We start from the raw sequence: 91,088 nt of genomic DNA, 5'->3' as shown, positions 1-91,088 counted from the left end.
CAAGTTCTCGGTGCATCGCCCGGCCTCACGGTCGGGCGTGGATTGAAACAGCTTGCCAATACCGGGCAGTGTTAGCTCGACGCCGAGTATTGAAGTAACGAAAGTGAGCTTAGGCACGACAACCTGATGCATATCAATTGCGCGGGAACTGATCTATACCAAATTCAAATTTGGCATAAAAACAGGGATGCGTCTTTTTCGCAACGAAACAACACTATGGCCGACCGATCCGCTCAGCGCGTGGTGCGGCAACTTGACACACCCGAATAAATAGATATATTTATCTTCATATGCGAAACAGATCATCAAATTCGCATGTACTAATCAAGTCATCAATCACGGGAGACGTGTATGGAAGCGACAACCTACAACTATAAGGTCGTCCGCCAGTTCGCCATCATGACGGTGGTGTGGGGGATCGTCGGTATGCTGGTCGGGCTCATCCTGGCCTCGCAACTGATCTGGCCGGACCTGACCTTTGGCATCGAATGGCTGTCATATGGCCGCCTCAGGCCGCTGCATACCAATGCGGTGATCTTCGCCTTCGGTGGCTCCGCGATGTTTGCAGTGTCGTACTACATCGTGCAGCGCACCTGCCAGGTTCGGCTATGGGCCGAGAAGCTGGCCGCGTTCACCTTCTGGGGCTGGACGGCCGTGATCGTGCTGGCTGCCGTCACGCTGCCGCTCGGCATCACCACTTCGAAGGAATACGCCGAACTCGAATGGCCGATCGACCTGTTGATCACGGTGGTGTGGGTCTCCTATGCGCTGGTGTTCTTCGGCACCATCATCAAACGCAAGACCAAGCACATCTACGTGTCGAACTGGTTCTTCGGCGCCTATATCCTGGTGATCGCACTGCTGCATCTCGTCAACAGCGCCGAGCTGCCCTGGATTCTGGGCGGCAGCACGAGCGCCTGGTACAAGTCCTACTCCGCCTACGCCGGCGTGCAGGATGCGATGGTGCAGTGGTGGTACGGCCATAACGCGGTGGGCTTCTTCCTCACCACCGCCTTCCTCGGCATGATGTACTACTTCATTCCCAAACAGGCCGGCCGGCCGATCTATTCCTACCGCCTCTCGGTCGTGCACTTCTGGTCGCTCAACTTCATCTACATGTGGGCGGGCCCGCACCATCTGCAGTACACCGCGTTGCCTGACTGGGCACAGTCCCTCGGCATGGTGTTCTCGCTGATGCTGCTGGCACCAAGCTGGGGCGGCATGATGAACGGCATCATGACGCTGTCCGGCGCGTGGCACAAACTGCGCACCGACCCCATCCTCAAGTTCATGGTCACCGCGCTGTCGTTCTACGGCATGTCGACCTTCGAGGGGCCGATGATGTCGATCAAGACGGTCAACGCATTGAGCCACTACACCGAATGGACCATTGGCCACGTGCATTCCGGCGCGCTGGGCTGGGTGGCCATGATCACCATCGGTTCCATGTACTACCTGATTCCGCGCCTGTTCGGCCGTGAATCGATGTACAGCACCAAACTCATCGAATGGCACTTCTGGTTCTCCACCATCGGCGTGGTGCTGTACATCGCCTCGATGTGGATCGCCGGCGTGGCGCAAGGCCTGATGTGGCGGGCAGCCAACCCCGACGGCACGCTGACCTACAGCTTCGCCCAGGTGGTCGCCACCATGCATCCGTTCTACGGCATCCGCCTCGCCGGCGGGGCGCTGTTCTTCGGCGGCATGCTGATGATGGCCTACAACGTCTGGCAGACCGTCCGAGCCGGACGCGTCGTCAATGACGCCCCCATCCCGCAAGCCGTCCACGCCTGATAGGAGACCGAACATGATTTCGCATGAAAACATCGAAAAGAACCTCGGTCTGCTGATCGTGCTGACCATCCTCATTGTCAGCGTCGGTGGTCTGGTACAGATCGTGCCGCTGTTCTTCCAGACTTCCACCACCACGCCGGTGGAAGGCCTGAAGCCCTACACGGCGCTGCAGTTGATGGGACGCGACATCTACATCCGCGAAGGCTGCGTCGGCTGCCATTCGCAGATGATTCGTCCGTTCCGTGCCGAGACCGAACGCTACGGCCACTATTCGGTGGCAGGCGAGTATGTCTACGACCGCCCCTTCCTGTGGGGCTCCAAGCGCACCGGTCCCGACCTGGCACGTGTCGGCGGTCGTTATTCGGACGCCTGGCAGGTCGCGCACCTGATGAATCCGCGCGACGTAGTGCCGGAATCCATCATGCCCGCCTACCCCTGGCTTGACCGTCCGCTCAAGGACACCGGCATCCAGGCCAAGATGCGCACGCTGGACATCGTCGGCCACGGCTATAGCGAGCAGGAAATCGCCGCGGCACCCGCGGCGCTCCAGGGCAAGACCGAGCTTGATGCCGTCATCGCCTACCTGCAGGTGCTCGGCACCCACGCGCCGAAGAACTGAGCCCGGCATGGACAGCGGAACCCTCAGCGGCATCATCACGGCGGTCTTCGTGATCGTATTCATCGGCATCGTCTGGTGGGCCTTCAGCACGCGCAACAAGCAGCGCTTCGAAGAAGACGCCCGACTGCCCTTCGAAGATGACGACGACCGGCCCGCTAAACAAGGAGACAAGCAATGAGCGATTTCACAAGCGGCTTCTGGCCGATCTACATCAGCGTCCTGACCCTGGTGAGCATCCTCGGCACCTGGGTATTTCTCAAATCGCAGACCACCCGCAAGTTTGCGCCCGGCGAGAAGGCCGAACTCATGGAACACACCTGGGACGGCGACCTCCAGGATCTCAACAATCCCCTGCCGCGCTGGTGGCTGGGGCTGTTCTACGGCACCATGATTTTCGGGCTGGGCTACCTCGCCCTGTGGCCGGGACTGGGCAACTTCGCTGGCTTGCTGGGCTGGACCTCCAAAGGGGAATACCAGGCCGAGGTGAAAGCCGCCGAAGCCAAGTTCCAGCCGATGTATGCCGGCTTCATGCAGCAGGATGTCGCGACCGTGGCGGCCGACCCGAACGCGCGCGCCATCGGCAAGCACCTGTTCCTGACCTACTGCTCACAGTGCCACGGCTCCGATGCCATGGGCGCCAAGGGCTTCCCCAACCTGACCGACAATGACTGGCTCTACGGCGGCGAGCCCGACACCATCGTGGCCACCATCACCAACGGCCGCGCGGGGGTGATGCCGGCATGGGAGCCGATCCTCGGTGCACAAGGCGTCAAGCAGGTGGCCAACTACGTGCTCTCGCTGTCGGGCCGCAAGCACGATGCCGCTCTGGCCGAAGCAGGCAAGGCGAAATTCGCCGAGAACTGCGCCGCCTGCCACATGCCGGACGGCACTGGCATGAAGGCGCTGGGCGCGCCCAACCTCACCGACAAGGTGTGGCTGTACGGCGGCAACGAGGCGACGATCATCGAGACCATCAGCAAAGGTCGCAACGGTGTCATGCCTGCCTTGACCCAGACGCTCGGCACCACCTCCAACAAGGAAGCCAAGCTGCACCTGCTGGCGGCCTATGTGTACGGGTTGTCGCAGAAGCAGTAAGTCGTAAGCAATGAGCGGTACTCGCCGGACAAACCGGCGAGCCGCTTGAACGTATTGTTCCAGTGCGTTCAAGCGGCTCAGACTTTCACGGACAAACGCAGTGACCAACAACAAGCAGCCCGCCTCCGCCGACGCCGCGACCGAGCAGCAGCTCTACGCGATCCGGCAAAAAATCCAGCCGCGCGCGGTGCACGGCGTATTTGCCAACTGGCGCGTCGCGCTGGTGCTGCTGACCCAGACGCTCTACTACGGCATACCCTGGCTGCAATGGGACCACCGCCAGGCGGTGCTGTTCGATCTGGCCGCGCGCAAATTCTATATTTTCGGCCTGGTGTTCTGGCCGCAGGATTTCGTCTATCTCACCGGTCTGCTGATCCTGTCGGCGCTCTCGCTGTTCCTGTTTACCGCGGTGGCCGGGCGTCTATGGTGCGGTTACGCCTGCCCGCAGACCGTGTACACCGAGGTTTTCATGTGGGTGGAAAACTGGCTGGAGGGTGACCATCTCGCACGCAGAAAACTCGACCAGTCGCCGTGGAATGCCAACAAGCTGAAGAAGCGCGGGCTCAAGCACGTCGTCTGGTTCGCGATCGCGCTGTGGACGGGCTTCACTTTCGTCGGCTATTTCACCCCGATCCAGACGCTGGCGGCCGAGACGATTCAAGCCAACCTCGGTCCATGGGAAACCTTCTGGATCCTGTTCTACGCCTTCGCCACGTGGGGCAACGCCGGTTTCATGCGCGAGCAGGTATGCAAGTACATGTGCCCGTATGCGCGCTTCCAGAGCGTAATGTTCGATTCCGACACGCTGACCGTGACCTACGACAGCTCCCTCGGCGAGCCGCGCGGCCCGCGCAGCAAGAAGACCGATTACAAGGCAGCCGGGCTCGGTACCTGCGTCGACTGTAACGTCTGCGTACAGGTCTGCCCCACCGGCATCGATATCCGAAACGGCCTGCAGTACGAATGCATCGGTTGCGCCGCCTGCATCGACGGCTGCGACCAGATCATGGACAAGATGGGCTACCCGCGCGGTCTGATCCGCTACACCACGGAAAACGTGGTGAAAGGGAAATACCCGGATACCGGCATCGTCAGGCACGTCCTACGTCCGCGCACCATCATCTACACCGTGCTGCTGACACTGATCGCGGGCGCATTCCTCTACAGCCTCGCCACGCGGGTACCGCTCAATGTCGGCGTGGTGCGCGACCGCGCGGCATTATCGAAGGAAACCGACGAAGGCAAGATCGAGAACGTCTATCGCCTGCAGATCATCAACAAGGATGGCCAGGCTCACCGCTATACGATCCAGGCACACGGCATCGAGGATCTCGAGCTAGAGACCGCCACGCGCGATATCGCGGCAGCTCCCTTGCAGACCATCGACATTCCCGTCAGCCTGACAGCCGACCCGGAAGAACTGAAGGGCCGCTCGATCGCAGTCACGTTCACGATACAAGCCACCGACGATCCGCGCATCAGACAGGACGTCGCCACCAAGTTCTTCAACCGCTAGATATTGTGAGGCACGGCACCATGACGAATACAGCCTTTCACGCCAAACCCTGGTATCGCGAACCCTGGCCATGGTTCCTCATGAGCCTGCCCGCCATCGCAGTCGCCGCCGGACTGACCACCGTGTGGATTGCCTACCAGAGCGCCGACGGGCTGGTGGTGGGCGATTACTACAAGGAGGGGCTCGCCATCAACCAGACGCTGGAGCGCGACGACGCCGCGCACGCCCTGGCGCTCGCCGCCACGGTGAAAAGCGAGGACGGCGCGCTGGTGCTCACGCTGGCCGGCCATCTGACGGCCTATCCCGACCAATTGATCCTCACGCTGGCCCATCCCACGCATCAGGGCCTGGATCACACGCTCACCCTGCATCGCGCCGGCGGCAGCCGCTATCGCGCCATGCTGCCCGCCATGCCCGACGGGAAATGGCACGCCCAGCTGACCGATGCCGCATCCACTTGGCGCCTTGCTGGCGTGCTGCATTCCCCATTCAAGCAAGCCGTCACGATGTCATCCGATTCCGCCGTTCGTCAACCACAGGGAGAATAAAATGGACGTTGTACTCAATCTGCTGTTCAGCAGCCCGATCGGCCTCTTGAGCCTGTTTACCATCCTCTTCATCATCGGCATGGCGATCTACCTGATGGTCTGGTACAAGCGCAAGATGAACAATCCTGAAGAATGACGTCCACCCAGACGAGGAGCACGCCATGATGCAGCGCCTGATCCACATTCTGTGGCCGTCCTTCCTTGTGGCCGGCGTGGCCGACATCGTTTTCACCACCTTGTTCGATCCGCTGGAGATCGTGTACCACGGCGAAGCGGTGATCGAACAGCGCCTCGCCGCCTATACCATCGGCTTCTTCGTGTTCTGGCTGCTGGGTATCGCGTCCAGCGCGATGACCTGCTATTTCCAGCGTGGCGCGGATGAAATCAACCGCTGCCCCCTGCCGCCGCGCAACCGGCCCGAGGGCTGCCCCAAACGCGACGATGGCAGTGGCTGCTGCTAAGAATCCATGCGCCACGTGGCCTGCGCGCTGCAGCCTAACCCGGGCAAACCTGGTTGCGGCCCTGGTTCTTGGCCCGATAGAGCCCCGCGTCGGCACGTCGCAGCAGGCCATCGATTTCTTCCGATGCATCCTCCAGCGCAGCAAGCCCGGCACTGACGGTAATATGGGCCGGGCACCCCGGGACCACGTTTTGCGCAATCAGCAACCGCAGGCGCTCGGCCATCAGCAGGGCTTCAGACAGCCCCTGGCCTGGCAGCAGGACGACAAACTCTTCGCCTCCCAGGCGCGCGAAGATGTCGCCCCCGCGCAGCGTGGCGTGGATAGTGGCAGCCAGCGCCACCAGCACCTTGTCGCCGGTTTCGTGGCCGAAACGGTCGTTGACCGATTTGAAGAAATCGATGTCCAGCATGATCAGCGACAATGGCAGCCCCTGACGCTTGGCGCGGCTGATCTCGACCTTGGCCAGTTCCATGAAATGGCGCCGGTTGCTGGCACCGGTCAGGGGGTCGATCGAGGCCAATTCCTCTAGATGCTGGTTGGCCAGTTCCAGGTCATGGGTACGCGCCTCCACTCGTGCTTCGAGTTCTCGGTTGAGACGGTCGAGTTCGTCATGGGTCGCCCGCAGATCCTGTAGTAGCGCGGCCAGCGCGAGCGACGAGAATGCCAGCACGGCCAGATATTCCTGCAGCAGCAGGACCGTCTCCCCCGGCGTGGCGGCAAGCAGGGGACTCACGCCTTTGAGGGTAGCCATGATTGCGATGGCGGCGATCAGTAACACGATACTGGCCGCACCCCGCACCCCGAAGCGGACGGCCGCCCACAGGGGCAGCGGAAACAACAGGAAAGGTCTTCTTGGGAAACTGTCGGTGGCGCCCTGCGAGAAAACCCAGACGGTGAACAGCAGGGTCAGCGCCAATAGCGCGGCAGCTTCCAGGGGGCGGCGTGTGGCTGGTTGGGACGGACCCTGCAGCCAGCCCAGCACGAGCGGCGTGATCAGCAGTACGCCCATGCCATCTCCCAGCCACCAGATTGTCCATAAGTCCCAGAACGACGTGGTGGTCGGAGCACTCAGCGAATAGATCGACGCGCCCAGCAGGGCCGCCAGTCCGCTGGCCAGCCCCAAGACCAGCCCGAACAGGGCGACATGGCGCAACCGGTCGAGCGCAAAGGGACAGGCGACACGCTGCAGCAACCAGGCAGCCAGCAGGCATTCGAACAGGTTGACGCCAGCAAAACCGATCGCCTGCGCGAGGTTGAAGGTGGGTAGGTCGGCGGCGATTTCCGCCGCCACGGCCGTCAGCAGGTAGAGCGGCCAGTCGCGCCTCGGCGCCAGCAACAGCGTCGCCAGCAGGATGCCGTTGGGCAGCCAGAAGATAGAGATGCCCTCGGACATGGACGAGGCGGCCACGCCGAGCACGGCGCCCAGGTAATACCCCAGCCCGACCGCAAGCAAGCGAAGCGGTCTCGCAGACGTCGTCCCGGCGTTATTGAATGCCATGTCTATCGGGTACGGCGCGTGAATGCGCAATACGCACCGCCTGCTACCCTCCGCTTGTTATGTCACCAACTATCGCGAGGTCGCAGCGGGATTGTCAATGGCATTCGTCAATCACCCTGCAGGTGCGGCGGAACTCAGGCGGTACGCGAATAACGGGGCTGCGTGCTGGCGGTTTCCTTCAGATAGCGGTCGAAGCACATGCCGATGTTGCGCAGGAACAGCCGGCCGCGCGGGGTGACACTGATCCGGTCCGACGCAACCGTGACCAGCCCGTCGTCGGCAAGCGGGCGCAGATCGGTCAGTGCGTCAGCGAAATAATCGGTGAAGGCAATGTTCCATTCCTGGCCGAAGGCCGCAAAGTCGAGCTCCAGATCGCACATCACGCGCGTGATCGCGTCACGTCGGATCTGGTCGTCGCGCGTGAGCCTGAGGCCGCGCTCGACGGCCATACCGGTCGCAGCGATACGTTCCTGGTAGCGTTTGAGATTCTTCTCGTTCTGCATGTACACATCGGCTGTCTGGCTGATGCTGGAGACGCCGAAGGCCAGGATGTCGCAGTCCTTGTGCGTGGTATAGCCCTGGAAATTGCGCCATAGCGTCTTGTTCTGCTGGGCGCGTACCAGTTCGTCGTCCGGACGGGCGAAGTGGTCAAGGCCGATGTTGACGTAGCCCACTGCGCCCAGCATCTCGTTCACCGCCTGCTGCAGGCCGAGACGCGTCGCGGAATCCGGCAGATCTTCTTCCTTGATCAGGCGCTGGTGCTTCTTCAGCCATGGCACGTGGGCATACGCAAACACCGCCAGGCGATCCGGCGACCATTCGGTCACCTGTTCCAGCGTGTGGCGAAAACTGGCGACCGTCTGTTTCGGCAATCCCACGATCAGATCCAGATTGATGCTGGAAAAGCCCAACTCACGTGACCAGTCGAGCACCTGCTGGATAAGGGTCTGCGACTGGATACGGTTGACTGCCTGCTGCACGTCCGGATCCATGTCCTGCACGCCAAACGAGACGCGATTGAAACCGGATTCGCGCAACGCCACCAGATGCTCGCGCGTCAGCTCGCGCGGGTCGATCTCGCAACTGATCTCGGCATTGGCAGCCAGCGTGAAGTACCGGCGCATCATGTCCATCAGGCGGCGAATATCGCCGGGATTCAGATAAGTTGGCGTACCGCCGCCCCAGTGCAATTGGTGAACCATGCGGCCCGGATCCACCCGTTGCGCCGTATGCGCCATTTCCTGGTCGAGATAGGCCAGATAGGGCTGGGTCTTGCTGTAGTCGCGCGTCGCCACCATGTTGCACCCGCAGAAGTGGCAAAGCGTGTCGCAGAAGGGAATGTGGGCGTACAGCGACAACCCGCGGTCAGGGGATGCCGCAGCCAGCTCATCGGTCCAGTCCGTCTCGCTGAAGCCGGTGCGGAAATACGGCGCAGTCGGATAGGACGTATAACGGGGGCCGGGTACGCTGTATTTCTGGAGCAGTTCCAGAAGAGTCGAAGTCATGGAGGCACCCACCACATCAGATAACGATGTCTTTTTATCATAGTACGGGCGCGAAATCCAGCACCCCCGGGCTGGGGAGCGCAGCGGGTTTTGCGGTAAAGTTCGGGCTGACAAAGCCGTTGGTATGCGCCGTTCACCCGGAAATCACATGTCATCCATTCCGCCGCCGTCTCTGGTTCGTTTCCTGCTGCTGGTCGCGCTGTTGCTCGGGACCGCCGCCGTCCGCGCCGACGATGCGTCCGATCTGGCACAACGCGTCTACGACCGTCCCAACGGGCGCGACCTCACCACGCTCGGCCGTATGGTGCTCACCGAGAAGGGCCGGGCACCGCGCATTCGTGAACTGGTCACCTTCCGCCTCGACAAGACGCGCGGCGAAACCGCCAACCTGATCCGTTTTCTCGAACCTGAAGACATCGCAGGAACCGGCCTGCTCAGCATCGACAAGGCCGACGGCAGCACCGACCAATGGCTGTACCTGCCCGCACTCGACCGCGTACGCCGCATTTCCAGCGACCGCAAGGGTGGACGCTTCGTCGGATCCGACTTGTACTTCGAGGACCTGCAGGAACGCAAGCCATCGAAGGATCGCCAGCGCCTGCTCGGCAAGCAGCTCGAAAACGGCATCCTCTGCGACGTGCTCGAGAGCGTGCCGCTGGACGCCGACGATTCGGTGTACAAGAAACGCATCAGCTGGATCGATCCCGTCACCGCGATCCCGCAGCGCGTGGATTATTTCGAGCAGAGCGGCAACACGCCCAGCAAGCGCTGGCTGCTGCGCAGCAAAAAACGCACCCAAGGCTACTGGACGCTCACCGACAGCCGCATGATCGACCTGGAAAGCGGGCATGAAACCCGGCTAGTCATCGATACGGCGCTGTACGACCAGAAACTGCCCGCCAAACTCTTCACTTCGCAAGCCCTTGCCGACGAAAGCCTGGAATCGGAATATCGCCCATGAAAAACCTGTTGCTGACCCTGAGCCTGTCGCTCGCCACCCTGCCCGTGCTCATCCCCGCCCATGCGGCCGATGACCTGCCGCCGCCGCGCACCACCGCCGACCAGGATGTACCGGACGATCTGCCACCACCGCGCACCACGACGCGCAAACTGCGCCCGCTGCCCACCGAAGCCTCGCCGGCCGACAGCACCCAATCCGTCAGCACTGCGGACGATCTGCCGCCGCCGACTCCGCGCAGCCACAAACCGAAGGCGCGCGGCTTCCAGCCCTCGCTCAAGGTCGGCATCGACGACCTGCTGCTGGAAGGCGGCAGCCTGCCCGACGCACCCGAGGCCGACACCTATTCCACCCTGCGCACGAGCGCCTACGTCCTGTGGCAGCCCAGTCTCAACTGGGAATTCCGCGCCGGTGCGCGGCTCGACGGCATGACGCAGGATGGCGGCCTGGCCAGCCACCGCGAACTGCTGGCCGATTACGGCGACACCTATGTCCGCTACCGCAGTGGCGACACCCGCCTCACCCTCGGCGCGCAGACCATCATCTGGGGCCGCGTCGATGAAATCCCGCTGGCCGACCGCGTCAGCCGGGTCGATCTGACCCGGTTCGCCCTCGACGACCTGGCTGACCGCCGGCGCGCGCAGCTCGCCACCCGCTGGGAGCAGAATTTCGGCGACTACAAGCTGGATGCGGTGTGGCTGCCGGTGTTCCGTGCCGCGCAGCTGCCGGACGTGGCCAGCATCTGGAGCCCGGTCAACCGCACCACCGGCCAGATCATCGGCATCGATCCTGCGCTCACCACCCCCTGGGTCAGCGCCGCGCGCATCAATGAGGACGAGCATGGCAGCGGCGGCGGCGCCCTGCGACTCACCAAGACCGGCGACCCCTTCGATTTCGGCGTGACGCTCGCGCGCACCCGGCAGTCGCTGCCGTATTACCGGCTCGACCTGGCTGCGCTCAGGCTCACCGCCGTACACCCGTTCAACACCTTTGTCGGCGCCGACATGGAACTCGAGCATGACGGCCTCACCTGGCGCATGGAAGCCGGTTACACCGGCGACGTGCCGGTGACCCTGCCCACGACCGTGATGGACACCACGCATTCGCTCGACTGGGTCGGCGCACTGGAGTTCTTCCCTGGCGGCGCGGATACCCGCGTCAACCTGCAACTGGTTGCGCACGCGCTGCAGACCGACCGCAGCATCCTCGAACTGAAGGAATACTACGGCGCCAACGGTGAGATCGAGACCAATTTCGGCCAGGGACGCTGGAAGGCCGGGCTGCGTTTTGCCAGCGGCTTCAATGTGCGCGATGTCTACCTCAGCCCCAAGCTCAGCTACGTGGGCTGGGAACCATACGAACTCTACGTCGCTGCGCATTACTTCGATGGCGAAGCGCGCACCCTGGGCGGCTTCCACCAGGATCATTCGCTGATCACGTTGGGCCTGCGCACCAAGTTCTGACCGGGACCGGCGCATGAAGCTGCTGAAACCCTGGATCGATGGCAGCCGCATGCTGCCGCCCTGGCTGGCGCTGGCCATCCTGCTCGGGATCCAGCTGATATCGATACCGTTCCTGCTGAAGCTTCATTTCAACAACGCGCCGGACATCTACTCGCCCCCCGATTCGCCCACCATCCAGCTGCGCGAATCGCTGTTCAAGGAATTCCCCAACGACGAGGCCGTCATCGCCCTGTTCGAAGGCGACGACCTGTACACCCCGGCGTTTCTCGCCGCGCTCGACCGCGCCGTGAAGAAAATGGCCGCACTGCCTGCGGTCGATCGGGTCCTGACGCTCACCACGGTCGAGCACATCGACGCCACCGACGACGGTTTTGCGGTATCGCTGCTGGTCGATCCGAAACATTTGGCCGAGCGCACGCCGGCGCAGTGGAAAGCCCGCGTGCTTGGCGACCCCATCGCGCCCGGCCTGATCGCCTCGCGCGACGGCCGCGCCGTCGCGCTGGTGGTGCGCCCGAAATTCCTGAAGGAAAGCCTCGCCCGCCGCGACATCGAGAACGCACTCGAAAAAACGATCACTGCCGAGAACCTCGATAGCCACCACACCGCCACTGCCGGCACGGTGGCGCAGACGGTCGCGGAACTGCGCTCGCTCTGGCGCGATAGCGCGATCTTCATTCCGCTCACCTTCGTCATCGGCATGGTATTGCTGTGGTGGGTGGTCGGGCGCATCCGTCCGGTCGTGATCGGCGGACTGGCCATGGGCACGGTGGTATCGGCCAGCGTGGCCGGGCTGGTGGCTTTCGGCCAGCCCTATACACCGATCACCGCGATGATCCCCACCCTGATGGCGGCCTACACCGTCGCCACCATGCTGCATCTGTATGCCGGCATCCAGCGCGGTCGCATCGCGTTGCTGCCGCGGCGGCAACGCATTGCCCGCGCGCTGAAGGACACCTTTATCCCGGGCCTGTTCAACATCCTGACGACAGGCGCCGGCATGCTGAGCATGCTGTGGATCAGTATCCCCCCGGTTCAGACCTTTGGCCTGTCGGGTGCCATCGGCACGCTCATGGTGTTCCTGGTGGTGTTCATCCTGGTGCCGCCCATCCTGTTGAAATGGGACACGCCGCGCTGGCCCCGCCGCCGGTCGGGCCTGGCGCACGCCCGCCGGATCGCGGCGGTGGTGGCTGTATTCAGCCTGCGGCACGCGAAAGCCGTGTTGATCAGCACGGCCCTATTGGTGCTGATGACCATCCCATTGGTGATGCAGGTCAAGGTCGAATCCAACATCCTGGAGTTCTTTGCGCCCGACCATCCCCTCAGCCGGGGTACCGAACGGATCGAAAGCAAACTGTCCGGCGTCACCGGGCTCGAAATCGTACTCACCGGCTCAGGTCGCGACAGCCTGAAAGACCCGGGCCGCCTGGCCCAGATCAAAGCCCTGCAGACCTGGCTGGAACAGCAGCCGGAAATCGACCGCAGCTTTTCGCTGGTCAACGTACTGGAGGAAATGAACCGTGCCTTCAGCGGCGATGCACCCGGCACGAATGCGCTACCCACCAGCCGCAAGCTGGTCGAACAGCTGCTGCTCATCTATGACGGCAAGGATTTGTACGAGCTCGTCAACCACGAGTTCCAGCGCGGCCGCATCGCACTCAGCCTCAACGTGCACGGCGCCAATGAAATCAGCCAGGTGATCCAGCGAATCCGCACACACCTGGACGCCCAGCCCATCGCCGGCATGCGCTACGATATTTCCGGATTCGGTCAGCTGTTTGCGGACCAGACGGATCGCATCGTCAACGGCCAGATCAAGAGCTTCACTTCGTCCTTCCTGCAGATTCTGCTGCTGATGGCGCTTCTGTTCCGCTCGTTCAAGGCCGGACTCATCTGCCTGATCCCCAACCTGGCGCCGCTGTTCTTCATCTTTGTGGTGATGGGTGTGTCAGGTATCGCGCTCGACGTCGCCACCGTGCTGATCGCCGGCATCATCCTCGGCATCACCGTGGATGACACCATCCATCTGTATCACGGCTATCTGCACCGCCTCAAGCATGGCGCCGGTCCGGTGTTTGCCATCATCCGCAGCGTGGAAAGCTCGGGCCGCGCGGTGATCGCGATTTCGGTGGTGCTGATTGCGCAGTTCGGTCTGCTCGGGTTGTCCGACTACCGCCCCACCGCTCATTTCGGCATGCTGTGCGCCGTCGGCCTGTTCGCTGGTCAGGTGTTCGAATTGCTGCTGATGCCGGCCCTGCTCGGCATGCAATTGCGCAAGCCGCGGCCCGTCGCCGTCACGGCACCGTGACTTTCAGCGCACCGAATTCGTCGTTGAACACCCCCACCTCGTCGCCCGACGCGAATTGCCAGCCTTCCAGATGACCGAACTCGGTGCGTGACCGCGGTGCCAGATCGAGTTTGAAACGACGCGCCGTCGACAGCGTAGGGTTGCGCACGGCCAGGATCACGGTGAGATAGCGGTCGCTGGTATTCTCGATTTCAGCCACCAGTCCCTTGCCCAGTATCGACGAGCGGAAACCGATGACAACCGGCAGAGCCGGTTTGGCTGTGGCCGCAGCCGCCTGGACGTCGGTTTCCTTGTAGGCCAGTTGCGCTTTCAGCTGCTCGATTTCGCGCAGGCTTTCGGTCAGCTGGTTGCGTGTCTCGATCAGATAGCGCTCGCTCTGCTGGCGTGTCTCGGTCTCCTTGGACAGCTGCCGCTTCATATCGCCCAGGTCGACGTTGAGCATGAAGGCATACAGTGCCAGACCACATACCAGAAACAGCAGTACGACATTCAGACCGACCGCCACGAACAGCCCACGGCGTCTCGGCTGAACGGAAGAGGGCGCGTCTGCGTTCGTCGTGCCCATGCTCAACCGGTGTTGCGCATCCCGGATGCGATGGCGTTGATCGATCGCATCAGGGGCGCCAACCACGATTCCTGTTCGGCATCCCACACGCTCTCGGAACGGTAACGCTTCAGCATGCGGACCTGGATATGGTTGATCGGGTCCATGTAGGGACGGCGGCGCGAAAGCGACAAGGCCAGGGACTGGTTGTCTTCCAGCAGGGTATCGATCTGCGCGATCTGTTTGACCCCATCCACCGTGAGCGCAAACTCGTCCGCGATCGCGCGATAGATCGCCATGGTATTGAGGTGGTCGCACAGGCGCGCGTATTCCTCGGCAATCTCCATGTCGGCCTTGGCCAGCGACATCTGCACGTTGGACAGCAGGCCACGGAAGAACGGCCATTCACGGTGCATCGTCTGCAGATGCGCCAGACCCTCTGGATGAACATCGATGAAGCGCTTCAGCGCACTGCCGATGCCGTACCAGGCAGGCAGCGTGTGCCGCGACTGCGCCCAGCCGAATACCCACGGAATGGCGCGAATCGAGCCCAGCGAGCGGTCGGCCTTCTTGCGATGGGACGGCCGGCTGCCGATGTTGAGCAGGCCGAGTTCAGTGACCGGGGTGCTTTCGTAGAAGTAGTCGATGAAGCCCGGCATGCCGATCAACGCACGGTAGGCCATCTCTCCGGCCGCTGCGATGTCGCGCATCCAGTCGAGGTATTCCTGCGGGTAGCGAACCTCGCTGTGGGCCAGCGCGGTAGCGCTGGCCTTCAAGAGGCCGGTGACGCCCATGCCGATTTCGTAGTTGGCGGTCTCGGGATTGCCGTATTTGTAGTACAGCATCTCGCCCTGCTCGGTGAACTTGATCTCGCCGTTCACGGTGCCGGGCGGTTGCGACAGGATCGCATCGTAAGTGGGGCCGCCGCCGCGTCCCACTGTGCCGCCGCGTCCATGGAACAGACGGCATTCGACACCGAAATGCTGCGTCAGCGCGATGATGGAAAGCTGCGCCTGATAAAGGTTCCAGTTCGATGCCAGGATACCGCCGTCCTTGCACGAATCGGAATAGCCGAGCATGACCTCCTGGTGGTTGCCGTTGGCCGCCACCAGGGCGCGATACACCTTGTTCGACAGCAGCTGGTCGAGGATGGCCTCGCTGCGCTGCAGATCGTCCACCGTCTCGAACAGCGGGGCGACCTGAATGCGGCAGAACCAGTCGCGCCCGTTGTGGCCGCACAGCCCAACCAGCCGTGCCAGCAACATCACCTCCATCACGTGCGACGCGCTGTGCGTCATCGAAATCACATAGGTACCGAAGACTTCGTCACCCACTTCAGTCTGCAGCTTGGCCATGCGCCGGAATACCGCAAGCGCCTCGCGCGCCTCGTCGTCCAGCGCGGCATCATTCACCTCGATCGGATCGATGTGGCCGACCCACGCTGCCAGCCGCTGCAGGCGGTCGGCTTCGGATGCGCTCACGTAGTCGAAATCGGGATCGATCTGTTGTAGCAGCGCGGCGACCGTGCGCGTGTGCACGGTCGACTCCTGGCGGATGTCCAGCTGCAGCAGGTGAAAACCAAAACTTTCAACCAGCCGGATCAGCGCCTGCAGATCCTGCATGGCGATGATGCGGTCGCCGTGGCTGATCAGCGAATCGCGCACCAGGTACAGATCGTCGAGGAAGGCTGCGGCATTCTCGTACGCCAGATTCGAGGTAAAGCTCGGCACGTCGGCCAGGCACTGATGGACGTAGGACAGGTTGGCATCCAGCCGCGCCAGCATCATCGCCGCCATGCGGCGATAGGGTTCGCGGCTGTAGATCTGCACCGCGGTGCCGCGGAACACCTGTTCGCCGAAGGCTTCTTCGTATTCCGCCAGATGCTCCAGGAAAGGGCCGGAAGGCGTGCACCAGCCGTTGCTGTGGGTGAGCGTCTGCCGCAGATCCCGCACCCGGGCACGGTACTCCAGCAGCGCTTCCTGCATCTGGGTGTGCACCGTCCATTCGGTGACGTCCGCCGTCACGAATGGATTGCCGTCGCGGTCGCCGCCGATCCAGGAGCCGAAGCGGATGAAGCTCGGCACGCTGACCAGGGCGGCGCCGTCGGCGTTGACGCCGTAATGCTTGCGCAGTGCCTTCTCGAAGAAGTAATAGGCTTTCGGCACCGCCTCGAACAGGCTTTCCCGCACGTAATACAGGCCATTGCGCACTTCATCGCGCACTTCCAGCTTGGCACTGCGGAGCTCGTCGGTACGCCACATCACCTGGATCTCGGCGGCCAGCTGCGCTTCCAGCTCGCGCTGATCGTTCACCCCGAGGGTGGGGCTGTACAACTGGTCGCAGATCAGGAACACCCGGCGCATGCCTTCCATCACCGCGCGGCGGCGCGCTTCGGTGGGATGCGCGGTGAACACCGGCGCGTAGTGCAGGCGGTTGACCATGTCCTGCAGGGTGCCGACCGACATGCCCTGCGTCTTGAGATCGGCCAGGGTACGGTCGAACGAGCCCTCCCACAACGGCATGCCGTGCGACAGCATGCGGCGGCGGTTACGGTGGGCAAAGCTCTCCTCCGCCACGTTGACCAGCTTGAAATAGCTGGAGAACCCACGCACCACCAGTTCCACCTTGGCGGCGGGCATGGCGTCGATCATCGCCATCAGCTCGGTGCGGCGCTGCTGGTCTTCCTGCTGCTGGAGTTCGGCAAAGCCGCGGCGCAGAGTTTCCACCGCCTCGAACACATCTTCGCCAGCGAATTGCAGCAGCACCTGGCCGAGCAGGGTTCCCAGCAGCTTGACCTGCGCACGCAGGTGGTCATCCGTCAGGAGGGTTTCGGGTGCATTCATGGGCGGAGAGCGGGGTTATTGCAGCAAAGCCGGCTATTTTCTCATATCGGCGCGCATCACCCAACCGCGCGCCGCGCATTGCGGAACATCCGCAGCCACGGGCTCGCGCCGGCCATCCCGTCAGGCCGCCACGACAGCTGCGCCGCGCGGTATACGCGTTCCGGATGCGGCATCAGGATGCTGAAACGGCCATCGGCCGTGGTGAATCCGGTGAGCCCCCCGGCCGAGCCGTTGGGATTGAGCGGGTAGCATTCGGTCGGCGCACCATGGTGATCGACATAGCGCAGCGTCGCCACGGCCTGCGCTGCATGCGCCGCCTCGCGGAAAGCGACCCGCCCTTCGCCATGCGACACCACGATCGGCATCATCGAACCCGCCATATCGGCGAAGAAAATCGATGGCGAAGCCAGCACCTCGACCTGTGCAAAGCGCGCCTCGAACTGTTCAGACAGGTTGCGTTCGAAACGCGGCCAGGCGCCGGCGCCGGGAATCAGGCCATGCAGTTGGCTCATCATCTGGCAACCGTTGCACACGCCCAGGGCGAAACTGTCGGTTCGCCCGAAGAACGCTGCAAACTCATCCCGGGCGCGCGGGTTGAACAGGATGGATTTGGCCCAGCCGCCGCCCGCGCCCAGCACATCGCCATAGCTGAAGCCGCCGCAGGCCGCCAGTCCGGTGAAGTCGCCCAAGCTGACCCGACCGGACAGGATATCGCTCATATGCACGTCGACGGGTGCAAAACCGGCGGCGTCGAACACGGCGGCCATCTCGACCTGGCCGTTGACGCCCTGCTCGCGCAGCACCGCCACGCGTGGGCGCATGCCGCGGGCGATGAAAGGTGCGGCGATGTCGTCGTCCACATCGAAAGTCGGTGCATAACGCAGGCCCGGATCGCCGGCATCGGCATTGCGTGCGAATTCCTGCTCGGCGCAAACCGGGTTGTCGCGCAGCTTTGCCATTTCATGGCTGGTGCGCGCCCAGGCACTTTGCAGATCGGTACGCGCCTCGTCCAGGATCACCCGCTCCTTGCGTAGAATGCGCACGCGGTCCGCCCCATTGGGCTGGCCGACGATGTAGAACTCGCCGCGCAGCCCGGCGTCGAAGAAAGCCTGCATCACCGCCTGGGTGTCGCTGCGGCGAACCTGCAGCACGGCGCCGGCTTCCTCGCTGAACAGCACGCTGAACATTCGTTCGGAATAACCGCGCGGATCCTGCATGTCCGGTTCCGGCAGGCCCTCGTCTTCGACGTCATGACGGATCTTCTCCGAACACAACTCGTCGACGTCCATCTCCACGCCGCAGTGGCCGGCAAACGCCATCTCGCACAGGGCGACGAACAGGCCGCCGTCCGAGCGGTCGTGATAGGCGAGCAGCTTGCCCGCGGCGTTCAGTGCCTGCACCGTTTCGAAGAAGGCGCTGAGCGCCGCGGCTGCCGGCGCGTCCGGGCAGTGGTCGCCCACCTGCTTGTAGGCCTGGGCGAAGCTCGAGCCGCCGAGACGGTTCTTGCCGAGTCCCAGGTCGATCAGCACGAGATCGGTATCGCCGGCGTCGGTGCGCAGCTGCGGCGTCAGGTGCTGCGTCGCATCGGGCGTGGTGGCAAACGCCGAAATCACCAGCGAGATCGGCGAGGTCACCGACTTCTTCTCGCCGTCGGCCTGCCACACCGTCTTCATGCTCATCGAATCCTTGCCGACCGGGATGCTCACAGCCAGTGCCTGGCAATAATTCGAGACCGCGGCAACCGTGTCGAACAACGCTGCATCCTCGCCAGGGTGGCCAGCCGGCGCCATCCAGTTGGCCGACAGCTTCACGCTGCCCAAGCCCTCGACCCGCGCGGCAGCGAGGTTGGTGATCGCCTCGACGACCGCCATGCGCCCCGACGCCGGCGCGTCGATCAGCGCCAGCGGGGCCTTCTCGCCGATAGAGAACGCCTCGCCCTGCGTGGTCTGGTAGCCGGCCAGCGTGATCGCGCAATCGGCCACCGGCACCTGCCAAGGCCCCACGCACTGGTCGCGCGCGGTGAGGCCGCCGACGCTGCGGTCGCCGATGGAAATCAGGAACATCTTCGACGCCACCCCCGGCAACGCCAGCACGCGGTAGACCGCGTCCTTGAGGTCGATGCCGTCGAGCGCCAGCGGCGCGGGCAAGGCGGGCTGGTGCGCAACATCGCGCGTCATCTTGGGCGGCTTGCCGAGGATGACGTCCAGGCTCACGTCCACCGGTGCGTTGTCGAAATGGCTGTCGCTCACCAGCAGGTGATTCTCCTCTGTCGCTTCGCCCAACACCGCGAACGGGCAGCGCTCACGCTCGCAGATCGCGTGGAATTCGTCGAGACGATCCGGCGGGATCGCCAGCACGTAGCGTTCCTGCGCCTCGTTGCACCAGATCTCGCGCGGCGACATGCCGGACTCCTCCGACGGCGCGGCACGCAATTCGAAGCGCCCACCGCGGCCGCCACCGTGCACCAGCTCGGGCAGCGCGTTCGACAGGCCGCCGGCGCCGACATCGTGGATGGAAAGAATCGGATTCTTATCGCCGAGCTGCCAGCAGCGGTCGATGACTTCCTGCGCGCGCCGCTCCATTTCCGGGTTGCCACGCTGCACCGAGTCGAAGTCGAGATCGGCGGCGTTGGCGCCGGTGTCCATCGACGAGGCTGCACCGCCGCCGAGACCGATCAGCATGCCGGGGCCACCCAGCTGGATCAGCAGCGTGCCGGTCGGCAACATTTTCTTGTCGACGTGGTCAGCACGGATGCTGCCAACGCCACCCGCCAGCATGATAGGTTTGTGATAGCCGCGACGCTGCCCGGCGACTGTTTCTTCGAACGTGCGGAAATAGCCGGCCAGGTTGGGGCGGCCGAATTCGTTGTTGAACGCTGCCGCACCGATCGGGCCTTCGAGCATAATCGCGAGCGGGGTGACGATGCGCTCGGGTTTGCCGTACACGTCGACTTCCCACGGCTGCTCGTAGCCGGGAATATTCAGATTCGACACCGAGAACCCGCACAGGCCGGCCTTGGGCTTGGAACCGATGCCGGTCGCGCCCTCGTCGCGAATTTCGCCGCCGCTGCCGGTGGCCGCGCCGGGGAAGGGTGAGATCGCGGTCGGGTGGTTGTGCGTCTCGACCTTCATCAGCACGTGGGTGAGCTCGCTGCTGTAGGCGTAGCTGCCGTCGGCGCGCGGATAGAAGCGGTCGATGGTCGCCCCCTCGATGACGGAGGAATTGTCCGAATAGGCCACCACCGTACCCTCGGGATGGGCGGCGTGGGTGTCGCGGATCATGCCGAACAGCGATTTCGCCTGCGCTTCGCCGTCGATCACCCAGGCGGCGTTGAAGATCTTGTGGCGGCAGTGCTCCGAGTTGGCCTGCGCGAACATCATCAGTTCGACGTCGGTGGGATTGCGTCCGATGCGGGTGAAGTTGTCGACCAGATACTCGACCTCGTCGTCCGACAGCGCGAGGCCGAGTTCGCGGTTGGCCGCTTCCAGCGCGGCGCGGCCGCCCGCCATCACGTCGACTGTGGCCAGTTCGCGCGGCGGCACGTGTTGAAACAGCACGTGTGCGCCTTCCAGCGAGCCCATCACGGCTTCCGTCATGCGGTCGTGCAGCAGTGGCAGCAGCGCTGTCAACGCCTGGGCCGTCAGCGCGGCACCCTGAGGATCGCGCAGACGATAGGCGACGCCGCGCTCGATGCGATGCAACTGGACGAGGCCGCTGTTCCTGAGAATATCGGTGGCCTTGGACGACCACGGGGAAATCGTGCCCGGGCGCGGCGTGACCAGAACCTGCACGTCGTCGGCCGAAGGACTGTCGGTCGGGGTACCGTAATCCAGCGTCTTGGCCAGCTGCTGTTCAGCTGCCACATCCAGCTCGGCGTCCAGCTCAAGGAAATGCCAGTAGCGTGCGCTCAGCTCGCCCAGCGCCACCCCGAGACGGGCTGCCTCCTGGCGAATTTTGTCGAGCCGAAAGGAAGACAGCGCGTCACTGCCGGGGAGCGAAACGATGGAAGACATGTGCGTCTTTGCAAACAGGGCAAAGACGCTATTTTAGCCGATCGGAACGCTTCGCCGGACGGGTCGGTTGGCGAATGGCCGCCTGCTTCCGCCAGATTTCGAGACACTCGAGGCCGCAGAAATGATGGACATAATCCTGCGCGTCCGCCACTTTGGCCGCATCTGCCGGGATTTCCTTCAAACAGACATCACAATTGATGACTGTGCAGGCATCTTCATCGGAACACTGTGCGACCGGCGCACCTGATGGTGTGCGGTTATGGACCGTCATACGCACTCCGTTACGCGAACTGCAGATACCCGGAATATAGGCCCCTGGGGCCAGCTTGCAAGCCATCCGTCCCCGATCAGTATCCCGCCTCCTTGATTGCCGTTTTGATGGTTTTGTAATCCGCCTCTTTGTCGATCACAAACCCTGTCACTTTGCTGTGGATCGTTTTTTGCAAGGACTGGACGGCCTCCTGCTTCAGCTCAGCGGCCGCGGTACCCAGCTTGTCCTGCTCGACCGCGGTCAGCCGATTGCTTGCCAGCAGCGTGAAATCCGGTGTGTTCGGCAAGGCGTACCAGACCTCGAAATCCCCTTTTTCCAGCAGCGCATTCGCGGCCTTGCTCCGCAGGCTGCCGGCCTGGGCGTAATTCCGTTCCAGGGCAATGGAGACATCTTCCTGCGTTTTGAAATTCAGGATCTTGGGGGTGCCCGCATTGTTGCGCTTGATGGTGTAGCGGCCCATCACGTCGAGCCAGGATTCCTTTTCTGTCAGCGCCATCGTCTCGATCGGTGCGCCTTTCCGGCGCACCAGCAGACCGGTGGCCTGGTCCTTCACTCGAGCCACGGGCGAATAATCCTGGTCGAGGACGGACACGGCAACGGACGGCGGCACGAAATACACATCCAGCCGGCCTCGATCCAGCGAGCGAAGCGTCGACTTGATCGTGCGGAACAACGTTAGATTGGGCTTCAACCCTAGCGAAGCGCCAAGCGCCCGGGCAAATGGCATCGCCGCCGTGCGAAAGTCGTCCATGAACACATCGGCCTTGCCGGTCCCGGGGTAGATCCCGATACTCAGCGTACCGTCACCGGCATAGGCCATGAGCGGCCATGCAGGAAGCAATGTCAGGCCCGCCAGAAAACCACGTCTATGCATGTTTGTCTCCCCTATTCAGGCCCGATGGCCGGCTGCACATTAGCGGCCAACGTCCGGCAAAATGAATACGCGGAGAGAGGTCAATTATGACTATCTGCCAGTACGGGCTAGGCTGACATCGGATCCGTCTTCCAGGAGGCCGCCATACGTCCCACCCGGATTATCATGTCCGCAGTGCCCTTTATTGAGCCTCGCCCCATGCCGATCACGCCGCTCTCGCCTGCCTCCTTCCCCCTCTACACGGCGGCCGACATTCATGCCGGCGAGCACATATGGGCAGCCGAGCACCCTCACGACACGCTGATGGAGAAAGCGGGAGCGGCGGCTGTCGAATGGACCGGCACACTGGCCGACGATTCGGGCGAGCCTGTCCTGATCCTAGCAGGGCCCGGCAACAATGGAGGAGATGCCCTGGTCGCGGCACGTCGCCTCGCGGCACAAGGAATTCGCGTCGTCGTCGCGAGCCGTGCCGATCCGGCCCGACTGCCTCGGGATGCCGCACGTGCCTGGGATGCCTGGCTCCAGCAAGGTGGAGCCGTACTGCCCCACTTCCCGTCGTCGCAACGTTACAGCCTCGTGATCGACGGCCTGTTCGGTATCGGGCTGACGCGCGACCTAACCGGCGAGGACGCACGCTGGATTGCGCAAGCCAATGCGCTGCCCTGTCCCAGGCTGGCACTGGATGTGCCGAGCGGACTCGATAGCGACAGTGGCCGGATCCGCGGTTGCGCCTTGCGGGCAGACCATACCCTGACTTTTCTCGGACTCAAGCCCGGCCTTCTCACCGCCGAGGGGCCGGACTATGCGGGCACGCTGCACCTCGACATGCTGGGCGTCGATCCGACCATGATGCCGGCAACGCCCGGGGGCGCCCTGATACACCTGGAGGCGCGTCACCATCTGCCGTCCCGTGCTAGAAACAGCCACAAAGGCCAGTTCGGCCATGTCGGCATCATTGGCGGCAATAGTGGCATGGTGGGCGCATGCCTGATCACCGGCCGCGCCGCGCTGCACCAGGGTGCCGGCAGCGTGACTGTGGGTGTGCTGGATGACCGCATTGCGGTCGACTACGGCGAACCGCGGCTGATGTTTGCCACGCCGGAGCACCTGACGGCGGCCGCGCAGTTGAGTGTCCTGGCGATCGGTCCCGGACTGGGCCAGGGTGTGCGCGCGCATACTCTGCTGGAAGCCGCACTTCCGGCCCCCTGCCCGCTGGTGCTGGATGCCGACGCCCTGAATCTGCTGGCCGGCGATCCCGAACTGGCCAAACAAGCGGCCCGTCGCCCTCATCCCACCCTGCTCACCCCGCATCCCGGGGAAGCCGCCCGCCTGTTGGGCGTGAGTGGGATGGAGATCCAGGCGAACCGCGTCGAGGCAGCCTGCACGCTGAGCCGAACCTACCACGCTGAGGTTGCCCTGAAAGGCGCAGGCACCGTGATCGCCCACCCCGACGGCCGCTACGCCATCAACACCACGGGCGGTCCCTGGCTCGCCCAGGCCGGTTCAGGCGATCGTCTCACCGGCATGGTGGCTGCGCTGCTGGGCCAGGGCATGGCGGCAGGCGACGCGCTCGAAGCCGCCGTATGGCTGCACGGCTGCGATATGGGCACCGCTATGCCTTCAACAGCGCGTTGATGATCCTGCGCAGCGCGGCCAGCGCCGCGTTAGGCGAAGGATCGAATTGCGCCCGCACGATCGCGCCGTCGATCGCCAGCGCCACGGCCTGCGCGATCTGTGCGCGCTGCCTAGACTTGGGCAGCACGGCGGCAATCGCTGCGGTCATGTCCTGCTTGTGGCTACGCGCAATCTCGATGACGTCCGGCAGCGTGCCGCCCAGTTCCCCGACGCTGTTGATGAAGGCGCAGCCGCGGTAACGCACGTCGCGAAACCATTCCTCGACGGTCGGCACGATCGCGCCGGCCTCGCCGCCGTGACGTGCCAATGCATCGGTGAACCAGGCCATCCAGCGCGTATGCCGATACGCCAAATAGGCGCGAATCAGATCGTTCTTGCTTGGAAAGTGCCGATAGAACGTGACCTTGGTCACGCCGGATTCGGCAATGACGCGATCGATGCCGGTGGCGCGCACGCCATCCTGGTAGAAAAGCTCATGTGCGGTATACAGGATGCGCTCGCGTGCGCTGGGCAGCGCGTCGCTCCGATCAGCCTGGGTGTTCATGCGCCTATTGTAGACAGATCCGTCTACATGACCTAGACTGCGCCCAACGTAGACAGATCTGTCTACATCACGTCAAGGAGCCGACATGGAAAGCAAACCGCCACTGCCTCCCTTTACCGAGGAAACCGCCGCCAAGAAAGTACGCATGGCCGAGGATGCCTGGAATTCACGCGACCCCGGACGCGTTGCACTGGTCTACACCGAAGACACCCGCTGGCGGAATCGTGCCGAATTCCCGGTCGGACGCGAGGAAGTCCGCCGGTTTCTCGAACGCAAATGGGCCCGCGAACTGGATTACCGGCTGATCAAGGAATTGTGGGCCTGCACCGGCAACCGCATTGCCGTACGTTTCGCCTACGAATGGCGTGACGATTCCGGGCAGTGGTACCGCTCATATGGCAACGAGAACTGGGAATTCAACGAGGACGGCTACATGATGCGCCGCTTCGCCAGCATCAACGACCTGCCCATCAAGGAATCCGACCGTCAGTTCTTCTGGCCGCTCGGCCGCCGCCCGGACGACCATCCCGGCTTGAGCGATTTGGGACTGTAGTGCGATCCGGGCGGCTGAAGCCGGATATCAGCAAATGCGCGACTTGAGGTAGGCGCCGAAGTCCTCGCTGACTTCGCTGTGCTTCAATGCGTATTCCACCGTGGCCTGCAGATAACCCAGCTTGCTGCCGCAGTCGTAGCGGACACCGTCGAAGGCATAGGCCAGCACTTGCTGTTCCTTCAGCAAGGCGGCGATGGCGTCGGTGAGCTGCAGCTCGCCGCCGGCACCCGGCGTGAGATGCTGGATGTGGTGGAAGATGCGTGGCGTCAGGATGTAGCGGCCGACCACGCCGAGGGTGGACGGTGCGTCCGCGGGCTTGGGTTTCTCGACGATGCCGTTCACCCGCGACACGCGTTCGGCCATCGGGGTGGCATCGACGATGCCATAGGACGCGGTTTCCTCCGGCGCCACCTGCTGCACGCCGAGCACCGAGCACTGGTAATAACCGTACTGATCGACCATCTGCTTCATGACTGCCGGCCTGCCGTCGATCAGGTCGTCGGCGAGAATGACGGCGAAAGGTTCGTTGCCGATCACCGGCTGTGCGCACAGTACGGCATGGCCGAGCCCCAGCGCTTCGGCCTGGCGGATATAGATGAAATTGACGCCGGCCGGGCGGATCGACTGCACCAGTTCCAGATCGCGATTCTTGCCGCGCGCAGCCAGTTCGGTTTCCAGTTCGTAGGCCTTGTCGAAGTGGTCTTCGACGGTGCGCTTGGTGCGGCTGCTGATGAAGATGATGTCGGTGATGCCAGCATCCATCGCTTCCTCGACCGCATACTGGATCAGCGGCTTGTCGACGATGGGGAGCATTTCCTTGGGGCTTGCCTTGGTGGCCGGCAGAAAACGAGTGCCGAGGCCGGCAACTGGAAATACGGCTTTTTTGACTTGTTGCATGTCTCTTCCTTGAAAGTCCTTTGGTTCAAAAATCCAACGGCTGCTGTGTGTTGTTATTGTCCGATGCCAGCAAGCTCAGCAGCCCGGCCTCGTCGAGAATGGCCACGCCGAGCTCCTGTGCCTTCGCCAGCTTGCTGCCGGCTTCCTCGCCTGCCACCACGTAGTCGGTCTTCTTCGACACCGACCCGGCCACCTTGCCGCCTGCGGCCTCGATTTTCTCCTTCGCCGCATCGCGCGTCAGCGTCGGCAACGACCCCGTCAGCACCAGCGTCTTGCCTGCAAGGATACCTGCCGATTGTTGCATGCCGGATGTTTCCGGCCAGTGCACACCCGCCTTGCGCAGCCTGCTGACCACCTCGAGGTTGTGCGGCTCGGCAAAGAACTGGACGATGGACTGGGCCACGATGGGGCCGACGTCGCGTACAGCCAGCAGGTCGGTTTCGGTTGCGGCAATCAGCTTGTCCAGCGAACCGAAATACTGTGCCAGATCCTTGGCAGTTGCTTCCCCGACGTTACGGATACCCAGCGCGAAAATGAACCGCGCCAGCGTGGTGGCCTTGCTGGTCTCGATCGCCGCGACCAGATTGGCTGCCGATTTCTCCGCCATGCGCTCCAGGCCGGCAAGCGTGTCAAGGCTCAGACCATACACGTCGGCCGGGCTGTGCACCAGGCCACGCTCGACCAGTTGATCGACCAGCTTGTCGCCCAGGCCTTCGATATCCATCGCACGGCGGCCGGCGAAATGCAGCAGGGCCTGCTTGCGCTGCGCCGGGCAGTAGAGCCCGCCCGTGCAGCGCGCGGCCGCCTCGCCCTCGATCCGTACCACATGCGAACCGCACACCGGGCAGACGGGATAACTGTGCAGGATGTTGAAACGCGGCGGTTCCGGCAGGAGCCGCCGCTCGACCACCGTAGCCACAATCTCGGGAATGACGTCGCCGGCGCGCCGCACGATGACCGTGTCCCCCACGCGCACATCCTTGCGGTCGATCTCGTCCTGGTTGTGCAGGGTGGCGTTGGTCACCGTCACCCCTCCCACGAACACTGGCGCAAGGCGGGCCACCGGCGTCAGCGCGCCCGTTCGGCCGACCTGGACGTCAATGCCGAGCACGGTGGTGAGCTGCTCCTGGGCCGGGTATTTGTGCGCCACCGCCCAGCGCGGTTCGCGCGTGACGAAACCGAGAGTGCGCTGCAAATCGAAACGGTTGACCTTGTAGACCACGCCGTCGATATCGAACGGCAACTGGTCGCGGCGTGCCGCGATGTCATCGTGGAAAGTAACGAGTTCGCCCACTCCCAGACACACTCGGCGTTCGGCACACACCGGCACACCCAGCTCTTCCAATGCATCAAGCATCGCGCTATGCGTGGGCGGCAGCGTCCAGCCTTGCACCTCGCCCAGGCCGTAGGCGAAGAACGACAGCGGACGCTGCGCGGCCAGCTTGGGGTCGAGCTGCCGGATGCTGCCGGCCGCGCCATTGCGCGGGTTGACCAGAGTATCCTTGCCGGCCTCGCGCTGCTTCGCGTTGTAACGCTCAAAGTCGTCGCGCCGCATGAACGCCTCGCCGCGCACTTCCAATACGGCTGGCGGCGAATCCATTCGCAGGCGCAACGGGATGGCATGCACGGTGCAGATGTTCTGCGTGACGTCCTCTCCCGTCTCGCCGTCGCCGCGTGTAGCGGCCTGCACCAGCACGCCTTGCTCATAACGCAGGTTGATCGCCAGTCCGTCGAATTTCAGTTCGGCGGCATACTCGACCGGCGGATCGTGCTCGTCCAGCCCCAGTTCCTTGCGTACCCGCGCGTCGAAAGCCTGCGCGCCGCTGGCTTCGGTGTCGGTCTCGGTGCGGATCGACAGCATCGGTATCGCATGGCGCACTTTTGGGAACGCATCGAGCGGCTTGCCGCCGACACGCCGGGTGGGCGAATCGGGTGTGGCGAGTTCGGGGTGCTTGGCTTCGAGCGCCTGCAACTCACGGAACAGCCGGTCGTATTCCGCATCGGGAATAGTCGGTTGATCGAGGACGTAATACGCGTAATTGTGGCGTTCGATCTCCCGGCGCAACGCAGTCGCGCGTGCCAGAAAATCGCTGGACATCAGGAGAACAGACGCAGCGACCGCCGGGACCCGGATGGCACGCCACGCGCTTCCATGCGCTCGTAAATATGCATGAGCTGGTTGCGGATTTTCTCGATGCCGGTGTCGGTCAGGGGGCGCAGGTTGTCGTCCACCAGAATGCCGCCGGTTTCGTTGGCGAGCGTGCGGCCGAAGGCCACCATGCCGTCGAACACCTTCAGGCCATCCGGCACGCGTGGAACGTCGAACTGCAGGGTGACGCCCTGCGAAGTCTGGCCCTCCACCGCCTCGACCGCAAACGGCTCGGCATCGTGGTTGCACAGGGCATAAAGCGGCTCGCCGCGGCTGTCGAGCAGCTGGAACACGCCATCGCCACCCAGCACCATGCCGCAGCTTTCCGCTTCGCGCACGATGCGGGTCAAATTCACCGCCCCCTCGCCGCGCGCGACCACATTGAGGCCGATGAGGACATCGACGTCGACGCAGAAACGATCGATGGCCTGGGCGCGTTCGAGCGCATCGACCATATCGTCGCAGGCGAGGCGCAGGCCATGCGCCTGCGTCATCGCCTGCAGCACGTCGCACAGGGCGGCGAGCTGCTCTTCCTGCACCGCCCCGTTGCGGTCGGCCAGTTGCATGGTAACCGCCACTTGCTGATACCGCGCGTCACGCCATGGCTGGACGTCTTCCCATGCCGTCGCTCCCACCGGCAGGCCGAGCCAGCGTATCGCTTTGCCCAGTGTCCGGGTCTGGTTGAAAGCGTCGACGAACACATTGGCCATGGCGCCATCGCAGCCGATGCGGGCACGGTATTCGATCAGTTCGTCATAAGGTGCCGGCGCCGCACCCGACGGCGAACTGGCAGGGCGCCGTTCGCTGGGCACCGCAGCGGCAGGATTCGGGGCAGGGACAGCATTCACCGGCACGTCCGCATCGTCGCCTGCCAACGAAGTGCCCGTATCGAAGCGCACATGGGGTTCGCCAACCCCGCTCTCGCCGTCATCTCCGAGAACCGGCTCCCGCAGCGCCGGCTCGACCCGTTCATGCATTGCGCGCGGCCTGGCATCATCCTGCATCAATGCATCGGCCACCGGCATTTGAAAGGCCGCATCCGCCTGCTTGCGGAAGCGGCGTTCCTGGATCCAGTTGAATACCAGCACTGCCGCCACGACGGCCCCACCGACGATCAACAAGCCGATTTGCAAATCACTCATTCGTTTTTCCCGACTGAACGGATTGGGCAGGCACGACCCGGACGAACCATTCATCCGGCGCCACCATGCCCAGATCATTGCGCGCGCGTTCCTCGATCGCATCGCGTCCCTGCTTGAGATCGTTGATCTCGGCCAGCAGGCTTGCATTGCGGACTTCCAGGCGCTGATTCAATGCCAGCTGGATGTCGATTTTCTGCGCGCCCTCCCGCACCCTCAGCCAACCGCCCTCACCCAGCCAGAGCGGATATTGCAACAAGACAACCGCGATGGCCAGCACCCAGGTCAGCCCCCGGCTGCGGAGACGCGCGATGAACCGGGTCGCGTTGAAGTCAGCCGCGCTGGCGGAACGCATCGCGTCCAGGGTAGCTCGCCGTGTCGCCGAGTTCTTCCTCGATGCGCAGCAGCTGGTTGTACTTCGCCATGCGGTCGGAACGCGACAGCGAGCCGGTCTTGATCTGGCGAGCGTTGGTCGCGACTGCCAGATCGGCAATCGTGGTGTCTTCGGTTTCGCCCGAGCGGTGAGAAATCACGGACGTGTAGCCCGCCTGCTTGGCCATCTCGATCGCCTGGAAGGTTTCCGACAGCGTACCGATCTGGTTGACCTTGATCAGGATCGAGTTGGCGATGCCCTTGTCGATGCCTTCCTTCAGGATCTTGGTATTGGTCACGAAGAGGTCGTCACCCACTAGCTGCACGCGCGCGCCGAGCTTGTCGGTCAGCAGTTTCCAGCCATCCCAGTCGCCTTCGGCCATGCCGTCCTCGATGCTGATGACGGGATACTTGTCGCACCAGGCCGCCAGGTAATCGGTGAATTCGGCAGCGGTCAGCTTCAGGCCTTCGGATTCGAGGTGGTAGCGACCGTCCTTGTGGAACTCGGATGCGGCGCAGTCGACGCCGATGGCGACGTCGATGCCGGGCTGCAGCCCGGCTTTCTCGATCGCCTGCACGATCAGCTTCAGCGCTGCCTCGTGCGATTCCAGGTTGGGCGCGAAGCCACCTTCGTCGCCTACGGTCGTCGCCATGCCCGCATCATCCAGCAGCTTCTTCAGCGCATGGAAGACCTCGGCGCCGTAGCGCAGGGCTTCGCGGAAGCTCGGCGCGCCGACCGGGATGATCATGAATTCCTGCATGTCGATGTTGTTGTTGGCATGCGCGCCGCCGTTGATGATGTTCATCATCGGCACCGGGAGAGCCATCGGCGCGGCACCGCCGAGATAGCGGTACAAGGGCAGCCCGGCCTGCTCGGCGGCGGCGCGGGCACACGCCATCGACACCGCCAGCAGGGCGTTGGCGCCGAGACGCGACTTGTTCTCGGTGCCGTCCAGATCGATCATGGTCTGATCGATGAAGGCCTGGTCTTCGACGTCCAGGCCGATGATGGCTTCGCAGATTTCAGTGTTGACGTGCTCGACGGCTTTCAGCACGCCCTTGCCGAGGTAACGCGACTTGTCGCCGTCGCGCAGTTCGATCGCCTCGCGGCTGCCGGTCGAGGCACCGGACGGCACGGCGGCGCGCCCCAGCACGCCGGACTCCAGCAGCACGTCGACTTCAACAGTGGGATTGCCGCGGGAATCGAGAATTTCCCGGGCGATGACATCAATAATGGCGCTCAACTTTTCTTCCTTAGGTCGTTCGTCCACGCAGGGCACGGGGTCAGCTCTTCACGACCATCGTGTCCTTCGCAGATCAGTTTTTCATCAACTTGTGTTCAATAAACCCGCGCTGTTTCACCAGCGCGTCGATTTCCTTCAGCGTTTCCAGCAATTCCTTCATCATGCCGAGCGGCCATGCGTTGGGGCCGTCGGACAGGGCAACTTCCGGATTCGGGTGCGTCTCCGCGAACACGCCCGCCACGCCGCTGGCCACCGCAGCCCGCGCCAGCACCGGCACGAACTCGCGCTGACCGCCGCTCGACGTGCCCTGCCCGCCCGGCTGCTGCACCGAGTGGGTGGCGTCGAATACCACCGGGCACTGCGTGGCACGCATGATCGCCAGACCGCGCATGTCGGACACCAGCGTGTTGTAGCCGAAGCTCACGCCGCGTTCGCACACCATGATCTGCTCGTTGCCGACCGCCCGCGCCTTGTCGACCACGTTCTGCATGTCCCACGGCGCGAGGAACTGGCCTTTCTTGATGTTGACCGGACGTCCGGCGCGCGCGACGTTCTGGATGAAGTTGGTCTGGCGACACAGGAAGGCCGGCGTCTGTAGGACGTCGACCACTGCGGCCACTTCGTTCAGCGGCGTGTCTTCATGCACGTCGGTCAGCACCGGCACACCGATCTTCGCCTTCACTTCCGACAGGATGCGCAGTCCTTCCTCCAAGCCGAGCCCACGGAAAGACTGGGTCGACGAGCGGTTGGCCTTGTCGAACGAGGATTTGTAGATGAAGGGGATACCCAGCCCAGCGCATATTTCCTTCAGCTGGCCGGCCGTGTCCATCGCCAGCTGTTCGGATTCGATCACGCAGGGACCGGAAATCAGGAACAGCGGCTGATCGAGCCCGGCCTCGAAGTGACACAGTTTCATTTAGCCTGCTCCTGTTGACGCGCCAGCGCAGCTTGCACGAACGCAATGAACAAAGGATGACCGTTGCGCGGATTGCTGGTGAACTCGGGGTGGAACTGGCAGCCGACAAACCAGGGATGCACCGCGGTGGGCAGCTCGACCATTTCGCACAGGTCGGTGCCCGGCGCGCGCCCGGCAACGACAAGGCCCTTGGCTTCGAGTTCGGCCAGCAGCGTGTTGTTGACTTCGTAACGATGACGGTGGCGCTCGACGATGCTGGCTGCACCGTAGATCTCGCGTGCCAGCGTACCGTCCTTGAGTTCGCACGGCTGGCCGCCGAGGCGCATGGTGCCGCCCAGGTCGGACTGCTCACTGCGCTTCTCGACCTGGCCGCCGCGATCCAGCCATTCGGTGATGAGGCCGATCACCGGATGCGTGGTGGCCGGCTCGAACTCGGTCGATTGCGCGTCCGCCATGCCGGCGACGTCGCGTGCGAATTCGACCACGGCGAGCTGCATGCCCAGGCAGATGCCGAGATAGGGCACCTTGTTCTCGCGCGCATAACGAATGGCGGCAATCTTGCCTTCCACGCCGCGCTTGCCGAAGCCGCCGGGCACCAGGATCGCATCCATGTCCTTGAGGCTGTCGACGCCGGACTTCTCGATCTGCTCGGAGTCGATGTAATGGATCTTCACTCGGCTCTTCGTATGCATGCCGGCGTGGATCATCGCCTCGGACAGCGACTTGTAGGATTCGGTGAGGTCGACGTACTTGCCGACGAAGGCGATGTTGACCGTGTGCTGCGGATGCTCCAGTGCATGCACCAGGTTTTTCCACACGCTCAAGTCGGCCGCGCGCGCCAGGATGTTCAGCTTGTGGCAGACGATCTCGTCGAGCATCTGGTCGTGCAGCATCGCCGGGATCTTGTAGATCGAGTCGGCGTCGAGCACCTCGATCACCGCCTCGGGCCGCACGTTGGTGAACAACGCAATCTTGCGGCGCTCGTCGAGCGGAATCTCACGGTCCGCGCGGCACAACAGGATGTCGGGCTGGATGCCGATCTCGCGCAGCTCTTTCACGCTGTGCTGGGTCGGCTTGGTCTTCAGCTCGCCGGCGGTCGCGATGTAGGGCAGCAGCGTCAGGTGGATGAAGCAGGTGTTTTCGGGGCCGTCCTCAAAACCCATCTGACGGATCGCTTCGAGGAAAGGCAGCGATTCGATGTCGCCCACCGTGCCGCCGATCTCCACCAGCGCCACGTCAGCGCCATTGGCGCCTTCGCGGATCGAGCGCTTGATCTCGTCTGTGATGTGCGGGATGACCTGAACCGTGCCGCCAAGGTAGTCGCCGCGGCGCTCCTTGTCGATCACCGACTTGTAGATCTGCCCGGTGGTGAAGTTGTTGCGCTTGCTCATGCGCGCGCTGGAGAAGCGCTCGTAATGGCCCAGATCGAGGTCAGTTTCCGCGCCGTCGTCGGTGACGAACACCTCGCCGTGCTGGAACGGGCTCATGGTGCCGGGATCGACGTTGATGTACGGATCGAGCTTCAACAGGGTGACACGGATACCGCGCGATTCGAGCAGCGCAGCAAGTGAAGCGGAGGCGATCCCTTTCCCTAGGGAAGAAACCACCCCACCAGTGACAAACACATACTTCGTCATTTTATAAGCGGGGGCGGGTGATGACGGATTCTACTCCATCGCCCGTGATGGCTCAATGACACGGCCGATTCAATGGCTTGCCAGCCTCCGCCAGGTCGCCGTCACCGTGTCGGGATTGAGCGAAATCGAGCCGATCCCCTGTTCGACCAGCCAGTCGGCCAGATCGGGATGGTCGCTTGGCCCCTGGCCGCAGATGCCGACGTATTTGCCCTGCCGCCGGCACACGGCGATGGCTTCGGCCAGCAACTTTTTCACCGCCGGGTTGCGCTCGTCGAAGCCGCCGGCCACCAGGCCGGAATCGCGGTCGATGCCGAGGGTAAGCTGGGTGAGGTCGTTGCTGCCGATGGAAAAGCCGTCGACGTAGTGCAGAAAGTCCTCGGCCAGCAGCACGTTGGAGGGGATCTCGCACATCATGATCAGCCGCAGGCCATGGTCGGCGCGCTTCAGGCCGTTATCGGCCAACAGCCCGGCCACTGCCGCGCATTCCTCCACCGTGCGTACGAAAGGAATCATCACCTCGACATTGGAAAAGCCCAGCGTCTCGCGCACCTTCTTCAGCGCCCGGCATTCCAGCTCGAACGCCGGGCGGAACATCATCGATACGTAGCGCGCCGCGCCGCGCAACCCCAACATGGGGTTTTCCTCCTTCGGCTCATAGCGTTCGCCGCCCACCAGATTGGCGTATTCGTTGGACTTGAAGTCCGACAGCCGCACGATCACCGGCTGCGGCCAGAACGCGGCGGCCAAGGTCGCGATGCCCTCGGCCAGCTTGTCGACATAGAACGACACCGGGTCGGCATAGCCCGCGGTGCGCGCATCGATCTCGTCGCGCAACGCCGGCGTCTGGCCGGCGTAGTCGAGCAGCGCCAGCGGATGCACCCCGATCATGCGCGCGATGATGAACTCCAGCCGTGCGAGGCCGACGCCGTGATTGGGAATTTGCGCAAACTCGAAGGCGCGCTCGGGATTGCCGACGTTCATCATCAGCTTGACCGGCGGCTCCGGCAGCGTCTCGCTTGCCAGCGTCTCCATCTCGAATGCCAGTTTGCCGGCATAGACCTTGCCGGTGTCGCCTTCGGCGCACGATACCGTCACCAGTTCGCCATCCTTCAGCACCGTGGTCGCGTTGCCGGCGCCGACCACGGCGGGAATGCCCAGTTCGCGTGCGACGATGGCGGCGTGGCAGGTGCGTCCGCCCCGGTTGGTGACGATGGCCGCCGCACGCTTCATCACCGGTTCCCAGTCAGGATCGGTCATGTCGGTGACCAGGATGTCGCCCGGCTGCACCCGATTCATCTCCGCCGGACTGGCGATCAGCCGTACGGCACCGGCGCCGATCTTCTGGCCGATGGCGCGGCCGCTGATGCGCACCTCGCCGCTGCCTTTCAGTACGTAGCGTTCGATGCTGCCGGCGCTGCGCGCCTTCACGGTTTCCGGACGCGCCTGGACGATGAAGAGTTCACCGGTTTCGCCGTCCTTCGCCCATTCCACATCCATCGGCCGGCCGTAATGCTGCTCGATCCGGACCGCCTGGCGCGCCAGTTCCAGCACCTCGACATCGTTCAAGGCAAACTGCCGCCTCAACGCTGGTGGCGTGGCCTCGATCACGGTTGCGCCGTCGCGCCACACCATGCGGGTGGCTTTTTCACCGAGTTCGCGCCGCACCACCGCGGGAAAGCTTTGCGCCAGCATCGGCTTGTGCACGTAGTACTCGTCCGGATTCACCGATCCCTGCACCACCGTCTCGCCCAGGCCGTAGGCTGCGGTGATGAACACCACGTCGCGGAATCCGGACTCGGTATCCAGGGTGAACAGCACGCCGGAGCAGGCGATATCGGAACGCACCATGCGCTGGATGCCGGCGGACAGTGCCACGCCGGCGTGGGCAAAGCCGTGATGCACCCTGTACGCAATGGCGCGGTCGTTGTAGAGCGAGGCAAAGACTTTTTTCACATACGTCAGCACGTCGGCCACACCGCGCACGTGCAGATAGGTTTCCTGCTGGCCGGCAAACGAGGCGTCGGGCAGGTCCTCGGCCGTGGCCGACGAGCGCACCGCCACCGATACCGTGTCGCCAAGCCCCGCGTACGCCGTGCTCAGCCCGGTTTCCAGCGCAGGCGGCAGGCTGGCCGCCTCGATCCACGCGCGAATCTCCGCCCCTGCCTGCGCCAAGGCCGTCACGTCCGCGACGTCGAGCGGCGCCAGCCGCGCGTCGATACGCGCACGCAGGCCGTTATGATCGAGAAAATCCCAGAAGGCCTTGGAGGTGGTGGCAAACCCGCCCGGCACCTTGACCCCCGCACCGGACAGATGGCGGATCATCTCGCCGAGCGAGGCATTCTTGCCGCCCACCAGAGGCACATCCGCCATCGACAGGGCATCCAGCGGCACAATATAGTCTGTAGACATAGGTGAACTCCATGAACGGTTACAGCATATTCTGCGTGTCCGACCACACCGGGGTGACGGTCGAGTCCGTCGCCAAAAGCGTGCTGGCACAGTTTCCTCATCTCGAGTTTAGCCTGATTACGCTGCCCTTCGTCGACAGCGCGGAGAAAGCCCAGGCTACGGCCGCACGCATCGCCACGGCCCCTCGTACCCTGATCTTCTCCACCCTGACCGATCCTACGCTACGTCTGCCGTTTCGCCAGGCTGGACTCAGCCTGTTCGACGTATTCGACCTGATCGCGCCGGCCGTCGAATCTGCGCTCGGCCAGACCGCCACCCCCAGCGGCGGCCACACCCATGGCATGGCATCTGACTATGAAGCACGCATGGATGCCGTCAACTTTGCGCTCAATCTGGACGACGGCCTCAATCCCGAACGTCTGGACCAGGCTGACCTGATCCTGGTCGGCGTTTCGCGCGTCGGCAAAACCCCCACTGCGCTTTATCTGGCCCTGCAGTATGGCCTGCGCGCGGCCAACTATCCGCTTACGCCGGACGACCTCGAACAGGACGACCTGCCCGTCTGCCTGAAAGCCCATCTGCCCAGGCTGCGCGGCCTTACCCTGTCGCCTGAGCGTCTTGCCGCCATCCGCCAGGCGCGTTACCCGGACAGCCGCTACGCCAGCCTGGCGCAATGCCGCATGGAACTGAGTGCAGCCGAGGTGTTCTTCAAACGTCACGCGCTTCCCATTGTCGATACCACCCGTATGTCGGTGGAAGAAATCGCCGCGCGTTTGCGGCTGTCCTGAGCGTCCCGCTGTCCTGACTGAGGGCCAACCCTCAAGTTTTGCGCGATTCACCCGATTGAACAAACGACCCGGAGCCCGCTTATACGCAGTCCAAGCCCCGCCAAATTGTTCAATGATCAGGAGTTTCCGATGTCTTGCCCCTGTCCGCATACCCGCTTACACACTGCAATGGCACCGGCTTGTCCATCCTGGTCGTCACTGCGGCGCTGACGACAGGTCCGGCACACTTGTCCGCACCATCGAAAGGAAGGCTGACGCCAGCCGCCTCCTTGTTTCTCCCAAACGCCAGCCATCGCTTGCTGCGCGAACGCCTGGCCCGTCCCGACTCGAATCCGAACGGAGCACATGACCTGTTTCGTTTCGCTCACGGAAAGTGCGCAGCGTGAATACCGTTGCTCTTGATCCTGACAACGCCCCTGTGCCGTCGGCAAGGTATTCCGTGCTTCCCGCAACCTGGCGGCGCGTGCTGCTGGCAGGATTCATTGTCCAGCTGTTGTTGATTCTGTTCGTCACCACCATCGGCCTGCAGCAACTCCGGCTGACCGCCAACAACCTCGGCACGGTTGTCGATGTCCACATGCGCAAGCTCAGCCTCACCAAGGCGATGATGACTGCTGCGCGCGAGCGCACACTCTGCATGTTCAGATTGTCGATGAGCTATGACCCGTTCGAACGCGATCAACTGTTCATACAGTTCAACAAGCACGGTGCGGAGTTCGCCGATGCCCGGATGGCACTGCTGAACATGCCCCTGAGTCCGCGCGAACACGAACTCATCGATCTGCAGGGGCATCTGACTGGCATCGCTCGGCCGATGTATAACCAGCTCGTCGAGGCGCTACGTGGCGATTTCAACCACAAAGCCGAAGAGCAGGTTCTCAGCGGCGCCATCCCGGCGCAGAACAACGTCCTGAATGTGCTCTCGCTGCTCGATACCGAAACCCAAAGGCTCGCGCTGGAAGCCAGCCGCAAGGCGCACCAGGCGCACGAAGTGGCGCGCTTCTGGATGTACCTCCTGTCGGGCATTGCCCTATTGCTGGGTATTCTCGTCGCGACTGCGGTCATGTACTACACCAAGCGGGCCAGTCGCGAACGCCACCATCTTGCCACGCACGACGCCTTGACGGGCCTGCCCAACCGCATGCTGTTCATGGACCGCCTGGAACAATCCCTGGTGCGCGCACAACGCCGCAACACACTGGTGGGCGTGATATTCATCGACCTGGACCGCTTCAAGCGCGTCAACGACACCCTCGGTCACGCCAGCGGCGACGCGCTCATTTGCGAAGTTGCGCAGCGTCTGCGTTCGGCCACGCGTGCAGAGGATGTCGTCGCCCGGCTGGGTGGCGACGAATTCGGCGTGGTCATCGATGTCGCCCGGATCAGCCATGTTTTGCAGGTGGTGGAAAAAATCCTCGGCGTTGTAAGCGAACCCTATCGAATCGCGGAACGCGAACTGTTCTCCAGCTGCAGCATCGGCGTCAGCGTCTATCCAAACGACGGCAGCGACGGCACCAGCCTGCTCAAGCACGCCGACACAGCGGCATTCACTGCAAAGAACGGCGGCAGAAACCGCTTCCAGCTCTATGACGCTGCCATGAACACCATGGCGGAAGAACGGCTGCAGCTGGAAACCGAACTGCACTACGCGCTGGAACGGGATGAATTCCTGTTCCACTACCAGCCCAAGCTCAACCTGGAAACCGGGCGCATCCAGGGTGTCGAGGCACTGATCCGCTGGAATCACCCCGGCAAGGGCCTGCTCAGCCCGGCGGTTTTCCTCGAACTGCTGGAAGAAGGCGGCGGCATCGTCAAAGTCGGCCGCACACTGCTGAGATCGGCCTGCTTCCAGACGGCAAGCTGGCATGCCGCCGGCTTCGCCAACCTGGATGTGGCCGTCAACATATCGGGCAAGGAGTTCTGGCACAACAATCTGGTCGCCGATGTCCGCGAGGCCCTGCAGCAGTCCGGCCTGCCGCCGCACTCGTTGCATCTCGAACTGACCGAGGGCATTTTCATGCAGGATGTCGAGGCGGCCGTCTCCATCATCCTGGCCTTGAAGGCACTGGGCGTGGCCGTGGCGATCGACGACTTTGGAACCGGCTATTCGTCGTTGGCCCACCTCAAGCGATTCCCGCTCGACATCCTCAAGATCGACCGTTATTTCGTCAAGGACATCCCGCACGCCCCGGTCAACGAAGCGCTCATCAGCTCGATTCTCGCCCTGTGCAGGGGATTGAAACTCGGCACTGTCGCCGAAGGCGTGGAGAACCGGGAACAGCTCGAAGTCCTGCGCAAACTCGGCTGCCAGGTCGTGCAGGGTTATTTCATCAGCCGGCCGGTGCCTGCTGATGAAATCGCCGCACTGCTGGACCGCGACTGGCTGAAGGAATTCGACCAGACTTGAACCTGTCGGCCACGGCTGCCATCCCCGGACGGCCCGATCCGCGTTTCCGTTAAAGAAACGCGAAGCTGGGCCGAATCAGCAGGGGCGAACCTTCGCGAATGGGAGAGCGGATGCTATCCGAAGACAGTCTGGTCATCACCGGCATACAAGAGAATGGAAAGAAATTCCGTCCGTCGGACTGGGCCGAACGCCTGTCGTCCACGCTGGCCAGCTTCCATCCTGACAACCGTTTGCGCTATTCATCGGGTGTCCAGCCCTGCATGATCGAAGGGGAATACTGTCTGATCGTCGCGCGCTGGCTGCAAGCCGCCGACCCGGCCGCCTATGACTATGTCATGGGATTCGCCCAGGCGAACCAGCTGCGGATCCAGATGGATCGCCGCGCCGGCGCGCGCACATTATCGTGCTGACACCCATGCGGCCCTAGGCGGCCCGCTGCCGGGCCGCCTCGAACACGGCCACGGCCAGGGCCGCCGCGGCATTCAGGGACTCGATCCTGCCCGGCATCGGGATGCGTATCGCAGCGCTTGCGGCAGCGCACACCGCCCGCGACAAGCCCGCGCCTTCGTTGCCCACGATCAAGGCCAACGCGCCGGTCAATGCATGCGCATACAGGTTGCTGTCCTCGGCCAGTGCAAGCGCAAGGCTCTCTCCTTCGAAACCCGCCAGCCAATCCACGATATCGACGCCGCTGACGAGCGGCAGTACGAACTGCGCGCCCTGCCCACCGCGCAGCGCCTTGGGCGACCACGGGTCGTGGCATCCTTTCGACAGCACTGCCAAGGTAGCCCCTGCCGCCGCACCGGTACGCAGCATGGAACCGAGATTGCCTGGATCCTGGATATCTTCCAGCACGATGACGAGCGGCGTGGCTTCAATGGCCGGCGGCGCGAGCCAGGCAACCTCGGCAAGCAGGCCGGTCGGCGTCGCAACCGGCGCGAGTTCGGTAAACAGCATGTCTGACAGCTCGACGGCCTTGACGTGCGGACACCGCCCGGCCAACCGTTCGAAGCGGCCAGCATCGAACGAAGCCGTGCGCACCAGCGTATGCGGCTGGCCGCCGGCGTCGAGATAAGCTGCCAGCAGATGCTCGCCGTCGAGCAGGGCCATTCTGGCCTCGCGACGCGCACGGGCGGATTCGGCAAGCTTTTTCAGACGCTTGAAGAGGGGATTGTCACGTGAGGAAATGACGGTTTCGGTCATGTCAGGATTATCCGCGATTCGCCCCGCCGGGCGTACACTCACGCCATGCGCATCGCCCTCATCACCCCATATGGCCGCGAGCATCGCAACGGCAACTGGCACACGGCCTCGCGCTGGGCGCATTTCCTGCGCGAGGCCGGGCATACGGTGCGGACCCAAGTGGAGTGGGACGGCCGGATGGCCGAGCTCATGCTGGCGCTACATGCGCGGCGCAGCTTTGCCTCGATACGCGCCTTTGCCGAGCGTTTTCCGAGCCGGCCGTTGCTGCTTGCGCTCACAGGCACCGATCTGTATCGCGACATTCACGAGGATGCCGACGCCCAGCAGGCGCTCGAACTCGCGCACCGGCTCATCGTGTTGCAGGATCGCGGCCCCGACGAACTGGCGGCACATCTGGCCGCCAAAACACGGGTGATCTATCAGTCGTCGCCCGACATCGCCCGCCGGCCTACACCTGCCAACACGTTCGACGTGCTGGTGATCGGCCACCTGCGCACGGAAAAGGATCCATTCCGGGCTGCCCTGGCCACCAACTACCTGCCGGATTCCTCGCGCATCCAGGTCACCCATCTGGGCGGCGCTCTTTCCGAGGACATGGCCGAGACAGCGGAACTGGCGCAAAGCAAGCTGCCGCGCTGGCACTGGGCTGGCGATGTATCTCACCAGACCGTACTGAGACGCCTCGCGCGCGCGCATCTGCTGGTCATCAGTTCGGTGATGGAAGGCGGCGCCAATGTGATCTGCGAAGCGCTTGCGGCCGGCGTGCCGGTGCTGGCATCACACATGCCAGGCAATATCGGCATGCTCGGCGAGGACTATCCCGGCTATTTCCCGGTGGGCGACGAACGGCAGCTGGCCAGGCTGATGGCGATGGCCGAGAGCGATCCGGCATTCTATGCTGACCTGCTCGACCACGCCTCGACCCGGCGCAGCCTGATGCGCCCTGAGCAGGAAGCCAGCCGGCTGCGCCAGGTGGTCGCGGAATTCGAGCAAAACCCGGCATAGCCCAGACACGGCTTGATCGGCCGGCTCAGCCCTCATCAAGCAGGATCCCGAACATGCGTGCGCGCCGAGTCTTGCTCAGGCCGCGCCATTCCCGAATCGCCTCGCGGGCGACGCGCGCATCGCCCGTGACCGAGTACTCGACCGCAAACGCGCGCCAGATATCCGCCAGTTTCGGATCGAGCACCTGCAATTTTTGCAGGGCCTGCGTCACCCCTGCCTGGCCTTTCATCCGATAAAACGTCAACCCCAGGTTGTGCCAGGCCGGGAGATAGTCGGGATCGATCTCCACCGCGGCGCGATAGGCCCGCATCGCCTCATGCGAGTGTCCGCTGTCACGCCAGGCATTGCCCAGATTGTTGCGGGCCAACACGTCGCCCGGCGCCAGGCTGAGATTGTGCCGATACGCCGCGATCGCTTCGTCAAAGCGTCCCAGTTCGCCCAGTGCGCGTCCTTGGACGAACCAGGCCAGCGGATTCCTCGCATCGACCCGCGCCCAATCCTGGCCCCATGCCAGCAAACCCGGCCAGTCGGCGCGCCTCTCCAGGGCCTGGGCCTGCTCGACCCACTCGACCTGGGGCCGCGCCGCCAGGGCGGCCTGGTCGCCCTCCAAACCGAAGGTCTCGGTCGCCGCGACCGGCCCTGCGCAGGCAAGACCGGACAAGCACACAAACAACAGGACGGCACGGCTCGACATAGGACGAGAATCGCAGTCCTTGCGGCCCGCGACCAGAGAATCGACCGGATTCATTTTACGCCATGCTTGACGCATCGCTTATGCTGTTGCCTGTCCTGAATAGAGTCACCCCATGCACGCCACCGAACATTTCATCCCCGGCAAGGACGCCTCGCTCGAAGCGTCGATCACCACCCTGCAGTCCAAGCTCGAGGCCATCGGCTTCCACATCGAGGAACGCTCCTGGCTCAACCCGGTGGAAGGCGTGTGGTCGGTGCACATCCGCGACCGCGACTGCCCGCTGCTGTTCACCAACGGCAAGGGCGCCTCGGAACTGGCCGCGCGGGCGAGCGCGCTGGGCGAATACTTCGAACGACTGTCGACCAATTACTTCTGGACCCATTTCTATCTGGGCGAGACAATCGCCAACCGCAGCTACGTCCACCATCCCGACGAGCGCTGGTTTGCGCTCGTCGACAGCGACGATGTCTGGCCGGCCGATCTGCTCACCCCCGCGCTGCATGGCCTCTACAACCCGGATGAAGGCGTGCATGCAGACCAGCTGATCGACCTCAACTCCGGCAATGCCGAGCGCGGCATCTGCGCCATTCCGTACCAGCGCCTGCGTGACGGCGAAACCGTGTATTTCCCGGTCAACCTCATCGGCAACCTCTACGTCAGCAACGGCATGTCGGCAGGCAACACACTGAAAGAGGCGCGTACCCAAGCGCTGGCCGAAATCTTCGAACGCCACATCAAGTTCCGCATCATCGAGGAAGGCCTGTGCCTGCCCGACGTGCCCGAAGCCGTCATCGAGCGCTACCCGCACATCGCCGCCGGCATCCGCGGCCTGCGCGAAGCGGGCTTCGGCATCCTGGTGAAGGACGCCTCGCTCGGCGGCCAGTACCCGGTGATGAACGTCACCCTGCTGCACCCCCACGACCAGGGCTGCTTCGCGAGCTTCGGCGCGCACCCGCGCTTCGAGGTGGCGCTGGAGCGCGCGCTGACCGAACTGCTGCAGGGCCGCGCACTCGATTCGCTGGCAGGCTTCCCGGCCCCCGGCTTCGACCAAACCGAAATTGCCGACCCTCAGAACCTGGAAATCCACTTCGTCGATTCCAGCGGCGTGATTTCCTGGCACTTCCTGCGCGACACCCCTGACTTCGAGTTCGTTGACTGGAACTTCGGCACCACCACCGAAGAGGATTACGCGTGGTCGGTCGATGCCCTGCACGCCGAAGGGCACGACCTCTACATCGCCGACTTTACCCACCTCGGCGTCTACGCATGCCGCATCCTGGTGCCCGGCGTCTCCGAGATCTACCCGTTCGAGGAACTCGAATTCGAGAACAACAGCGTCGGCAACCTGATCCGTCCGGCACTCACGCGTCTGCCCGAACTCAGCGACGACGAATGCGCCGAGCTGCTGGATCGGATCGTCGAGCTGGAACTGGCCGACGACCGTCTGGTCACGGTGCTGATCGGCCTCGCCCCCGATCCCGATTCGCCATGGACCGACCTGCGCGTCGGTGAATTGAAGCTGCTGCTCGCCCTCGCCCTCGGCAACGACGACGCCATCCGCGAAGGCTGCACCTGGATCGCCCAGTACGGTCAGCGCAGCGAAGCGCGCCTCAAGGTCTACCGCTGCATCGCCGATCTCGTCCAGCTCGACGATCCCAATCCCTTCGAATCCGCGCTCGCGCTGATGTACGGCCGCGACACGCTGGAACAGGCGTTCGCGCTGTTCAACCAGGACGAGCGCTTCTTCGGCCTGACAACACTGGGCGGCAACTTCGAGGGCAGCGCGATCCACCAGCGCCTGCTGGAGGCGTACCGCAAGGTGCGCGGCTAGACCGCTGCCGATGAAAATCCCCAAACGGCTCGCACCCCTGCTCGAAGACGGCCTGATCGACGGCGTCGTGCGCCAGCTCATGAGCGGCAAGGAGGCCATGGTCTTCGTCGTCGTGTGCGGCGACGAGATCCGCTGCGCCAAGGTCTACAAGGAAGCCAACCAACGTAGCTTCCGCCAGGCCGTCGACTACACCGAAAACCGCAAGACCAAGAACAGCCGGCAGGCACGCGCCATGGCCAAGGGCAGCAAGTACGGCCGCGAAATGCAGGAAGCCGCCTGGCAAAGCGCCGAGGTCGATGCGCTGTACCGGCTCGCCGCTGCCGGCGTGCGCGTGCCCACGCCGTACAACTTCCACGAAGGCGTCCTGCTGATGGAGCTGGTGGCCGATGCCGACGGCAACGCCGCTCCCCGGCTCAACGACGTGTCGTTCACCGAAGTCGAAGCCCTCGCCCACCACCGTACCCTGATCGGCGAAGTGGTGCGCATGTTGTGCGCCGGCGTCGTCCACGGCGACCTGTCCGAGTTCAACATCCTCGTCGGCGCCGACGGCCCGGTCATCATCGATTTGCCACAAGCGGTTGACGCCGCCGGCAACAATCACGCCCAGGCCATGCTGGCGCGGGACGTGAACAATCTGAGAACGTATTTCGGGCAGTTCGCGCCGGCGCTGTTGGCGACGCGATACGCCGAGGAAATCTGGGCGCTGTATGAGCACGGCAAGCTGAATCCCGAAGTCGAACTCACCGGCGTATTCGAATGCGAAAAGCCACCGGTCGATCTGGAGGGGGTGATGCGGGAGATTGATGACGCGCGTGAGGAAGAAGCTGCGCGCTTGTTGCGTTTGCAAGAGCTAGCGTGAGTCAGCAAGCCCGGTAAAGCGCATGCGAAAGGGTAGCCTACTCAATAGGACCACCATGATTGCTGAATCTTGGCGTCGATGATTCTTAATGACAAGACATAAAGTGACTCCCCATCGTCCCGGTTTTCAACAAGGCGACGAACCTTCAGGAGATTACGATCATATTCTCGATGCAACGCCTCTAAGTCGTTTAAATCAAGCTTCTGAGCAGCATTGTCTAGCCCACGATTAATGTCGTGGACTTGGCAGAAGAATCGCCCCAAAGATAGTGCTTCGGATTCTGAGAGCGCACCCTCTGACAACAAGACAGAAAATGAGGACTCATACGTGACCGTGGGGAGGCGATATAGCGGAGAAAGAATCGCATCATTCAACAGCGCTGCAGCTCGTTCCCGACACAGCTCTAGTTCAGCCCGGATTGCGGCCCAATGGGTTTTCAGGTGCCGCTTTCTGTCTAACCAAATTGGCACCCGCGCCAGCACGAAACCAAGAATAACAAGTAGAACCTCTTTCATAGGCAACCCTAAAGATGCCCAAGCGTCAATTTAGCCGGCAACTGACTGCGTAAAAGACATAACTCATGCGCTCCGCTGCCGCACCGTCTCATACAAACACAGCGCCGCCGACACCGACACATTGAGGCTTTCCACTGTGCCGCCGATCGGGATGCGTGCGACCTGGTCGCAGCTCTGCTTGACCAGCCGGCGGATGCCCGCACCCTCGGCGCCGAGCACCCAGGCGATGCCGGTTTTGGCGTCGATGCCGGACAGGGGTTGCTCGCCATCCATGTCAGCGGCGATGACCCAGATATTGTGTTCCTTCAAATCCTCGATGGTGCGCGCGAGGTTGGTGACCATGATGTAGGGCACGGTTTCGGCGGCGCCCGAGGCGACCTTCTCCACCGTGGCGTTGACGCCGACGGCGTTATCCTTGGGCGCGATGACGGCATGCACGCCGAAGGCATCGGCCGAGCGCAGAATCGCACCGAGGTTGTGCGGGTCGGTGACGCCGTCGAGGATGACCAGCAGCGGCGGGCCCTGGATGTTTTCCAACACCTCGTCGAGCGAATGCGTGAGCGCAACGGGCTTGACGCGGGCGACCACGCCCTGGTGCTTGGCGGTCTTGCCTACCAGCCGCGTCAGCCGGTCGGCCTCGACCTGCGCGAGCTTGACGCCGTTGTCCTTGGCCTGGTGCACCAAGTCGCGCGCACGCGCATCGCGGCGGGTCAGGTCGAGGTAGATTTCGAATATGCCCGCGGGATCCTGGCGCAGGCGGGCCAGGACGGGATGAAAGCCGTAGATGAGTTTTTCTGCGGCGTGTTTGTCGGCGGGCTTCTCGCTCATTTCTGCTTGCTACCCGACCTGGATTTGGCGGATCGAGGCTTGGAGGAGTTCTTTTCCGACGCCGATTGCGCGAATGCGCGTTGCATGTCGAGGGCGGAATTCTCCTGCTCGACCAGGCTGAAATCGATCTTGCTGGTCTCGATGTCGGCACGCATCACCTTGATGCGCACGCGGTCGCCCAGGCGATATTTTTTACCCGTCCGCTCGCCGAGCATCATGTGCTTGGCCTGGTCGTAGTGGAAGTAGTCCTGGCCGAGTTCGGAGACGTGGACGAGGCCTTCGATAAAGATCTCGTCGATCGCGACGAACATGCCGAAGCTGGTTACCGCGCTCACCGTGCCGTTGTATTCGTCGCCGATGCGGTCCTGCATGAAATAGGTCTTCAGCCAGGCGTCGACGTCGCGGGTGGCGTCGTCGGCGCGGCGCTCGGTCATCGAGCAGTGGGCACCGATTTCCGCCAGGCCCGTGGCCGGCAGCTTCTCGCCCAGGAGCACCGCCTTGATGCCGCGATGCACCAGCAGGTCGGGGTAGCGGCGGATCGGCGAGGTGAAGTGAGTGTAGGCCTCGTACGCCAGACCGAAGTGGCCCTTGTTGTCGGGGCTGTAGATCGCCTGCCTGAGCGAGCGCAGCATCACGGTCTGCAACAGGCCATGGTCGGGACGGTCCTTGATCTTGTCCAGCAGCGCGCCGTAATCCTTGGCATGAGGCTTGTCGCCGCCGCCGAGATCGAGACCGAATTCGGCGAGGAAACCGCGCAGCGCGGCGAGCTTCTCGGGCGTCGGGCCTTCGTGCACGCGGAACAGCGCAGGCTGCTTGTTCTCGTGCAGATAATCCGACGCGCAGACATTGGCCGCCAGCATGCATTCCTCGATGATGCGGTGGGCATCGTTGCGGATCACCGGTACGATCTCCTTGATCTTGCCGTTGTCGTCGAAAATGATCTGCGTCTCGGTCGAACCGAAGTCGATCGCGCCGCGCTTGGCGCGTGCCTTCAAAAGGGTACGGAACAGCTTGTCAAGCGCCTCTAGGTGCGGCATCAGCGCGGCCTGCTTCTTGTCCGGCTTGGCGACGCCGGAGAGCCAGTCCCACACCTGGTTGTAGGTGAGGCGCGCGTGCGAATAGATCACCGCCGGGTAGAAGCGGTATTCCTTGATGCTGCCTGCCGTGGTGATACGCATGTCGCACACCATGGAGAGGCGGTCGACCTCCGGGTTGAGCGAGCATAGGCCGTTGGACAGCGCTTCCGGCAACATAGGGATGACGCGGCGCGGAAAATACACCGAATTGCCGCGGTTGAAACCTTCAGTGTCGAGCGCATCCTTCGGCTTGACGTAATGGCTGACGTCGGCGATCGCCACCACCAGCCGATAGCCGCTGCGGCCGAGTGGCTCGCAATACACCGCATCGTCGAAGTCGCGCGCGGTTTCGCCGTCGATGGTGACGAGCGGCAGGTGGCGGATGTCCTCACGGCCAGCCATGTCCTTTTTCTGCACCTTGCTCGGCAGCTTGGACGCCTGCGCCTCGACGTCGGGCGGGAACACGTAGGGCAGGTCGTGCTTGCGCAACGCGATCTCGATTTCCATGCCCGGGCCGGTGAAGCTACCCAAAATCTCGGTGACGCGGCCAACGGCCTCATTATGCGCGCCGGGCTGGGTGACGATTTCCACCGTGACCACCTGGCCGGACTTGGCATTCCCTGCATTTTCGGGCGGCACCAGGATGTCCTGGTTGATACGGCGGTTCTCCGCAATCAGGAAGCCGACGCCACCCTCGAGGTAGTAGCGGCCGACGACGAATTGGTTGACGTGCTCCAGTACCTCGACGATCTTGGCCTCGCGCCGGCCGCGCTTGTCGAAGCCGGCGACCCGTACCAGCACCTTGTCGCCGTGCAGCACGCGGTGCATTTCCTTGGGCGACAGATACAGGTCGTCGCCGCCCTCTTCCGGCACCACGAAGCCGAAGCCGTCCGGGTGGCCCTCGACGCGGCCCTTGATCAGGTCGAGCTTGTCCGGCAGGCAGAGCTGGCGCTTGCGGTTCAGCATCAACTGGCCGTCGCGCTGCATCGCGCCGAGACGGCGCTGGAACAGGTCGCGTTCGTCCTCGGTGATGTGCAGCTGGTCGGCGAAGGCGTCGGCATCGACCGGGCAGCCGGCGTCGGTCAGCAGCTGCAGAATGTATTCGCGGCTGGGCAGCGGCGATTCGTAGCGCTCGGTTTCACGTTCGTAGAACGGGTCGGCCAGACGGATCGCGGGAATTTGATGTTTGCTTGCGCGGCTGCGGGATTTTTTTCCAGGCATCTTCGTTGACAATTTATTCATGGCTCTCTAAAATGCGCGCCTTCATTGCCCAGATGGCGGAATTGGTAGACGCACTAGGTTCAGGTCCTAGCGGTGGCAACACTGTGGAGGTTCGAGTCCTCTTCTGGGCACCAAACGCTACAAGTAAAAAGCCGACCTCGTGTCGGCTTTTTACTTTTTCAGACTTTATTTTATACATTACGCCTCGTAAGGGTGGCGACGCACGATTGTCTCCACCCGGTCCGGCCCGGTCGACACCACGTCCACCGGCACTTCGCACAGGGCCTCCATCCGCTTCAGGTAGGTCTGCGCCTTCTGCGGCAGCTTGTCGAATTCCTGCACCCCCACGGTCGTATCGCTCCAGCCCGGCAGGTCCTCGTAGATCGGCTCGACGTGGGCAATCGATTCAGCTCCCACCGGCAGGATGTCGCAGGTCTCGCCGTCGATCTTGTAGCCCACGCACACCCGCACGGTTTCCAGGCCATCCAGCACGTCGAGCTTGGTCACGCACAGGCCCGTCACGCCGTTGATCTGGATCGAACGCTTGAGCGCTGCGGCATCGAACCAGCCGCAGCGGCGCGCGCGGCCGGTGGTGGCGCCGAATTCGTGCCCCTTTTCGCCGAGATACTGGCCGACATCGTCAAACAGTTCGGTGGGGAACGGTCCCGAACCCACGCGCGTGGTATAGGCCTTGGTGATGCCGAGGATGTAGTGCAGCGTGTTCGGGCCGACACCGGCGCCGGTGGCGGCACCGCCGGCCGTACAGTTGGATGAGGTCACGAACGGATAGGTACCGTGGTCAATATCCAGCAGCGTTCCCTGCGCGCCTTCGAACAGCAGGTTCTCTCCCGCCTTGTTGGCTTCGTACAGGCTGCGCGGCACATCGGCCACCATCGGCTTGAGGCGCTCGGCCAGCGCCATCATCTCGTCGAGCGACTGGTTGAAGTCGACCACGTCGGTCTTGTAATAGTTTTTCAGCATGAAGTTGTGATGATCGAGCACCTCGCCCAGCTTGGCGGCGAAGCGCTCGCGGTGGAACAGGTCCTGCAGGCGAAGCGCACGGCGCGCCACCTTGTCTTCGTAGGCGGGGCCGATGCCGCGTCCGGTGGTGCCGATCTTGCCGGCGCCCTTGGCGATTTCGCGCGCGCGGTCGAGCGCCACGTGGTGCGGCATGATGAGCGGACAGGCTTCGCTGAGCTTGAGACGGCTGGCGACGTCGACACCGGCCGTCTGTAGCATGTCCATTTCCTCGATCAGCGCGGTCGGCGACAGCACGACACCATTGCCGATGTAGCAGGTGACGTTGTCGCGCAGGATGCCCGACGGGATCAGGTGCAACACGGTCTTCTTGCCTGCCACCACCAGCGTGTGGCCCGCATTGTGGCCGCCCTGGAAGCGAACCACGCCCTGCGCACGGTCGGTCAACCAGTCGACGATTTTGCCCTTGCCCTCATCGCCCCACTGAGTGCCGATGACGACGACGTTTTTTGCTGCCATGGTGCAATCTCCCTTTATTGCTTATCTGAACTGGCGATGACCAGTTCGCGTAAATCCAGACTGAAACCGGTGGCCGGACGCGCCCGGCCGAATACCCGCCCTACTTCGTCGTAGCGTCCGCCCTGCGCGATCGCATGGCTGCGCCCTCCGGTGTAGGCGGCGAACACGACCCCGCTGTGATAGCCATAGCCGCGCAGCTCGGCCAAGTCGTAGGCCGCTTCGACACCGACGAGGCCATGGTCGAGCACTTCCAGGGTATCCAGTGCGGCAGCGATTGCCGCCAGTTGCGGCAGGCGCGCACGCGCCTCGGCCAGCACGCTGCGGTCGCCGTACAGTTGCGGCAGCGCGGCAAAGGCATCGCGCAATGCGACGGGCAGCCCTGCGGTCAACACCATCACGGCGCTGCTGTCCTTTGCCTGCAATGCACCGAACAATTGATGTTCGACCGTACCGGACAGGCCGGCTTCCTGTGCCAGCGCCCGATATACGCCGACATGACCGATGTCGAGCTGCAGCGTCTTCACGCCGCAAGCGTCGAGGCCCTGTAGCATCAGTGTGAGAATTTCGAGGTCCGCTTCCGCACCGGCTTCGCCATATAGTTCCGCACCGACCTGGATCGGCTCGCGCGAGCGATGGAAACCGTCGGACTGGGTATGCAGCACGCTGCCCGCATAGCACAGGCGGTTCACCGCGTTGGCGGCGAGCAGGTGCGCGTCGATACGCGCCACCTGCGACGTGATGTCGGCACGCACGCCCATCAGCCGGCCGGTCAGCTGATCGACCAGCTTGAAGGTCTTGAGGTCGAGGTCGGCACCCACACCCGTCAACAATGAATCGACGTATTCCATCAGCGGCGGAATCACCAGTTGATAACCGCGACCGCGAAACAGGTCGAGCAGCGCGCGACGCATGTCCTCCATGCGCCAGGCCTGCGGCGGCAATACATCCTCGACGTTTTCGGGCAATAGCCAGGCAGTCATTTCAATTCAGTAGCATCAACAAAAAAACGCCGCCCAACATCGAGGCAGCGCCGATAAAACGCAATTGGCCGTCGCGAAGCGCCTGCATCCGGCGAAAGCCGTCACACCATACGGCTGGCGCAGCGAACGGCAGGACCCCTTCCACCACCAGCAACAAGCCGATTGCCGCAAGCCAGTCCGAACCCGTCATTTACCACCGGCGGCACGCGGGTTCTTCATGTATTTGAAGAAGTCGGCGCTGGGATCGAGCACCATCACGTCGCTCTTATTCTTGAAGCTTTCGCGGTAGGCCTGCATGCTGCGGTAGAAGGCATAAAACTCCGGGTTCTTGTCATACGCAGCGGCGTAGACCGCCGAGGCCTTGGCGTCGCCCTCACCCTTGACGCGCTGGGCATCGCGATAGGCTTCGGCGACGATCACCTGCTTCTGCCGATCCGCATCAGCCTTGATTTTTTCCGCTTCAGCCGCGCCGGTCGAGCGCAGCTCGTTGGCCACCTGCTTGCGTTCGGCTTCCATCCGGCGATAGACGTTTTCCGACACGCTTTCCGGCAGATCGACGCGCTTGATGCGCACGTCGACCACCTGCACGCCTATCGAACGCGCATCCTGGTCGGCTTTGGTACGAATGAGGTTCATGACGGCATCACGCTGCCCTGATACAACGTCGTGAATCGTGCGCTTGCCGAATTCAGCCCGCAGTCCGTCGTTAACCGTCTGGTTCAGACGAATCTGCGCGCGCGTTTCATCGCCACCGACCGAGACGTAAAACTGCCGGGCATCGATGACGCGCCATTTGATGTACGAATCGACCAGCACGTTCTTCTTTTCCGAGGTGATGAAACGCTCCGGATCCGCGGCATCCAGCGTCAGGATGCGCGTATCGAAATAGCGGATGTTCTGTACCAGCGGCAACTTGAAGTAGAGGCCTGGCGCCTTCTTGACCGAGACCACTTCACCCAGTTGGAACACCAAGGCATTCTGGCGCTGATCGACAGTGAACATGCTGCCGCTCAAGATCACCAGCACCACGACCAGCCCGATCAGGATGGGGGCGATATGCTTGTTCATGGCCGGTCCTCCCGGTCACGGCTGCGCAAGGCATCGCGCGAGCGCATATCCACAGGGGCGGGCGGCGTGGTTGTCGCAGCAACCGGAGGTTGCAACAGCGCGTCCGATGCACCGCTGTTTGGCTGGTTGACGATCTGCTGCAATTTGTCGAGCGGCAGATACAAGAGGCTGTTGCCGCCTTTCTGGTCAACCACCACTTTGCTGGTGTTGTTCATCACGGTCTGCATGGTGTCGAGATACATACGCTGGCGTGTCACCTGCGGGGCTTTCTGATATTCGGTCACAATTTGCGAAAAGCGGCTGGCGTCACCTTCAGCATTGGCAATCACAGCCTGCTTGTAGCCCGCGGCTTCTTCCTTCAGGCGCGAGGCCAGGCCACTTGCGCGTGGCACCACGTCATTGGAATACGCTTCCGCCTCGTTCTTCAGGCGCTCGCGATCCTGTCCTGCCTTGACCGCATCGTCGAACGCGGCCTGCACTTGCTCAGGCGGCTGGATGTTCTGCAGCGTGACCTGGCTGACGCTGATGCCGGTCTTGTAACGATCGAGAATCTGCTGCATCAGCACCTTCGCACGCGTGGCGATTTCAGCACGCCCTTCGTACAGCACAAAATCCATCCTGTTCTTGCCAACGATTTCGCGCATCGCGGTTTCGGCCACCTGCAGCACCGTATCTTCAGGCGCCCGGTTGACGAACAGGAATTCCTCCGGATCCTTCAGGATGTACTGCACCGCGAACTGCAGGTCGATGATGTTCTCGTCATCCGTCAGCATCAGCGACTCGCGCAGCACCTTGCTCTTGACGTTGTTGCGATAGCCGATTTCAACGGTGCGCACCTGATCGATATTGACGGTTTCGCGCGACTCGATCGGCCATGGCAGATGCCAGCGCGGGCCCGGCTCGGTCGTCTCGATATACTTGCCGAAGCGCAGTACCACGCCGCGCTGGCCGGTGTCGACGATATAGAAACCGCTCGCCACCCAAACCAGAAACAGCGCGCCAAGCAGCAGGCCGAGCAGATTGCCGCCGCCTGCGCCACCCGACGAGAAACCGCCGCCCCCTTCCGTATTCCGGTTGCCAAACATGCCGTTGAGGCGCTCATTAAGGCGCCGCCAGAGCTCGTCCAGATCGGGCGGTCCGCTGTTTTTGTTGCGGTTACCGTTGTTGCCCCATTGCTGGTCGTTCCAGGCCATATCGTTAAGTTATGCAGAGAGAGCTGTGGGTTGGGAGGTGTCTTCGTCTGACGCGCCGGCTTCGCCCCGGGCGCGTTCGGCGACCAGGATTTCTGACAGGGCATCACGTAAAAGTTCAAGCCCCGCGCCGGATTGCGCGGATACATATACGCTTTGCAGTTTACCATATTCATCCCGCCCCACTCCCGGCGCAACGCCCGTCAGATCGAGCTTGTTGTAGACCCGGAGTTGCGGCACGGCTTCCGCCCCGATTTCCGCCAGCACCTTGTCGACCGCCTCGATCTGGCGCTCACGCCCGGGGCTGGCGGAATCGATCACGTGCAGCAGCAGATCGGCTTCTGCCGTGGCTTCCAGCGTGGCGCGGAACGCCGCCACCAGGTCGTGAGGCAGGCGGGTGATGAAACCGACGGTGTCCGACAGCACCACTTCCCCCACCTGAGGCAGGTAGATCTTGCGCGTGGTGGTGTCCAGCGTGGCGAACAACTGGTCGGCGGCATAAGCGCCGGCACGCGTCAGCGCGTTGAACAGCGTGGATTTCCCGGCGTTGGTGTAGCCGACCAGCGCCACCGACAGCACGTGCTGGCGCGCGCGCGAACGCCGCTGGGTGCGGCGCTGCTTGCCCAATTTGGCGAGCCGGTCGCGCAAGGCCTTGACCCGCATCCCGATCAGGCGGCGGTCGGTTTCCAGTTGCTTTTCACCTGGGCCGCGCATGCCCACACCGCCGCGCTGGCGTTCGAGGTGGGTCCAGCCGCGCACCAGCCGGGTCGAAAGGTGCTGAAGCTGGGCCAGTTCGACCTGCAGCTTGCCCTCGGCGCTGTGCGCACGGCGCGCAAAGATATCCAGAATCAACGTGACACGATCGATCACCCGGCAATGCACGCGGCGCTCCAGGTTGCGTTCCTGGGCAGGCGACAGCTCGTGGTTGAAGATGACGACGTCCGCTTCGGTGGCTGCCACCAGCGCGGCGATCTCGTCGGCCTTGCCGCTGCCCACGAACAGTGCGGCATCCGGGCGGCTACGCTTGCCCTGCACCTCGCCCAGAATCTCAAGCCCGGCGCCGGCCGCCAGCAATCGCAGCTCGGCCACGCTTTCCGCAAAATCCAGATCGCCGAAATCAAGCGCCACCAGGATGACGCGCTCGCCACCGGCATGCCGCTCAAACAAGGCGATAGCTCCTGCCTGCACCCGGATGCGCGGTGATCATGGATAAAACAAGGCAATACAGGGGCGGTTTCACTGGCGGACATCCAGGCTGGCATAGGGGCGGACTGCCATGCGGCACCTACGCGAGCGAATTGGAAAGTTTGATTCTAGTCCCGATCACGCCCGTGCGGATGCCCGGAAGGCTCGCCGCTTTCTACAATTCCACCGTGCGCAGGCGCTCGGCTGCCTGTTCCGGATTGATTGTGTTGACGAACAGACCCGAACCAAGCTCGAAACCGGTGGGAATCGACGTGCGCGGACAGATTTCCAGATGCCAGTGATAGCTCGGCGCATGCGCCCGCTGCTGGCTATCGTGCGGGACCGAGTGCAGGAAGAAGTTGTACTGCGCGCCGCCGATGACGGCATCCAGCCGTGCCATGGTGCGCTTCACCACCCGCGCCAGATCGGCCAGATCCTCGCCGCGCACATCGAGAAAATCGGCCTGGTGTGCCAGCGGCAGGATGTGCACCTCCCATTCGTAGCGGCTGGCGAACGGCTTGATGGCGATGAACTTTTCGCCGCGCTCGACCACGTACTGGCCGACGTTGATCTTGCGCCGCACCGCGCCGGACGTACGGTCGTAAATGGTTGCCTCGAAGGTCAGTGCCTCGTCGATCAGCGCGCAGAAAATGCAGTGGTGGTGCTTGGCGTAGTGTGCGGCACTGTTCTTTACTTCGGCATCGACGTTCTCGGGTACTACCGGCATCGCGATCACCTGGCTGTGCGTATGCGGAATTGACGCGCCGGCTGCCGGACCGAAGTTCTTGAACACCAGCACGTATTTCAGCCGCTCGTCCGACTCGAACAGCTGGCGCATGCGCGTCTGGTAGACGCCGAACAGTGCCGCCAGGTGCGATTCGGCCATCTCGTGTACCGCGATGCCGTGTTCGTGGTGATCGATGATGACCTCGTGTCGACCGTAGCCGTCGATGGTCTGCTGCAGGCCGAAGTTGAAACCGGCCTGTTCGCGGTCGTCGCCCAGCACCGGGTAGAGGTTCTCGACCATGCGGATCTGCCAGTCGCCCTCCGGGGGCCAATGCAGGATCACCGGCGGCGTCTTGTGCTCGTTGCCGCGGCAGAACGGGCAGGTTTCGACGTGCTTGCGGGTGTCGCGCGGCGCCAGTTCTTCGGCCTTTTTCGGGCGCATGCTGCGCGCGGTGGCGACCAGTACCGATTCGCTCGGCACAATGGGATTGATGCGGATTTCGCGAACTTCGCTGGATTCGGGGGTATTCGGATCTGGCATGGGACGTCTCCTCAGCTGGCAAGCATAAAACAGCCGGCAGGGACCGTCGGTTCATAATTCTTATGCCCCCTGTCACGCTTTTTATCCCCTCGTGCGCAAAGGGGCTTGCGTTGACGAAGCACAGAGCGGCGCCGACAATGCGGAATCTTTGCTGGTTTCCGGAGTACCCTCATGGACGAAAAAGCCCTGCACGACGAGCAGCGCCTCATGCGCATGATGCGCAAGACCCTGACTTCCATCGTGCGCGATACCGCACCGCGCGATGGCAACCCCAGCCCCCTGACCGAGGCCACCATCCTCGGCATCAAGGATTGCCTGATGGTGATTTCCAGCCGCGAAACCGAGCTTGCCCAGCTCACCGGCCGCACCCTGGACGAGCGTCCGCGCTTCACCGACGAGACGCCCACCAGCCACGCCGTCAAGATCAGCAGCATCCCGAAGAAGACGCACTAAGCATGCCGCAAGCCACCAGCCTGTTCACCGATGTCGAATCAAAAGTCGTCGGGACCTCGGCGGTGGTGATCTATTCGCCTTCAGGCAAGCACCGCAAGCGTTTCCCCGAGGGGGTGGTCGAGGTCTACGCCAGCGAGGACGAAGCGCGTGCGCATGCGGATCCCGCCAAGAGCCGGCATGCAGCCATTGCCAGCGGTCCGTCGCGTTCCTCCGAAGGATTCAAGCTGTTCTATCTGGTGCGCTGGCTCGAGTGAGCGTGGTTGTTGCCGATTTATCGGCTTACAACCACAGCCTGCCCCTTGCGGGTGAGTGCGCATAGCCCGGCTCAGGTTGAACCGTAGACCTTGCGCCGTACCCGTTTCTTGCGCCGCATCCGCGTCGCTTCGCTTTCGGTCAGCGGCGCCCTTGCTTTGCCCTCGAACGGATTCTTGCCGCTGTCTTCCTTGACCTGTATGCGCAGCGGCGTGCCCTGCAGCTTGAATGCCTTGCGGAAACTGCTTTCCAGATAGCGCTTGTAGTCGTCGCGCAGGCCTTCCAGTGCGTTGCCGTGCAGCACGATGACCGGCGGGTTCTTGCCGCCCTGGTGCGCGTAACGCGGCTTGGGGCGGAACAGTCCGTTCTTGGGCGGCGCGTGCTGTTCCACCGCCATCTCCAGCACCCGCGTCAGCTTGGGCGTCGACATCTTGAGGAAGGCGGCGGCATGCGCTGCTTCGACATCCTTCAGCAGGGTGTCCAGGCCCTTGCTCTTCAAGGCCGAAATGTAATTGAATCGGGCGAAATCGAGGAAAGCCAGCTTGCGGCCGATGTCGCGCTTGATGTCGTCGCGCTGCTCGGCGGACAGGCCATCCCACTTGTTGATCGCCACCACCAGCGCGCGACCGGTTTCCAACACGAAGCCTGCGAGATGCGCATCCTGCTCGGAGATGTTCTCGCGCGCGTCGAGCACCAGCACCACCACATTGGCATCCTCGATCGCCTGCAGCGTCTTGATGACGGAGAATTTTTCCACTGTCTCGAACACCTTCCCTTTACGCCGCACGCCGGCGGTGTCGATCAGGATGTAGGGCTTGCCGTCGCGTTCGAATTCGACGTAGATCGAATCGCGCGTGGTACCGGGCTGGTCGAACGCAATGACGCGCTCCTCGCCAACCAGCGCGTTGACCAAGGTCGACTTGCCGACGTTGGGGCGCCCGACCAGCGCGATCTTGGGAATGCCGAATTCGTCGGTCTGTTCTTCCTCTGCGGGAAACGGCGCCAGCGCCTCGTCCACCAGGTCTGATATGCCGTCGCCGTGCGCGCCGGAGATCGCCAGCGGCTCGCCTAGGCCCAGTTCGTGGAATTCGGCGGTCACCACCGCGCGGTTCATGCCCTCGGCCTTGTTGACCGCAAGCAGCACCGGGCAGGTCGCACGGCGCAGGCGCTCGGCGATCACCTTGTCCTGCGGCGTCAGGCCACTGCGCGCATCCACCATGAAGATGATGGCGTCGGCCTCGTCGATGGCCTGCAGCGTCTGGCGCGCCATTTCGGCCATGATGCCCTCCTTGGCCACCGGTTCGAGGCCGCCGGTGTCGACCACCAGATAGGGTTTGCCGCCGATACGCCCGCGTCCGTAGTGGCGGTCGCGCGTCATCCCCGGCATGTCGTGCACGAGCGCGTCGCGCGTACCGGTGAGGCGGTTGAACAAGGTGGATTTGCCGACGTTCGGGCGCCCGACAAGAACCAGAGTGGGAAGCATCATCCTAGGAACCGTAGTTGGACGCGCCCGATGGCGCGTCTGGGCAAGGGGTTGCCGCGAAGTGAGGAGGCGGCAGGCCGGGGCCTGCAACGACCAACGACAAAAGCGGGCGCGTAGCGGCCCCCACCTGTCGGTGAGTGTGATCGCGGACTGAAGTATCGATATTCATGCAGCATTCCTGAAATTGAGCGGTCAACTGCGGTTTTAGGATGATTATCCTTGCTGACGCGCCGGCACAGCCGACGCGCCGTGTTGTTTACTTGAGCCGGAACGCAACGACATTGCCTTTGGACGTCTCCACCGCGAAACCCGGCCCGATATCGGCAGGCGCCGAATGTACGCCGCTGTCGACTTTCGCACGCGCCGCGAAACTGCCATCCTCGCTCGACAGCACATGGACGTATCCCTCGCCGTCTGCCACCACAACCCAGGCGCCGAGCGCCAGCGGTGCGGTCACTGCGCGGCGCGCCAGCTTGTCCTGCCGCCAGCCGGCACGACCGCTGGTTTTATCGTAGGCCGTCACCGCGTCCTTGTCGTCGGTGACGTAGACGTTACGTTCGTCCATCGCCAGGCCGGTGTTGCTGGAGGTGTCACGCGCCCACAGCAATTCCCCGTTGCGGCGATCGAAGCAGGCCACCCGTCCCTGATAGGCGACCGCACACACCTGGCGTTCATCCACGGCCGGATTACCCATCACATCGGCCACCCGTTCGAGTTCGGTCGCCCCGCGCGGCAGCGCCACCGTGGCCTCCCACAACTGCGCGCCATTGGCCGCATTGAGCGCGACCAGTTTGCCGCCCGGGAACCCGGCATAGAGCACCTCGTCACGCACGACCAGGCCGCCCGAACCGCGCAGGCTCAATACCGGCAGGTTGCGGGTGTACAGCCATTTGCGGCTGCCGTCGGCGACCCCAAGCCCCTGCACGCGGCCATCGCCCGTGCGTGCGATGACAATATCCCCCACGACCAGCGCCTGGCCGGTCACTTCGCTCGACAAAGCCACTTTCCAGCGCACCTGACCGCTGACCTGATCCAGCGCCAGCAACTCGCCCTTGGTACTGCCCGCCAGCACCACCCCCTGCCCCACGCCTGCGCCGGCCGACAGTTTGGCGTCGGCATCGGTTTTCCATACCGTGTTGCCATTGGCTACCGCGATGCGCACCACGCGGCTGCCGCCCGCGGCAAACACATCGTTACCTGCGGCCTGGGGACGGAACAGATAACCGCCGGTATCCCCCGTCTCGCCTTTCCAGGCTTCGGTGAGGCTGGCAGTGGGTTTGAATTCGACCAGCTCCGCTGGCTTGGCCTTGACCGGACCGTGGCCGAACCAGCCGCCCACCGTGCTGGTCATCGAACCGACCGTGCTGCATCCCGACATAGCCAGCGCCAGGCCGGCGACTATCATGCGCATCTTCACTTGGTTTCTCCTCCCAGTGCATCGAGCTTCAGTTCGACGATGCTGCGATAGGGATTGTCTTTTTCCATCTTGCCGAACGCCGCCTGATACGCCACGCGCGCCTCGGCTTTCTTGCCCTGCGCCATCAGCACATCGCCCCGCATGTCTTCAAAACGGAAGGCGAACGCATCGCTATGCGAGCCTGCCAGGGTTTTCAACGCAGCGTCGTATTGTTTCTGGTCGAGTTGCACACCTGCCAGGTGCAGGCGCGCCAGATCCTTGACGGCCGGTTCCTTGCTGTTGGCCACGGCCCATTCCAGCTGGCTCTGCGCGCTTTTCATATCCTTGTTCATGACATTGAGCTTGGCCAGCAGCATCGCGGCACGCGGTGCATACGCCGTGCCTTTGTACTGGTCGAGCAGCATCGCGCCCGCTTCGCGTGCGCTCTTGGCGTCATTCGCAGCCAGCGACTGCGTGAGCTTTTCGTACACGGTTGCCGCTTCCAGGCTTTGCGTCACCGTGTGGTTCTGCCAGTAGCGCCAGCCTGCCGCCCCGGCGATCACCACGGCCAAGCCGATCATCACCAGGTTGCCCCAGCGCTTCCACCAGGCTTTCAGTTCGTCCAGCCGTTCCTGCTCGTCGAGATCGTAGGTTGCCATGCGCTATGCCTTTTGAGTTGATGCTTCTTGAATGAATTGAATCGCCCGCGCCACCTCGACGCGAGTCTGTTCGCCTGCTTCGCGCAGCGGCTTCAGCGTCACCTGCTGCGCAGCGGCCTCGTCGTCGCCGATGATCACCGCATAACGTGCGTGGCTGGCATCGGCCTTTTTCATCTGCGACTTGAAACTGCCGCCGCCGCAATGCAGGACCGCGGCGAGTCCGGCACTGCGCAGCGAACCTGCCACCTGCCAGGCAAAGGCCTGTGCCAAGTCGCCGGCATGGACGATATAGGCATCGGGCGCCGGTGTCGCGATGCGGCGTCCACCCGCTTCGACCAATGCCAGCAGCCGTTCGATGCCCATCGCAAACCCGGCTGCAGGCGCCGGCTTGCCGCCCAGCTGCTCGACCAGACCGTCGTAGCGCCCACCAGCACACACCGTGCCCTGCGCGCCGAGCTGGTCGGTCACCCATTCGAACACGGTACGGTTGTAGTAATCCAGCCCACGCACCAGACGCGGATTGATCTCGAAGGCGATATCGTTCGCGCGCAACAGGGCCTGCACCGCATCGAAATGCGTCAGCGCCTCGTCCTCGAGTTCATCCATCAGCTTGGGCGCCGCATCGTTCAGCGCCTGCATCGCCGGGTTCTTGCTGTCGAGGATACGCAGCGGGTTGCTGTGCAGACGGCGCCTGGCGTCCTCGTCGAGCACGTCCTGGTGCGACGCGTAATAGGCGATCAGCTTCTCGCGGTGCCGCAGCCGCGCGGCGTGATCGCCCAAAGTGTTGAGTTGCAGCGCCGGCGCGATACCCAGCTCCTTCCACAGATCGGCGCACATCACGATCAGTTCGGCATCGACGTCCGGCCCGACAAAGCCGAGCGCCTCGACGCCGACCTGGTGAAACTGCCGGTAGCGGCCCTTCTGCGGACGCTCGTGACGGAACATCGGCCCGGTGTACCACAGCCGCTTGCCGCCGTCGTACAGCAGGTTGTGCTGGATCACGGCACGTACCGACGAAGCCGTGCCTTCCGGGCGCAGCGTCAGCGATTCGCCGTTCAGTTCGTCGACGAAGGTATACATCTCCTTCTCGACGATGTCGGTCACCTCGCCGATGGCACGCTTGAACAGCCCGGTATGCTCAAGAATCGGCGTACGTATCTCGCGATAGCCGTAGCGCCGCAGCCAGTCGCGCACGATCGCCTCGAATCCCTGCCATGTGTCGCTGACATCGGGCAGGCAGTCGTTCATGCCGCGCACGGATTGAATGTTGTTGCTCATAACTTAATCAACAGAGATGCATTTCACACAGCGCCGTAACGGCTGCGCACATAGTCTTCGACGATGGCCTGGAATTCTTCGGCTATCTTCTCGCCTTTCAGCGTCACGGTTTTTTCGCCGTCGACGTATACCGGCGCGACCGGCACTTCGCCCGTGCCGGGCAACGAGATGCCGATATTGGCATGCTTGGACTCGCCTGGGCCGTTGACCACGCACCCCATCACCGCTACCTGCATGGATTCGACGCCGGGATACTGGTTGCGCCAAACGGGCATCTGGGTACGCAAATAGGTTTCGATATCCTGCGCCAGCTCCTGGAACACGGTGGAGGTGGTGCGACCGCAACCCGGGCAGGCCGTGACCTGGGGCGTGAACGCGCGCAGCCCCAGCGCCTGCAGGATTTCCTGGCCGACTCGAACTTCCTGGGTACGTTCACCACCTGGCTCGGGCGTCAAGGATATCCGTATCGTGTCGCCGATGCCTTCCTGCAGCAACACCGACAAGGCCGCGGTCGAAGCGACGATGCCCTTGCTGCCCATGCCGGCCTCGGTCAATCCGAGGTGCAGCGGGTAGTCGCACTGCGACGCCAGGTCACGGTATACCGATATCAGATCCTGTACTCGGCTCATCTTGCACGACAGGATGATCTTGTCGCCGCCGAGTCCCAATTCCTCGGCCTTCTTCGCCGACTCCAGTGCGGAGGCCACCATCGCACGCCGCATCACCACTTCGGCATCTTCCGGCTGCGGAAGACGCGCATTGTCGTCCATCATGCGCACCGCCAGCGCCTGGTCGAGGCTGCCCCAGTTGACACCGATACGCACGGGCTTGTCGTAGCGGCATGCCACTTCGATCAGCGTGGCGAACTGCTCGTCGCGCTTGTTGCCTCGCCCGATATTGCCCGGATTGATGCGCAGCTTGGCCAGGGCCTCGGCACACTCGGGCACCTGAGTCAGAAGCTTGTGGCCGTTGAAATGGAAGTCGCCGATCAGCGGCACGCGGCAGCCCAGCACATCGAGGCGCTCACGAATGCGCGGCACCGCGGCGGCGGCCTCCAGCGTGTTGACGGTCAACCGCACCAGCTCCGATCCGGCCTCGGCGAGCGCTTGCACCTGACGCACGGTGGCGGTGATATCGACGGTATCGGTGTTGGTCATCGACTGCACCACGACGGGCGCATCGCCCCCCACCAGCACGGAACCGACCCGTACCTGACGGGTGGAACGACGAACAATCCGGGACATCATTCTTCCAGCGTGAAGCGGGCAACCGTCACGTCAATAAAGGGTTTCAGGTCGATGGGGCGGCCGTTGTACGTCACCTGCACTTGCGCGGCATTGCCGATCACCACATCGAACGGGGGCTGGCCGTGAACATCTGCGCTACTGCCTGCGGGATTGAGCTGGCGCATCAGCATGCGGCCGCTGGCATCCTTGATCTCGGTCCAGGATTCGTCACCGAAATCGAGGTGCAGCACACTGCCATTCGCCGCGGGCTCGGTCGTCCCGGACGCCGTAGCCTCAGGCGGCGTGCCGTCTGCTGCGGCCGGAGTAGCGGGCGGCACGAGTGCAGCAGGTGCCACGACACCAGTCCGTGCAGCGACAGGGGCGCTTGCGGCGGGCGGTGCCGGACGCGGCTGCATGGCGGCCGGTACCGGTTCGTCGGGGCGCTCGCCCCCATCGCTGTTGAGCCACGCATACAACGCAACCGGCACGGCCACCGCCAGCAACAGGCCGAGCAGCGACAGGATCAGCCACGGAGAAGTCAGCCATGACCGCGGCAGGGCCGGTTCGGTCGGGGCGACCGCGGCCGGTTCGGTCGGGGCGCCATCCATGCGCGTCAGCAAGGATTCCGGCGCCAGCCCCAGCAAACGCGCATAGTTCCGCACAAAGCCGCGTGCGAATACAGACTGGCCCAGGCTCTCGAAGTCGTCCCGTTCCATCGCCTCCACCTGGCGATGCATCAGACGCAGGCGCACAGCGGCATTGTCCAGCGTGATGCCCTGCGCTTCGCGTGCCTCCCGCAAAATCTGACCGACCGAGGCCAGCCCGTTCTCACTCATTCGACATGTCCCGTCAGCAACTGTTGCGTCTCGTTCGAATCGGGGAAGCGTTTGCGCAGTTGCAAGGCATAGGCGGCCTCCTGTGCCCGGTCGCCCAGCTTGCGTTCCAGCCGCACGCCCAGCCACAGGCTTTCTGCGGACGGCGGCGCCAGCTCGTCATGGCGCCCCAGCAGGCGCTGCGCTTCCGCCAGGCGCCCCTGGCGGAAATACAGCCCGGCCAGCTTGAGGATCGAGTTGGGGTTGTCAGGCTGCAGTTTGAGCGCTTTTCCCAGATTGGCCTCGGCCAGCGCGATATCGCCCTTCTTCTCGGCGCACAAACCGGCATTGGTCATGGCCAGTTCGGGCTGCGTGTACAAAGGGTTGCGAATGGCGGCGCTGAATTGCGCCAAGCCTTCATCGTAGCGGCCGCGGGTACAGAGAAACCAGCCGTAGTTGTTGTGCGCATTCGAGTCGTTGCGATCGAGTTCAATGGCGCGACGAAAGTTTTCCTCGGCCAGCTTGTCCTCGGCCAAGTCCATGTAGATCATGCCGTAGATGTTGTAGGCCGGACCGTAGCGATTGTCAGCCGTGATCGCCTTGCGCAACTCGTCGAGCGCGACCTTGTACTGGGCACGCGCGACATAGGCCCCGGCCAGATCCGTGAATGCACGGGCACGTTCGCGGCTCTGGCTGTCGGCCTCGCTGGCGGCCACACCACCGCTCCCGTCCATCGGCTGCGCCGCGCAGCCCGCCAGCAATGCCGCAGTAACCAGTACACCTACCCATTTCTTCACGCTGCCTCCTTGTGCATTCGTTTCATGACACGTCCGCTCTTGTCCGCGACTTTCCCGGCCAGCTGTCCGCAGGCCGCATCGATATCGTCGCCGCGCGTCTTGCGCGTGGTCACCACCAAGCCCGCATCCTGCAGGATCTGGCGAAACACGCGCATCGACTCTGCCCGCGGTTTTTCGTAGCCCGAGTCCGGGAACGGATTGAAGGGAATGAGGTTGAACTTGCACGGCACGTCGCGTGTCAGCTCGATCAACTGGCGCGCATGCTCGGGCTGGTCGTTCACACCGGCCAGCATCACGTATTCGAAGGTGATGAAGTCGCGCGGCGCATGCACCAGATAGCGCCGACAGGCGGCCATCAGTTCGCGCAACGGATACTTCTTGTTGATCGGCACGATTTGGTCGCGCAACGCATCGTTGGGCGCATGCAGGCTCACCGCCAGCGCCACCGGACAACGCTCGGCCAGGCGGTCCATCGCCGGGACCAGGCCGGATGTGGATACCGTCACCCGCCGCCGCGACAGGCCGTAGGCATGGTCGTCAAGCATGATGCCGAGCGCAGTCACCACGTTTTCGAAGTTCGCCAGCGGCTCGCCCATCCCCATCATCACCACGTTGGTCACCGGCCGGTCGGAAACTTCGCCGGTGGTGCGATTGGGCTCGGTCTTGAGGCTGTGATGCGCCACCCACAACTGCCCGATGATCTCGGCAACCGTCAGGTTGCGGTTGAAGCCCTGCCGCCCGGTCGAACAGAACGTGCACTCCAGCGCGCAACCAACCTGTGACGACACGCACAGCGTGCCGCGGTCCTCCTCCGGGATGAACACGGTTTCGATGCCGTTGGCGACTCCGACGTCGAACAGCCACTTGCGCGTGCCGTCCGCCGACGTGTGCGCATAGCTTATCGCAGGCGCCTGCACCACCGCCTGCTGCTGCAGCTTCTCGCGCAGGCTCTTGGCAATGTCGGTCATCTGCGCGAAATCGGCCACGCCGGACTGGTGCATCCAGTGGAACACCTGACGGGCGCGAAACGGCTTTTCGCCAAGTTCGGTGAACCAGGCGGTCAGGCCATCCAGATCGAAATCGAGCAGATTCTGCGGCATGCGTAAGATTTAGCGGCCCGCGTAGACTTCGCTAGCGGGGAAGAAATAGGCGATTTCGATCGCCGCAGTTTCCGGGGCGTCGGAGCCGTGCACGGCATTGGCATCGATGCTCTCGGCGAAGTCGGCGCGGATGGTGCCTGCTTCGGCCTTCTTCGGGTCGGTCGCGCCCATCAGCGCGCGGTTCTTGGCGATCGCGTCTTCACCTTCCAGGACCTGCAGCACCACCGGGCCCGAGATCATGAAATCGACCAGATCCTTGAAAAACGGACGCTCCTTGTGCACAGCGTAGAAACCTTCGGCCTCCTGGCGCGACAGATGCTTCATTTTCGACGCCACGACCTTGAGGCCGTTGCTCTCGAAGCGGCTGACGATCTTGCCAATCACGTTCTTGGCGACGGCATCGGGCTTGATGATGGAAAAAGTGCGCTGAACAGCCATGTGTATGCTCCAGACAAATGAGGAAAAACAGGAAAAAAGGTTCAAAAAACCATGAAAATCAGCCCGCTAGAATAACATGGGGCACCCCGGGCTGTCTTGTCCAGCCAGCCGGCGGCGGTTTGCAGGATATGCCAGGCGGGCGCAACGCCATGGCCCGTCAGGGTTCGACGTGCGGCAGCATTCCCGTCTCATCGGGCGCGGCGCCCAAGTCGGCTTCGAAGCCGATTCCCGCCGCCCACACCAGTCGGCCGTCGCACCACATCAGCGGCATACGCGCCCGCAGCCAAGGCGGGATCCCGTGTTCCTGCAGCAGATTCTTCAGGCTGCGTCGGGGGCCGCCAGCATGCAGACGAAGGTGCTCACCGCCCGCCCGTACGCCAAATGTGACTTCACCTGCCGCCAATGCCGTCTGCCGGAGCCCCGTTCCGCTCGTCCGGTCCATCCGCACATGGACTCCGGCGGCCGGCACCCAGATTGCCGCCTCGCCCTGCCAGCGTACCGGCTCTGCCCAGCACGGCGCCGGCGGCACCAGATAGGCACCGCCGCGGTAGCGCCACAATTCCATCTGTCCCAGATTGACGCGCACCTGTGCATCCGCGTGCGCATCTCGCAACTGGTGCAAGGCCTCGTCGAGCCGACGCAGGCTGGGCATGGCCTGGCCGTGCTGCTCGATGAAGTGGCGCAGCAGGTTGCGGGCCCGTACAGTCGAGAAGCGTGCCAACGCGGCACAGTCGAGACGGTCGCCAGCGATGGCCTCCCGTGCATCCAACCGTGCCAGGTCGTCCAACAATTCTGCGGCATCGGCCTGCAGTGCGGCCGCACGTGCCAGGGTGCGGCTGGCGCCGGGAAAATGCTGCGCCAGCAACGGCATCACCTGCTGACGCAGTGCGTTGCGGCGATATCGGGTGTCCCGGTTGCTTTCGTCGTCGACCCATGCAACGCCCTGTTCCCGCGCGGCGCGCAACAACTCGACGCGAGGAATGGACAGCAGCGGCCGCAACTGGGTTGCGCGCCAGCCGGGCCGGTCGTGCCGTTCGGCCATGGCCGCCAGACCTTTCGGGCCGGCACCGCGCAGCAATTGCAACAGAAGCGTCTCGGCCTGATCGTCCTGATGGTGTGCCGTGAGAAGAAAATCCGCATCCAGCGCGGCAAAGATCCGCTGGCGTTCCCGCCGCGCGGCCGCCTCGACGCCGGCCGGGTCGTCGCGCGCGATCTGCACGCGATGGATGGCCAATTCAACTGCGTGCGCTGCGCATAGCCTGTCGCAGAAATCGGCCCAGTCGTCCGCATGGGGTGACAGGCCATGGTGCACGTGCACCGCCTGCAGTTCGAACGGATGAGGGGCGCGCAACGCCAGCAGGACATACAGCAGGGCGACCGAGTCGAGTCCGCCCGACAGGGCCAGCGTCAGCCGCGCGTGCGGAGGAACGTGGCGGCCAAGCACGTCCGCCACCTCTGCGACAATCGCCTTATTTGGCGGGGATTTCCTTGAAGCTTCCATACGCCCGCAGACGCTGGTAACGCGTATCCAACAGGGCGTCGAGCGGCTGTTTGCGCAATTCGGCGAGGGTATCGGTCAGTGCACGGCGCATCGCCTGGAACATGGCATCCCAGTCGCGCTGCGCACCGCCCAGCGGTTCTTCGACAACACGGTCGACCAGCCCGTTGGCTTTCAGACGGTCGGCGGTGATACCCAGCGTTTCGGCGGCAACCGATGCCTTGTCGGCGCTCTTCCACAGGATCGAGGCGCAGCCTTCCGGCGAGATCACCGAATAGGTGGAGTACTGCAGGATCAGCATGCGGTCGCCGACGCCGATCGCCAGCGCGCCGCCCGAGCCGCCTTCGCCGACGATGGTGCACACGATCGGCGTCTTCAGTTCGGCCATCACGTACAGGTTGCGCGCGATCGCCTCGGATTGCCCGCGCTCCTCGGCGCCGATGCCGGGATAGGCGCCTGGCGTGTCGATGAAGGTGAAGATCGGCAGGCCGAACTTTTCGGCGAGACGCATCAGCCGCAGCGCCTTGCGGTAGCCTTCAGGACGCGGCATGCCGAAATTGCGGTAGATCTTTTCCTTGGTGTCGCGGCCCTTCTGGTGGCCGATCACCATCACCGGCTCGCCGTTGAAGCGGGCCATGCCGCCGACGATCGCGGCATCATCGGCATAGGCGCGATCGCCGTGCAGTTCGACGAAATCGGTGAACAGCCCCTGCACGTAGTCGAGCGTATACGGCCGCTGGGGATGGCGCGCCACCTGCGACACCTGCCAGGCATTGAGCTTGGCGTAGATGTCCTTGGTCAGCGTCTGACTCTTCTTCTGCAGGCGGCGGATTTCTTCCGAGATATCCAGCGCGGAGTCGTCCTGCACAAAGCGCAGTTCTTCGATCTTGGCTTCGAGCTCGGCGATCGGCTGCTCGAAATCGAGGAAAGTGGTTTTCATCGGTGGTCTTTATCAAACTGTCACAAAAACAGGTCAGCCGGGCATTTTAGCAGCCCGGCGCCTTTTACCATCCGATTCGGCGCCATGCGGCTCAATGATGGTGATGGCCGTGCGCACCGTGCGCGTGACGATGGGCGACTTCGTCTGCTGTCGCCGCACGCACATCGGCCACGACGCACTGAAAATGCACGGCCTGGCCGGCGTAGGGGTGATTGCCGTCGACCACCACTTTGTCTTCGGCGACGTCGGTCACGGTGTAGAGCATTTCCTCGCTGCCGTCGACCGGCGAGCCGACGAATTGCATGCCGACCTCGATGTCGGCAGGAAAGGATTCGCGCGGTTCCAGCCGCACCAGATCTTCTTCGAATTCGCCGAACGCGTCGGCCGGCTGCAGTTTGAGTTCGACGGTGTCGCCGATGGCCTTGCCTTCCAGCGCCTGTTCCACCAGCGGGAAAATGTTGTCGTAGCCGCCGTGCAGATAGCTGACCGGCTCGTCGCTTTCCTCCAGCAGCTTGCCGTCCATATCCTTGACGATATAGGTGATGGTGACCACGGTATCCTTGCCAATATTCACTTGAGTTCCTTTACCAGTTGGAGCACTTCCGCCGCATGGCCGCGGCTGGAAACGCCATACAGTGCGTGACGGATGACGCCCTGTTTGTCGATGATGAAGGTGGAGCGCACCATGCTCTTGCGCATGACGCCGTCCACTTCCTTGTCCTGCAGTACGCCATATGCCGTACAGGTGGCCTGTTCCTTGTCGGCCAGCAGCCTCACGCTGATGCCGTGCTTGTCTCGAAACTCGCCATGCTTGATGCAATCGTCGCGCGAAACGCCGAGTACGTCGGCGCCCAATTTGGAAAACGCGTCTTCCAGTTCGGAAAACTCGATCGCTTCGGTCGTGCAGCCCGGTGTGTCGTCGCGCACATAGAAATACAGCACGAGCGTCTTGCCCCGGAACTGGGACAACTCGATGATGTTCATGTCCGCGTCGGGGTTGGAAAAGTCCGGCGCCCGATCTCCTGCTTTCAGCATGGGTTACTCCGCCTGAGTGTCTTTCCGGCAGCATTCTAACAGCCCTGCAGGTGCCGCATCGCTATAATCGCGTCCATGATGACTGCCTTGCTCGGTGGCTTGAGCCCCACCCGTTTCCTGCGCGATGTCTGGCACAAGCGCCCGCTCCTGATCCGCAACGCCATACCCGGCTTCACCGGTCTCCTGTCTCCCGGCGAGATGCAACGGCTGGCCGCCCGCGACGATGTGGAATCGCGGTTGGTCCAGGGCAGCGGCACGCACTGGCAACTCGACCACGGCCCGTTCAGCAAACGCGATTTCAAACGCCTGCCCAAAACCGACTGGACGTTGCTGGTACAGTCGCTCAACCACCTCCTGCCCGCAGCCGACACCTTGCTGGCGCGCTTCAATTTCATCCCGCATGCCCGCCTCGACGATCTGATGGTGAGCTACGCCGTATCCGGCGGCAGCGTGGGGCCGCATTTCGATTCCTACGACGTCTTCCTGCTGCAGGGGCAAGGCCACCGCCGCTGGCGGATCAGCACGCAGACCGACCTGGCGATCCTGGACGACGTGCCGCTGAAAATCCTGCGCCACTTCGAAGCGGAAGACGAATGGGTGCTCGGCCCCGGCGACCTGCTCTACCTGCCGCCGCATGTCGCGCATTACGGCGTCGCCGAGGACGAATGCATGACCTACTCGATCGGTTTTCGCGCACCCACCACCGAAGAGATGGCACACGGCTTTCTGATGCATCTGCAAGACACGATCGCGCTGGAGGGCCGCTATGCCGACCCCGATCTGCGCCTGCAGGCTCATCCCGGTGAAATCGGCCGTGCGATGCTGGGCCAGATCGAGGGCATGATCGCCAAAATCAAATGGGGCAAGCGCGACGTCGCCGAATTCGCCGGACGCTACCTGTCCGAACCCAAGCCGAATGTTTTTTTCGATGCGCCGGACACGCCGCTCAACCGGGCCGCCTTCAATAAATACACGAACAAGCATGGCATCGCGCTCAATCCCAAATCGCGCCTGCTGTTCGCCGGAAAGCGCTTTTTCATCAACGGCGAGGCCTTCACACCCGCAGCCGGCGAGACCGCCTTACTGCGACAACTGGCCGACCAGCGCCATCTCGCGCCGCCCGTGCCTGCCACCCTGCGCGAGCGTCTGTACGACTGGTATGAAGCCGGCTGGCTGGAGATCGACACCCCATGAACGCCTTTGAAACCCCTGCCGAATTGCGTGCTGCATTCGACACACTGGTGACTGCGACACACCGCCAGCTGCGTGTGTACGACCATGACCTGGGCCTGCTGGGCCTCGACGACGCATCGCGGTTCGCCGCATTGCGCGCACTCTGCGTGGCGGGTGGCGGACGCCGCATCGAACTGCTGCTCGACGACATCAGCCGCGTCGCACACGACCACCCCCGCCTGATGCTGCTGCTGCGGGATTTCGGCCATGTCCTCGAAATCCGCCAGGCCGACCCCGACGCACCCCGTCCCGACCAGGCGTTTGTGCTGGCGGACCGTCACGGCGTCCTGCTACGCGCCGACAAGTCCGTAGCGCATGGCACCCTGCACCCTGACGATCCCGGCAATGCGACGGCACTGCATCAGAGCTTCGAAGGCATGTGGCAACGTTCGCCGGCCAGCGTGTCGGCGACGACGCTGGGTTTGTGAACCCTAGAGCCCGCTCAGCCAGTCCAGCTCGGGCTTGCTGAAGCCGGCTTGGCGGCGCGCCGCCAGATTGAACGGTGGCTTCAGGGGCGGCGCATCGTAATCCACCAGCAACTGGCGGAACGTCGCTTCGGGCTCCAGTCCGCGCGCTACGCACAACCAGTTGAACCAGCGGCTGCCGATGGCGACGTGGCCGATCTCGTCGCGTTCGATGATGGCCAGGATTTCGACCATGCGCGTGTCCTTCGCGGCCTTCAGTTTGTCGACGATTAGCGGCGCGGCGTCGAGTCCGCGCGCTTCCAGCACGCGCGGCACCAGCGCCATGCGCACCAGCGGATCGTGCGCAGTTTTCAGCGCCATGTCCCACAGGCCGTTATGCGCCGGGAAATCCCCGTAGGCAAGCCCCAGCGTTGCCAGATGCCCGCTCAACAGTTCGAAATGCAGCGCTTCCTCGTCTGCGACCGAAAGCCAGTCGGCGTAATACGCTAGCGGCATGCCGGCAAAGCGGTGCGCAGCGTCAAGCGCCAGATTGATGGCATTAAATTCGATATGCGCCAGCGCGTGAATGAGCGCTGCTCGGCCGGTCAGCGTATCAGCACGGCGGCGCGGCACCTGGTGCGGCGCGATCAACTCGGGTTTTTCCGGCTGCCCAGGCTGATCGACGGGAACACGCGGCACTCCGGCCGCAAGATCGATCCGGCCCGCCCGCCAGTCGGCCCACAACGCGTGCACACAGCATGTTTTGTCCGTCGGCAGACGGGCGTGCAGACACGCGGCCACACGCTGAGGCAACGAATCTAGCGCCGATCCACCCACCGGATACCCATCAGCGCGATAGCCAGGAAAATCAGCAAAGGCAGAATCGATACCACGACAACCGGCCAGTCGTTCAGCAAGCCGAGATGGCCGAACAGTCGGCTCAGCAGATGAAAACCGAGTCCAGCCAGAATCCCGATGAAAATCTTGCTGCTGGTGCCGCCGGCACGCGGCCCCTGGATCGCAAACGGCATGGCGATCAGCATCATGATCGGGATGACAAAAGGTCCGACGAACTTCGACCACAAGGCAAGTTCATAGCGCGTGGCTTTCTGGCCGTTTTCCTTGAGGTGCGCAACATAGCGCCACAGGGTGCGCGCCGACATCTGTTCGGGCGCGATCAGCAACACGCTGAGGATGTCCGGGGTGAGCACCGACTGCCAGTCCAGATGCGCATTCCGGATCGCATGAATACCGTCGGCGTCGAACCGGGTTTCCACCACCTGCTGCAGATCCCAGGCCTGGCCGCCGCGCCAGTGAGCCTCCTGGGCCGCGCGGATCCAGCTGAGGCGACCGTCGGCGTCGAAGCCGTAAATCTCGATATCACGCAAGGTATTGTCCGGCATCACTTCGCGCACATTGATGAACGCGCTGCGATCCTTGACCCACAGGCCGGAGCGGAACTGCTGCGCCACGACGGAATGGGTGGCCAGCAACTTGTAGCGTTGCGCCGCCTGTTCCGACCACGGCGCGACATATTCGCCGATGACCAGCACCAGCAGTGACAGCAACACACCGATCACGCTGAAATAACTGGCCACACGCCAGTTCGACAGGCCCGATACGCGCATGACCGCATATTCGGAATTGCCCACCAGGCGCGACAAGGTGAACAGGGTGCCAATCAGCGCAGCCACCGGCAGGATTTCATACAGATGCCCGGGGACGTTGAGCATCACCACCACAACCGCTTGGCCGAGACCGTAATTGTTGCGGCCCAGCGCACCCAGTTCCTGAATCACGTCGAAAAACGCAAACAGCACCAGAAGCGCCAGCAGCACGAAGGCCGAGGCAAACAGGACCTGCCCGCCCAGATAGCGCGCGAGCAGCCTCATGCACGTCTCCCGCGCGGTGCAAATTGACGGGTTCGCAACCAGAACAGAGCGATCACGGCAAACAACATCACCAGGTGCGATGCCACCATGCCGCCCCAAGGGTTGAGTTTGTCCTGGGCCACCCAGGCCTGCGTCAAGGACAGCAGATTGTTGTAGACGAAGTACAGCAGCAACGCGGTCATCAGCCCGTAGGATCGGCGCGCCCGCGTGTTGACGAAACTGAGCGGAATGGCCATGACGGCGAGGATAAGTGCGGATACGGGCACCCCTACCCGCCACAGCAGCTCCGCCCGTGCCGGTGGCGTCTTGTCGGCCAGCAGTTCGTTCAGGGGCGCCTGGCGAATGCCGGTTTCCTTGCCGTTCACGGGAACCGGGTCGAGCCGCATCCAGTAGCGCTCGAATTGCACGATGCGGTAATCGAGCTTGCCGGGCGTACCCTCATATCGGCGCCCATCCTTGAACACCAGATAACGCGAACCATCGGGCATCTCCGTATGACTTCCCTCACGCGCCACCACCAGGCCGAGCTGGCCGTCGATGCGCGACTGCATGAAGACGTTGCGCACGATGCCGGTCAGCGGATTCAGCGATTCCACGTAATAGACACGCTGGCCGGCGGTGGATTCGGCGAACATGCCGGGGGCGATCAGCGAACTCTCGCTGCGGCTGCGCAGGTCCTGGCGATACTCTATTTTTTTTGTCTGTGCCCAGGGATTGAGCACCAGCGTGATCAGCAGGATGACCAGCGAAAACGGCACGGCGAACGCCAATACCGGCCGCATCCATTGCGTCAGCGACAGGCCGGCATTGAACCAGATCACCATTTCGCTGTCCCGCCACATACGCGACAAGGGCAGCAGCACGCCGGCAAACAGCGCGATCGTCATCAATACCGGTAGGAAGAACAGCAGCGAAAAGCCAAGAAAGGAAAAAACCGCCTCGTTGGCAAGTTCGCCGCGCGCCACGTCGCCGAGCAGGCGGATGAACAGCACGACCAGCGCGATCGCGACCAGCACCGTCAACACGGCGCCGGTAGTGAGCGCCATCTCACGGGTCAGCGCGCGGCGATAGAGCATGGGAATGGCCGGAAACCGCTCACGTAATGAACGGGCTTTTGACATTCCACCGCGCCCGCGCCAATAATCGCCCCATGGGCAACGCCAAATTTCGGCGAATCGGCAAATTGTATTTTTTTGAGCACAGACATGGAAAACAAGGAAATCGAACTCGAATTTAGCATAAAAAGCGGCGCCCCCGAAAAACAGCGCACGGCCTGCGTCGTCGTCGGCGTATTCGAAAGTCGCAAGCTGTCGGGGCCGGGTATCGACATCGACCGCGCCAGCGACGGTTATCTGTCGGACATCCTGCGCGGCGGCGACATGGAAGGCAAGTCCGGCAGCACGCTGCTGCTGCACCGGGTCCCCAACATCCTGGCCGACCGTGTCCTGCTGGTCGGACTCGGCAAGGAACGCGACTTCCATGAAAAAGGCTACCGCGACGCCATCGCCTGCGCGGTGCGTACGCTACGTGATACCGGTTCGATGGAAGCCACCATCACGCTCAGCGAAATCCCGGTGAAGAAACGCGACGTCACCTGGAACGTCGAACAGGCCGTGGTCAGCGCCCACGATGCCTTGTATCGCTTCGATCACATGAAGAGCAAGTCCAGCGAGACGCGCCGCCCGCTCAAACGCGTCATTTTTGCCGTGTCGCGGCGCGGCGAACTGAAATACGGCGAGACCGGGCTTGCGCGCGGGCTGGCTATCGCCCACGGCATCGGTCTGGCCAAGGATCTTGGCAATACGCCTTCCAATATCTGCACGCCGGAATATCTGGCCGGCGAAGCGAAGAAGATGGCAAAAGCCCACGGCTTCGGCTGCGAGATACTCGATTATGCCGCCTGCGAAAAACTAGGCATGGGCTCCTTCCTGTCGGTCGGCAAGGGCAGCGACAAACCGCCACGTTTCATCGTGCTGAAACACGAAGGTGGCGCCAAGAGTGACAAGCCCGTGGTGCTGGTCGGCAAGGCGGTCACCTTCGACGCCGGCGGCATTTCGCTCAAACCGCCCGCCGAGATGGACGAGATGAACTATGACATGAGCGGTGGCGGCGCAGTCATCGGCGCCTTCCGCGCCATCGGCGAACTGGGCCTGCCTCTCAACGTCGTCGGCCTCATCCCGGCCTGCGAAAACATGCCGGATGCCAACGCCAACAAGCCCGGTGACATCGTCAAATCGATGTCCGGCCAGACCATCGAAATCCTCAACACCGATGCCGAAGGCCGCCTAATCCTGTGCGATGCGCTGACCTATGCCGAACGCTTCGAACCCGACGCCGTGGTCGATCTGGCCACGCTCACTGGTGCCTGCGTGATCGCCTTGGGCGCGCACCCCAGCGCGCTCTACAGCAACCACGACCCGCTGGCACGCGAGATCGAACACGCTGCCGACCATGCCTGGGACCGAGTCTGGCGCATGCCGCTGTGGGACGACTATCAAGAGCAACTGAAGAGCAGCCTGGCCGATATGGCCAACATCGGCGGCCGCCCGGCCGGATCGATCACTGCAGCCTGCTTCCTGTCGCGCTTCGCCAAGAAGTATCACTGGGCGCACCTCGACATCGCCGGTATCGCATACAAGGGCGGCCGCGAAAAAGGCTCGACCGGGCGACCGGTATCCCTGCTGGTGCATTTCCTTCTGAACCGCGCTCAGAAATAAACTGTCAGCAGTGACCGAAATCACCTTCTACATCTTTGCCGACAACCCCCTCGACGTCGCTCGCCGCGTCGCCACCAAGGCAATCGGCCAGGGTAAGCAGGTGATGATCTATGCGCCGGACGCGGCAGTAGCCGATGCCATCGACCGCCTGTTATGGACAACGCCTGCGCTGGGATTCGTGCCGCACTGCCGCGACAGAGACGCGCTGGCAAACGAAACGCCGATACTGATCGGCACCGACGCCGATGCCTTGCGCCAGGCAGATGTGATGATCAACTTGCATCACGAACAGCCTCCCGCCTTTGCTCGCTTCGAGCGACTGGTCGAAATCGTCGGCCAGGACGAAAGCGGACGCGAACAGGGCCGCACCCGTTACCGTTTCTATCAGACACGCGGCTATGCCCTGAAAACACACGATCTGCGTCAGCACGCCGGATAGGAGGTCCTATGAGTGACAGCCCCTTGTTGAACAAGATGGATGCACTGCTGAAAAAGCATCGCGGCGGTGCCGAAGGCGAAGCGGCAGCCGGGCCGTCAGATCCTGGCACGCAGGCTACGCCCCCCGACGCCTGGCTGCCTGTGCTGACTCACGTGATCGAACGCGGAACCCCGCCAGAATCTGCCGCCCCGCCTGCAAGCCCGCTCCCCGCACCCGCTTCACCGTCCATTCAAGCCGAAACGCCCGCTGCCGAGCCCCTGCCTTCTGCTGTAAGCGACACGCTGGCCGAGCAACTGATGAGCGAACTGGCGCCCCGCCTGTCCGAGGTCATGGAGAAACAGGTCGCCGCCGAACTGCGCAAGAACATCGACCAGACCGTGTCGAGCCTGCTCAGCCAGCTCGACGTCAACGTCCGGGAAATCGTGCGGGACGCCGTCGCCGAGAAACTCAAGCAACCGCGCGACCCATCAAGCCGATAGCATATCGCCCATTGCGTCGTTGGAATTAATCCCGGGCTGTCGTAACTTGTCCCAAGACTTTTTTGGGATAATCACGGCTTTGCTCGCACGCCATGGAACTCGCCAAATCCTACGAACCGGCTGACATCGAAAAACGCTGGTACGCCCAGTGGGAAAGCGCCGGCTATTTCAAGGCCGGCGCATACGACTCCACACGGGCGTCTACCCTGAAGGGCACAAGAGCCTGTAATGGATCGGAGTCTCCTTACGGGGACACTCCCGCCTACTGCATCATGCTCCCGCCGCCGAATGTCACCGGCACGCTGCACATGGGCCATGCTTTCCAGCACACCCTGATGGACGCCCTCACCCGCTACCACCGAATGGTGGGCGACAATACCCTGTGGCAGCCTGGCACCGACCATGCAGGCATCGCCACGCAGATCGTAGTGGAGCGTCAGCTCGATGCGCAGAACATCTCGCGCCACGACCTCGGACGCGAAAAATTCCTCGAAAAAGTCTGGGAATGGAAAGCGCATTCCGGCTCCACCATCACGCGGCAGATGCGCCGGCTCGGCACCAGTCCCGACTGGAGCCGCGAACGCTTCACCATGGATGCCGGGCTGTCGAAAGCGGTCACCGAAGTCTTCGTGCGGCTCTATCGTGAAGGCCTGATCTACCGCGGCAAGCGGCTGGTGAACTGGGATCCGGTACTCGGTACGGCCGTGTCCGACCTTGAGGTCGTCAGCACTGAGGAAGACGGTTTCATCTGGGAAATCAACTATCCGCTGGAGGACGGCTCTGGCTTCCTGACCGTCGCCACCACCCGCCCGGAAACCCTGCTCGGTGACACCGCCGTCGCCGTGCATCCAGAGGATGCACGCTACGCGCATCTGATCGGCAAGCACGTCCGCCTGCCGATCGCCGAACGCAGCATCCCCGTCATCGCGGATGAATACGTCGATCGCGAGTTCGGCACAGGCGTAGTGAAGATCACCCCTGCGCACGACTTCAACGACTGGCAAGTCGGGCAACGCCACAAACTCATGGCAATCAGCGTGCTGACGCTCGACGCCAAAATGAACGAGTTCTGCCCCGCCGAATACCAGGGACTCGACCGTTACGACGCGCGCCAGAAACTGCTCGACGCACTGCAGACGAAGGGCCTGCTGGTCTCGGCCAAGCCGCACAAGCTGATGATCCCGCGCGGCGACCGCACCAACGCGGTGATCGAGCCGATGCTCACCGACCAGTGGTTCATGAGCATGGAAGGCCTGGCCAAGCAAGGGCTCGCCGCAGTCGACTCCGGCGAACTGAAATTCGTGCCGGAAAACTGGACCACCACCTACCGGCAGTGGCTGGAAAACATCCAGGACTGGTGCGTCTCGCGCCAGTTGTGGTGGGGCCACCGTATCCCGGCGTGGTACGACGCCGACGGCAATTTCTACGTCGCGCACTCAGAGGAAGAAGCGAGGAAACAGGCTGGCGGCCGCGAACTAACGCAGGACAACGACGTACTCGACACCTGGTTCTCCTCCGCGCTATGGCCCTTCTCGACGCTGGGCTGGCCCGAGCAGACGCCCGAACTCGAGCGCTACCTGCCGACTTCGGTGCTGGTCACCGGCTTCGACATCATCTTCTTCTGGGTCGCCCGCATGGTGATGATGTCGAAGCATCTCACCGGCAAGGTGCCGTTCCGCGAGGTATACGTCACCGGCCTGGTGCGCGACTCCGAAGGCCAGAAGATGAGCAAGTCGAAGGGCAACGTGCTCGACCCGATCGACCTCATCGACGGTATCGAAGTGGACAAGCTTGTCGCCAAGCGCACCCAGGGACTGATGAACCCCAAGCAGGCCGCCAGCATCGAGAAGCGCACCCGCAAGGAGTTCCCCGATGGCATCGCCGCCTACGGTACCGACGCCCTGCGCTTCACCTTTGCTTCGCTTGCCACCCACGGGCGCGACATCAAGTTCGACCTGCAGCGCGCCGAGGGCTACCGCAACTTCTGCAACAAGCTGTGGAACGCCACCCGTTTCGCGCTGATGAACCTGGAAGGCCACGACTGCGGGCAGGATGCCAGCCAACCGATGGTGTTCTCGGATGCCGATCAATGGATCGCCGCGCGCCTGCAACAAGCCATCGGCGACGTGCACGAGGCCTTCGCTGCCTACCGCTTCGACCAGGCCGCGCGGGCGGTCTACGAATTCGTGTGGGACGAATACTGCGACTGGTATCTGGAACTCGCCAAGGTGCAGTTGAACCATGGGACGCCCGAGCAGCAACGCGCCACTCGCCGCACCCTGGCCACCGTGCTTGAAACCACGCTGCGCCTCGCTCACCCCATCATCCCCTTCATCACCGAGGAACTGTGGCAGAAGGTCGCGCCGCTGGCCGGCGTGCGCGGCAGCAGCATCATGCTGGCAGCTTATCCACAGATCGATGAAACACAACGCCACCCTGACAGCGTCACGCGCATTCAGTTGCTGAAAGAACTGGTTAATGGCTGTCGCACCCTTCGGGGCGAAATGAACCTGTCACCCGCCCAGCGCGTGCCGCTGGTAATCGAAGGTGATGCCGCCGTAATCAACGCGCTGGCCCCCTACATTGTTGCACTGGGCAAGCTTAGCGAAGTCAGCGCAGTGACCGCACTGCCGGAAGCCGACGCCCCGGTCGCGCTGGTCGGCGACATGCGGATGATGCTGGTGGTGGAAATCGACAAGGACGAAGAACGCGCCCGCCTGACCAAGGAAATCGCCCGCATCCAGGGCGAGATCAAGAAAGCCGAAACCAAGCTCGCCAACCCCAGCTTCGTCGACAAGGCGCCGGCTGCCGTGGTGCAGCAGGAGCAGGTCCGGCTAGCCGATTTTGCGGCCATGTTGCAGAAGTTGGAGGCGCAGCATGCGCGGCTAAATTGATCACTTACAGCGACGCCGAAATAAAAAAGCGCGGTTATCCGCGCTTTTTTATTTCTTAATTTTTCCCACACCTCACGCTGTCTTAAACCCGCATAAAAAAGCCGGGGTCGAGACCCCGGCCTTGATCAGCCTTGCCAACTGCTGAGAACTACATCTTCCAGCTGTATTGGATACCCAAGGAGTTCTGATACATCTGGATCTTGTCCGTGCCACCGGCAGGCAAACCATCCGGACCCGTCACATCATTCTTGAAGGCATGCATATAAGCCATGGTCAACTCGTTACCCGATGCCAGCGTATAGGTAAAGCCCAAGGTCATATGATCTTTGACTACGCCCGGAGCCAGGATGTTGAACATCGCGTCACGTGCCTGGATCGGATTGTCGCCATGGTTATAGCCAGCACGTAGCGTCATCTGCTGACTGTACTTGTATTCGACGCCCAGTTTCCACACATTAATATCCTGCCAGCCAAATCCAGGGCCATTATCTGTGCCGAGTTGGGATGCATTGTTGCTCGGGTTAGCGATGGAATTCACGCTGGCATAGTTGATACGCTGGTAATCCAATGCCAGCTTGACTGAGGGAGTAGCATCCCAAGCCACGCCGAGGTTGTAGTTCTCGGGAATGTCAAAGCCACCTTGCTCAGCAAATAATCCTTTGTACTTGGAAAATTCGTCGAATTTCATCTTGGATGCATAGGCAGCACCAATGGTCACAGTCGGGGACAGCTTACCCATATAACCAATCCGTACGCCATAACCAAACGAGTCATCGTAACCGCGGTTGGTAAGATTAGTCGAATCAGAAGACATCCCTGCAAATGCTTGCAGACCTTCAGCCTTGAAACGCTGATAGCCGATCAACGGGGAAATACCGATCGAGTGGTTTGGAGCAAGTTTATAGGCAGCGGTGGGAGCAACAATCAATTGCATCAAATCGACACCTAGCTTACCGGAACCGCAAAGAAGGTTAGCCGGCCCACCACCGCAGTTGATCTGACCACCTGAATAGTTCGTGTTCATCCCACCATTGCCATACACCGTTACACCCACAGCCACATCATTGTTAAGCATGTGGTTGTAGCCGAATTCCGGAATCAGGAAATACTTGGAATCGCTGTCAGCCGAGCCATCCAAACCGGCAGACCCCGTACGGCTAGCTTCACGCCGCGGGCTGAACAGATCCACCCCCAGGTCGAGGCGGTTACCGACAAATGCCATCGAGGCCGGGTTGTTCGCGCCGCCGAAGGCGTCGTCGGACGTGGCCGTAGCTGCGCCGCCCATACCCTTGGCCTTCATGCCGTAACCGTGCGAAAAATAACCATTGGTGGCATAGGCGCTGCCGGCCAGACCGGCCAAAGCCATGAATGCGAATACGCGGGTGAACTTCATTATTGTCTCCTAGGGGCAAAGTTATTACGGATCAGCCTATTGAATGGCCTGACTTGAAGGCTACGCGTGCACTGGGGCTTAGACAAGCCAGTCAGCGCAGCCCATTGAACAATCTGTATCGAATGTGGTACAAAAGACACACAAAAAAAGAGCCGAATGAATTCGGCTCTTTTTCATGATGCGGGAATGCTGCTTCAGCGACTGTTTCTTAAATGAACAGGCAGATGTCGGTCTCGCCGGCAAATTCGAAGAAGGTCGCCGCACCGCCGTACTCAAGGCCGTCGATGAAATCGGAATGTTCGAAGCCGAACAGTTCGACGGTCATCTGGCAGGCAATGAATTTGACTTCGGCTTCCTGGCACAGCTCGCGCAGGTCAGGAATGGTCGCCACGCCATTGTTGGCGATGGTCTGCTTCATCAGGGCCGTCGCCACGCTTTCATAACCGGGGATAAGCGACTGGATAGCGTTGGGCATATTCCAGTTGATGCTCTTGAACCATTTCGGACCAAAGGGCATCTTCATCGGCATGCCGGGGTTGCCCAAGGGGCTCACTTTCAGGACAGACAGATCCTTGCGGACGAGCTGGAGGCCGTAGAAGGTGAAGAAAATCTGGGTTTCGTAGCCCAGCGCAGCCGCCGTCGAGGCCAGGATGAACGGGGGGTAAGCCCAGTCCAGCGTGCCCTTGGTGGCGATGATGGCCATTTTTTTGGTATCCATGCTCTCTCTCCTGTTTCGTTAAAAAAACAGCGCCGTGTGTTCTTCTTTGGAACAGTCGGCGCCGGTTGGGTTTCTTTTATTATTTTTTCTTCATGAAGAAGGTGAACTCGCCACCTGCCTCGGCAGTGGACAGAAGTTCGTTGCCGGTCTGCTTGGCGAAAGCGGCGAAGTCCTTGACCGAACCCGGGTCGGTCGACAGGATTTTCAGCACTTGTCCGCTGGCTACTTCGGCCAGGGCTTTCTTGGCGCGCAGGATGGGCAGGGGACAGTTCAGACCACGTGCATCGAGTTCTTTATCGAAATTCATGTTGTTCTCCTTACATTAAATCCATTAAATCGGCATGTACTAAAAAACGCTGCGGTACCTTAAACCAGAAGTTCCCCTATTGCAACCGAAATTGCTGCGCAATAGGAAAATCAGGCCATTCTTTACAATGTTCGCCTAACGGGGCTGGCTCAGTGCATTGCCCGAACGCGCCCACGCCATGATACCGCCGGCCAGATTGTGCATATTGTTATAGCCCTTAGAGGCCATGAACGCACACGCCTGCGCGGAGCGTGCGCCCGAGCGGCAGTAGATCACCACCGGCTTGTCCTGGGGAATGTCGGCAGCGCGCAATGGGAGTAGATGAAGCGGGATGTGAATGGCTCCATCGATCACGCCCTGCGCCACTTCGGCCTCGGTACGCACATCGATCAGATGCGCGCCCTTGGTGGCGATTTCGGCCACGTAGGCGACATCGACTTCCTTGAATCCTGACAATCCGAACATAGATGTCTTACTCCTGCAATGGAATAAATTAGAACTTTCTAATATAACCCAAAGCCGAGGGTACGCCAAGCATACCACTTGTCGAGTTGCGGGAATCCATTTAACAGCGCTGCGCGCCGTGATACAGATTCACGACATGGCGCGCTTCTGCGAAAAACAGCCAGCGTTCCACGGCGGCGCCCGCGATTCCCGCGCAGGCCGCGACGACAGCCGCAGCTTGTCCGCCTTGCGCATTGAAGACCCACACCAGCATCAATCCGGGCAGTGCAAAGCCCAGCCCAAACACCACCACCTTGAGCAGGCCGGCCTTCTGACGTGCAATCTGGAAGCCGAACTCCTGGGTAAGAAAGGTCCCGTGAGTATGTCCGGTATCGAGCAGTTTGACCTTGGCGCGAGTCAGACCGGTCGCGGTATTGATCGTGGGGGTAAGGCCCGGGCTGCGAATCCAGAAATAATAGATCGCCTTCAGCACCGCGGCGATCGAGACGATCAGTGCCGACATTGCGATATAGGGCAGGGTGTCTAACCCGGCCATGACCGCCCCGAGCAGCAGCAGCAGGCTGCCGCTGGCGTAACCCAGCGCCAGGTAGTTGGCCGGCACCAGCGGGGTGTTCCACTGGCGGATGGTTTTCAGGCAGGCGTAGATCATGCCGGTGGAAAACACCGTGATCCAGGCCAGTACGGCCGACAGGAAACCGAAGGTTTCGCGTAGCCACAGAGGGGCATCGAACCAGACGCTGGCCAGGTAAACCAGCGCCAGCGGCATGAACACCACGGCAAACACACCTTCGCGCGACAGCCATGAAGTACGGAAGCGGCTGAAAGCACGCCAGGCGTTTTTCGGGTTGGCCAGATGGAAGGTGGACGACAACAGGCCGAACACGATCAGACTCATCGCGACGAGACCACCGATGACGAGTTGGGCGGGCGTGAATCCACCGCCAAGTTTGAACGTATCCGCGATAAACAACAGCGAGAACAGGCCGAAACCGGCGCCCGACGCAACGGTAAAGAAAATGACTGAGAAAGCGGGATGCATGGATTCTCCTAGCGCAATTTATAAGGCAGCGCGGTTCAACGGCGCACCAGTTTGTTGGCGAACTGCTTGATGCTTTCCTTCAGGCCGCTCTTGGGCTGGGTATCGACCGGAATCACCGGCTTGCGGCGCGGCGGCAGGTAGGTGTTGGTCGGGTTGTAGTTGAGCTCGGGCATCAGCGGGAAGCCGCCACGCTCGCGCACGGTGCGCGACACTGCCGAATCGGGGTCGTCGAAGTCGCCGAACATGCGGGCGTGCGCCGGGCAGGTCAGCACGCATGCGGGCTGGCGCTCTTCGACCGGCAGTTCCTGATCATAGATGCGGTCGACGCACAGGGTGCACTTCTTCATGGTGCCGCTGGAGCGGTCGAGCTCGCGCGCGCCGTACGGGCACGCCCACGAGCAGTAGTTGCAGCCCATGCACTTGTCCTGATCGATCAGCACGATGCCGTCCTCGGCGCGTTTGTAAGAGGCGCCGGTCGGGCACACGGTGACGCAGTCGGCGTCCTCGCAGTGCATGCACGACATCGGGAAGTTGACCGTCTTGTTGTTCGGATACTCGTCCATTTCGTAATGGCGAATCCGGTTGAACCACACGCCCGACGGCTCGGCACCGTAGGGCTGGTAGTCGGACAACGGGCCGATGGTGCCGGAGGCGTTCCATTCCTTGCAGGCAATGGCGCAGGCATGGCAGCCCACGCACACGTCGAGGTCGATGACCAATCCAAGTCTCATAGTTTTGCTCGCTCTATTTTTCTGGGTACTGCTCAGTTCTTCTCATGGCTGCGTGCGTCATAGCGCAACACGTCGGGGCGCTCGTAGCGCTCGTCCCCCGGCAACGGCTTCAATTCGTCGAATTGTGGCCACGAACCGGTTTCGCCCGGCGCGGCTTTCCATATCTTCACGCGCAGGTCGAACCACGCGGCTTGGCCGGTCACCGGATCGGAGTTGGTAACACGACGTTCGCCCGCCTTTTCCGGCAGGAGCTCGGAAATCAGGTGGTTGAGCAGGAAGCCCTTGGTCGCTTCCGACGCGTTTGCCTTCAGGCCCCAGGCGCCCTTCTGCTTGCCGATGGCGTTCCAGGTCCAGATGGTGTCTTCCTGAGTGCCTTCCATCGTCTTGACCTGGCAGCGGATTTTGCCGTTGTGCGACTCGACCCAGATCCAGTCGAAGTCCTTGATGCCCATTTCGGCGGCCTTGCGCGCGTTCATGTACATGTAGTTCTGCGCCATGATCTGACGCAGCCACACGTTCTGCGAATCCCACGAGTGGTACATGAACATCGGGCGCTGGGTCAGCGCGAAGAAGGGGTATTCGTTCGCATCGACGCGCTGCTGCTCGAGCGGCTCGTACCACATCGGCAGCGGGTCGAAGTACTTCACCAGCCGCTCGCGGTCGACCTGGTTGTTCGGCTGCGGGCCGTCGTACAACCCCTGCCCCGCCAGGCGGAATTTCTGCAGCGGCTCGGAATAGAACTGCATGATGATGGGCTCGACCTTGCCGACGAAGCCGACGTCCGCCGCTACCTCAAGATAGTCCTTGTTGGCGTAGCGCATGTACTTCTGGTTGTCGGGCCAGTGGTGCGCGAAGAAACTCTGGTTCTCGATGTATTTTTCCCACTGGTTGGGATTCGGCTCGCCCTTGAGCGACTTGCTGCCGTCCTTGCCTCGCCAGCCGGCGAGGAAGCCCACGCCCGGCGAGCGTTCGAAGTTGACGATGAAGTCGGGGTAGTCCTTGAACTTGCGCGTGCCGTCCGGCTTGGTGAACGCCGGGAACTTCAGTCTCGAGGCGAGCTCGACCATGACTTCCTGCCACGGGCGCACGTCGCGGTCGAGCTTGACCAGCGGGTAGCGGATCGCATCGGCGGCCGCATCCGGCTCCGAAATCGGACGGTCGAGCAGCGAGATGCAGTCGTGCCGTTCGAGGTAGGTGGTGTCCGGCAGGATGAGGTCGGCGAAGTTGGTCATTTCCGAATGGAAGGCGTCGATCACCACCAGGAACGGAATCTTGTACTGGCCGGGCTCTTCCGGATCCTTGGCGCGCAGCATGTCCTGGACGTTCGACGTGTTCATGGTCGAGTTCCATGCCATGTTGGCCATGAACAGGATCAGCGTGTCGAGCGCGTAGGGATCATGGTTGGTCGCGTTGGTGATGACCATGTGCATCAGGCCGTGCGACGCGATCGGCACTTCCCACGAATAGGCCTTGTCGATGCGCAGCGGGTTGCCGAATTCGTCGATCACCAGGTCTTCGGGGCGCGTCGGAAAACCGAGCGGCGGACGCGACAGTGGGGTGTTCGGCGCGTTGATGATGTCGATGTTGTTTTCCGGCAGCTGGTGCGGCGGGATCGGCTTCGGATACGGCGCGCGGGCGCGGAAGTTGCCCGGCGCGTCGAGCGCGCCCAGCAGCATCTGGATCATGTGGATCGCGCGGCAGGAATGGAAGCCGTTGGAGTGGGCGGAAATGCCGCGCATCGCGTACATCGCCACCGGGCGGCCCACCACCTTGTCGTGTTTGCGGCCCCACACGTCGGTCCATTCGATCGGCAGCTCGACCGTCTCCTTGAACGCCACGTGCGCCATCTCCAGCGCGATGCGCTCGATGCTCTCGGCCGGCAGGCCGCATTCCAAGGCCACATTCTCCGGCGCATAGCGATCGTCGAGATAGCGCTCGACCATCAGCGACATCACGGTCTTGACGCGACGGCCATCCGGCGCCACGTATTCGCCGAACAATGCCGGGGCGATGTCGCCGTCGATGCCGTTCCTGAAGGCTTCCTTGTCGATGTCCCAGATCAGCGGATGGTCGTTCTCGTCGCGCAGGAACAGGCCGTCGCCCTTCTGCCCCGGCGTTTGCACCACCAGCCAGGAGGCGTTGGTGTAGCGCACCAGGAATTCGTAGTCAAATTTTTCATGCTTCAGCAGCACGTGCACCATCGACATGGCCAGCAGGCCGTCCATGCCGGGCTTGATCGGCAGCCATTCGTCGGCGATCGCCGAATAGCCGGTGCGCACCGGGTTGACAGTGACGAACTTGCCGCCCTTGCGCTTGAGCTTTTCCAGGCCGATCTTGATCGGGTTGGAAGAATGGTCTTCCGCCACGCCCCACATCAGGAAGTACTTGGCGTAATCCCAGTCGGGCGCGCCGAATTCCCAGAACGAGAAACCGATGGAATAGAGACCGGCCGCCGCCATGTTCACCGAACAGAAGCCGCCGTGGGCGGACCAGTTAGGGGTACCGAACTGCTGCGCCCACAGGCCGGTCAGCGCCTGCATCTGGTCGCGGCCGGTGAAGAAACCGAGCTTAGACGGGTCGGTCGAGCGTATTTCCTCCAGACGGTCGGTCAGGATGTCGAGCGCCTGGTCCCAGGAAATCGCTTCGTAAATGCCCTCGCCACGCTCTGTGCCCGGCTTGCGCATCAGGGGCTGGGTCAGCTTGGCGGTGGAGTACTGCTTCATGATCCCGGCCGAGCCCTTGGCGCACAGCACGCCCTGGTTGGTCGGATGGTTGCGGTTACCCTGGATGAAGCGGACCTTGTTGTCCTCCAGCGTCACCTTGATGCCGCAGCGGCAGGCACACATGTAACACGTGGTGTACTTGATTTCCTGCGCGTCGTGATTTTCGAGTTTGATCTTGGCGTTCATGCGGTCTCTGGATTCAAAATTGTCCCCGCGGCTCCTTATTCAGGAGTCGTATTTCCCTACCCGGATATAACACTAGGTGACTGCTGGAAGCAGCGCCAGCGCACCGGCACTGGATGCTGCGGGGACGGCTATATATTAAACATTCCGAATATATTGTTATTTTGCATGCTAAGGCGTCGGGATGGCAAGCAAAATGGCTGATAGCCCTATAAGGCCAGCCAATCAAAAGATCTTATTAATTAAATACTTGAGCATCTTTATTTCGCCTGCTTCACGGGTGCCGGCAACTCGGCCAGCATGGACTCGGCCACAGCAAGCGCCTCGCCCTCGTCCCATTCGGCCGGTCCGGTCAACACATGGCGCACTCGCCCCTGGGCATCCAGAACGAACGTGGTGGGCAGGGCGAATACCTTCCAGCGCCGCGTGTTGCTGCTGTCGGTGTCGAGCAGAACCGGGAAACCCAGTTTCATTTTCGACAAATAGGCGTTCACCTCGTCCGGTGTTTCCGCGCTGGAAATCGCGACGATCTCCAGTGGCCGCCCTGCCATTTTGGTGCGCAAACGCTCCAGCGACGGCATTTCGCGCTGGCAGGGCGGACACCACGTGGCCCAGAAGTTGAGCAGCACCACTTTGCCACGGTAATCGGCCAGGGTTCTGGACGCACCCGTCAGATCATGCGCCTTCAACTCCGGTGCCGGCGAGGCGGCACGCGTCTCGAAGCCGGCCGCGCCGGCGCCGGCGATCCACACCAGACCAAGAGTCAGTCCCATCACGATTCGCTTCACTTGCATCCCCAGGTGTCGAGTTGGTTCAGTAGCATGGCAGCCATGCGGCGGCTTTCAGCTGTCTCAAAATCAGTTGGCGTTTCGCGCGCCCAGTAGCCCTCACGCAGATTCTCCAGAATCGCGTCGCTCACGGTCGCCCCATGTCGCGCGAGGTGGTCCAGCAGACCCGGCAGCCACGGCGTGGCGGCCGAGCGGCGCGGCTGCAGTACGCGCACGCGCAAACCGGAGAGATCGCCCAGATCGAGATAAGCCGGCTCGTCCAAAGGCTCCGCCGTCGTATAGAGATTCGGATGCATCAGCACCACGCAGAGCCGGCTCCGCCGTTCCGCCTCAAGCAAGGCAGCCGCCCGCAGCACCGGCACGGCCGCACGCGCCACGGCGAAAACCACCACCTGTTTGCCGCTCGCCTGCGCGGCCCGCAGCCAGGCTGCCAGATCCTGCGCCGGCAGCGCGTCCATGCTGCTCGGCACCTGGGGCAGAAAATACGCATTGGCGGGATCGAGCGACCAGACCTCCATGCCCTGTGCGGCCAGTTGCCGCGCTGCGGCCAGCTCGGGTTCGCTCCGTCCGCGCTCGGAAGCCACCCAGAGCAGCAGGCGCTGGCCCGAGGCCGGGAAATCCTGATAGTCCGGCATGCCGGCATGCGCAGCAAACGCGCACAACCACAGCCCCGACAGGAACACTCTGAAAAAACGCATCGATCACTCAAACGGCCACAACCGCCCATCTTGCCGCAGTGCGTGCACCGTACAAGATGACGATAGGACTACTCGGCGTCCCCCGAAGCAGTCGCCTGCCAATGGCCGGAGCGCCCACCCTGCTTTTCCAGCAGCCGGATGTCGTCCATGCGCATGCCTCGATCGACTGCCTTGCACATGTCGTAGATGGTCAGCAGCGCGACGCTGACGCCGGTCAGGGCTTCCATTTCCACCCCGGTCTTGCCGACGGTTTCGGCCGTCACCGTGCAGGCAATCCACGATCCGGCGGTGTCATGGCTGAATTCCACGCCCACCTTGGTCAAGGCGATCGGGTGACAGAGCGGGATCAGTTCGGCGGTGCGCTTGGTCGCCTGGATCGCCGCGATGCGCGCAATGCCAAGCACGTCGCCCTTGGCCGCCTGCCCACCCAGGATGCGCGCCAGGGTATCGGGTAACATGTGGATGCGCCCACTCGCCACTGCGATGCGGCGCGTGTCGTCCTTGTCCGCCACGTCGACCATGACGGCGCGGCCACGCTCGTCGAAATGTGTGAACTCGCTCATATCCAGGAACCTAGTAGGCAATCCGCGCATCCTAATCGAAATGCTGTCGCCCGCCGTCATTCTCTTCTGCTAATGCTGCGCATCCTGCTCGCGTTCACCCTGGCCATCCAGCCGGTTCTTGCTGCCGACTTGCCCGATCTGGGCGAGGTGTCACGACAGTATTTTTCCGACCAGGAGGAGCAGACGCTGGGGCGCACCATCATGCGCGACGTGTATGCCGACCCGCGCTATCTGGACGACCCCGAAATCGAGAATTATCTCAACCAGCTCGGCTACAAACTGGTCTCGGTCAGCGCACGCAACCAGCGGACATTCAATTTCTTCGTGGTCGATGATCCCACCATCAACGCCTTCGCCATGCCGGGCGGCAACGTCGGCGTCCATACCGGTCTGCTGCTCGCGGCGCAAAGCGAATCCGAACTGGCAAGCGTGATCGCACACGAAATCGCCCACGTCACCCAGGACCACCTCGCCCGCATGGTTGCCGCACAAAGCCAGAGCTACTGGCCAACCATGGCCGCCCTGGCCCTGGCCCTGCTGGCCTCACGTTCCAACCCCAACGTGGCGAGCGCGGCCATCGCCTCCACCCAGGCCTATTCGATCCAGAACCAGCTCAATTACAGCCGCGATTACGAACGCGAAGCCGATCGTCTGGGCTATGACATGCTGACCAAGGCCGGCTTCGACCCGCGCGCCATGAGCGAATTCTTCGAGCGCCTGCAGCGTGCCAATCGGTTCTACGATACCAGCGCGCCGGCCTACCTGCGCACCCACCCGCTCACCAGCGACCGTATCGCCGACATGGAGGCACGCAGCGAATCGGCACCCTACCGTCAGGTGGAGGACAGCCTCGACTTTCAACTAGTGCGCGCCCGCCTGCGCGCGCAGGAGGGCACCCCGGGCGATGCCGTACTCGCCGCCCGCAGCACCTTGAAGGACAAACGCTACAGCAACGAGACTGCCGCCCGCTACGCCCTGATCACCGCCCTGCTGCGCGCTCGCCAGTTCAAGGAGGCCGAAGCCGAAGTACAAAAACTGCCTTCCGGCAAGAACACCGACCCGATGATTCTTCAACTGACCGCCTATAGTGCTTTCACAAGCGGCAACCCTAAACTTGCCATACAACGCTACCGGGCAGCCAGCGAAGTCTACCCGGGCTACCGTCCCCTGCAGTATGGCTACATCAACGCCTTGCTAACCGCAGGCCAGAACCACGACGCGCTGACGCGAGTCAATGGGCAACTCGCGCTCTATCCGCTCGACCGCCGCTTGTGGCGGCTTGCTGCCCAGGCCCATGCCCAGCTCGGCCAGCGCCTGCTAAGCCACAGTGCCCAGGCCGAGGCCGATGCATTGAGCGGCAATCTGGTCGCTGCCATCGAGCAAATCAATCTCGGCCTCAAGGCCGGGGATGGCAGTTTCCATGAAATGTCCGCCGCCGAAGCGCGGCGACGCGAATGGCAAGAGACCGAAAAATCGCAGCGCAAAAAATAACCCTTTTCTGCAAAACCCTATATTTGGCGCCGCTGGTAGGAATTTACCCTGCAATTTGACCGTAAAAAATCCCGCTTGGCCTTGCATGGCAAAAAGCAATTCCACTATGCTTCGGTTCATCCATTACTGGATAGCGTTCACTGCACGGCACTTCCAAACGGCAGACGCTTTCACCATCAAGTCAAAAACGAGGAGGATGACCATGCGAAAGTTGCATCAGCTAATCACGGCATGTGCTTTGGGCGCCATCACACTGACGGGCAGCGCGTTCGCTGCCGACACCGCCAAGGAGCTCACCGGCAAACAGATTGCGTTCGACAGGTCAAAAGGCAACTGCCTGGCCTGCCATGCCATGCCGACCGTGCCCGATGCGGAATCCCCCGGCCTGATCGGCCCGCCCCTGATTGCCATGAGCGCACGCTATCCCGACAAAGCCAAGCTGCGCGCCCAGATCTGGGACGCGACCGTGGCCAATCCATCCAGCAGCATGATTCCGTTCGGCAAGAACGGGGTGTTGACGGAAGCTGAAATCGATAAAGTGGCCGACTTCATATACGGCCTGTAATTACCTTTACCCGTTGCATTGTTCAATCAGGAGATATGCCCAAATGAATGCACTTCGTAGAAACGTACTGAAAGGCGCCGCTGGCGCAGGTACCGTGGCCGTGGCCGTGGCCGCCGGCCTGCTGAAGCCCACCCAGGCCCTGGCGGGCGTCCCGCGTAGCGCCTTTGAGGCCAAGAATGTCGGTGATGCACTGAAAAACATGGGCGCAAACGCCCCTGCCGATTCCAAGGACATCAGCATCAAGGCCCCGGACATCGCCGAAAATGGCGCTGTGGTGCCGGTGGAAGTGACCAGCGGCATCGCCGGCACCACCGCCATTGCCATCCTGGCCGAAAAGAATGCAACCCCCTTGGTGGCCGACTTCAGCCTGTCGGGCGGAGCCGAAGGCTATGTGTCAACTCGCATCAAGATGGGACAAACTTCCCTGGTTCGCGCCGTAGTGACGGCTGGCGGCAAATCCTACACGGCTGCCAAGGAAGTCAAAGTCACCATCGGCGGCTGCGGCGGTTAATTGCCAGTCACTCGATCGATCGAATTGAATACCCCCTCTTAGGGGACATACATTTTTAGGAAAGGAAAGCCA

At 62.7% G+C, this 91,088-nt stretch carries 84 protein-coding genes and 1 tRNA gene; 31 read left to right on the top strand and 54 right to left on the bottom strand.

The window, feature by feature from the left end; all coding sequences use genetic code 11:
- Nucleotides 1-351 precede the first annotated feature (351 nt).
- The 8 genes from ccoN (at nt 352) to B058_RS0111505 (ending at nt 6,033) form a co-directional block, all read left to right on the top strand.
- A complete protein-coding gene (ccoN, locus tag B058_RS0111540; RefSeq protein WP_018508646.1) occupies nt 352-1,794 on the top strand; it encodes a cytochrome-c oxidase, cbb3-type subunit I in 1,443 nt (480 codons plus the stop codon).
- Between the two features lie 13 nt (nt 1,795-1,807).
- Nucleotides 1,808-2,413, top strand: coding sequence for a cytochrome-c oxidase, cbb3-type subunit II (gene ccoO / locus B058_RS0111535; protein WP_018508645.1), 606 nt, complete (start codon nt 1,808-1,810; stop codon nt 2,411-2,413).
- 7 nt (nt 2,414-2,420) lie between these two features.
- The gene (locus B058_RS0111530; protein WP_018508644.1) at nt 2,421-2,591 is read left to right on the top strand and encodes a cbb3-type cytochrome oxidase subunit 3; all 171 of its coding nucleotides are present in this window, start codon (nt 2,421-2,423) and stop codon (nt 2,589-2,591) included.
- Nucleotides 2,588-3,508, top strand: coding sequence for a cytochrome-c oxidase, cbb3-type subunit III (gene ccoP / locus B058_RS0111525; protein ID WP_018508643.1), 921 nt, complete (start codon nt 2,588-2,590; stop codon nt 3,506-3,508). The genes B058_RS0111530 and ccoP overlap by 4 nt, the downstream gene beginning before the upstream one ends.
- Before the next feature lie 100 nt (nt 3,509-3,608).
- On the top strand, nt 3,609-5,024 hold the full coding sequence (gene ccoG, locus B058_RS0111520; protein ID WP_018508642.1) for a cytochrome c oxidase accessory protein CcoG: 1,416 nt from the start codon (nt 3,609-3,611) through the stop codon (nt 5,022-5,024).
- Nucleotides 5,025-5,044: 20 nt separating this feature from the next.
- On the top strand, nt 5,045-5,572 hold the full coding sequence (locus B058_RS0111515; protein ID WP_018508641.1) for a FixH family protein: 528 nt from the start codon (nt 5,045-5,047) through the stop codon (nt 5,570-5,572).
- 1 nt (nt 5,573) lies between these two features.
- Entirely contained in the window at nt 5,574-5,708 is a 135-nt protein-coding gene (locus tag B058_RS17560) for a DUF3149 domain-containing protein (RefSeq protein WP_018508640.1), read from the top strand.
- Nucleotides 5,709-5,733: 25 nt separating this feature from the next.
- Nucleotides 5,734-6,033 (top strand): hypothetical protein, encoded by a 300-nt coding sequence (locus B058_RS0111505; RefSeq protein WP_018508639.1) that lies wholly within the window; start codon nt 5,734-5,736, stop codon nt 6,031-6,033.
- A gap of 34 nt (nt 6,034-6,067) precedes the next feature.
- On the opposite strand, the gene B058_RS0111500 is transcribed toward B058_RS0111505, so the two are convergent.
- Nucleotides 6,068-7,531: a GGDEF domain-containing protein gene (locus B058_RS0111500; protein ID WP_081616782.1), complete on the bottom strand. Its 1,464-nt coding sequence runs from the start codon at nt 7,529-7,531 to the stop codon at nt 6,068-6,070.
- A gap of 134 nt (nt 7,532-7,665) precedes the next feature.
- The gene (gene hemN, locus B058_RS0111495; RefSeq protein WP_026240863.1) at nt 7,666-9,036 is read right to left on the bottom strand and encodes an oxygen-independent coproporphyrinogen III oxidase; all 1,371 of its coding nucleotides are present in this window, start codon (nt 9,034-9,036) and stop codon (nt 7,666-7,668) included.
- Nucleotides 9,037-9,184: 148 nt separating this feature from the next.
- Here hemN and B058_RS0111490 point away from each other — a divergent pair, with 148 nt between their 5' ends.
- The 3 genes from B058_RS0111490 to B058_RS0111480 are packed head-to-tail and all read left to right on the top strand — an operon-like array spanning nt 9,185 to nt 13,762.
- Nucleotides 9,185-9,997: an outer membrane lipoprotein-sorting protein gene (locus tag B058_RS0111490; RefSeq protein ID WP_018508636.1), complete on the top strand. Its 813-nt coding sequence runs from the start codon at nt 9,185-9,187 to the stop codon at nt 9,995-9,997.
- Nucleotides 9,994-11,457, top strand: a complete 1,464-nt coding sequence (locus B058_RS0111485) for a DUF1302 family protein (protein WP_018508635.1) — start codon at nt 9,994-9,996, stop codon at nt 11,455-11,457. The genes B058_RS0111490 and B058_RS0111485 overlap by 4 nt, the downstream gene beginning before the upstream one ends.
- A 13-nt stretch (nt 11,458-11,470) precedes the next feature.
- Nucleotides 11,471-13,762, top strand: coding sequence for an efflux RND transporter permease subunit (locus B058_RS0111480; protein ID WP_018508634.1), 2,292 nt, complete (start codon nt 11,471-11,473; stop codon nt 13,760-13,762).
- Here the strand turns inward: B058_RS0111480 and B058_RS0111475 are convergent.
- From B058_RS0111475 to B058_RS0111455, 5 genes are all read right to left on the bottom strand, one after another.
- Complete coding sequence (locus tag B058_RS0111475; RefSeq protein ID WP_018508633.1) at nt 13,749-14,327, bottom strand: hypothetical protein; 579 nt, start codon at nt 14,325-14,327, stop codon at nt 13,749-13,751. The genes B058_RS0111480 and B058_RS0111475 overlap by 14 nt on opposite strands.
- A gap of 2 nt (nt 14,328-14,329) precedes the next feature.
- Nucleotides 14,330-17,149, bottom strand: coding sequence for a phosphoenolpyruvate carboxylase (ppc, locus tag B058_RS0111470; RefSeq protein ID WP_018508632.1), 2,820 nt, complete (start codon nt 17,147-17,149; stop codon nt 14,330-14,332).
- Nucleotides 17,150-17,205: 56 nt separating this feature from the next.
- Nucleotides 17,206-21,162: a phosphoribosylformylglycinamidine synthase gene (purL, locus tag B058_RS0111465; protein WP_018508631.1), complete on the bottom strand. Its 3,957-nt coding sequence runs from the start codon at nt 21,160-21,162 to the stop codon at nt 17,206-17,208.
- Between the two features lie 28 nt (nt 21,163-21,190).
- Complete coding sequence (locus B058_RS16895) at nt 21,191-21,433, bottom strand: DUF3330 domain-containing protein (protein WP_040724325.1); 243 nt, start codon at nt 21,431-21,433, stop codon at nt 21,191-21,193.
- Between the two features lie 76 nt (nt 21,434-21,509).
- On the bottom strand, nt 21,510-22,307 hold the full coding sequence (locus tag B058_RS0111455; RefSeq protein ID WP_040724322.1) for a PhnD/SsuA/transferrin family substrate-binding protein: 798 nt from the start codon (nt 22,305-22,307) through the stop codon (nt 21,510-21,512).
- Nucleotides 22,308-22,505: 198 nt separating this feature from the next.
- Here B058_RS0111455 and B058_RS0111450 point away from each other — a divergent pair, with 198 nt between their 5' ends.
- Nucleotides 22,506-23,942: a bifunctional ADP-dependent NAD(P)H-hydrate dehydratase/NAD(P)H-hydrate epimerase gene (locus B058_RS0111450; protein WP_018508628.1), complete on the top strand. Its 1,437-nt coding sequence runs from the start codon at nt 22,506-22,508 to the stop codon at nt 23,940-23,942.
- On the opposite strand, the gene B058_RS0111445 is transcribed toward B058_RS0111450, so the two are convergent.
- The gene (locus B058_RS0111445; protein WP_018508627.1) at nt 23,920-24,486 is read right to left on the bottom strand and encodes a TetR/AcrR family transcriptional regulator; all 567 of its coding nucleotides are present in this window, start codon (nt 24,484-24,486) and stop codon (nt 23,920-23,922) included. The two genes, B058_RS0111450 and B058_RS0111445, sit on opposite strands and share 23 nt — an antisense overlap.
- An 85-nt stretch (nt 24,487-24,571) precedes the next feature.
- Here B058_RS0111445 and B058_RS0111440 point away from each other — a divergent pair, with 85 nt between their 5' ends.
- Nucleotides 24,572-25,039 (top strand): nuclear transport factor 2 family protein, encoded by a 468-nt coding sequence (locus B058_RS0111440; RefSeq protein WP_018508626.1) that lies wholly within the window; start codon nt 24,572-24,574, stop codon nt 25,037-25,039.
- A 27-nt stretch (nt 25,040-25,066) separates the two neighbouring features.
- Here the strand turns inward: B058_RS0111440 and galU are convergent, their stop codons facing one another.
- The 8 genes from galU to ppsA form a co-directional block, all read right to left on the bottom strand.
- Nucleotides 25,067-25,936, bottom strand: a complete 870-nt coding sequence (gene galU, locus B058_RS0111435) for a UTP--glucose-1-phosphate uridylyltransferase GalU (RefSeq protein WP_018508625.1) — start codon at nt 25,934-25,936, stop codon at nt 25,067-25,069.
- 25 nt (nt 25,937-25,961) lie between these two features.
- On the bottom strand, nt 25,962-28,034 hold the full coding sequence (gene ligA / locus B058_RS0111430; RefSeq protein WP_018508624.1) for an NAD-dependent DNA ligase LigA: 2,073 nt from the start codon (nt 28,032-28,034) through the stop codon (nt 25,962-25,964).
- A complete protein-coding gene (locus B058_RS0111425) occupies nt 28,034-29,227 on the bottom strand; it encodes a cell division protein ZipA (RefSeq protein ID WP_018508623.1) in 1,194 nt (397 codons plus the stop codon). Before B058_RS0111425 ends, ligA begins: the two co-directional genes overlap by 1 nt.
- On the bottom strand, nt 29,220-29,579 hold the full coding sequence (gene ftsB, locus B058_RS0111420) for a cell division protein FtsB (RefSeq protein WP_018508622.1): 360 nt from the start codon (nt 29,577-29,579) through the stop codon (nt 29,220-29,222). The genes B058_RS0111425 and ftsB overlap by 8 nt, the downstream gene beginning before the upstream one ends.
- On the bottom strand, nt 29,557-30,840 hold the full coding sequence (eno, locus tag B058_RS0111415; protein ID WP_018508621.1) for a phosphopyruvate hydratase: 1,284 nt from the start codon (nt 30,838-30,840) through the stop codon (nt 29,557-29,559). Before eno ends, ftsB begins: the two co-directional genes overlap by 23 nt.
- Nucleotides 30,841-30,913: 73 nt before the next feature.
- Nucleotides 30,914-31,756: a 3-deoxy-8-phosphooctulonate synthase gene (kdsA, locus tag B058_RS0111410; protein WP_018508620.1), complete on the bottom strand. Its 843-nt coding sequence runs from the start codon at nt 31,754-31,756 to the stop codon at nt 30,914-30,916.
- On the bottom strand, nt 31,753-33,393 hold the full coding sequence (locus B058_RS0111405) for a CTP synthase (RefSeq protein WP_018508619.1): 1,641 nt from the start codon (nt 33,391-33,393) through the stop codon (nt 31,753-31,755). Before B058_RS0111405 ends, kdsA begins: the two co-directional genes overlap by 4 nt.
- Nucleotides 33,394-33,462: 69 nt before the next feature.
- Complete coding sequence (ppsA, locus tag B058_RS0111400) at nt 33,463-35,802, bottom strand: phosphoenolpyruvate synthase (protein ID WP_018508618.1); 2,340 nt, start codon at nt 35,800-35,802, stop codon at nt 33,463-33,465.
- A gap of 11 nt (nt 35,803-35,813) precedes the next feature.
- Between ppsA and B058_RS0111395 the strand changes: the two genes are divergently transcribed.
- The 3 genes from B058_RS0111395 (at nt 35,814) to B058_RS16890 (ending at nt 39,407) form a co-directional block, all read left to right on the top strand.
- Nucleotides 35,814-36,590: a pyruvate, water dikinase regulatory protein gene (locus B058_RS0111395; protein WP_018508617.1), complete on the top strand. Its 777-nt coding sequence runs from the start codon at nt 35,814-35,816 to the stop codon at nt 36,588-36,590.
- A 439-nt stretch (nt 36,591-37,029) separates the two neighbouring features.
- Nucleotides 37,030-38,997, top strand: coding sequence for a putative bifunctional diguanylate cyclase/phosphodiesterase (locus B058_RS0111390; RefSeq protein ID WP_245539296.1), 1,968 nt, complete (start codon nt 37,030-37,032; stop codon nt 38,995-38,997).
- A gap of 110 nt (nt 38,998-39,107) precedes the next feature.
- On the top strand, nt 39,108-39,407 hold the full coding sequence (locus tag B058_RS16890) for a DUF3579 domain-containing protein (RefSeq protein ID WP_018508615.1): 300 nt from the start codon (nt 39,108-39,110) through the stop codon (nt 39,405-39,407).
- Between the two features lie 13 nt (nt 39,408-39,420).
- Here the strand turns inward: B058_RS16890 and B058_RS0111380 are convergent, their stop codons facing one another.
- Nucleotides 39,421-40,200: a TrmH family RNA methyltransferase gene (locus tag B058_RS0111380; protein WP_018508614.1), complete on the bottom strand. Its 780-nt coding sequence runs from the start codon at nt 40,198-40,200 to the stop codon at nt 39,421-39,423.
- 45 nt (nt 40,201-40,245) lie between these two features.
- Between B058_RS0111380 and senB the strand changes: the two genes are divergently transcribed.
- Nucleotides 40,246-41,205 carry a selenoneine biosynthesis selenosugar synthase SenB gene (senB, locus tag B058_RS0111375; RefSeq protein WP_018508613.1) on the top strand — a complete coding sequence of 320 codons (960 nt, stop codon included), beginning with the start codon at nt 40,246-40,248 and terminating at the stop codon, nt 41,203-41,205.
- 25 nt (nt 41,206-41,230) lie between these two features.
- On the opposite strand, the gene B058_RS0111370 is transcribed toward senB, so the two are convergent.
- Nucleotides 41,231-41,953, bottom strand: coding sequence for a tetratricopeptide repeat protein (locus B058_RS0111370; RefSeq protein ID WP_018508612.1), 723 nt, complete (start codon nt 41,951-41,953; stop codon nt 41,231-41,233).
- A gap of 58 nt (nt 41,954-42,011) precedes the next feature.
- On the opposite strand from B058_RS0111370, the gene ycaO reads away from it, so the two are divergent.
- Together ycaO and B058_RS0111360 are read left to right on the top strand one after the other, a co-directional pair.
- Complete coding sequence (gene ycaO / locus B058_RS0111365; protein ID WP_018508611.1) at nt 42,012-43,730, top strand: 30S ribosomal protein S12 methylthiotransferase accessory factor YcaO; 1,719 nt, start codon at nt 42,012-42,014, stop codon at nt 43,728-43,730.
- 10 nt (nt 43,731-43,740) lie between these two features.
- On the top strand, nt 43,741-44,589 hold the full coding sequence (locus tag B058_RS0111360) for a PA4780 family RIO1-like protein kinase (protein WP_018508610.1): 849 nt from the start codon (nt 43,741-43,743) through the stop codon (nt 44,587-44,589).
- 41 nt (nt 44,590-44,630) lie between these two features.
- On the opposite strand, the gene B058_RS0111355 is transcribed toward B058_RS0111360, so the two are convergent.
- The 3 genes from B058_RS0111355 to rnr form a co-directional block, all read right to left on the bottom strand.
- On the bottom strand, nt 44,631-45,104 hold the full coding sequence (locus tag B058_RS0111355; RefSeq protein WP_018508609.1) for a hypothetical protein: 474 nt from the start codon (nt 45,102-45,104) through the stop codon (nt 44,631-44,633).
- Nucleotides 45,105-45,167: 63 nt separating this feature from the next.
- The gene (rlmB, locus tag B058_RS0111350) at nt 45,168-45,932 is read right to left on the bottom strand and encodes a 23S rRNA (guanosine(2251)-2'-O)-methyltransferase RlmB (protein WP_018508608.1); all 765 of its coding nucleotides are present in this window, start codon (nt 45,930-45,932) and stop codon (nt 45,168-45,170) included.
- A complete protein-coding gene (rnr, locus tag B058_RS16885; protein ID WP_051082106.1) occupies nt 45,929-48,229 on the bottom strand; it encodes a ribonuclease R in 2,301 nt (766 codons plus the stop codon). The genes rlmB and rnr overlap by 4 nt, the downstream gene beginning before the upstream one ends.
- 47 nt (nt 48,230-48,276) lie before the next feature.
- Between rnr and B058_RS0111340 the strand changes: the two genes are divergently transcribed.
- Nucleotides 48,277-48,363: transfer RNA gene (locus tag B058_RS0111340), tRNA-Leu, on the top strand.
- A gap of 64 nt (nt 48,364-48,427) precedes the next feature.
- Here the strand turns inward: B058_RS0111340 and B058_RS0111335 are convergent.
- The 7 genes from B058_RS0111335 to B058_RS0111305 all read right to left on the bottom strand — a co-directional run bounded on the left by B058_RS0111335 (nt 48,428) and on the right by B058_RS0111305 (nt 55,416).
- Nucleotides 48,428-49,726 (bottom strand): adenylosuccinate synthase, encoded by a 1,299-nt coding sequence (locus B058_RS0111335; protein WP_018508606.1) that lies wholly within the window; start codon nt 49,724-49,726, stop codon nt 48,428-48,430.
- 14 nt (nt 49,727-49,740) lie between these two features.
- Nucleotides 49,741-50,706: an ATP phosphoribosyltransferase regulatory subunit gene (locus B058_RS0111330; RefSeq protein WP_018508605.1), complete on the bottom strand. Its 966-nt coding sequence runs from the start codon at nt 50,704-50,706 to the stop codon at nt 49,741-49,743.
- A 1-nt stretch (nt 50,707) separates the two neighbouring features.
- A complete protein-coding gene (locus B058_RS0111325; RefSeq protein WP_018508604.1) occupies nt 50,708-50,896 on the bottom strand; it encodes a DUF2065 domain-containing protein in 189 nt (62 codons plus the stop codon).
- The gene (hflC, locus tag B058_RS0111320) at nt 50,893-51,774 is read right to left on the bottom strand and encodes a protease modulator HflC (RefSeq protein ID WP_018508603.1); all 882 of its coding nucleotides are present in this window, start codon (nt 51,772-51,774) and stop codon (nt 50,893-50,895) included. Before hflC ends, B058_RS0111325 begins: the two co-directional genes overlap by 4 nt.
- Nucleotides 51,771-52,967: an FtsH protease activity modulator HflK gene (gene hflK / locus B058_RS0111315; protein WP_018508602.1), complete on the bottom strand. Its 1,197-nt coding sequence runs from the start codon at nt 52,965-52,967 to the stop codon at nt 51,771-51,773. The genes hflC and hflK overlap by 4 nt, the downstream gene beginning before the upstream one ends.
- A gap of 9 nt (nt 52,968-52,976) precedes the next feature.
- Nucleotides 52,977-54,131, bottom strand: coding sequence for a GTPase HflX (hflX, locus tag B058_RS0111310; RefSeq protein ID WP_018508601.1), 1,155 nt, complete (start codon nt 54,129-54,131; stop codon nt 52,977-52,979).
- A gap of 193 nt (nt 54,132-54,324) precedes the next feature.
- Entirely contained in the window at nt 54,325-55,416 is a 1,092-nt protein-coding gene (locus B058_RS0111305; protein WP_018508600.1) for a galactose-1-phosphate uridylyltransferase, read from the bottom strand.
- A gap of 171 nt (nt 55,417-55,587) precedes the next feature.
- Here B058_RS0111305 and B058_RS0111300 point away from each other — a divergent pair, with 171 nt between their 5' ends.
- Together B058_RS0111300 and B058_RS0111295 are read left to right on the top strand one after the other, a co-directional pair.
- Nucleotides 55,588-55,869: a hypothetical protein gene (locus B058_RS0111300; protein WP_018508599.1), complete on the top strand. Its 282-nt coding sequence runs from the start codon at nt 55,588-55,590 to the stop codon at nt 55,867-55,869.
- A 2-nt stretch (nt 55,870-55,871) separates the two neighbouring features.
- Complete coding sequence (locus B058_RS0111295; RefSeq protein ID WP_018508598.1) at nt 55,872-56,123, top strand: hypothetical protein; 252 nt, start codon at nt 55,872-55,874, stop codon at nt 56,121-56,123.
- 71 nt (nt 56,124-56,194) lie between these two features.
- Here the strand turns inward: B058_RS0111295 and der are convergent, their stop codons facing one another.
- From der to B058_RS0111230, 13 genes are all read right to left on the bottom strand, one after another.
- Nucleotides 56,195-57,604, bottom strand: a complete 1,410-nt coding sequence (gene der, locus B058_RS0111290) for a ribosome biogenesis GTPase Der (protein ID WP_018508597.1) — start codon at nt 57,602-57,604, stop codon at nt 56,195-56,197.
- Between the two features lie 256 nt (nt 57,605-57,860).
- On the bottom strand, nt 57,861-59,015 hold the full coding sequence (gene bamB / locus B058_RS0111285) for an outer membrane protein assembly factor BamB (RefSeq protein ID WP_040724368.1): 1,155 nt from the start codon (nt 59,013-59,015) through the stop codon (nt 57,861-57,863).
- A 2-nt stretch (nt 59,016-59,017) separates the two neighbouring features.
- On the bottom strand, nt 59,018-59,659 hold the full coding sequence (locus B058_RS0111280; protein WP_018508595.1) for a YfgM family protein: 642 nt from the start codon (nt 59,657-59,659) through the stop codon (nt 59,018-59,020).
- 3 nt (nt 59,660-59,662) lie between these two features.
- On the bottom strand, nt 59,663-60,937 hold the full coding sequence (gene hisS / locus B058_RS0111275; protein ID WP_018508594.1) for a histidine--tRNA ligase: 1,275 nt from the start codon (nt 60,935-60,937) through the stop codon (nt 59,663-59,665).
- A 23-nt stretch (nt 60,938-60,960) separates the two neighbouring features.
- Nucleotides 60,961-62,184: a flavodoxin-dependent (E)-4-hydroxy-3-methylbut-2-enyl-diphosphate synthase gene (ispG, locus tag B058_RS0111270; RefSeq protein ID WP_026240857.1), complete on the bottom strand. Its 1,224-nt coding sequence runs from the start codon at nt 62,182-62,184 to the stop codon at nt 60,961-60,963.
- Nucleotides 62,181-62,999: a RodZ domain-containing protein gene (locus B058_RS0111265; protein ID WP_018508592.1), complete on the bottom strand. Its 819-nt coding sequence runs from the start codon at nt 62,997-62,999 to the stop codon at nt 62,181-62,183. Before B058_RS0111265 ends, ispG begins: the two co-directional genes overlap by 4 nt.
- Complete coding sequence (gene pilW, locus B058_RS0111260; RefSeq protein WP_018508591.1) at nt 62,996-63,772, bottom strand: type IV pilus biogenesis/stability protein PilW; 777 nt, start codon at nt 63,770-63,772, stop codon at nt 62,996-62,998. Before pilW ends, B058_RS0111265 begins: the two co-directional genes overlap by 4 nt.
- Complete coding sequence (rlmN, locus tag B058_RS0111255; protein WP_018508590.1) at nt 63,769-64,872, bottom strand: dual-specificity RNA methyltransferase RlmN; 1,104 nt, start codon at nt 64,870-64,872, stop codon at nt 63,769-63,771. Before rlmN ends, pilW begins: the two co-directional genes overlap by 4 nt.
- A 9-nt stretch (nt 64,873-64,881) precedes the next feature.
- The gene (gene ndk / locus B058_RS0111250; protein ID WP_018508589.1) at nt 64,882-65,310 is read right to left on the bottom strand and encodes a nucleoside-diphosphate kinase; all 429 of its coding nucleotides are present in this window, start codon (nt 65,308-65,310) and stop codon (nt 64,882-64,884) included.
- Nucleotides 65,311-65,467: 157 nt separating this feature from the next.
- Nucleotides 65,468-66,763 (bottom strand): tRNA lysidine(34) synthetase TilS, encoded by a 1,296-nt coding sequence (gene tilS, locus B058_RS0111245; protein ID WP_018508588.1) that lies wholly within the window; start codon nt 66,761-66,763, stop codon nt 65,468-65,470.
- A gap of 16 nt (nt 66,764-66,779) precedes the next feature.
- Nucleotides 66,780-67,748 (bottom strand): acetyl-CoA carboxylase carboxyltransferase subunit alpha, encoded by a 969-nt coding sequence (locus tag B058_RS0111240; RefSeq protein WP_018508587.1) that lies wholly within the window; start codon nt 67,746-67,748, stop codon nt 66,780-66,782.
- Between the two features lie 91 nt (nt 67,749-67,839).
- The gene (locus B058_RS0111235; RefSeq protein WP_018508586.1) at nt 67,840-68,322 is read right to left on the bottom strand and encodes an FKBP-type peptidyl-prolyl cis-trans isomerase; all 483 of its coding nucleotides are present in this window, start codon (nt 68,320-68,322) and stop codon (nt 67,840-67,842) included.
- Nucleotides 68,319-68,783, bottom strand: coding sequence for a peroxiredoxin (locus B058_RS0111230; protein ID WP_018508585.1), 465 nt, complete (start codon nt 68,781-68,783; stop codon nt 68,319-68,321). The genes B058_RS0111235 and B058_RS0111230 overlap by 4 nt, the downstream gene beginning before the upstream one ends.
- Nucleotides 68,784-68,858: 75 nt before the next feature.
- Between B058_RS0111230 and B058_RS0111225 the strand changes: the two genes are divergently transcribed.
- Nucleotides 68,859-69,977 (top strand): cupin domain-containing protein, encoded by a 1,119-nt coding sequence (locus B058_RS0111225; RefSeq protein WP_018508584.1) that lies wholly within the window; start codon nt 68,859-68,861, stop codon nt 69,975-69,977.
- Entirely contained in the window at nt 69,974-70,444 is a 471-nt protein-coding gene (locus B058_RS0111220) for a DUF7931 domain-containing protein (RefSeq protein ID WP_018508583.1), read from the top strand. The genes B058_RS0111225 and B058_RS0111220 overlap by 4 nt, the downstream gene beginning before the upstream one ends.
- Nucleotides 70,445-70,447: 3 nt before the next feature.
- On the opposite strand, the gene B058_RS0111215 is transcribed toward B058_RS0111220, so the two are convergent.
- From B058_RS0111215 to lptF, 3 genes are read right to left on the bottom strand one after another with little or no spacing between them, the layout of a single operon-like run.
- Nucleotides 70,448-71,233 (bottom strand): ferritin-like domain-containing protein, encoded by a 786-nt coding sequence (locus B058_RS0111215; protein WP_081616780.1) that lies wholly within the window; start codon nt 71,231-71,233, stop codon nt 70,448-70,450.
- Between the two features lie 5 nt (nt 71,234-71,238).
- Nucleotides 71,239-72,312 (bottom strand): LPS export ABC transporter permease LptG, encoded by a 1,074-nt coding sequence (gene lptG / locus B058_RS0111210; RefSeq protein WP_018508581.1) that lies wholly within the window; start codon nt 72,310-72,312, stop codon nt 71,239-71,241.
- Entirely contained in the window at nt 72,309-73,388 is a 1,080-nt protein-coding gene (gene lptF, locus B058_RS0111205) for an LPS export ABC transporter permease LptF (protein WP_018508580.1), read from the bottom strand. The genes lptG and lptF overlap by 4 nt, the downstream gene beginning before the upstream one ends.
- A 129-nt stretch (nt 73,389-73,517) precedes the next feature.
- On the opposite strand from lptF, the gene B058_RS0111200 reads away from it, so the two are divergent.
- The 4 genes from B058_RS0111200 (at nt 73,518) to B058_RS0111185 (ending at nt 78,841) form a co-directional block, all read left to right on the top strand.
- Nucleotides 73,518-75,029 carry a leucyl aminopeptidase gene (locus B058_RS0111200; RefSeq protein ID WP_018508579.1) on the top strand — a complete coding sequence of 504 codons (1,512 nt, stop codon included), beginning with the start codon at nt 73,518-73,520 and terminating at the stop codon, nt 75,027-75,029.
- A gap of 10 nt (nt 75,030-75,039) precedes the next feature.
- On the top strand, nt 75,040-75,468 hold the full coding sequence (locus B058_RS0111195) for a DNA polymerase III subunit chi (RefSeq protein ID WP_018508578.1): 429 nt from the start codon (nt 75,040-75,042) through the stop codon (nt 75,466-75,468).
- An 8-nt stretch (nt 75,469-75,476) separates the two neighbouring features.
- Entirely contained in the window at nt 75,477-75,947 is a 471-nt protein-coding gene (locus B058_RS0111190) for a hypothetical protein (RefSeq protein ID WP_018508577.1), read from the top strand.
- A 92-nt stretch (nt 75,948-76,039) separates the two neighbouring features.
- Nucleotides 76,040-78,841 carry a valine--tRNA ligase gene (locus B058_RS0111185; protein ID WP_018508576.1) on the top strand — a complete coding sequence of 934 codons (2,802 nt, stop codon included), beginning with the start codon at nt 76,040-76,042 and terminating at the stop codon, nt 78,839-78,841.
- Nucleotides 78,842-78,989: 148 nt separating this feature from the next.
- Here B058_RS0111185 and B058_RS0111180 read toward each other — a convergent pair whose 3' ends face one another.
- The 10 genes from B058_RS0111180 to moaC all read right to left on the bottom strand — a co-directional run bounded on the left by B058_RS0111180 (nt 78,990) and on the right by moaC (nt 88,449).
- Nucleotides 78,990-80,234, bottom strand: a complete 1,245-nt coding sequence (locus B058_RS0111180; RefSeq protein ID WP_018508575.1) for an OmpP1/FadL family transporter — start codon at nt 80,232-80,234, stop codon at nt 78,990-78,992.
- A gap of 208 nt (nt 80,235-80,442) precedes the next feature.
- Nucleotides 80,443-80,952, bottom strand: a complete 510-nt coding sequence (gene dsrE2 / locus B058_RS0111175) for a sulfur carrier protein DsrE2 (RefSeq protein ID WP_018508574.1) — start codon at nt 80,950-80,952, stop codon at nt 80,443-80,445.
- Between the two features lie 79 nt (nt 80,953-81,031).
- Nucleotides 81,032-81,259 carry a sulfurtransferase TusA family protein gene (locus B058_RS0111170; protein ID WP_018508573.1) on the bottom strand — a complete coding sequence of 76 codons (228 nt, stop codon included), beginning with the start codon at nt 81,257-81,259 and terminating at the stop codon, nt 81,032-81,034.
- Between the two features lie 135 nt (nt 81,260-81,394).
- Complete coding sequence (locus tag B058_RS0111165; RefSeq protein WP_018508572.1) at nt 81,395-81,724, bottom strand: rhodanese-like domain-containing protein; 330 nt, start codon at nt 81,722-81,724, stop codon at nt 81,395-81,397.
- A gap of 100 nt (nt 81,725-81,824) precedes the next feature.
- Nucleotides 81,825-82,763 carry a dimethyl sulfoxide reductase anchor subunit family protein gene (locus B058_RS0111160; protein WP_018508571.1) on the bottom strand — a complete coding sequence of 313 codons (939 nt, stop codon included), beginning with the start codon at nt 82,761-82,763 and terminating at the stop codon, nt 81,825-81,827.
- A gap of 35 nt (nt 82,764-82,798) precedes the next feature.
- Nucleotides 82,799-83,494: a 4Fe-4S dicluster domain-containing protein gene (locus tag B058_RS0111155; RefSeq protein ID WP_026240854.1), complete on the bottom strand. Its 696-nt coding sequence runs from the start codon at nt 83,492-83,494 to the stop codon at nt 82,799-82,801.
- 32 nt (nt 83,495-83,526) lie between these two features.
- Complete coding sequence (locus tag B058_RS0111150; RefSeq protein WP_018508569.1) at nt 83,527-86,403, bottom strand: molybdopterin oxidoreductase family protein; 2,877 nt, start codon at nt 86,401-86,403, stop codon at nt 83,527-83,529.
- A 257-nt stretch (nt 86,404-86,660) separates the two neighbouring features.
- Nucleotides 86,661-87,173, bottom strand: coding sequence for a TlpA family protein disulfide reductase (locus tag B058_RS0111145; protein ID WP_157265798.1), 513 nt, complete (start codon nt 87,171-87,173; stop codon nt 86,661-86,663).
- Nucleotides 87,174-87,184: 11 nt separating this feature from the next.
- Nucleotides 87,185-87,886 carry a hypothetical protein gene (locus tag B058_RS0111140; protein WP_018508567.1) on the bottom strand — a complete coding sequence of 234 codons (702 nt, stop codon included), beginning with the start codon at nt 87,884-87,886 and terminating at the stop codon, nt 87,185-87,187.
- A 68-nt stretch (nt 87,887-87,954) separates the two neighbouring features.
- The gene (gene moaC / locus B058_RS0111135; RefSeq protein ID WP_018508566.1) at nt 87,955-88,449 is read right to left on the bottom strand and encodes a cyclic pyranopterin monophosphate synthase MoaC; all 495 of its coding nucleotides are present in this window, start codon (nt 88,447-88,449) and stop codon (nt 87,955-87,957) included.
- 72 nt (nt 88,450-88,521) lie between these two features.
- Here moaC and B058_RS0111130 point away from each other — a divergent pair, with 72 nt between their 5' ends.
- From B058_RS0111130 to soxY, 3 genes are all read left to right on the top strand, one after another.
- Entirely contained in the window at nt 88,522-89,940 is a 1,419-nt protein-coding gene (locus B058_RS0111130) for a beta-barrel assembly-enhancing protease (RefSeq protein ID WP_018508565.1), read from the top strand.
- A gap of 202 nt (nt 89,941-90,142) precedes the next feature.
- Nucleotides 90,143-90,505, top strand: coding sequence for a sulfur oxidation c-type cytochrome SoxX (gene soxX / locus B058_RS0111120; protein ID WP_026240853.1), 363 nt, complete (start codon nt 90,143-90,145; stop codon nt 90,503-90,505).
- 43 nt (nt 90,506-90,548) lie between these two features.
- Nucleotides 90,549-91,016 (top strand): thiosulfate oxidation carrier protein SoxY, encoded by a 468-nt coding sequence (gene soxY / locus B058_RS0111115; RefSeq protein WP_018508563.1) that lies wholly within the window; start codon nt 90,549-90,551, stop codon nt 91,014-91,016.
- Nucleotides 91,017-91,088: the final 72 nt, after the last annotated feature.

Origin of the sequence: Thiobacillus thioparus DSM 505, from assembly GCF_000373385.1 — a bacterium.
Taxonomy (GTDB): domain Bacteria; phylum Pseudomonadota; class Gammaproteobacteria; order Burkholderiales; family Thiobacillaceae; genus Thiobacillus; species Thiobacillus thioparus.
This window is presented reverse-complemented; position numbering and strand designations above follow the sequence as displayed.

Coding starts and splice junctions, on each gene's coding strand:
- ccoN (WP_018508646.1), top strand. CDS start 352: ATGGAAGCGACAACCTACAACTATAAGGTCGTCCGCCAGTTCGCCATC.
- ccoO (WP_018508645.1), top strand. CDS start 1,808: ATGATTTCGCATGAAAACATCGAAAAGAACCTCGGTCTGCTGATCGTG.
- B058_RS0111530 (WP_018508644.1), top strand. CDS start 2,421: ATGGACAGCGGAACCCTCAGCGGCATCATCACGGCGGTCTTCGTGATC.
- ccoP (WP_018508643.1), top strand. CDS start 2,588: ATGAGCGATTTCACAAGCGGCTTCTGGCCGATCTACATCAGCGTCCTG.
- B058_RS0111515 (WP_018508641.1), top strand. CDS start 5,045: ATGACGAATACAGCCTTTCACGCCAAACCCTGGTATCGCGAACCCTGG.
- B058_RS17560 (WP_018508640.1), top strand. CDS start 5,574: ATGGACGTTGTACTCAATCTGCTGTTCAGCAGCCCGATCGGCCTCTTG.
- B058_RS0111505 (WP_018508639.1), top strand. CDS start 5,734: ATGATGCAGCGCCTGATCCACATTCTGTGGCCGTCCTTCCTTGTGGCC.
- B058_RS0111500 (WP_081616782.1), bottom strand. CDS start 7,531: ATGGCATTCAATAACGCCGGGACGACGTCTGCGAGACCGCTTCGCTTG.
- hemN (WP_026240863.1), bottom strand. CDS start 9,036: ATGACTTCGACTCTTCTGGAACTGCTCCAGAAATACAGCGTACCCGGC.
- B058_RS0111490 (WP_018508636.1), top strand. CDS start 9,185: ATGTCATCCATTCCGCCGCCGTCTCTGGTTCGTTTCCTGCTGCTGGTC.
- B058_RS0111485 (WP_018508635.1), top strand. CDS start 9,994: ATGAAAAACCTGTTGCTGACCCTGAGCCTGTCGCTCGCCACCCTGCCC.
- B058_RS0111480 (WP_018508634.1), top strand. CDS start 11,471: ATGAAGCTGCTGAAACCCTGGATCGATGGCAGCCGCATGCTGCCGCCC.
- B058_RS0111475 (WP_018508633.1), bottom strand. CDS start 14,327: ATGGGCACGACGAACGCAGACGCGCCCTCTTCCGTTCAGCCGAGACGC.
- ppc (WP_018508632.1), bottom strand. CDS start 17,149: ATGAATGCACCCGAAACCCTCCTGACGGATGACCACCTGCGTGCGCAG.
- purL (WP_018508631.1), bottom strand. CDS start 21,162: ATGTCTTCCATCGTTTCGCTCCCCGGCAGTGACGCGCTGTCTTCCTTT.
- B058_RS16895 (WP_040724325.1), bottom strand. CDS start 21,433: ATGACGGTCCATAACCGCACACCATCAGGTGCGCCGGTCGCACAGTGT.
- B058_RS0111455 (WP_040724322.1), bottom strand. CDS start 22,307: ATGCATAGACGTGGTTTTCTGGCGGGCCTGACATTGCTTCCTGCATGG.
- B058_RS0111450 (WP_018508628.1), top strand. CDS start 22,506: ATGCCGATCACGCCGCTCTCGCCTGCCTCCTTCCCCCTCTACACGGCG.
- B058_RS0111445 (WP_018508627.1), bottom strand. CDS start 24,486: ATGAACACCCAGGCTGATCGGAGCGACGCGCTGCCCAGCGCACGCGAG.
- B058_RS0111440 (WP_018508626.1), top strand. CDS start 24,572: ATGGAAAGCAAACCGCCACTGCCTCCCTTTACCGAGGAAACCGCCGCC.
- galU (WP_018508625.1), bottom strand. CDS start 25,936: ATGCAACAAGTCAAAAAAGCCGTATTTCCAGTTGCCGGCCTCGGCACT.
- ligA (WP_018508624.1), bottom strand. CDS start 28,034: ATGTCCAGCGATTTTCTGGCACGCGCGACTGCGTTGCGCCGGGAGATC.
- B058_RS0111425 (WP_018508623.1), bottom strand. CDS start 29,227: ATGAGTGATTTGCAAATCGGCTTGTTGATCGTCGGTGGGGCCGTCGTG.
- ftsB (WP_018508622.1), bottom strand. CDS start 29,579: ATGCGTTCCGCCAGCGCGGCTGACTTCAACGCGACCCGGTTCATCGCG.
- kdsA (WP_018508620.1), bottom strand. CDS start 31,756: ATGAAACTGTGTCACTTCGAGGCCGGGCTCGATCAGCCGCTGTTCCTG.
- B058_RS0111405 (WP_018508619.1), bottom strand. CDS start 33,393: ATGACGAAGTATGTGTTTGTCACTGGTGGGGTGGTTTCTTCCCTAGGG.
- ppsA (WP_018508618.1), bottom strand. CDS start 35,802: ATGTCTACAGACTATATTGTGCCGCTGGATGCCCTGTCGATGGCGGAT.
- B058_RS0111395 (WP_018508617.1), top strand. CDS start 35,814: ATGAACGGTTACAGCATATTCTGCGTGTCCGACCACACCGGGGTGACG.
- B058_RS16890 (WP_018508615.1), top strand. CDS start 39,108: ATGCTATCCGAAGACAGTCTGGTCATCACCGGCATACAAGAGAATGGA.
- B058_RS0111380 (WP_018508614.1), bottom strand. CDS start 40,200: ATGACCGAAACCGTCATTTCCTCACGTGACAATCCCCTCTTCAAGCGT.
- senB (WP_018508613.1), top strand. CDS start 40,246: ATGCGCATCGCCCTCATCACCCCATATGGCCGCGAGCATCGCAACGGC.
- B058_RS0111370 (WP_018508612.1), bottom strand. CDS start 41,953: ATGAATCCGGTCGATTCTCTGGTCGCGGGCCGCAAGGACTGCGATTCT.
- ycaO (WP_018508611.1), top strand. CDS start 42,012: ATGCACGCCACCGAACATTTCATCCCCGGCAAGGACGCCTCGCTCGAA.
- B058_RS0111360 (WP_018508610.1), top strand. CDS start 43,741: ATGAAAATCCCCAAACGGCTCGCACCCCTGCTCGAAGACGGCCTGATC.
- B058_RS0111355 (WP_018508609.1), bottom strand. CDS start 45,104: ATGAAAGAGGTTCTACTTGTTATTCTTGGTTTCGTGCTGGCGCGGGTG.
- rlmB (WP_018508608.1), bottom strand. CDS start 45,932: ATGAGCGAGAAGCCCGCCGACAAACACGCCGCAGAAAAACTCATCTAC.
- rnr (WP_051082106.1), bottom strand. CDS start 48,229: ATGCCTGGAAAAAAATCCCGCAGCCGCGCAAGCAAACATCAAATTCCC.
- B058_RS0111335 (WP_018508606.1), bottom strand. CDS start 49,726: ATGGCAGCAAAAAACGTCGTCGTCATCGGCACTCAGTGGGGCGATGAG.
- B058_RS0111330 (WP_018508605.1), bottom strand. CDS start 50,706: ATGACTGCCTGGCTATTGCCCGAAAACGTCGAGGATGTATTGCCGCCG.
- B058_RS0111325 (WP_018508604.1), bottom strand. CDS start 50,896: ATGACGGGTTCGGACTGGCTTGCGGCAATCGGCTTGTTGCTGGTGGTG.
- hflC (WP_018508603.1), bottom strand. CDS start 51,774: ATGAACAAGCATATCGCCCCCATCCTGATCGGGCTGGTCGTGGTGCTG.
- hflK (WP_018508602.1), bottom strand. CDS start 52,967: ATGGCCTGGAACGACCAGCAATGGGGCAACAACGGTAACCGCAACAAA.
- B058_RS0111305 (WP_018508600.1), bottom strand. CDS start 55,416: ATGCCAGATCCGAATACCCCCGAATCCAGCGAAGTTCGCGAAATCCGC.
- B058_RS0111300 (WP_018508599.1), top strand. CDS start 55,588: ATGGACGAAAAAGCCCTGCACGACGAGCAGCGCCTCATGCGCATGATG.
- B058_RS0111295 (WP_018508598.1), top strand. CDS start 55,872: ATGCCGCAAGCCACCAGCCTGTTCACCGATGTCGAATCAAAAGTCGTC.
- der (WP_018508597.1), bottom strand. CDS start 57,604: ATGCTTCCCACTCTGGTTCTTGTCGGGCGCCCGAACGTCGGCAAATCC.
- bamB (WP_040724368.1), bottom strand. CDS start 59,015: ATGCGCATGATAGTCGCCGGCCTGGCGCTGGCTATGTCGGGATGCAGC.
- B058_RS0111280 (WP_018508595.1), bottom strand. CDS start 59,659: ATGGCAACCTACGATCTCGACGAGCAGGAACGGCTGGACGAACTGAAA.
- hisS (WP_018508594.1), bottom strand. CDS start 60,937: ATGAGCAACAACATTCAATCCGTGCGCGGCATGAACGACTGCCTGCCC.
- ispG (WP_026240857.1), bottom strand. CDS start 62,184: ATGATGTCCCGGATTGTTCGTCGTTCCACCCGTCAGGTACGGGTCGGT.
- B058_RS0111265 (WP_018508592.1), bottom strand. CDS start 62,999: ATGAGTGAGAACGGGCTGGCCTCGGTCGGTCAGATTTTGCGGGAGGCA.
- rlmN (WP_018508590.1), bottom strand. CDS start 64,872: ATGCCGCAGAATCTGCTCGATTTCGATCTGGATGGCCTGACCGCCTGG.
- ndk (WP_018508589.1), bottom strand. CDS start 65,310: ATGGCTGTTCAGCGCACTTTTTCCATCATCAAGCCCGATGCCGTCGCC.
- B058_RS0111240 (WP_018508587.1), bottom strand. CDS start 67,748: ATGAAAACCACTTTCCTCGATTTCGAGCAGCCGATCGCCGAGCTCGAA.
- B058_RS0111230 (WP_018508585.1), bottom strand. CDS start 68,783: ATGCTGAAAGCAGGAGATCGGGCGCCGGACTTTTCCAACCCCGACGCG.
- B058_RS0111225 (WP_018508584.1), top strand. CDS start 68,859: ATGATGACTGCCTTGCTCGGTGGCTTGAGCCCCACCCGTTTCCTGCGC.
- B058_RS0111220 (WP_018508583.1), top strand. CDS start 69,974: ATGAACGCCTTTGAAACCCCTGCCGAATTGCGTGCTGCATTCGACACA.
- lptG (WP_018508581.1), bottom strand. CDS start 72,312: ATGAGGCTGCTCGCGCGCTATCTGGGCGGGCAGGTCCTGTTTGCCTCG.
- lptF (WP_018508580.1), bottom strand. CDS start 73,388: ATGCTCTATCGCCGCGCGCTGACCCGTGAGATGGCGCTCACTACCGGC.
- B058_RS0111200 (WP_018508579.1), top strand. CDS start 73,518: ATGGAAAACAAGGAAATCGAACTCGAATTTAGCATAAAAAGCGGCGCC.
- B058_RS0111190 (WP_018508577.1), top strand. CDS start 75,477: ATGAGTGACAGCCCCTTGTTGAACAAGATGGATGCACTGCTGAAAAAG.
- B058_RS0111185 (WP_018508576.1), top strand. CDS start 76,040: ATGGAACTCGCCAAATCCTACGAACCGGCTGACATCGAAAAACGCTGG.
- B058_RS0111180 (WP_018508575.1), bottom strand. CDS start 80,234: ATGAAGTTCACCCGCGTATTCGCATTCATGGCTTTGGCCGGTCTGGCC.
- dsrE2 (WP_018508574.1), bottom strand. CDS start 80,952: ATGGATACCAAAAAAATGGCCATCATCGCCACCAAGGGCACGCTGGAC.
- B058_RS0111170 (WP_018508573.1), bottom strand. CDS start 81,259: ATGAATTTCGATAAAGAACTCGATGCACGTGGTCTGAACTGTCCCCTG.
- B058_RS0111165 (WP_018508572.1), bottom strand. CDS start 81,724: ATGTTCGGATTGTCAGGATTCAAGGAAGTCGATGTCGCCTACGTGGCC.
- B058_RS0111160 (WP_018508571.1), bottom strand. CDS start 82,763: ATGCATCCCGCTTTCTCAGTCATTTTCTTTACCGTTGCGTCGGGCGCC.
- B058_RS0111155 (WP_026240854.1), bottom strand. CDS start 83,494: ATGAGACTTGGATTGGTCATCGACCTCGACGTGTGCGTGGGCTGCCAT.
- B058_RS0111150 (WP_018508569.1), bottom strand. CDS start 86,403: ATGAACGCCAAGATCAAACTCGAAAATCACGACGCGCAGGAAATCAAG.
- B058_RS0111145 (WP_157265798.1), bottom strand. CDS start 87,173: ATGGGACTGACTCTTGGTCTGGTGTGGATCGCCGGCGCCGGCGCGGCC.
- B058_RS0111140 (WP_018508567.1), bottom strand. CDS start 87,886: ATGCGTTTTTTCAGAGTGTTCCTGTCGGGGCTGTGGTTGTGCGCGTTT.
- moaC (WP_018508566.1), bottom strand. CDS start 88,449: ATGAGCGAGTTCACACATTTCGACGAGCGTGGCCGCGCCGTCATGGTC.
- B058_RS0111130 (WP_018508565.1), top strand. CDS start 88,522: ATGCTGCGCATCCTGCTCGCGTTCACCCTGGCCATCCAGCCGGTTCTT.
- soxX (WP_026240853.1), top strand. CDS start 90,143: ATGCGAAAGTTGCATCAGCTAATCACGGCATGTGCTTTGGGCGCCATC.
- soxY (WP_018508563.1), top strand. CDS start 90,549: ATGAATGCACTTCGTAGAAACGTACTGAAAGGCGCCGCTGGCGCAGGT.